General features: G+C 58.8%; 108 protein-coding genes and 2 pseudogenes (1 of these 110 running past the window's edge). 63 read left to right on the forward strand and 47 right to left on the reverse strand.

The genetic code is table 11. The features are described from left to right. Positions 1–239 precede the first annotated feature (239 nt). Positions 240–380, forward strand: a pseudogene (locus tag ACM6IQ_RS12980) (TetR/AcrR family transcriptional regulator); the annotation flags it as partial. A 26-nt stretch (positions 381–406) separates the two neighbouring features. Here ACM6IQ_RS12980 and ACM6IQ_RS12985 read toward each other — a convergent pair. Then, positions 407–3,430, reverse strand: a complete 3,024-nt coding sequence (locus tag ACM6IQ_RS12985) for an FAD-binding and (Fe-S)-binding domain-containing protein (RefSeq protein ID WP_414878995.1) — start codon at positions 3,428–3,430, stop codon at positions 407–409. A 157-nt stretch (positions 3,431–3,587) separates the two neighbouring features. Here ACM6IQ_RS12985 and ACM6IQ_RS12990 point away from each other — a divergent pair, with 157 nt between their 5' ends. Together ACM6IQ_RS12990 and ACM6IQ_RS12995 are read left to right on the forward strand one after the other, a co-directional pair. Continuing rightward, the gene (locus tag ACM6IQ_RS12990; protein ID WP_414878996.1) at positions 3,588–4,472 is read left to right on the forward strand and encodes a LysR substrate-binding domain-containing protein; all 885 of its coding nucleotides are present in this window, start codon (positions 3,588–3,590) and stop codon (positions 4,470–4,472) included. A 181-nt stretch (positions 4,473–4,653) separates the two neighbouring features. Continuing rightward, positions 4,654–5,718 (forward strand): alpha/beta fold hydrolase, encoded by a 1,065-nt coding sequence (locus tag ACM6IQ_RS12995; RefSeq protein ID WP_414878997.1) that lies wholly within the window; start codon positions 4,654–4,656, stop codon positions 5,716–5,718. A 75-nt stretch (positions 5,719–5,793) separates the two neighbouring features. Here the strand turns inward: ACM6IQ_RS12995 and ACM6IQ_RS13000 are convergent, their stop codons facing one another. The 5 genes from ACM6IQ_RS13000 to ACM6IQ_RS13020 are packed head-to-tail and all read right to left on the reverse strand — an operon-like array spanning position 5,794 to position 10,505. Continuing rightward, positions 5,794–6,252, reverse strand: coding sequence for a metallophosphoesterase family protein (locus tag ACM6IQ_RS13000; protein ID WP_017338224.1), 459 nt, complete (start codon positions 6,250–6,252; stop codon positions 5,794–5,796). A gap of 40 nt (positions 6,253–6,292) precedes the next feature. Then, positions 6,293–7,417 carry an agmatine deiminase family protein gene (locus ACM6IQ_RS13005; RefSeq protein WP_414878998.1) on the reverse strand — a complete coding sequence of 375 codons (1,125 nt, stop codon included), beginning with the start codon at positions 7,415–7,417 and terminating at the stop codon, positions 6,293–6,295. 23 nt (positions 7,418–7,440) lie between these two features. Beyond that, the gene (locus ACM6IQ_RS13010) at positions 7,441–8,538 is read right to left on the reverse strand and encodes an extracellular solute-binding protein (protein ID WP_414878999.1); all 1,098 of its coding nucleotides are present in this window, start codon (positions 8,536–8,538) and stop codon (positions 7,441–7,443) included. Between the two features lies 1 nt (position 8,539). Then, positions 8,540–9,448, reverse strand: coding sequence for an N-carbamoylputrescine amidase (gene aguB, locus ACM6IQ_RS13015; protein WP_414879000.1), 909 nt, complete (start codon positions 9,446–9,448; stop codon positions 8,540–8,542). Positions 9,449–9,452: 4 nt separating this feature from the next. After that, positions 9,453–10,505 carry an agmatine deiminase family protein gene (locus tag ACM6IQ_RS13020; RefSeq protein WP_414879001.1) on the reverse strand — a complete coding sequence of 351 codons (1,053 nt, stop codon included), beginning with the start codon at positions 10,503–10,505 and terminating at the stop codon, positions 9,453–9,455. 134 nt (positions 10,506–10,639) lie between these two features. Between ACM6IQ_RS13020 and ACM6IQ_RS13025 the strand changes: the two genes are divergently transcribed. Beyond that, positions 10,640–11,512 carry a LysR substrate-binding domain-containing protein gene (locus ACM6IQ_RS13025; protein ID WP_414879002.1) on the forward strand — a complete coding sequence of 291 codons (873 nt, stop codon included), beginning with the start codon at positions 10,640–10,642 and terminating at the stop codon, positions 11,510–11,512. Between the two features lie 140 nt (positions 11,513–11,652). Here the strand turns inward: ACM6IQ_RS13025 and ACM6IQ_RS13030 are convergent, their stop codons facing one another. After that, positions 11,653–12,033, reverse strand: a complete 381-nt coding sequence (locus tag ACM6IQ_RS13030) for a RidA family protein (RefSeq protein WP_008027160.1) — start codon at positions 12,031–12,033, stop codon at positions 11,653–11,655. Between the two features lie 192 nt (positions 12,034–12,225). Between ACM6IQ_RS13030 and ACM6IQ_RS13035 the strand changes: the two genes are divergently transcribed. From ACM6IQ_RS13035 to ACM6IQ_RS13120, 18 genes are all read left to right on the forward strand, one after another. Beyond that, complete coding sequence (locus tag ACM6IQ_RS13035; protein WP_414879003.1) at positions 12,226–13,536, forward strand: flavin-containing monooxygenase; 1,311 nt, start codon at positions 12,226–12,228, stop codon at positions 13,534–13,536. Positions 13,537–13,560: 24 nt separating this feature from the next. Beyond that, positions 13,561–13,977 carry a RidA family protein gene (locus ACM6IQ_RS13040; protein ID WP_017338215.1) on the forward strand — a complete coding sequence of 139 codons (417 nt, stop codon included), beginning with the start codon at positions 13,561–13,563 and terminating at the stop codon, positions 13,975–13,977. A gap of 93 nt (positions 13,978–14,070) precedes the next feature. Next, a complete protein-coding gene (locus ACM6IQ_RS13045) occupies positions 14,071–14,748 on the forward strand; it encodes a DUF1028 domain-containing protein (RefSeq protein ID WP_017338214.1) in 678 nt (225 codons plus the stop codon). Then, positions 14,745–15,896: an acetylornithine deacetylase gene (gene argE / locus ACM6IQ_RS13050; protein ID WP_414879004.1), complete on the forward strand. Its 1,152-nt coding sequence runs from the start codon at positions 14,745–14,747 to the stop codon at positions 15,894–15,896. The genes ACM6IQ_RS13045 and argE overlap by 4 nt, the downstream gene beginning before the upstream one ends. Positions 15,897–16,182: 286 nt before the next feature. Next, positions 16,183–17,598 carry a purine-cytosine permease family protein gene (locus ACM6IQ_RS13055; RefSeq protein WP_414879005.1) on the forward strand — a complete coding sequence of 472 codons (1,416 nt, stop codon included), beginning with the start codon at positions 16,183–16,185 and terminating at the stop codon, positions 17,596–17,598. 594 nt (positions 17,599–18,192) lie between these two features. After that, positions 18,193–19,503 carry a nucleotide sugar dehydrogenase gene (locus tag ACM6IQ_RS13060; protein ID WP_414879006.1) on the forward strand — a complete coding sequence of 437 codons (1,311 nt, stop codon included), beginning with the start codon at positions 18,193–18,195 and terminating at the stop codon, positions 19,501–19,503. A 63-nt stretch (positions 19,504–19,566) separates the two neighbouring features. Then, positions 19,567–21,048 carry a glycosyltransferase family 2 protein gene (locus ACM6IQ_RS13065; RefSeq protein ID WP_414879007.1) on the forward strand — a complete coding sequence of 494 codons (1,482 nt, stop codon included), beginning with the start codon at positions 19,567–19,569 and terminating at the stop codon, positions 21,046–21,048. Positions 21,049–21,113: 65 nt separating this feature from the next. After that, complete coding sequence (locus ACM6IQ_RS13070; RefSeq protein ID WP_414879008.1) at positions 21,114–22,328, forward strand: HlyD family efflux transporter periplasmic adaptor subunit; 1,215 nt, start codon at positions 21,114–21,116, stop codon at positions 22,326–22,328. Next, positions 22,325–23,725, forward strand: a complete 1,401-nt coding sequence (locus ACM6IQ_RS13075; protein WP_414879009.1) for an alginate biosynthesis protein AlgK — start codon at positions 22,325–22,327, stop codon at positions 23,723–23,725. The genes ACM6IQ_RS13070 and ACM6IQ_RS13075 overlap by 4 nt, the downstream gene beginning before the upstream one ends. 41 nt (positions 23,726–23,766) lie before the next feature. After that, on the forward strand, positions 23,767–25,155 hold the full coding sequence (locus ACM6IQ_RS13080; protein WP_414879065.1) for an alginate export family protein: 1,389 nt from the start codon (positions 23,767–23,769) through the stop codon (positions 25,153–25,155). A gap of 85 nt (positions 25,156–25,240) precedes the next feature. Continuing rightward, a complete protein-coding gene (gene algG / locus ACM6IQ_RS13085; RefSeq protein ID WP_414879010.1) occupies positions 25,241–26,758 on the forward strand; it encodes a mannuronan 5-epimerase AlgG in 1,518 nt (505 codons plus the stop codon). Positions 26,759–26,769: 11 nt separating this feature from the next. Further along, positions 26,770–28,167, forward strand: coding sequence for an alginate O-acetyltransferase AlgX-related protein (locus ACM6IQ_RS13090; RefSeq protein WP_414879011.1), 1,398 nt, complete (start codon positions 26,770–26,772; stop codon positions 28,165–28,167). After that, positions 28,167–29,255, forward strand: a complete 1,089-nt coding sequence (locus tag ACM6IQ_RS13095; RefSeq protein WP_414879012.1) for a mannuronate-specific alginate lyase — start codon at positions 28,167–28,169, stop codon at positions 29,253–29,255. The genes ACM6IQ_RS13090 and ACM6IQ_RS13095 overlap by 1 nt, the downstream gene beginning before the upstream one ends. 116 nt (positions 29,256–29,371) lie before the next feature. Then, complete coding sequence (locus ACM6IQ_RS13100) at positions 29,372–30,793, forward strand: mannose-1-phosphate guanylyltransferase/mannose-6-phosphate isomerase (RefSeq protein ID WP_414879013.1); 1,422 nt, start codon at positions 29,372–29,374, stop codon at positions 30,791–30,793. A gap of 263 nt (positions 30,794–31,056) precedes the next feature. After that, positions 31,057–31,275 (forward strand): PLD nuclease N-terminal domain-containing protein, encoded by a 219-nt coding sequence (locus ACM6IQ_RS13105; RefSeq protein ID WP_017338202.1) that lies wholly within the window; start codon positions 31,057–31,059, stop codon positions 31,273–31,275. Between the two features lie 551 nt (positions 31,276–31,826). Further along, positions 31,827–32,120, forward strand: a complete 294-nt coding sequence (locus tag ACM6IQ_RS13110) for a fructose-bisphosphate aldolase (RefSeq protein ID WP_414879014.1) — start codon at positions 31,827–31,829, stop codon at positions 32,118–32,120. 540 nt (positions 32,121–32,660) lie between these two features. Continuing rightward, positions 32,661–33,326 (forward strand): hypothetical protein, encoded by a 666-nt coding sequence (locus ACM6IQ_RS13115; protein WP_414879015.1) that lies wholly within the window; start codon positions 32,661–32,663, stop codon positions 33,324–33,326. Between the two features lie 122 nt (positions 33,327–33,448). Further along, positions 33,449–33,991: a hypothetical protein gene (locus ACM6IQ_RS13120; RefSeq protein WP_414879016.1), complete on the forward strand. Its 543-nt coding sequence runs from the start codon at positions 33,449–33,451 to the stop codon at positions 33,989–33,991. 184 nt (positions 33,992–34,175) lie between these two features. Here ACM6IQ_RS13120 and ACM6IQ_RS13125 read toward each other — a convergent pair whose 3' ends face one another. Then, positions 34,176–35,306: a hypothetical protein gene (locus ACM6IQ_RS13125; RefSeq protein ID WP_414879017.1), complete on the reverse strand. Its 1,131-nt coding sequence runs from the start codon at positions 35,304–35,306 to the stop codon at positions 34,176–34,178. Positions 35,307–35,360: 54 nt separating this feature from the next. On the opposite strand from ACM6IQ_RS13125, the gene ACM6IQ_RS13130 reads away from it, so the two are divergent. From ACM6IQ_RS13130 to ACM6IQ_RS13140, 3 genes are all read left to right on the forward strand, one after another. Further along, positions 35,361–35,690, forward strand: a complete 330-nt coding sequence (locus ACM6IQ_RS13130; RefSeq protein ID WP_414879018.1) for a fructose-bisphosphate aldolase — start codon at positions 35,361–35,363, stop codon at positions 35,688–35,690. A 419-nt stretch (positions 35,691–36,109) separates the two neighbouring features. Continuing rightward, positions 36,110–36,610: an Hcp family type VI secretion system effector gene (locus tag ACM6IQ_RS13135; protein ID WP_414879019.1), complete on the forward strand. Its 501-nt coding sequence runs from the start codon at positions 36,110–36,112 to the stop codon at positions 36,608–36,610. Beyond that, positions 36,603–37,289, forward strand: coding sequence for a DUF4225 domain-containing protein (locus tag ACM6IQ_RS13140; protein WP_414879020.1), 687 nt, complete (start codon positions 36,603–36,605; stop codon positions 37,287–37,289). Before ACM6IQ_RS13135 ends, ACM6IQ_RS13140 begins: the two co-directional genes overlap by 8 nt. An 18-nt stretch (positions 37,290–37,307) precedes the next feature. On the opposite strand, the gene ACM6IQ_RS13145 is transcribed toward ACM6IQ_RS13140, so the two are convergent. The 7 genes from ACM6IQ_RS13145 to ACM6IQ_RS13175 all read right to left on the reverse strand — a co-directional run bounded on the left by ACM6IQ_RS13145 (position 37,308) and on the right by ACM6IQ_RS13175 (position 44,187). After that, positions 37,308–37,730 (reverse strand): hypothetical protein, encoded by a 423-nt coding sequence (locus tag ACM6IQ_RS13145; RefSeq protein ID WP_414879021.1) that lies wholly within the window; start codon positions 37,728–37,730, stop codon positions 37,308–37,310. 349 nt (positions 37,731–38,079) lie between these two features. Further along, complete coding sequence (locus ACM6IQ_RS13150) at positions 38,080–38,493, reverse strand: NUDIX hydrolase (protein WP_414879022.1); 414 nt, start codon at positions 38,491–38,493, stop codon at positions 38,080–38,082. Between the two features lie 49 nt (positions 38,494–38,542). After that, on the reverse strand, positions 38,543–38,968 hold the full coding sequence (locus tag ACM6IQ_RS13155; RefSeq protein WP_414879023.1) for a hypothetical protein: 426 nt from the start codon (positions 38,966–38,968) through the stop codon (positions 38,543–38,545). A gap of 45 nt (positions 38,969–39,013) precedes the next feature. After that, positions 39,014–39,562 carry a cupin domain-containing protein gene (locus ACM6IQ_RS13160; protein ID WP_095136571.1) on the reverse strand — a complete coding sequence of 183 codons (549 nt, stop codon included), beginning with the start codon at positions 39,560–39,562 and terminating at the stop codon, positions 39,014–39,016. 247 nt (positions 39,563–39,809) lie between these two features. Then, positions 39,810–41,096 carry an NAD(P)/FAD-dependent oxidoreductase gene (locus tag ACM6IQ_RS13165; RefSeq protein ID WP_017338195.1) on the reverse strand — a complete coding sequence of 429 codons (1,287 nt, stop codon included), beginning with the start codon at positions 41,094–41,096 and terminating at the stop codon, positions 39,810–39,812. A 52-nt stretch (positions 41,097–41,148) separates the two neighbouring features. Continuing rightward, positions 41,149–42,639, reverse strand: a complete 1,491-nt coding sequence (locus ACM6IQ_RS13170; protein WP_414879024.1) for an aldehyde dehydrogenase — start codon at positions 42,637–42,639, stop codon at positions 41,149–41,151. A 171-nt stretch (positions 42,640–42,810) separates the two neighbouring features. Then, entirely contained in the window at positions 42,811–44,187 is a 1,377-nt protein-coding gene (locus tag ACM6IQ_RS13175) for a glutamine synthetase family protein (protein ID WP_017338193.1), read from the reverse strand. Positions 44,188–44,467: 280 nt separating this feature from the next. Here ACM6IQ_RS13175 and ACM6IQ_RS13180 point away from each other — a divergent pair, with 280 nt between their 5' ends. From ACM6IQ_RS13180 to ACM6IQ_RS13200, 5 genes are all read left to right on the forward strand, one after another. After that, the gene (locus tag ACM6IQ_RS13180) at positions 44,468–45,229 is read left to right on the forward strand and encodes a gamma-glutamyl-gamma-aminobutyrate hydrolase family protein (protein WP_017338192.1); all 762 of its coding nucleotides are present in this window, start codon (positions 44,468–44,470) and stop codon (positions 45,227–45,229) included. A 209-nt stretch (positions 45,230–45,438) separates the two neighbouring features. Next, the gene (locus ACM6IQ_RS13185) at positions 45,439–46,581 is read left to right on the forward strand and encodes an ABC transporter ATP-binding protein (protein WP_017338191.1); all 1,143 of its coding nucleotides are present in this window, start codon (positions 45,439–45,441) and stop codon (positions 46,579–46,581) included. Positions 46,582–46,610: 29 nt separating this feature from the next. Then, positions 46,611–47,492 carry an ABC transporter permease subunit gene (locus tag ACM6IQ_RS13190; RefSeq protein ID WP_162491080.1) on the forward strand — a complete coding sequence of 294 codons (882 nt, stop codon included), beginning with the start codon at positions 46,611–46,613 and terminating at the stop codon, positions 47,490–47,492. Continuing rightward, entirely contained in the window at positions 47,489–48,373 is an 885-nt protein-coding gene (locus tag ACM6IQ_RS13195; RefSeq protein ID WP_017338189.1) for an ABC transporter permease subunit, read from the forward strand. Before ACM6IQ_RS13190 ends, ACM6IQ_RS13195 begins: the two co-directional genes overlap by 4 nt. A 271-nt stretch (positions 48,374–48,644) precedes the next feature. After that, positions 48,645–49,742: a polyamine ABC transporter substrate-binding protein gene (locus ACM6IQ_RS13200; RefSeq protein ID WP_017338188.1), complete on the forward strand. Its 1,098-nt coding sequence runs from the start codon at positions 48,645–48,647 to the stop codon at positions 49,740–49,742. Between the two features lie 170 nt (positions 49,743–49,912). Here ACM6IQ_RS13200 and thpR read toward each other — a convergent pair whose 3' ends face one another. Then, on the reverse strand, positions 49,913–50,452 hold the full coding sequence (gene thpR, locus ACM6IQ_RS13205) for an RNA 2',3'-cyclic phosphodiesterase (protein WP_414879025.1): 540 nt from the start codon (positions 50,450–50,452) through the stop codon (positions 49,913–49,915). A 60-nt stretch (positions 50,453–50,512) separates the two neighbouring features. Here thpR and ACM6IQ_RS13210 point away from each other — a divergent pair, with 60 nt between their 5' ends. Next, positions 50,513–50,707, forward strand: coding sequence for a hypothetical protein (locus ACM6IQ_RS13210; RefSeq protein WP_017338186.1), 195 nt, complete (start codon positions 50,513–50,515; stop codon positions 50,705–50,707). A gap of 15 nt (positions 50,708–50,722) precedes the next feature. Here ACM6IQ_RS13210 and ACM6IQ_RS13215 read toward each other — a convergent pair whose 3' ends face one another. Together ACM6IQ_RS13215 and ACM6IQ_RS13220 are read right to left on the reverse strand one after the other, a co-directional pair. Then, on the reverse strand, positions 50,723–51,076 hold the full coding sequence (locus ACM6IQ_RS13215) for a DUF1428 domain-containing protein (RefSeq protein ID WP_017338185.1): 354 nt from the start codon (positions 51,074–51,076) through the stop codon (positions 50,723–50,725). Positions 51,077–51,092: 16 nt separating this feature from the next. Continuing rightward, entirely contained in the window at positions 51,093–52,160 is a 1,068-nt protein-coding gene (locus tag ACM6IQ_RS13220; RefSeq protein WP_414879026.1) for a hypothetical protein, read from the reverse strand. Positions 52,161–52,526: 366 nt separating this feature from the next. Here ACM6IQ_RS13220 and ACM6IQ_RS13225 point away from each other — a divergent pair, with 366 nt between their 5' ends. Next, entirely contained in the window at positions 52,527–52,787 is a 261-nt protein-coding gene (locus ACM6IQ_RS13225) for a hypothetical protein (RefSeq protein ID WP_084322841.1), read from the forward strand. Between the two features lie 126 nt (positions 52,788–52,913). On the opposite strand, the gene ACM6IQ_RS13230 is transcribed toward ACM6IQ_RS13225, so the two are convergent. Continuing rightward, positions 52,914–53,804, reverse strand: coding sequence for a LysR family transcriptional regulator (locus ACM6IQ_RS13230; protein ID WP_414879027.1), 891 nt, complete (start codon positions 53,802–53,804; stop codon positions 52,914–52,916). A gap of 134 nt (positions 53,805–53,938) precedes the next feature. Between ACM6IQ_RS13230 and ACM6IQ_RS13235 the strand changes: the two genes are divergently transcribed. Then, positions 53,939–55,384 carry an MFS transporter gene (locus ACM6IQ_RS13235; RefSeq protein WP_414879028.1) on the forward strand — a complete coding sequence of 482 codons (1,446 nt, stop codon included), beginning with the start codon at positions 53,939–53,941 and terminating at the stop codon, positions 55,382–55,384. 59 nt (positions 55,385–55,443) lie between these two features. On the opposite strand, the gene ACM6IQ_RS13240 is transcribed toward ACM6IQ_RS13235, so the two are convergent. Together ACM6IQ_RS13240 and ACM6IQ_RS13245 are read right to left on the reverse strand one after the other, a co-directional pair. Then, positions 55,444–55,893, reverse strand: coding sequence for a cupin domain-containing protein (locus tag ACM6IQ_RS13240; RefSeq protein WP_017338180.1), 450 nt, complete (start codon positions 55,891–55,893; stop codon positions 55,444–55,446). 137 nt (positions 55,894–56,030) lie between these two features. Further along, on the reverse strand, positions 56,031–56,417 hold the full coding sequence (locus tag ACM6IQ_RS13245) for a DUF1801 domain-containing protein (RefSeq protein ID WP_414879029.1): 387 nt from the start codon (positions 56,415–56,417) through the stop codon (positions 56,031–56,033). Positions 56,418–56,624: 207 nt separating this feature from the next. Between ACM6IQ_RS13245 and ACM6IQ_RS13250 the strand changes: the two genes are divergently transcribed. Both ACM6IQ_RS13250 and ACM6IQ_RS13255 read left to right on the forward strand, forming a co-directional pair. Then, positions 56,625–58,001: a pyridoxal-phosphate dependent enzyme gene (locus tag ACM6IQ_RS13250; protein ID WP_017338178.1), complete on the forward strand. Its 1,377-nt coding sequence runs from the start codon at positions 56,625–56,627 to the stop codon at positions 57,999–58,001. Next, positions 57,998–59,176 carry a cystathionine gamma-synthase gene (locus ACM6IQ_RS13255; RefSeq protein ID WP_414879030.1) on the forward strand — a complete coding sequence of 393 codons (1,179 nt, stop codon included), beginning with the start codon at positions 57,998–58,000 and terminating at the stop codon, positions 59,174–59,176. Before ACM6IQ_RS13250 ends, ACM6IQ_RS13255 begins: the two co-directional genes overlap by 4 nt. 161 nt (positions 59,177–59,337) lie before the next feature. Here the strand turns inward: ACM6IQ_RS13255 and ACM6IQ_RS13260 are convergent, their stop codons facing one another. Continuing rightward, the gene (locus tag ACM6IQ_RS13260) at positions 59,338–60,438 is read right to left on the reverse strand and encodes a polyamine ABC transporter substrate-binding protein (RefSeq protein ID WP_017338176.1); all 1,101 of its coding nucleotides are present in this window, start codon (positions 60,436–60,438) and stop codon (positions 59,338–59,340) included. 801 nt (positions 60,439–61,239) lie between these two features. On the opposite strand from ACM6IQ_RS13260, the gene ACM6IQ_RS13265 reads away from it, so the two are divergent. Further along, positions 61,240–61,509, forward strand: coding sequence for a DUF2790 domain-containing protein (locus ACM6IQ_RS13265; protein ID WP_017338173.1), 270 nt, complete (start codon positions 61,240–61,242; stop codon positions 61,507–61,509). Between the two features lie 54 nt (positions 61,510–61,563). Here ACM6IQ_RS13265 and ACM6IQ_RS13270 read toward each other — a convergent pair whose 3' ends face one another. From ACM6IQ_RS13270 to ACM6IQ_RS13290, 5 genes are all read right to left on the reverse strand, one after another. Next, the gene (locus tag ACM6IQ_RS13270; RefSeq protein WP_017338172.1) at positions 61,564–62,502 is read right to left on the reverse strand and encodes a LysR family transcriptional regulator; all 939 of its coding nucleotides are present in this window, start codon (positions 62,500–62,502) and stop codon (positions 61,564–61,566) included. A 65-nt stretch (positions 62,503–62,567) separates the two neighbouring features. Then, positions 62,568–63,518, reverse strand: coding sequence for an aldo/keto reductase (locus ACM6IQ_RS13275; RefSeq protein ID WP_414879031.1), 951 nt, complete (start codon positions 63,516–63,518; stop codon positions 62,568–62,570). A gap of 32 nt (positions 63,519–63,550) precedes the next feature. After that, complete coding sequence (locus tag ACM6IQ_RS13280; protein ID WP_414879032.1) at positions 63,551–65,029, reverse strand: efflux transporter outer membrane subunit; 1,479 nt, start codon at positions 65,027–65,029, stop codon at positions 63,551–63,553. Between the two features lie 19 nt (positions 65,030–65,048). Beyond that, positions 65,049–66,518, reverse strand: coding sequence for a DHA2 family efflux MFS transporter permease subunit (locus ACM6IQ_RS13285; protein WP_414879033.1), 1,470 nt, complete (start codon positions 66,516–66,518; stop codon positions 65,049–65,051). Further along, positions 66,515–67,651, reverse strand: a complete 1,137-nt coding sequence (locus ACM6IQ_RS13290; protein ID WP_414879034.1) for an HlyD family secretion protein — start codon at positions 67,649–67,651, stop codon at positions 66,515–66,517. The genes ACM6IQ_RS13285 and ACM6IQ_RS13290 overlap by 4 nt, the downstream gene beginning before the upstream one ends. A 224-nt stretch (positions 67,652–67,875) precedes the next feature. On the opposite strand from ACM6IQ_RS13290, the gene ACM6IQ_RS13295 reads away from it, so the two are divergent. The 10 genes from ACM6IQ_RS13295 (at position 67,876) to ACM6IQ_RS13340 (ending at position 78,447) form a co-directional block, all read left to right on the forward strand. Then, the gene (locus tag ACM6IQ_RS13295) at positions 67,876–68,499 is read left to right on the forward strand and encodes a TetR/AcrR family transcriptional regulator (protein WP_017338167.1); all 624 of its coding nucleotides are present in this window, start codon (positions 67,876–67,878) and stop codon (positions 68,497–68,499) included. Positions 68,500–68,509: 10 nt separating this feature from the next. Further along, positions 68,510–69,037 carry a G/U mismatch-specific DNA glycosylase gene (mug, locus tag ACM6IQ_RS13300; RefSeq protein ID WP_414879035.1) on the forward strand — a complete coding sequence of 176 codons (528 nt, stop codon included), beginning with the start codon at positions 68,510–68,512 and terminating at the stop codon, positions 69,035–69,037. Between the two features lie 86 nt (positions 69,038–69,123). Next, entirely contained in the window at positions 69,124–69,552 is a 429-nt protein-coding gene (locus ACM6IQ_RS13305) for a nuclear transport factor 2 family protein (protein ID WP_414879036.1), read from the forward strand. Positions 69,553–69,785: 233 nt separating this feature from the next. Then, a complete protein-coding gene (locus ACM6IQ_RS13310) occupies positions 69,786–70,916 on the forward strand; it encodes a PAS domain-containing protein (protein WP_414879037.1) in 1,131 nt (376 codons plus the stop codon). After that, positions 70,913–72,340 carry a sigma-54 interaction domain-containing protein gene (locus ACM6IQ_RS13315; protein WP_017338163.1) on the forward strand — a complete coding sequence of 476 codons (1,428 nt, stop codon included), beginning with the start codon at positions 70,913–70,915 and terminating at the stop codon, positions 72,338–72,340. The genes ACM6IQ_RS13310 and ACM6IQ_RS13315 overlap by 4 nt, the downstream gene beginning before the upstream one ends. Before the next feature lie 260 nt (positions 72,341–72,600). Continuing rightward, a complete protein-coding gene (locus ACM6IQ_RS13320; protein WP_017338162.1) occupies positions 72,601–73,203 on the forward strand; it encodes a dimethylamine monooxygenase subunit DmmA family protein in 603 nt (200 codons plus the stop codon). Further along, positions 73,200–74,168, forward strand: a complete 969-nt coding sequence (locus tag ACM6IQ_RS13325; protein ID WP_414879038.1) for a PDR/VanB family oxidoreductase — start codon at positions 73,200–73,202, stop codon at positions 74,166–74,168. The genes ACM6IQ_RS13320 and ACM6IQ_RS13325 overlap by 4 nt, the downstream gene beginning before the upstream one ends. Positions 74,169–74,183: 15 nt before the next feature. Then, positions 74,184–75,206: a heme-dependent oxidative N-demethylase family protein gene (locus tag ACM6IQ_RS13330; protein ID WP_017338160.1), complete on the forward strand. Its 1,023-nt coding sequence runs from the start codon at positions 74,184–74,186 to the stop codon at positions 75,204–75,206. A gap of 172 nt (positions 75,207–75,378) precedes the next feature. After that, positions 75,379–76,917 carry an APC family permease gene (locus ACM6IQ_RS13335; protein WP_414879039.1) on the forward strand — a complete coding sequence of 513 codons (1,539 nt, stop codon included), beginning with the start codon at positions 75,379–75,381 and terminating at the stop codon, positions 76,915–76,917. Positions 76,918–77,022: 105 nt separating this feature from the next. Further along, the gene (locus ACM6IQ_RS13340; protein ID WP_414879040.1) at positions 77,023–78,447 is read left to right on the forward strand and encodes a gamma-aminobutyraldehyde dehydrogenase; all 1,425 of its coding nucleotides are present in this window, start codon (positions 77,023–77,025) and stop codon (positions 78,445–78,447) included. Between the two features lie 96 nt (positions 78,448–78,543). On the opposite strand, the gene ACM6IQ_RS13345 is transcribed toward ACM6IQ_RS13340, so the two are convergent. Next, complete coding sequence (locus tag ACM6IQ_RS13345) at positions 78,544–78,780, reverse strand: hypothetical protein (protein WP_414879041.1); 237 nt, start codon at positions 78,778–78,780, stop codon at positions 78,544–78,546. A 181-nt stretch (positions 78,781–78,961) separates the two neighbouring features. On the opposite strand from ACM6IQ_RS13345, the gene ACM6IQ_RS13350 reads away from it, so the two are divergent. The 5 genes from ACM6IQ_RS13350 (at position 78,962) to ACM6IQ_RS13370 (ending at position 85,588) form a co-directional block, all read left to right on the forward strand. Beyond that, positions 78,962–80,725: an L-lactate permease gene (locus ACM6IQ_RS13350; RefSeq protein WP_017339319.1), complete on the forward strand. Its 1,764-nt coding sequence runs from the start codon at positions 78,962–78,964 to the stop codon at positions 80,723–80,725. Positions 80,726–81,381: 656 nt separating this feature from the next. After that, a complete protein-coding gene (gene glcD, locus ACM6IQ_RS13355; RefSeq protein ID WP_017339320.1) occupies positions 81,382–82,881 on the forward strand; it encodes a glycolate oxidase subunit GlcD in 1,500 nt (499 codons plus the stop codon). After that, positions 82,881–83,945: a glycolate oxidase subunit GlcE gene (glcE, locus tag ACM6IQ_RS13360; protein ID WP_414879042.1), complete on the forward strand. Its 1,065-nt coding sequence runs from the start codon at positions 82,881–82,883 to the stop codon at positions 83,943–83,945. Before glcD ends, glcE begins: the two co-directional genes overlap by 1 nt. Before the next feature lie 3 nt (positions 83,946–83,948). After that, positions 83,949–85,190 (forward strand): glycolate oxidase subunit GlcF, encoded by a 1,242-nt coding sequence (glcF, locus tag ACM6IQ_RS13365; RefSeq protein ID WP_017339322.1) that lies wholly within the window; start codon positions 83,949–83,951, stop codon positions 85,188–85,190. After that, the gene (locus ACM6IQ_RS13370) at positions 85,187–85,588 is read left to right on the forward strand and encodes a heme-binding protein (protein ID WP_017339323.1); all 402 of its coding nucleotides are present in this window, start codon (positions 85,187–85,189) and stop codon (positions 85,586–85,588) included. Before glcF ends, ACM6IQ_RS13370 begins: the two co-directional genes overlap by 4 nt. Positions 85,589–85,630: 42 nt before the next feature. Here ACM6IQ_RS13370 and ACM6IQ_RS13375 read toward each other — a convergent pair whose 3' ends face one another. The 3 genes from ACM6IQ_RS13375 to ACM6IQ_RS13385 all read right to left on the reverse strand — a co-directional run bounded on the left by ACM6IQ_RS13375 (position 85,631) and on the right by ACM6IQ_RS13385 (position 90,220). After that, positions 85,631–87,112, reverse strand: a complete 1,482-nt coding sequence (locus ACM6IQ_RS13375) for a bacteriocin immunity protein (protein WP_031318994.1) — start codon at positions 87,110–87,112, stop codon at positions 85,631–85,633. A 79-nt stretch (positions 87,113–87,191) separates the two neighbouring features. Then, on the reverse strand, positions 87,192–87,668 hold the full coding sequence (locus ACM6IQ_RS13380) for a DUF6392 family protein (RefSeq protein ID WP_017339325.1): 477 nt from the start codon (positions 87,666–87,668) through the stop codon (positions 87,192–87,194). Continuing rightward, positions 87,668–90,220, reverse strand: a complete 2,553-nt coding sequence (locus ACM6IQ_RS13385; RefSeq protein WP_414879043.1) for an S-type pyocin domain-containing protein — start codon at positions 90,218–90,220, stop codon at positions 87,668–87,670. Before ACM6IQ_RS13385 ends, ACM6IQ_RS13380 begins: the two co-directional genes overlap by 1 nt. A gap of 185 nt (positions 90,221–90,405) precedes the next feature. Here ACM6IQ_RS13385 and yghX point away from each other — a divergent pair, with 185 nt between their 5' ends. The 3 genes from yghX to ACM6IQ_RS13400 all read left to right on the forward strand — a co-directional run bounded on the left by yghX (position 90,406) and on the right by ACM6IQ_RS13400 (position 93,046). Next, positions 90,406–91,293 (forward strand): YghX family hydrolase, encoded by an 888-nt coding sequence (yghX, locus tag ACM6IQ_RS13390; protein ID WP_017339327.1) that lies wholly within the window; start codon positions 90,406–90,408, stop codon positions 91,291–91,293. Between the two features lie 63 nt (positions 91,294–91,356). Further along, on the forward strand, positions 91,357–92,184 hold the full coding sequence (locus ACM6IQ_RS13395; protein ID WP_017339328.1) for a glycosyltransferase family 2 protein: 828 nt from the start codon (positions 91,357–91,359) through the stop codon (positions 92,182–92,184). A 58-nt stretch (positions 92,185–92,242) separates the two neighbouring features. Continuing rightward, positions 92,243–93,046 carry a 2OG-Fe(II) oxygenase gene (locus ACM6IQ_RS13400; protein WP_017339329.1) on the forward strand — a complete coding sequence of 268 codons (804 nt, stop codon included), beginning with the start codon at positions 92,243–92,245 and terminating at the stop codon, positions 93,044–93,046. Between the two features lie 10 nt (positions 93,047–93,056). Here the strand turns inward: ACM6IQ_RS13400 and ACM6IQ_RS13405 are convergent, their stop codons facing one another. Continuing rightward, positions 93,057–94,001 carry an aldo/keto reductase gene (locus ACM6IQ_RS13405; protein ID WP_414879044.1) on the reverse strand — a complete coding sequence of 315 codons (945 nt, stop codon included), beginning with the start codon at positions 93,999–94,001 and terminating at the stop codon, positions 93,057–93,059. A 10-nt stretch (positions 94,002–94,011) separates the two neighbouring features. Further along, positions 94,012–94,278: a hypothetical protein gene (locus ACM6IQ_RS13410; protein ID WP_414879045.1), complete on the reverse strand. Its 267-nt coding sequence runs from the start codon at positions 94,276–94,278 to the stop codon at positions 94,012–94,014. 51 nt (positions 94,279–94,329) lie between these two features. On the opposite strand from ACM6IQ_RS13410, the gene ACM6IQ_RS13415 reads away from it, so the two are divergent. Then, the gene (locus ACM6IQ_RS13415; protein ID WP_414879046.1) at positions 94,330–95,118 is read left to right on the forward strand and encodes an alpha/beta hydrolase; all 789 of its coding nucleotides are present in this window, start codon (positions 94,330–94,332) and stop codon (positions 95,116–95,118) included. 9 nt (positions 95,119–95,127) lie between these two features. Here ACM6IQ_RS13415 and ACM6IQ_RS13420 read toward each other — a convergent pair whose 3' ends face one another. Beyond that, on the reverse strand, positions 95,128–95,457 hold the full coding sequence (locus ACM6IQ_RS13420; RefSeq protein WP_017339333.1) for a hypothetical protein: 330 nt from the start codon (positions 95,455–95,457) through the stop codon (positions 95,128–95,130). Between the two features lie 222 nt (positions 95,458–95,679). Beyond that, entirely contained in the window at positions 95,680–96,720 is a 1,041-nt protein-coding gene (locus tag ACM6IQ_RS13425; RefSeq protein ID WP_414879047.1) for a GGDEF domain-containing protein, read from the reverse strand. 155 nt (positions 96,721–96,875) lie between these two features. Between ACM6IQ_RS13425 and ACM6IQ_RS13430 the strand changes: the two are divergent. Continuing rightward, a pseudogene (locus tag ACM6IQ_RS13430) lies at positions 96,876–96,941 on the forward strand (XRE family transcriptional regulator); the annotation flags it as partial. A gap of 254 nt (positions 96,942–97,195) precedes the next feature. Here the strand turns inward: ACM6IQ_RS13430 and ACM6IQ_RS13435 are convergent. From ACM6IQ_RS13435 to ACM6IQ_RS13450, 4 genes are all read right to left on the reverse strand, one after another. After that, positions 97,196–98,542 carry a glutamine synthetase family protein gene (locus tag ACM6IQ_RS13435; RefSeq protein WP_414879066.1) on the reverse strand — a complete coding sequence of 449 codons (1,347 nt, stop codon included), beginning with the start codon at positions 98,540–98,542 and terminating at the stop codon, positions 97,196–97,198. A gap of 21 nt (positions 98,543–98,563) precedes the next feature. Beyond that, the gene (locus ACM6IQ_RS13440; protein WP_084323106.1) at positions 98,564–99,118 is read right to left on the reverse strand and encodes a helix-turn-helix domain-containing protein; all 555 of its coding nucleotides are present in this window, start codon (positions 99,116–99,118) and stop codon (positions 98,564–98,566) included. A gap of 26 nt (positions 99,119–99,144) precedes the next feature. Further along, on the reverse strand, positions 99,145–100,434 hold the full coding sequence (locus ACM6IQ_RS13445) for an NAD(P)/FAD-dependent oxidoreductase (protein WP_414879048.1): 1,290 nt from the start codon (positions 100,432–100,434) through the stop codon (positions 99,145–99,147). A 149-nt stretch (positions 100,435–100,583) separates the two neighbouring features. After that, positions 100,584–101,786, reverse strand: coding sequence for an NAD(P)/FAD-dependent oxidoreductase (locus ACM6IQ_RS13450; RefSeq protein ID WP_017339338.1), 1,203 nt, complete (start codon positions 101,784–101,786; stop codon positions 100,584–100,586). Positions 101,787–102,051: 265 nt separating this feature from the next. Here ACM6IQ_RS13450 and ACM6IQ_RS13455 point away from each other — a divergent pair, with 265 nt between their 5' ends. After that, positions 102,052–102,615 carry an RrF2 family transcriptional regulator gene (locus ACM6IQ_RS13455; RefSeq protein WP_414879049.1) on the forward strand — a complete coding sequence of 188 codons (564 nt, stop codon included), beginning with the start codon at positions 102,052–102,054 and terminating at the stop codon, positions 102,613–102,615. A gap of 3 nt (positions 102,616–102,618) precedes the next feature. On the opposite strand, the gene ACM6IQ_RS13460 is transcribed toward ACM6IQ_RS13455, so the two are convergent. Then, a complete protein-coding gene (locus ACM6IQ_RS13460) occupies positions 102,619–102,954 on the reverse strand; it encodes a hypothetical protein (protein ID WP_017339340.1) in 336 nt (111 codons plus the stop codon). 69 nt (positions 102,955–103,023) lie between these two features. Continuing rightward, complete coding sequence (locus ACM6IQ_RS13465; protein WP_017339341.1) at positions 103,024–103,236, reverse strand: hypothetical protein; 213 nt, start codon at positions 103,234–103,236, stop codon at positions 103,024–103,026. Positions 103,237–103,405: 169 nt separating this feature from the next. Here ACM6IQ_RS13465 and ACM6IQ_RS13470 point away from each other — a divergent pair, with 169 nt between their 5' ends. Continuing rightward, positions 103,406–103,693, forward strand: coding sequence for a hypothetical protein (locus ACM6IQ_RS13470; RefSeq protein ID WP_017339342.1), 288 nt, complete (start codon positions 103,406–103,408; stop codon positions 103,691–103,693). A gap of 30 nt (positions 103,694–103,723) precedes the next feature. Here ACM6IQ_RS13470 and ACM6IQ_RS13475 read toward each other — a convergent pair whose 3' ends face one another. Beyond that, positions 103,724–103,912, reverse strand: a complete 189-nt coding sequence (locus ACM6IQ_RS13475; RefSeq protein WP_414879050.1) for a DUF2188 domain-containing protein — start codon at positions 103,910–103,912, stop codon at positions 103,724–103,726. Between the two features lie 219 nt (positions 103,913–104,131). Here ACM6IQ_RS13475 and ACM6IQ_RS13480 point away from each other — a divergent pair, with 219 nt between their 5' ends. Beyond that, positions 104,132–104,494, forward strand: coding sequence for an NUDIX hydrolase (locus ACM6IQ_RS13480; protein WP_414879051.1), 363 nt, complete (start codon positions 104,132–104,134; stop codon positions 104,492–104,494). A 14-nt stretch (positions 104,495–104,508) separates the two neighbouring features. Here ACM6IQ_RS13480 and ACM6IQ_RS13485 read toward each other — a convergent pair whose 3' ends face one another. Genes ACM6IQ_RS13485 through benA form a run of 4 tightly spaced genes read right to left on the reverse strand, consistent with a single transcriptional unit; the run spans position 104,509 to position 108,201 of the window. Then, positions 104,509–105,282 (reverse strand): 1,6-dihydroxycyclohexa-2,4-diene-1-carboxylate dehydrogenase, encoded by a 774-nt coding sequence (locus ACM6IQ_RS13485; RefSeq protein ID WP_414879052.1) that lies wholly within the window; start codon positions 105,280–105,282, stop codon positions 104,509–104,511. Positions 105,283–105,327: 45 nt separating this feature from the next. Further along, on the reverse strand, positions 105,328–106,341 hold the full coding sequence (gene benC, locus ACM6IQ_RS13490; RefSeq protein ID WP_414879053.1) for a benzoate 1,2-dioxygenase electron transfer component BenC: 1,014 nt from the start codon (positions 106,339–106,341) through the stop codon (positions 105,328–105,330). A gap of 10 nt (positions 106,342–106,351) precedes the next feature. After that, entirely contained in the window at positions 106,352–106,840 is a 489-nt protein-coding gene (benB, locus tag ACM6IQ_RS13495) for a benzoate 1,2-dioxygenase small subunit (RefSeq protein WP_017339347.1), read from the reverse strand. Further along, positions 106,837–108,201, reverse strand: coding sequence for a benzoate 1,2-dioxygenase large subunit (benA, locus tag ACM6IQ_RS13500; RefSeq protein ID WP_031318997.1), 1,365 nt, complete (start codon positions 108,199–108,201; stop codon positions 106,837–106,839). The genes benB and benA overlap by 4 nt, the downstream gene beginning before the upstream one ends. A 182-nt stretch (positions 108,202–108,383) precedes the next feature. On the opposite strand from benA, the gene ACM6IQ_RS13505 reads away from it, so the two are divergent. Genes ACM6IQ_RS13505 through ACM6IQ_RS13520 form a run of 4 tightly spaced genes read left to right on the forward strand, consistent with a single transcriptional unit; the run spans position 108,384 to position 111,130 of the window. Next, positions 108,384–108,869, forward strand: a complete 486-nt coding sequence (locus ACM6IQ_RS13505; protein ID WP_017339349.1) for an Hcp family type VI secretion system effector — start codon at positions 108,384–108,386, stop codon at positions 108,867–108,869. Then, positions 108,866–110,332, forward strand: coding sequence for a hypothetical protein (locus tag ACM6IQ_RS13510; RefSeq protein ID WP_414879054.1), 1,467 nt, complete (start codon positions 108,866–108,868; stop codon positions 110,330–110,332). Before ACM6IQ_RS13505 ends, ACM6IQ_RS13510 begins: the two co-directional genes overlap by 4 nt. Then, the gene (locus tag ACM6IQ_RS13515) at positions 110,319–110,702 is read left to right on the forward strand and encodes a hypothetical protein (protein ID WP_414879055.1); all 384 of its coding nucleotides are present in this window, start codon (positions 110,319–110,321) and stop codon (positions 110,700–110,702) included. Before ACM6IQ_RS13510 ends, ACM6IQ_RS13515 begins: the two co-directional genes overlap by 14 nt. A gap of 41 nt (positions 110,703–110,743) precedes the next feature. Continuing rightward, positions 110,744–111,130 (forward strand): hypothetical protein, encoded by a 387-nt coding sequence (locus ACM6IQ_RS13520; RefSeq protein ID WP_414879056.1) that lies wholly within the window; start codon positions 110,744–110,746, stop codon positions 111,128–111,130. Positions 111,131–111,167: 37 nt separating this feature from the next. Here ACM6IQ_RS13520 and ACM6IQ_RS13525 read toward each other — a convergent pair whose 3' ends face one another. After that, a protein-coding gene (locus ACM6IQ_RS13525) for an AraC family transcriptional regulator (protein ID WP_414879057.1) crosses the window boundary here: on the reverse strand, positions 111,168–111,995 show its 3' portion. The gene runs 132 nt beyond the window's last position; only the last 828 of its 960 coding nucleotides appear in the window; its start codon lies beyond the right edge, outside the window; the stop codon is at positions 111,168–111,170.

Genomic DNA, 111,995 nt, shown 5'->3' on the forward strand with positions numbered 1-111,995 from the left:
TGCGCATCCTACAGCAAGCGACCTCATGTAGCAACCTTAAAAGTTTCTAATTTCACTAATGAAATCAACTACTTAAGCCAGGCAAACATTGATCTGCTCGCTAGCGGGAGGCGAATAGTACAGGATTAAAATACGTGGTCAACCCCCCGCCTCAAAATTCTTTTCCTTATCAAGGAACCAGACCAAGTCAGCATCCGTTCGTTGCTACACCTTTTTTTGCCTCCACTGTCCCACCCTCGTCGTCGATCGCGGGAGCGATGCTGATTGCCAGGGCGCTGGACAACCCTGAGTTGTCCGAGCAGTTCCTGCAGTCGGTCATCAATGCATGGCCTGCTGCTCCCGAGAAAGAAGAGCAGGCCAGCGTTTCGACAGCCACTTGACGGCCCAAAGGACGACTCAAGTCCTTTCATTTAAGGCGCGCATGCTCCAACACCACTTCCAGCGGATGGCGCAGTTGCTTGCTGGCCAGGCGCTTGACCTGGCTTCGGCACGAGTACCCCGTCGCCAGCGCTTCGCCCGCCTTGTCCAGCTTGCCCGCCCATGACTGTTCGAAAATGGTCCGCGAAGTGTCCTGATTTCGCGCTTCATGGCCGTAGGTCCCGGACATCCCGCAACAGCCCGTCGCCTCGGTCACCAGCTTGAGCCCGAGCCGGGCAAACACCGCTTCCCATTGCGAAGTACTGGCCGGGACGTTGGTCTTCTCGGTGCAGTGCGCCAGCAAACGGAATGTCTGTGGGGCGGGATGAGACTTTTCAGGCAGCACATCAAAGAGCCACTCCTGGGGCAGCAGAACCTTCGGACACGCATTGAGCCCCGGCACTTTCTGATATTCCTGGCGATAGACCAGCGTCATCGCCGGGTCCAACCCCACCAGCGGTACTTCACAGTCAGCCAGCGCCTTGAGCTGACTGGCGTTGCGGATCGCTGCCCTGGCGAATGCGCCGAGGAAGCCCTGTACGTGCAAAGGCTTGCCGTTGGCGCTGTAGGGCGCCAAGAAAATCCGATAACCCAACTGGTGCGCCAACTCGATAAAGCTCGCCAGCAATGGGGTTTCGAAGTAACGGGTGAAGGCATCTTGAACCAACACCACGCTACGCTGACGTTGCGCAGCGGTCAGTTCGCGCAGGGCCGGCACGCTAGCGACAACGACGTTGCAGCGGGTCAACGTCGCCTGCAAGTCGTAACGGCTGATCAACGGACTGTCGAGCATGCCGACGCGTCGCTCAAGCAGGCGGCTCATCCATTTCGCGCCCATCACTGCGTTGTACAGGCCCGGCGCGTAGGCCATATAGGGAATGGTGAACTCCAGCGAACCGATCAGGTAGTCACGAAGCGGACGTTGATAGCGACCGTGATACAGCTCCAGAAAACGCGATCTGAATTCCGGGACGTTGACCTTGACCGGGCATTGCCCTGCACAGGATTTACAGGCCAGACAGCCCGCCATCGCGTCGTACACCTCGTGGGAGAAATCCGCCTCCCCCCGCGAACGCGCCAGGTTGTTACGCAACCGCGCTGGCAACCCGCTCAACCACGACAACTTGCCCCGGGCCGCTTCCAGTACATCAATATTGGCCGCACCCTGCAGGCGCAACCATTCGCGAATCAATGACGCCCTGCCTTTCGGTGAATGCTGGCGTTCACGGGTGGCTTTCCACGACGGGCACATCGCATCGTTGGGATCGTAGTTGTAGCAGGCGCCGTTACCGTTGCAGTGCATGGCGGTGCCGAAACTTTGCCACACGCGCTCGTCGATTTGCCGATCCAGATCACCGCGCAGCGTGACTTCGTTGACCTTGAGCAAGCCTTGGGCAGCATCCGGTGGTGTGCAGATTTTGCCGGGGTTGAGCTGATTGTGCGGGTCGAACGCGCCCTTGAGCGATTGCAGCGCCGGGTACAGTTCGCCAAAAAACTCGGGGACATATTCCGAGCGCAAGCCCTTGCCGTGCTCACCCCACAGCAGTCCGCCATAACGTCGCGTCAGCTCGGCCACGGCATCGGAAATCGGTTTGACCAGCGCGGCCTGGGCCGGATCTTTCATGTCCAGCGCCGGGCGCACATGCAACACGCCGGCATCGACGTGACCGAACATGCCGTAAGTCAGACCATAGCTGTCGAGCAACGCACGAAACTCAGTGATGTAGTCGGCCAGCTTCTCCGGCGGCACGGCGGTGTCTTCAACGAAAGGCTGCGGCCGAACCTCACCTTCGACGTTGCCCAACAGCCCGACGGAACGTTTACGCATGGCGTAGACACGGGTCACCGCCTCGGCACCCTCGGCCAGCGTGTGGCCCAGCCGCTCGATGGTCGTGTCGGCCTGCAGATGCTCGACGAACGACGCCACTCGAGCGTTCACGTCCGTCAGGTCTTCCCCGCTGAACTCGACCAGATTGATGCCCAGCGTCGGGCACTCGGCGTCCGTCGGAAAATACTCGGCGACGCTGTGCCAGACGATGTCTTTCATCGCCAGCATCAATACTTTGGAGTCCACCGTCTCGATGGACAGCGGCTTGTGCGCCAGTAACGCGTTGGCGTCGCGCAGCGCATCCATGAAGCTGCTGTAGCGCACATTCACCAATACCGAATACCTGGGAATCGGCAGCACGCTCAGCTTGGCCTCGACGATGTAGCCCAACGAACCTTCCGCGCCGCACAGCACGCTATTGAGGTTGAAACGCCCGCGCTCGTCGCGCAAGTGCGCCAGATCGTAACCGGTCAGGCAGCGATTGAGTTTGGGGAATATCGACTCGATCAGGTCGGCCTGGGTTTCCTGTATCTGGCGCGCGGTGCGGTACACCTCGCCGATGCGGCCGGGCTGTGCGCAGGCTGCCTCCAACTCAGAGACGGACAGCGGATGGCTGTGCAAGCGCTCACCACCGAGCAGCACGCTGTGCAGTTCCAGCACATGATCGCGGGTCTTGCCGTAGGTGCAACTGCCCTGGCCGCTGGCATCAGTGTTGATCATGCCACCCACGGTGGCACGGTTGGACGTTGACAGCTCCGGTGCGAAGAACAGGCCATGGGGCTTGAGCGCGGCATTGAGCTGATCCTTGACCACGCCGGCCTGCACTCGCACCCAACGCTCGGCGACGTTGATTTCAAGAATTGTGTTCATGTGCCGCGACAAGTCGACCACGATGCCATCGGTCAACGACTGGCCGTTGGTGCCGGTGCCGCCGCCACGCGGGGTCAGCTTGATCTGGCGAAAGCGCGGTTCGGCCATCAATGCAGCGATGCGCACGATGTCGTCGGCGTCCAGCGGGAATACCGCTGCTTGCGGCAGGCGCTGATAAATCGAGTTGTCCGTTGCCAGCACGGTACGGGTGGCGTAGTCGGCACTGAGCTGACCGCGGAAGCCGCTGGCACGCAGGGCTTGAAGAAATTCCGGGTACTGTGCAGCGAGGGCATCCGTAGGCAGCTGGGCGATCATCGCAAAATGTTCTCTTGTAGGTCTAACACGAAAAAATCAAAACACTTGTCGCCTGAGCATTAATCGGTCAGCCTCAGGTCGTCGGCTGCGCCAATGATCCTGCAGGCTGTGGCGCCGGACAAACGGATAATCCTGCCGCTATCGATGACTTTTACGAATGAATTACCGCCACCTCACTCCCTCCATGTCGTTGCTGCTGGCCTTTGAAGCCGCCGCCCGGCATGAAAGCTACACCCGCGCCGCGATGGAACTCTCACTGACCCAAAGCGCCGTCAGCCGGCAAGTCCAGGCGCTGGAGCAACAACTGGGCCTGACGCTGTTTCGCCGTGAAGGCCGGCAAGTGCAGTTGACCGATGTCGGCCGCCTCTATCAGCGGGAAATGAGTGACGCGCTCGGACGCATCCGCAGCGCCACGTTACAGGCGATGGCGTATCAATCGGGCAGCGGAACCTTGCGCCTGGCCACCCTGCCAACGTTCGGCTCGAAGTGGCTACTGCCGCGTCTTCACGATTTCTACAAAACCCATCCCGGCATGCTGGTGCACATCAGTTCCCGGATCGATGCGATCGACTTCGAAACCAGCGGCATCGATGCCGCGATCGTCGTCGGCAATGCCGACCTGCCAGGCCTGATCAGCCATCGTCTGCACACGGAAGAGTTGATGGTGATCATGTCGCCGCAAGCGGCCGAGGCCCATGACACCTGGACCCCGGAACGCATTGGCGGACAGACGCTGCTCAACGTCGCGAACAATGCCAACGTCTGGGGCGAGTGGTTCAGCCACCACGGCCTGCCCCATCGAATGATGCGCCTGGGACCGAGTTTCGAACTCACCTCGCACTTGATCCAGGCCGTCAGGGCCGGCATCGGCATCGGTCTGGTGCCGCGCATCCTGGTGACCGACGAGCTGGCCAACGCCGAGCTGATCAGCCTCGGCCTGCCCTTCGCCAGTCAACGCAGTTACTACCTGACCTATCCACCGCGCAACGAAAGGCTGCCGTCGCTGATCGCGTTCCGCAGCTGGTTGCTGGAACAGATCTGACCAACGCCGACTGATTCGCCTCTTTGTATCACTGTGTATCTGTCTACCCTCCTGATACATGAGTTTTCACCCGGCCGCCGATTCGACACAGCCCAGATACGTCATCGCGTTCAAATGCACACACGGTTTCAAGGGGATCAGCCAGACCCCCTGGCCAATGGCTTGCAACGGAGACATCAGGATGAAGATGGCACTGCAAAACAAAAACGCTAAAACCCACCGCCGTCTGGTCGGCTCATCGATGCTCGCGCTCGCCCTGTTTGGCGCTATCGGTGCAGCCAACGCCCAATCGACCACCGTTGCACAACCCGCCGCGATCAAGGCTGACGTCACTTACACAACCCCCTCCCCATTCGGCCCACTGAAGCACATCAAGGCCGGACTGCTGGATGTGGCTTACGCCGAAACCGGCCCGGCCGACGGACCGGTGGTGATTCTTCTGCACGGCTGGCCTTACGACATTCACAGTTATGACGAGGTCGCACCGTTGCTGGCCGCGAAGGGCTATCGAGTGCTGATGCCGTATGCGCGTGGTTATGGCGATACCCATTTCCTGTCCGAGAAAGCCGTGCGCAACGGCCAACCGGCTGCGCTGGCCAGCGACGTCATCGACTTCATGGATGCGCTGAAGATCAAACAAGCCGTGCTCGGTGGCTATGACTGGGGCGCACGTTCCGCCGACATCGTATCGGCGTTGTGGCCAGAACGGGTCAAGGCGCTGGTCTCGGTCAGCGGTTACCTGATCGGTAACCAGGCGGCCGGTAAAAACCCGCTGCCACCCAAGGCTGAATTGCAGTGGTGGTATCAGTTCTACTTCGCCACCGACCGCGGTCGTGCCGGGTACGAGAAAAACACCCACGACTTCGCCAAGTTGATCTGGCAGCTGGCTTCGCCGAAATGGGCGTTCGATGACGCGACGTTCGACCGCAGCGCCAAGGCGCTGGAGAACCCGGACCACGTCGAGATCACCGTGTACAACTACCGCTGGCGCCTGGGCATGGTGCAGGGCGAGCCTCAATACGAAGCGCTGGAGCAGAAACTGGCCACTGCGCCGTCCATCAGCGTGCCGACCATCACGCTTGAAGGCGATGCCAACGGCGCGCCGCACCCTAATCCCGAGGACTACGCCAAGCGCTTCACCGGTAAATACGAGTTCCGGCTGATCAACGGTGGCATCGGTCACAACCTGCCGCAGGAAGATCCGAAGGCGTTCGCCAAGGCCGTGATTGATGCGGATCACCTGTGAGGTTGATCTGACCTTTCCCCGCTAAGCCTCCTCACAACGACGGCTCGTTTTACGAGCCGTTTGTTTTTGCGAGACTCACTCCAGCAGGGAAACCAGACGTGGCGCTATTGCCGTCTCCAATACCTCCAGTAGCGCCAGCGTCACCGGCAATTTGAAGCGTCTGCGTCCCGCACTGCCGGGATTGAGGTAGAGCCGTTCGCCACGCCATTCCACGAGTGGCTTGTGCGAATGGCCGGTGACTATCAGCTTGATGGCCGCATCGAGTACGACCGGGACATCGGCGATGTCGTGCACCAGCAACGTCCCCCACCCGTTGAGATCGAAACGCAAATTATCTGCGATATGTTCGGCCCAAGGAGCGTCCAGGTCATTGTTCCCGCGCACGACATGCAGGGGAGCGATCAACGCCAGTTGATCGAGAATATCGACGCTGCCGATGTCGCCCGCATGAATGATCCGCTCACACCCCTCCAGCGCGGCAAGCGCCTCAGGGCGGAGCAAACCATGGGTATCGGAAATCACGCCAACCTTCATGCAACGCTCCAGACCAGATTCAAGCAGTGGAACGTCCAGACTAAACCAACGGCTGATGACTGGTCACACAATGTATACCGCCACCCCCGGCGGAAATGGCGTCGATGTTCAGTTGCACCACCTCACGATCCGGATAGAGCCCGGATAACACTGCAAACGCCTTGGCATCTGCCACCTTGTCACCAAACTCCGGCGCAATGACCGCGCCGTTGATCACGAAGTAGTTGATGTAGCCAGCCGCAAAATCCGGGTTGTTTCGACTGAATTGACTCTTTCGCGGATTGAGCGGTGGCGACACGGTATGGACCTGCAGTTTTCGACCCTCGGCATCCGTGGCATTTTTCAGAATATCCAGATGGGCCCGCGTGACGTTGTAGTCGTAGGACTCAGGGTCGTTGTCGAGGCTGGCGATCACAACGCCGGGTTTCACGAAGCGGGCGTAGAAATCCACATGGGCATCGGTGATGTCTTTTCCTTTTATACCTGGCAGCCAAATGATCTTGCGCAGGCCGAGCCGGTCTTTCAGTTCTTGCTCGACGTCGGCCTTGCTCCAGTCAGGGTTGCGATTGCGGTTGATCCAGCTGCTCTCGGTCATGATCCCGGTACCGTGGCCATCCACTTCGATGCCGCCACCCTCGCCCACCAATTCGCTGCGCAGATAATGGGCATCCGCCGTGTCGGCCACTTGAGCCGCCAGATGCGCATCGTGGGCATGCTGCTGTTTTTCGCCCCAGCCGTTGAAATTGAAATCCACGGCGCCGAGTCCACCCTGCCCGTCGATGACGAAGTTGGCGCCGGTGTCGCGCATCCAGATGTCGTCGAGTTCGGTGGTGACATAAGTAATATTGGCAGTACCGCAATGTTCCTGCGCCAGGCTCCGCTCGAGCGGGCGGCAGAAAACGGTCACCGGCTCATAGCGGGCGATGGTCCGCGCAATCCCGCCAAGCGCCGCTTGCACATCACCCGTGAAGTCTTCCCAGATGGCCTCTTGCGCGCCAAAGGCGATGAACGCTTGTGCGTGCCGGTCACCCTCATCGGGCATCCGCCAACTGCCCTGCGCCGCCGCGTGTACTTGCAGGGGCGTCAGACCCAATCCGAAAGACGCTGCAGCCCCCACACCCGCCAATACCGATACCTGTTTGATGAACTCACGACGCGTCGACATGCAGTGATCCTTTGAAAATTGGCTCATTTCGCCGTGGCCGTCTTGAATTTGGTCCAGGTGCGCATCCGTGCGCGCATGTCGGACTGCGGAATGTCCTTGCCCGGTATCAGCCGCGCATAAGTGGCTTCATCCAGATAGATGTCCGGGTTGTTGCGCATCGTCGCATCGACGCTCGGGCGTGCCTTGGCGTTGGATGTCGGGTAGCCGGTGAAGTTACTGATGGCCGCCATGTTCTCCGGACGCATGACGAAGTTGATGAACGCGTAGGCGTATTCCGGATGTTTGGCGTCGACCGGAATGGCCATGGTGTCCATCCACACCGTGGTGCCTTCGCGGGGAATGCGGTACTCGAACTTCGTGTGCTTGCCGGCACTGTCTGACGTCCTCTGCGCCTGGGTCATGTCGCCGCTGTAACCGAGCGACACGCACAGGTTGCCGTTCACCAGATCGGTTACCGGTTGCGACTGGAACTTGCGAATGTGCGGGCGCAGTTTCATCAGCAGTTCACTCGCCGCCGCGAGGTCTTCGGGTTTGGCGCTGCGCGGCTCACGGCCCAGATAATTGAGCACGACGGCGAGCACTTCATCCGGCGAGTCGATCATCGAGATACCGCAGTCGGCCAACTGGCCGGCCAGTTCCGGTTTGAACAACATGTCGAGGCTGTTGACCGGCGCATTCGGCACGCGCTGTTTGATCTGCTCATTATTGTAGGTCAGGCCGATGGTGCCCCAGGTGTAAGGCACGGTAGCCTGACTCGAGGTTTCATATTGCCGGCGCAGCTTCTGCAAACCGGGCTCGATGTCATCCAGGGAGGTGAGCTTTGATCGGTCCAGCGGCAGCAGGCTCCCGGCGCGCATCAAGCGTTCCGCCACCGTATCGCCGGGGAAGATCAGGTCATAACCGCTGCCGCCGGCGAGCATCTTGGCCTCCAGTGTTTCGCTGCCATCCATGACGTCGTAAATCACCTGGATGCCGGTCTCGGCGGTGAATCGCGTCAGGGTGTCTTCGGCAAAATAATCGGCCCAGTTGTACAACCTGAGGGTTTTCTCTTCGGCGTGCAGCGATGACGAGGCCAGTGCCAGGCCCAAGGCGCCGAGCAACAGCGTGTGCGGAATGCGCATATCAAACTCCTTGAGTGTTCCAGCGTGCATGAAGGTGACGACCGTCCTGACTCAACAACGCGCCGTACATGTCCGGGCGCCGGTCTCGGTAGATGCCCCAGCTCAGGCGTTCTTCGCGCATGGCGGCCAGGTCGAGGCTGTGCACCAGCACGCCGGTGCTGTCGCGGTCGGCCTCGGCGAGCAATTTGCCCTTGTGGTTGCAGATGAAGGACGAGCCGTAGAAGCTCATTTGCAGGGTCGGATCGGTGGTCGCCACTTCTCGACCGACGCGATTGGCCGCCACCACCGGCAAGATGTTCGCCGCCGCGTGACCACGCATCGTCATCTGCCAGTGATCCCGTGAATCCAGCGCTGCGCAGCCAGGTTCAGAGCCGATCGCCGTCGGAAACAGCAACACCTCGGCGCCCATCAATGCCAGGCAGCGTGCGGTCTCGGGAAACCACTGGTCCCAGCAGATCCCCACGCCGATGCGCCCGAACGCGGTGTCCCAGACCCGGAAGCCGGTATCGCCGGGGCTGAAGTATTCCTTCTCCTGATACCCGATGGCGTTGGGGATGTGGGTTTTGCGGTACACCCCCAGCAGACGCCCGTCGGCATCGGCCACGCTCAAGGAATTGAAGTAGGCGTTGCCGGCTTTCTCGAACCAGCTCAGCGGCAGCACCACGCCCAACTCCTTGGCCAATGCGGCAAAGCGTTTGAGTACGCGGCTGTAGCGGTATTCTTCGGCCAGCGCCAAGTGTTTGTGGCTTTGCTCGATGCAGAAATACGGCGTGGCGAAGAGCTCCTGCAACAGGATGACCTGAGCGCCCTTCGAGGCCGCCTCACGGACCAGTTGTTCGGCAAGATCAAGGTTGTAGGGCAAGTCCCAGGTGCACGGCATTTGGGTGGTGGCAATCGTCATAAAGGTCATGGCATCACCCCTTCACTGGCCAGGCAGGCTGCTGCTGGGTGATGCAATGCACCCCGCCGCCGCCATGGGCCAGGTGATTGATCCGCACCGGCACCACTTCGCGTCCCGGGAATGCCTGGGCCAACACTTCGGCGGCTACCTGGTCGGCATCGATGCCATAGGCCGGCATGATGATTGCGCCGTTGGCGATGTAGAAGTTGGTGTAGGACGCGCAGAACACTTCGGCTTCGGTGTCCACCGCATCGGTGGCTTCATAGAGCTCGATCAGCTCGAACTTCCGGCCTTGGGCATCGGTGGCCAGCTCCAGTGCGCGGCGGTTTTCTCGGGCCACTTCGGCATACACCGACTGCTTGTCGTGAGTGGCATCCACCAGCAATACGCCGGGGCGTGCGAACGCACAGACGCCATCGACATGGCCGTCGGTCATGTCGCCGGTCACGTAGTCCGGATCGCCCGGCAGCCAGATGGTTTTTTTCACGCCCAGCAGGCGGGTGAAAATCTCCTCCATCTCTGCCTTGTTCATCCCGGGATTGCGGTTGGGATTGAGCAACACCGACTCGGTGGTGATCAGCGTGCCCTCGCCGTCCACATGAATCGCCCCGCCTTCGTTGCTCAGCGGTGTGCCAAAGCACGGCAAGCCAAGGTGATTGAGTGCACGACGCGCCAGGCCTTCGTCCAGATCGTGCGCCGACTTGCCGCCCCACGCGTTGAAGCGCCAGCTCACCCCGGCGAGGCCTTGTTGCGCGTGGCAGACGAAGCTTGGGCCGGAGTCGCGGCACCAACTGTCGTTCACCGCCAATTCGATCAGCTCGATGTTGGGTCCGCACAATGCATGGGCACTCGCCACAGCCGACGGATCGACCACCATTTTCACCGGTTCGAACCGGGCGATGGCGTTGGCGACCCCGGCAAAATTCTTTTGTACTTGCGCCAGGGTCACGCGCCACCCCGACTCCCAGAGTGCCTGGTTGTGCGGCCAGACCATCCAGGTCGCGGCGTGTTTTACCCATTCTGCCGGCATCCACCAGCCCGTGTGTTGATGTTCGTTCTGCTGCATGACAAGCACCCTTGAGTTAAGTCATTGTGTTCAATGAAAATGACCTTGGCGGTCTTTGCATGCATGCTACGGCCGTAAAAACGGGCTAACAAACGATGGATTTTGCAGAAAAGTGATTAGAGGAACTTATCGATATGCTCAAGCACTGGCCCCCGCTCAGCACCCTTCGCGGCTTTGAAGCAGCCGCCCGGCTGGGCAGTTTCCACAAGGCTGCCGACGAACTGCACCTGACCCAATCAGCGATCAGTCAGCAGATTCGAACCCTAGAGGCGTACCTTGAGCAGCCGCTGTTTTTCCGCAGCGGACGCAGCGTCAGCCTGACCGATGCCGGTCACGATTTGCTCAGCACTACCCAGGCGTTATTGCAGCAACTGGCGGTTGGCATTCGGCGTCTGGGGCAATACCAGAAACCCAACCAACTGGTGCTCAACACCACGCCGACATTCGCCCGGCACTGGTTGCTGCCACGGCTGGGGGATTTTCGGCGTCAGCATCCGGAAGTCGATCTGTGGATTTTCAGCACCGACGAAGTCCCGGACATGACCACCCAGACCATCGACCTCGCGGTGCGCGATGACATCAGCTCCCAGGCTGAATGCAGTTTCAAGGTGCTGCACGCCGACCGCCTCTATCCGGCCTGCCACCCCGATGTGCTGGCGGTGCCTATCGAACAGCGCACGACCCTTCACGGAGAGCGGGAAATGGACTGGAGTCATTGGGCCGTGGAGGCTGGTATCGATGTGGGACAGAAGGACCAGGGCTTGAATTTTTCCGACCCCGGGTTGCTGCTGGATGCGGCGTGCGCAGGGCTTGGGATCGCGCTGGTCAGTCAGCTATTGAGTCGACAAGCACGTGACAACGGATTGCTGCAGCCGTTGGTAGAGGAAACCATTCGCGGGCCGAACTGGGCGTTGCTGACTCACCGGGACAGCGAGAACAATCCCCTGGCGCGGAGTTTTATCGAGTGGTTGCTGGGTAACCTGGCCCCCGCCAGCAACACGATGTAACGAACAGCGTTCCGAAAAAGCGCCGTCGTTGCAGGAGTCGGCTTGCTGGCGCTCACGTCACCGCGGTGTTCCTGAAAAACCGAGGCGTACTCGATCGCCAGCAACCAGGCTCCTACAGGTCGTGTTTCACGCCCGCGAACTCAGCCCTTGGCCGCCATCGCGGTCACTTCCACACGCATGCCTTCCACCGCCAGCGACGCCACGCCTACCGCGGCGCGAACCGGCCACGGCTTGGCGAAGAAACGCTTGTAAACCTCATTGAACGCGGCGCGGTCGGCCATGTCGGTGAGGTAGATGGTCAGGTGCATGACCCGGTCCATGGAACTGCCGGCGCGCTCCAGCGCCACCTTCAATGCCTGCAACGTGCACTCGCTCTGCAGGGTGATGTCGCCCAGTTCCAGGCTGCCGTCGGCGCGGGTCGGGATCTGCGTGGAGACCAGGATACCGTTGAAGCCGGCCACATCGGAGGAGATGGAATCCGCATCGGGATCGGGGGTGAAGGTGATGTCTTGGTTCGCCATGGGGATCTCTTGTTCGAGGGAAAAAAGGTGGCGGCCAGTTTACCGCCCTGCTGAATCAAACGCTCTGCCTCAGTTATTTATACTCAAATGCCAGCTTAATAATATTTTACCGATACCAGGGTCATCCCTAGTCTTGAGCCCAAGAAATGGCAGGCCGCTCGCGACCTGACTCCAACGTCGAAGGGTATTGAGATGACCACTGAAAAAACAAAAACAGATACGCTGATTGTTGGCGCCGGTCAGGCTGGCGTGGCCATGAGTGAACACCTGAGCAAACTGGGCGTGCCGCACCTGGTGCTGGAGCGCAACCGCATTGCCGAGCGCTGGCGCACCGGGCGCTGGGATTCGCTGGTGGCCAATGGTCCGGCGTGGCATGACCGCTTTCCGGGTCTTGATTTTGACGACCTCAGCCCCGATGCGTTTGCGCCGAAAGAGCGTGTCGCCGATTACTTCGAAGCCTACGCGAAGAAATTCAACGCGCCGATCCGCACCGGTGTGGATGTGCTGAAGGTTGAACGCAACGTCGGTCGGCCAGGCTTCACCATTGAAACCTCTGAAGGTGTGATCGAGGCCAACCGCGTGGTCGCCGCCACCGGGCCGTTCCAGCGTCCGGTCATTCCGCCGATTGCGCCGCAGGATCAGCCGTTCCTGCAGATTCACTCCGCCGATTACCGCAATCCGCAGCAATTGCCTGAAGGCGCTGTTCTGGTGGTCGGCGCCGGCTCGTCGGGCGTGCAGATCGCCGATGAACTGCAACGTGCCGGCAAGCAGGTTTACCTCTCCGTCGGCGCCCACGACCGCCCTCCTCGCGCCTATCGCAACCGGGATTTCTGCTGGTGGCTGGGCGTGCTCGGCGAGTGGGACCAGGCGGCGATGAAGCCGGGGCGGGAACACGTCACCATCGCGGTGAGTGGCGCGCATGGCGGCCGCACTGTGGACTTCCGAGGCCTCGCCCATCGCGGAATGACGCTGGTCGGTCTGACTCAATCATTCAATGGCGGCGTGGCGACTTTCCAACCGAACCTGGCGGAGAACCTGGCACGCGGCGACGAGAATTATCTGGCGTTGCTCAACGCCGCCGACGCTTACATCGAACGCAATGGCCTGGACTTGCCGGAAGAACCTGAAGCGCGCATCACCTTCCCCGACCCGGAATGCGTGACCCAGCCGATTCTTGAACTCGACCTGGCCAAGGCCGGCGTGACCTCGATCATCTGGGCCACCGGTTTTGCCACGGATTACAGCTGGCTCACCGTTGACGCCTTCGACGACAAGGGCAAACCACGGCATCAGCGCGGCGTGTCGAGCGAACCGGGTGTGTATTTCCTCGGACTGCCATGGCAGTCGCGTCGCGGGTCTTCGTTCATCTGGGGCGTTTGGCACGATGCCAAATACGTGGCGGATCACATCGCCATTCAACGTTCCTACCTCGACTACCACGACGCGGCGCAACGCGAGGCTGACCAAGCCCCGCTCGCCCATAAAACCACGGTCAGTGCTTAAACCTTTTTCTGCCAGGAGCGACAAATGTCCACGCCAACCCATACCCGTATCCGCATGTTCAACACCAAGGAAACCTATCCGAACCAGAGCCTGGACAACGACCTGTGCCAAGCCGTCCGCGCGGGCAACACGGTTTATGTTCGTGGCCAGGTCGGGACGGATTTCGAAGGCAGACTGGTCGGTCTCGGTGACCCGCGAGCCCAGGCCGAACAGGCCATGCGCAACGTCAAGCAATTGCTGGAAGAAGCTGGCAGCGACCTGAGCCACATCGTCAAAACCACCACGTACCTGATCGATCCGCGGTATCGCGAGCCGGTGTATCAGGAAGTCGGCAAGTGGCTCAAAGGCGTGTTTCCGATTTCGACCGGGTTGGTGGTGTCGGCGTTGGGGCAACCGCAGTGGTTGATGGAGATTGATGTGATTGCGGTGATTCCCGAGTAAGCAGGGACACCGCGTCGCGGCCATCGCTGGCTTGCCCGCGAAGAGGCCAGCCAAGACACCACATTCGCCAAGGCAAACCAAGGAGCAAACCCCATGACCTTCTCCATCGCCGCCCGTTGCCCGGAAACCGGTCAGTTCGGCATTGCGATCAGTTCCTCCAGCATCGCCGTCGGCGCCCGCTGCCCCTGGCTGCTGCCGGGTGTCGGTGCCGTCTCCACACAGAACATCACCCTCCCGTCCCTCGGCCCGGACGTCCTCGCCCTGATGGAGCAAGGCCTCGCCCCGGCGGAAGCGCTGGACAAAGTCCTCACGCGCAATGGCTACAGCCAATACCGGCAGATCACGGCGATTGACCACCTTGGCCAGACCGCTCATTTCAGTGGCGCGCAAACCTTGGGTAACCACAACGCCGTGTCCGGCGAACAATGCGTCGCCGCCGGCAACATGCTCGCGGACCGCTCGGTGATCGAAGCCATGGTTGAAGCCTTCGAACACGGCGAAGGGCAACTGGCCGACCGCTTGCTCGCCGCGATGAAAGCAGCCATCGCCGCCGGTGGCGAAGCCGGGCCGGTGCATTCGGCGGCGATGGTGGTGGTCGGCGAACTGACCTGGCCGATCATCAACCTGCGGGTCGATTGGGCGGACGATGATCCCATCGGCCAGTTGGAAAAGCTCTGGGTTGCCTACTGCCCGCAAGTCCAGGACTACATCGACCGCGCCCTCGCCCCGGACAAATCCCCAGGGTACGGTGTCGCCGGAGACGACCGATGAGCGCCAGCCACGATTTGCTGGCGACGTTAGTGGCATTCGACACCACGAGCCGCGAATCAAACCTGCAGCTCATCGAATTTGTCCGCGACTACCTCGCGAGCTTCGACGTGCCATGCGAACTGATCTACAACGAGCAGCGCAGCAAGGCCAACCTGTTCGCCACCATCGGCCCGGCGGACAAGCCGGGCATCGTGCTGTCGGGGCACACCGACGTGGTGCCCGTCGATGGCCAGCCATGGACCGTCGCGCCGTTCGAACTCACCGAGCACGACGGCAAGTTGTTCGGTCGCGGTACTGCGGACATGAAAGGCTACATTGCCTGCGTGCTCGCCCTCGTTCCTTCGTTGGTGAACGCCCCGTTGCGACGGCCGGTGCACATTGCGCTCTCGTATGATGAAGAAATCGGCTGCCTCGGCGTGCGCTCGTTGCTGGCGGCGCTGGAACAACGGCCAGTCAAACCGATGCTGTGCATCATCGGCGAGCCGACCGAGCTGAAACCGGTGCTCGGGCATAAGGGCAAACTGGCGATGCGCTGCGATATCCAGGGTCACGCGTGCCATTCGGCGTACGCGCCGCTTGGGGTCAATGCCATTGAGTATGCCGCCGAACTGATCGGTGAACTGGGACGGATCGGCAACAGGCTCAAAGCGCCCGAGCACCGCGACGCGCGTTTCGATCCGCCATTTTCCACGGTACAAGCCGGTGTGATTGGCGGCGGCAAAGCCTTGAACATCGTACCCGCCGATTGCCGTTTCGATTTCGAGATCCGTGCCCTGCCCTCGCATGATCCAAGCGACGTCGCCCGGGAACTGGAAACCTATGCCGAGCAGCAGGTGCTGCCGCGAATGCGTGCGGTGAGTGAACAGAGTGAGATTCGCTTCAGTGAACTCTCGGCATACCCCGGATTAGTGACCGATGCACACAGCGAGGCGGCTGAGTTGATCGCTGCATTCTGCGGCTCCCGAGCGTTCGGCACAGTGGCCTTCGGCACCGAGGGCGGCCTGTTCGACGCCGCTGGCATTCCCACCGTTGTGTGCGGCCCTGGCAGCATGGATCAAGGGCACAAACCGGACGAATTCGTCAGCCTCGAACAATTGGACGGTTGTGACGCCATGCTGCAACGGATGCTGCTATCAATCAGCGAATAACACAATTCTGAACACCCCAAAATCCCTGTGGGAGCTAGCCTGCTAGCGATATCGATCTGTCAGCCAAATCAGTGTTGACTGTCAAATCGCTATCGCTGGCAGGCTAGCTCCCACAGGGTTTTCGGCTGCCCTGCGACCTACATTTTTTAACGTCTATACCAACAATCTTTGTAATTTATCTATCCCCATCCACCGCACATCATCAACTCCAACAAGAAAAGCGTCGCCCCCCGCGCGGCGCTTACCGAAGTACGTCCACGTACTCAAAATTGCCTTGGAGTCCGTCATGGTTAGCGCAGCAACAACCTCCGCCCCGCTCATCGAAAAACACACCATCGGCTATGTGCCGCCCGAAGATCGCCACGGCAAAACCCGTGACCTGTTCACCCTCTGGTTCGTCGGCAACATCGCCCCGCTGCCCATCGTCACCGGCGCCCTTGGCGTGCAGATGTTCCACCTGAACCTGGTGTGGGGAATCGTCGCCATCCTCGTCGGCCACCTGGTCGGCGGCGTGCTCATGGCGCTGCACTCGGCCCAGGGCCCGCAGATGGGCATTCCACAAATGATCCAGAGCCGCGCCCAGTTCGGCTCCCTCGGCGCCCTGCTGGTGGTGCTGATCGCCGGCATCATGTACATCGGCTTCTTCGCCTCCAACATCGTCCTCGCCGGCAAGTCCCTGCACGGCGTGGTCGACAGCGTGCCGGTGCCGGTGGGCATCGTCATCGGCGCCCTGGGTTCCGGCATCATCGGCATCATCGGCTACCGCTTCATCCACGTGCTCAACCGCATCGGCACCTGGGTGCTCGGCGCCGGTATCGTGCTCGGCTTCGGCTACATCTTCACCCACGTGCAGACCGCCGACTTCCTCACCCGTGGCAGCTTCAACATTTCCGGCTGGCTGGCCACGGTCTCGCTCGCTGCGCTCTGGCAGATCGCCTTCGCGCCGTACGTCTCCGACTACTCACGTTACTTGCCGGCCAACGTGCCCGTGGCCGCAACGTTCTGGACGACTTATCTGGGCACCGTGCTCGGCTCCAGCCTTTCATTCATCTTCGGCGCCGTCGCCGTGCTCGCCACCCCCGTCGGCATGGACACCATGGACGCCGTCAAACTCGCCACCGGCTCCATCGGCCCGCTGATGCTCGTGCTGTTCCTGCTCAGCGTCATCAGCCACAATGCCCTCAACCTCTACGGCGCCGTGCTGTCGCTGATCACCCTGGTCCAGACCTTCGCCTACCGCTGGATCCCCACCGCCAAAAGCCGTGCCGTCCTCTCGATCATCATCCTCGCCGCCTGCTGCTTCGCCGCCGTCGGCGCTTCCGCCAACTTCATCGGCCATTTCGTCGACATGGTGCTGGTGCTGCTCGTGGTGCTGGTGCCGTGGACCGCGATCAACCTGATCGACTTCTACGCGATTCACAAAGGTCAGTACGACATCCATTCGATCTTCAAGGTCGATGGCGGGATCTATGGCCGGTACAACCCGCAGGCGTTGTTGGCGTATGCAATCGGGATTGCGGTGCAGATTCCGTTCATGAACACGCCGCTGTATGTCGGGCCGATTTCAGAGCACATCAATGGGGCCGACTTGTCCTGGCTGGTGGGCCTGATCATCACCTCGCCGCTCTACTATTGGCTGGCCAATCGCGACACCGCTTACAAGCGCCGCCTCTCGACCGGAAAACTCGCCAACAGCCTTTAAGCGCCGCTTCGGATTGTCGAAGCGAGTAAACAAAAAACCGCACTGATGCGGTTTTTTGTTGCGTGATCATTTTCTGTAGTTCCAATGTTTTTACTATGACGCCTTACATAAGCGCCAATAAAACAGACATTCAAAAATTGACATGTCTCAGCAACTTTACACAATAAGAAAAATTCAAAAGACATGATAAAAAAGTTGTAACGCTGGCGTTGCACCGCGTCAGTGCTCATCGGAAAACCAATGTAATTGACCGCCTGTTTTTGGTGCAAAAAATCACATTCCATTCTTATGACTAATCGCCATAAATCATCTATCTACCTGTTTTAATTGAAATTTATTTTTCGATAAATGGCTGTTGCTTTGGCACGCTCTTTTGGGATCCTAATAATTATTGTGTTCACAAAAAGTGTTCGAAATTTCTGTTAAAAAAAATGACAGTGCTTTTGATATGTTTGTCTACACTCTCATTTCTGCAAGTGCGGGTCGCGTATAACGCCATACAAAACAGCCGATTAGTTGGTCCGACAGAGTTACTGTCGGTGTCCGCGGCATGTCGATGGCATTTCGGAATCAGGGTATATGGGGAACTCACCGATGCGTATCAGCATATTTGGTTTGGGGTATGTGGGCGCTGTATGCGCGGGCTGTCTCTGTGCTCGCGGTCATGACGTAATCGGGGTGGATATCTCTCAGGTGAAAATCGACCTGATCAATCAGGGCAAGTCGCCCATCGTTGAGCCAGGCCTGGAGGCTCTGCTCGAGCAGGGGGTGCAGTTTGGGCGGCTGCGGGGTACCAGTAATGTAAAAGCGTCCGTGATGGACACGGATATGTCGTTCATCGCCGTCGCTACGCCCTGCAAGAAGAACGGCGATCTGGATCTGGTCTACATCGAGTCGGTCTGCCGCGAGATCGGCGAAGCCCTGCATACCAAGGACAGTTGGCATACGGTGGTGGTGCGCAGCACAGTGCTGCCGGGCACCGTGAAGAACGTGGTCATCCCGATTCTTGAAGACTGTTCCGGCAAGAAGGCCGGGGTCGACTTCGGCGTGGCGATCAACCCGGAGTTCCTGCGCGAAAGTACTGCAATCAAGGATTACAACTGCCCGCCCATGACCGTGATCGGTGAATTCGACCAGCGCAGCGGTGACATGCTCGTCGCACTCTACCAGGAGCTGGACGCGCCGCTCCTGCGCAGGAGCATCGAAGTGGCGGAGATGATCAAGTACACCTGCAATGTCTGGCACGCGACAAAAGTGACCTTCGCCAATGAGATCGGCAATATCGCGAAGGCCGTCGGCGTGGACGGTCGCGATGTGATGGACGTGGTCTGCCAGGACACCAAACTCAACCTGTCGCGTTATTACATGCGCCCCGGTTTCGCGTTCGGCGGTTCCTGCCTGCCCAAGGATGTGCGTGCGTTGAACTATCGCGCCGGGCAACTGGATGTCGAGCACCCGCTACTGGCCTCGATCATGCGCAGCAATGCGGCGCAGGTACAAAGAGCCTTCGACATCATCACCAGTTACGGCAAACGGCGTATCGCCCTGCTCGGCCTGAGCTTCAAGGCGGGCACCGATGACCTGCGCGAAAGTCCACTGGTCGAGTTGGCCGAAATGTTGATCGGCAAGGGCTACGACCTGCATATCTTCGACCGCAACGTGGAATACGCGCGTATCTACGGGGCCAACAAGGACTACATCGAGTCGAAGATTCCACACCTGGCTTCGCTGTTGCGCGCAGACCTGACAAAAGTGATCGAGGGGGCAGAGGTCATTGTTCTGGGTAACGGTGACGAGTCCTTCAAAGCCTTTGCGCTTGAGGCGCCCGAAGGCAAGCACGTGGTCGACCTGGTGGGTTTCATGCCAAACGTCAGTGACGATCGGGTCGAAGGTATCTGCTGGTAAGGGCTAGAGAATCGCCGAACTGCACCCCGGGCAATACGGGTTTATCGAACAGGAGTCACAGGCATGGCTGATTCCAGGAATTATTTGCGCGAAGCGACGGGCTGGCTGTTCTACGTCACCGCGCTGTTGGGGCTTGCACTGATGCTGCCGCGCTCGGTTTTCGATCCCCAATCCAGGGACTTTCTCCTGTTGCTGGGGGCGGTCGGTATCTGGCGTTATTCGATGGGCGCTATCCACTACCTTCGGGGGTTACTGTTCCTTTATCTGGTGTTCCCTTACTACAGACGCAAAGTCACCCGGCTCGGCAGCAGTGCCGATCCGTCCCATGTGTTTTTGCTGGTCACCAGTTTTCGCATCGATGCGTTGACCACGGCGCAGGTTTACCGCTCGGTGATCGAAGAGGCCATCGGTTGTGGCTACCCGACCACGGTGGTCTGCTCCATCGTCGAGCTGGCCGATGAACTGCTGATCAAAGCACTCTGGGACAGCTATACCCCACCGGAGCAGATCAAGCTGAGCTTTGTACGGATTCCCGGCACGGGGAAGCGCGATGGCCTGGCCCACGGTTTTCGGGCCATCTCCCGGCATGTGCCGGATGCCGACGCGGTGGTGGCGGTGGTCGATGGCGACACCGTGCTTTCACCCGGACTGGTGCGCAAGACCGTGCCCTGGTTCAAGCTGTTTCCGAACGTCGGCGGGCTGACCACCAATGAGTTCTGCGAGGTGCGCGGCAGCTACCTGATGAGCGAATGGCACAAGCTGCGTTTCGCCCAGCGGCACATCAATATGTGTTCGATGGCACTGGGCAAGCGAGTGCTGACAATGACCGGGCGGATGTCGGTATTCCGCGCCCAGGTGGTGACCGACCCGGGGTTTATCCAGGACGTTGAACGCGATTATCTGCAGCATTGGCGTCTGGGCCGTTTCCGCTTCCTGACCGGCGATGACAAGTCCAGTTGGTACAGCCTGATGCGCCTCGGCTACGACACCTTTTATGTGCCCGATGCGGCGATCAACACCGTCGAGCATCCCCCGGAAAAGAGTTTCTTGAAGGCCAGCCGCAAGCTGATGTTCCGCTGGTATGGCAATAACCTGCGGCAGAACTCGCGAGCCCTGCACCTGGGCGTGCGGCGGTTGGGCTGGTTCACCTCGCTGGTGCTGCTGGACCAACGCGTATCGATGTGGGCCAGCCTGCTCGGGCCTTCAGTGGCGATCATTGCCAGCCTCAAATACAGCTTCGCCTACCTGCTGATCTATGTGCTGTGGATCGGCGTGACGCGCTTGATCCTGAGTCTTCTGTTGCTGGCTTCGGGGCACCCGGTCGGGCCGGCTTATCCACTGATTCTCTATTACAACCAGCTGGTCGGCGCCATGGTGAAAATCTATGTGTTCTTCCGCCTCGACCAGCAATCGTGGACGCGCCAGAAAACCAAACTCGACCGCGGACTGGCCAACTATCAGCGCTGGTTCAATACCTGGTCGTCACGGGCCATGACGTTTTCGGCTGGCAGTGTGTTTTGCGCACTGCTGATGTGGATTGTGTAGCACAGGTGTCAGGGCAATCGGCAGGCCGTGCCGGATCAGACTCAATCGATGGGAAGGAACGCGTTATGAACACAGCTTTTGTTGCTGTCGATGACAGTGTCGTGCATGAGTCGGAGGTACAGCGTCAGCATGCGCGGCTGACCCTGCCGGCGAGAATCAAGTTTCACGGACCCGACCGGGAGGCGCTCGATTGCGAGCTGCTCGACTTGTCGGCCGGTGGATTCAGCCTGAGTCAGCCGGGCACATCGCTGATCGTGGGCCGGCAACACAAAGGCAAACTGGTGTTCCAGGTCGATGCGCTCGGGTTTGCCATCGATGTGGAGTTTGTCGTGCGCTCGATTAACGACGATGGGCGGCGGATAGGTTGCGAGTTTCACAACCTGCGCCCTCGTGCGATTTCCGCCTTGCGTTATGTGATCACCTCTTACCTCTCGGGAGGGGTGATCAGCCTGGGCGACATGCTCGTGACCCAGCAACGCGACAACTTCACCAAGCCGCGAAAACATGAAAGCGGCCACGGCATGGGCGTTTTCGGGCGCTTGCGGGCGACCACGATAAGCCTGCTGATGTTTCTCGTGGGCCTCGCGGCCTTTGGTTATGTGGTGCACCAGTTGTATGGCATTTACTACGTCACTCATGCCGAATCGGCGCGGGTCAATGTGCCCGGCCAGTTGATCGGCCTGCCGCGCGACGGCAGCGTTAACTCTTTGGTCAAGGTCGGGGCGGTGGTGTCCAAGGGCGCCCCGCTGGCGACCTTTTCCGCCTCGCTGCTGGATGTGATGAAAGGCAACCTGCCGCCCGGGCAGGCGACCCCGGAAAATCTCGAGCGCCTGTTCAGCCGAACCCTGCAAGGTTCGCTGACCAGCCCCTGCGATTGCCGGGTGGTGTCGCAACTGGTGCCGGACGGCCAGGTCGTCGGCAAGGGCACCACGGTGTACGAGTTGATGCCGATTGACGGGGTGGCAACCATCGAGGCGCGCTTCCCCTACAAGAATTTCGCCAAGATCCAGCCTGGCAAGGTGGTGAACTTCCAGCTGATCGGTGAAGAACAGCCGCGCACGGGCAAAATCACCGCGGTGGCGCTGGACAACGGCGGCCTCGCCTCCGACCTGCGGGTCACCATCGAGCCTGACAGCCCGTTGCAAACCGATCAGGCCGGGCGTCCGGTGGAAGTCAGTATCGAAGAGCTGCAGGGCAATGCCTGGGTGCAGAGTGCCTCGGCAGCCAATACCTGGGTGAAAAACACGTGGGAGAATAAAGTCATGGCGGCCGGAAAATGAACGGCGCATGGCGATCGGGGCTGCGGTTTTCTGCGCTGGCCGCTGCGCTGACGATGATCCACGGCTGCGGCACCCTGCCCGACCAAGGGTTGGCGCGCGAGGCCATGGAGCGCGGCGATTTTGAAACGGCACGCAAGAACTACGCAGCGCTGGCCGAGGACGGTTATGCCGACGCCCAGGCCGGAATGGGCGACTTGACGGCCTCGGCGGGCGACCCGCAGAGCCTGAAAGAGGCGGAAGCCTTGTACCGCCAGGCTGCGCCGGGATCGGTCAAGGCGCAGTCACGCCTGGGCCGTTTGTTACTGCGCCAGAGCCCGAATGATCCCCAGAAAGTGCACGAAGCCCGACAACTGCTGGAAGGCGCGCTGGATAAAGGCGAGTTCAGTGCGGTGGTGCCGCTGACGTTGCTGTACCTGGGCTACCCGCGAATGGCGCCGGTGGTGGATCCGCAGCAGAAAGTCGACAGCTGGCGGGCCCAGGGCATTGCCGAAGCCGACCTGGCGCAGATTCTGATCTACCGCAATCAGGGCACCTATAACGCCCACCTGCCGCAGATCGAACAGTTGTGCCGGGCTCGGCTGGCGGTACTCGATGCCTGCTACGTGGAGCTGGCGACCATCAACCGGATGCGTGCCCAGCCCAAGGCGCAAGCGGACTTGCTGGCGCAGCTGCGCCAGGGTTTGCGCGAGGGCCGCGTCGCGCCCTTGCGGGTCGAGTCCGTGGCGCGCGTGCTGTCTTCGCCCGCCCTCGAAGGCCCGGCCGATCCGCAAAGCGCCCAGCGCCTGCTCGAAGAACTGGCACCGGTCTATCCGCCGGCCTGGACCAGCCTGGCACGATTGATCGACGACTACCCCGCCCAAGGCGACGCGCCGCAATTGCTCTCGGCGCTGCAGCGCGGGCGCGAAGCGGGCGACCCGCGGGCGGAACTGCTGACCGGACGGCTGTATTACCTCGGCAAATGGTTACCTCAGGATCCGCGCCTGGCTGAACAGCATTTGCTCAAGGCAGCCGCAGCCGGTGAAGTCGGGGCGAACTACTACCTGGGCCAATTGTACCGTCGTGGTTATCTCGGCCAGGTTGACCCACAGAAAGCACTGCTACATTTGTTGCTGGCGGCCCGCAATGGTTCGCCCAACGCCGATCTGGCCCTGGCCCACATGTTCTCCGACTCCCGCGGGGTCAAGGTCAATCGGATCAACGCTTTTGTCTTTGCGCAGCTTGCGCAACGCCAGGGCGTGGTCAACGCAGGACCTGTGCTATCGGCCCTGCAGTCGGGTATGACCCCGGCAGAAAAGAAAATCGCGCAGCCCTTGCTTGAGGAAGAAGCCCAGGCCCGTTTGACGGGCGCGGCTTTAGCCAGGCTGCAAACTCCGGAAAATGGACAGGACTTACTATGAAGCAAGCATTGTTGGCTAGTTATGGTCTGGGAGTTTCGCTGATGTGCAGCGCCGGTCTGGTGCTGGCGGCGGAAGTGGCGCCGAAGAATTTCGGCCTGGATGTGAAGATTACCGGTGAGTCGCAAGACGACCGGGACCTTGGCACGGCATCCGGTGGCACCCTCAACGATATAGGCATCGATTTGCGCCCCTGGGCCTTTGGCCAATGGGGTAACTGGAGTGCCTATACGATGGCGCAGGCGGTGGCCGCGACGGATACCATCGACACCGATACGGTGAACAACGGCGCCGACCAGAACAACACCCGTGAGGCGGATGACAGCTATCTGGCGCTGCGCGAATTCTGGGTTGATTATTCGGGCATCACTGCCTATCCGGGCGAGCATCTGCGCTTGGGCCGCCAGCGTCTGCGTGAGGAAAGTGGCCAGTGGATGGACACCAACATCGAAGCGCTCAACTGGACCTTCGAAACCACACTGCTGCGCACCCACATCGGCGCCGCCCAACGCTTTTCCGACTATCGCACCGATTTCGACGACCTGGCGCCCGAAGATGAAGACCGTTCCCACGTCTTCGCCGACATCTCCACACAATGGACGCCCAATAACTGGGTAGGCCTGCGTGTCCATCACTCAGAGGACAGCGGCAGCCTGCCCGATCCCGGCGAGCAGGTCGATACGCTCGACAAGACCAACACCGGCAGCCTGACCTGGGTCGGTCTCGAGGCGAACGGTGACGGCTACAACTACCGCTCGACGATGCCGCTCAATTACTGGGCCTCCGCGACCTGGCTGACCGGTGATCGCGACAACCTCACCAGCGTGATCGACCCCGTCGGCGATCGAATCGCGACGGGGCACACCAGTGGCGATGTCAACGCCTGGGCGGCGGACCTGGGCCTGCGCTGGAACATCGATGAAAGCTGGCGTGTCGGTGCCGCCGCCGCTCGCGGCGACGGCGGTGGCAACGATCAGGAAAACCAGTACCAGCAAACCGGCCTGCAGAGCAACCGCTCGAACTTCACCGGCACGCGTTCGCGCGTACACCGCTTCGGTGAAGCCTTTCGCGGTGAACTGAGCAACCTTCAGACGGCGACGCTGTTCGGCTCCTGGCAGATGCGCGAGGACTACGACGCCAGCCTCGTCTACCACCGCTTCTGGCGGGTCGACGACGAACAGCAAACCGGCGACGACGGGATCGTCAATGCAGCGCTGGTGGACGGCGAGAAGGACCTGGGCCAGGAAGTCGATCTGGTCATGACCAAGTACTTCAAGCAAGGCCTGTTGCCCGCGAGCATGGTGGATTGGGTCGACGAGCCGTCGGCACTGATCCGCTTGCGCCTGGGCGTGTTCTTCCCCGGTGACGCCTACGCCAATGACACCGATTCGAGCATGCATCGGGCGTTCATTGATTTTGTCTGGAAAATCTAGGAACAGGTCGTTGCCCACGGTGATGCCACCGTGGGCAACCACGCACTGAATCACACCCGGTTGCGCTTTTTGATGAGTGAGACTTATGGACCGTGTCGTCAAGATAGGACTGTTGCTCGCCGCCATGCTGTTGATGCAGACGGCAGGCGCCAACGCGGCGGGTGACATCCTGATACCGCGCTACACCATCAGCGAGGCGCCTGGAACGTCGTTGCTGATCAAGGAGCCGAAAATGCCCGACCTGTCCGGTTACACGGCCGAGGCCGTCGCGGCGAAGATTGCTTACAAGCCCGCCGGCCGCGCCTTGATCCAGCCAATGCTCAAGGAAAACGCGCTCGACGAGTTCATCGGCGGAGAAGATCGCTTCAAGGAATGGGTGGTGCGCCAGAAGCAAATGCCCGTGGCGATCTTCATCGACCGTGGCTACATGAGCCTGACGCAACTGGCGCGCAGCCTGCCACAGACCGCCTTGCGCGAAACCGCGCCGGGGGTGTTTCTGGCGCGCCTGCCGATCGTCATTCGTCCCGGGGCAACACTGCATATCGACAAGTCTGTCAAGGAGCTGCGCTTGTCCCAGGACGGCGGTTCCTTCCTGGTCAATGACGGCAAGCTGTTTATTACCGATACCAAGGTCAGCGCCTGGAGCGAGAAAGACGACAGCCCGGCCTGGTTCAAAAAAGACGACGCGTTTCGGCCGTTTCTCATCTCTTGGGGCGGCACCGAGACCTACATCGTCAACAGCACCATCACCAGCTTCGGCTACACCGAAAGCAAGAGCTATGGGGTGAGTATTTCCCAGTACAGCCCGAGCATGGCGCCGAAGATGAAGCGCAAAAAGCCGACCGGCTGGCTGATCAATTCACAGTTCGTCGACAACTATTTCGGCTTCTACTGCTATGAAGCCGACGACGTGGTGATTCTGCGCAACACCTATCGCGCAAACATCGTGTATGGCATCGACCCGCACGACCGTTCGCGTCGGCTGATCATTGCCCATAACGATGTCTTCGATACCCACAAGAAGCACGGCATCATCCTCTCGCGCGAGGTCAACGATAGCTGGATCATCTACAACCGCACCTACAACAATCAGCTGTCCGGCATTGTCCTGGACCGTTCCAGCGTCAATAACCTGCTCGCCTACAACGAGACCTACAAAAATCGCTCCGACGGCATCACCGTGTATGAGAGCGGCAATAACCTGATGTGGCGTAACCGCGCGGCTGACAATGACCGGCACGGCATTCGGGTGCGCAACAGCACCGGCGTGCGGCTTTATGAAAACGAGCTGATGGCCAATGCCCTGACCGGGATCTACGGCCACATCAAGGATTTGCGTGGCAGCGACCGCGACCTGAAGGAAGACCCCTACGAAGAAAAGCTGTCGCTCACCGTGGTCGGCGGCAAGCTGATCGGCAACGGTTCCAGCCCCATCGCCGTGTTTTCACCCTCGCGCCTGGAACTCTATGACTTGACCTTTCTGGCGCCACAGAAACAGGACGGCCTGGCCTTCACCGGTTTGCTGGGAGAGGTCCAGGGCGACCTGATGGACATCCTCCTGCGCCGCCATGCCGCCGCACTGATTCTGCCCGCCACCCTGTGAGGAGCCTGCCGATGAACACCCTTCATGGATTTGCCGCTGTGACCTTGCTGTCCATGTCGATGGGGGCACAGGCGCAGCCGCAGTACACGGCCGAGGCTTGCTGCCAGCTGTGCCCGCAAGCGGCACAGGCGACCTTTTACGAGCAACCGGAGCTGAAAAACTACGCGACCCTGGTGGAGGCCAAGGACCAATGGCTCTTTCGCACCCGTAGCGATTTCCGCACTGACTTCGGCCTCGATGAAAATGGTTACAGAGCCCTCAAGCGCCTGCGCGACGGGCTCGCCCAACGCGGAGTCGAACTGGTGCTGGTGATGCCACCCAGCCGCGGCTTGCTGCACGCCGACCGCCTGACGCCGCTGGAACTGGCCAGCTTCGATCAGGCACGGGCCCGGCAGAACTACGTGCTGACGCTGGACCGCGTGCGCGAGCTGGGCATTCAGGTCGCCGACTTCAGCAACCTGCTGGGTGCGCCCCAGCCAGCCGGACAGCCCTTCTACTTCAAGGGCGACCACAACTGGACGCCCTATGGCGCCGAACGCAGTGCCCGGTTGGTGGCCCAGACGCTCAAGGGCAACGATGTGCTCAAGGCGCTGCCGCACCAGACCTTCACCAGCCAGACGGCGGGGCTTCTGGGGCGCTCGGGTACGTTGCAAAAAGCCGCCGCGCAAATCTGCGGCAACGGCTATGCGGCGCAGTATGTCACCCGTTATCAAACCCGGGCCGAAGGCGCAGCCAAAGGCCCCGCCAAGGTCGCCTTGATCGGCACCAGCGCCAGCGGCGAGCTGTTCAACTTCGCCGGTTTCCTCGAACAGTACCTGGAGACACCAGTCCGCAACTTCAGCGTCCCGGGCGGTGGCTACGATGATTCGTTGATCGCCTACCTGCTCGGCGACGACTTCCAGAAAGACCCGCCGGCGGTGCTGGTATGGGAAACCGACAACCTCGACAGCCTCGGCAAACCCAGCTTCTACCGGCAGGCGATGGCGGCGCTGAGCGATGGCTGCGAAAACCAGACGCCGCTGCTCAGAAGCCAGGCGAACCTGCACAGCGGGCGCAATCAGGTGTTGTTCAACGGCGGTGGCGGCAATGTGTATCCGATCAAGGGCAATCGTTATCAGGTCGACCTCAGGTTCGCCGATCCCGGCGTGCACATGATGAACGCGACCCTGACCTACATGAACGGTCGCCAGGAAAACATCAGCTTGAGCCGCTCGCCGACGGTCAATACCCAGGGCCGCTTCGCCTTCGAGCTGCGTGGCGACGGCGACTGGGACGACCAGACGTTTCTGTCCATGGACGTACAGCCACCGCCGGGAATGAACGCCACGTCGCTGTCGACCCGCCTGTGTGTCAAACCCGCCATCACCGCGGCACCGTCCCTGCGCACCGCGCAGAGGGAGGAAAACTGATGCGTCAGGCACGCTGGGCCGCCGTTGGCATGGCCCTCATTCTGATGGGGCCGATCGTGCAGGCGTGCGCGCAACTACGCCCGCCGCAGGGCTATTACGCGCAGGCCATAGAAAAAAAAGGCGACGCGCCGGACTGTCCGGCGACGCCCAAACCCTATACCGGTGACCTGTTGATCCCCAGCAAATACGAAGGCTCGGGCAAGGCACGGGATCAGCTCAACGCCGAATCCAACAAACGCTACAAAGAGATGTCGGGCGATATCAACGATCTGGAAAAAGGCGTCAACAAACAGGTCGCCGCCTATTTGCGGCAAGGCCGCGCCGGCCATGTGGACTGCACCCTGAGCTGGCTCGGCGACTGGGCCAAGGCGCAGGCGCTGCTGAGCACCACCTACACCCATACCGGCAAGTCGATGCGCAAATGGGCACTGGGCAGTATTTCTTCGGCGTATCTGCGGCTCAAGTTTTCGCGGTCGCAGCCCTTGAAGGGCCGCGAGGCGCAGACCCGGCCGATCGAAGCCTGGATCGGCAAGGTTGCCGAACAGGTGGTGCGCGATTGGCGCGACCAGCCGCTGGACCGGCTCAACAACCACCAGTATTGGGCAGCATGGTCCGTCATGGCGGCCTCGGTCGTAGTCGATCGACGCGACCTGTTCGACTGGTCGGTCGCGCAGTTTCGCATCGGCGCGTCCCAGGTCGATGCAGACGGCTACTTGCCCAACGAACTGGGCCGCGACACCCGCGCACTGGCTTACCACAACTACGCGATGGGACCGCTGATGATGATCGCCTCCTTCGCCCAAGCCAACGGCGTCGACCTGCGCGAAGAAAACCAAGGCGCCATGCGGCGTCTGGCGGCGCGGGTGGAAGAAGGCATCAAGGATCCAGGCGTGTTTGAACGCAAGACCGGCCACAAACAGGAACTTGAAGACCTTAACGAGGATGGCAAGTTCGCCTGGCTGGAACCCTACTGCGCGCTGTACGCCTGCTCGGCGGCAACCAACCGCTGGCGCCAATCGGTCGAACCGATGAAAAACTACCGTCTGGGCGGCGACATCACACAGCTGTTTGCCGACCAGAAAGAATAAAGGCATCTGCCGATGCGGCCACTCTGAATTGAGCTTGTGTTTCAAATAATGGAAGGCAGTCCTTCGCTCTGCGAAGCGCCTTCATACCGAGTGATGAAGGTGCGGGAGGTAAAAAAATGATTCCAGTCATTCTGTCCGGCGGCAGTGGTTCGCGGTTGTGGCCGCTGTCGCGCAAGTTGTACCCCAAACAATTCCTGAGCCTGGCCGGCGAAGGATCACTGTTTCAGCAAACCTTGCAGCGCCTGTCATTCGATGGCATCGGCAAGCCGATCGTGGTCTGCAATGTGGAACACCGCTTTATCGTCAATGAACAACTCGCCGCCATCGGCTGCACGCCGCAAGCGATCCTGCTCGAGCCCTTCGGCCGCAACACTGCACCGGCGGTGGCGCTGGCGGCCCTCAAGCTGATTGCCGAAGGCCGCGACGAGCTCATGCTGGTACTGCCTGCCGACCATGTGATCAGCGACGTCCCCGCCCTGCGCGCCACACTGGCACATGCGCAGGAGGAAGCGCTCAAAGGCAACCTCGTGCTGTTCGGCATTCCGGCGACGCGCCCGGAGACCGGATTCGGCTATATCAAGGCCGACTGCAGTGATGCCGGCGCCAGTGCTTTCAAGGTCGAGCAATTTATCGAGAAACCCGACGCGCAGACCGCCGCCGAATTTGTTCGCTCCGGCGAATACTTCTGGAACAGCGGCATGTTCCTGTTCCGTGCCAGCCGCTACCTCGACGAACTGCGCACTCACGAACCGGACATTTACGAGAACTGTGTGCTCGCCCTGGAGCGCAGCCCGAGCAGCGAAGGCGTGACCAGCATCGATCGGGCCACCTTCGAATGCTGCCCGGACAACTCAATCGACTACGCGGTGATGGAACGCACCAACCGTGCCTGGGTTGTCCCGCTCAGCGCTGGCTGGAGTGATGTCGGTTGCTGGTCCTCGCTATGGGATGTGCACGACAAGGACGCCGATGGAAATGTGCTCAAGGGCGATGTTGTCAGCTACAACAGCCGCAGTTGCTATGTGCATGGCAACAGCAAGCTGGTAACCCTGCTCGGGGTGGAAAATCTGGTCGTGATAGAAACCGAGGATGCACTGATGGTCGCGCACCGCGACACCGTGCAAGACGTGAAAAAACTGGTGAATGCGCTCGACGCCCAACACCGCTCGGAAACCCAGAACAACTGCGCGGTGTATCGCCCCTGGGGCAGTTACCACTCGGTGGACAACGGCATCCGCCACCAGGTCAAGCACATCACCGTCAAACCTGGCGCGCAACTGTCCCTGCAAATGCATCACCACCGTGCCGAACACTGGATCGTGGTCTCCGGCACCGCCCAGGTAACGTGCAACGACAAGGTCTTCCTGCTCACTGAAAACCAGTCCACCTACCTCCCGATCGCATCGGTACATCGCCTGGCCAACCCCGGAAAAATCCCGTTGGAAGTGATCGAAGTGCAGACCGGCAGCTACCTGGGCGAGGACGATATCAAGCGTCTGGAAGATGTCTACGGCAGGAACCAGGAGGTCAAGAGTTGAGCCCGCTTAGCAACCACACCAAACATCTCCACTAATGGAGCGTCCGGGCAACAGGGACATCCAGCTCGACCTGTTCCTGGACTACGCGAGCAACCTCAAACGCTACCCGGACGCGGATCATCGAAATGATTGGCGACGCGGTATAGAGGAATCGCAGGCGGGCGCAAAAGTGCGCCCACCTCCCTCCCCCACAAAACCTCAAAATTTAATGAACCCCACTGCCCCCTGCCCACCTAACTGAAAGACCATCAGGAGGGCAACTTATGCAAACCGAAACCATCTGGATCGTACTCGCCGCCGTTCTTGTGCTGGTCGAGCTTTGGGCAATCAACAAAGTGCGCAAAGCCGAAGGCAAATCGAGCAACAAACTCGTATGGATGGTAGTGATTGTGTTTGTACCGCTGTTCGGGCTGATCGCGTGGGCATTGGCCGGCCCGAAACACACCAATCCCAATCCACATTCGCCGCAGGCTAGACAATGATGTCGGGGGATCCGCAATAGCGATGCCACAGTTTGAAATGACAAAGCCCCAATGTTTGGGGCTTTGTCATTTCTGGCCACTCAACTTCAAAACGGAAGTCCGAAAATCTCGTAGGAATTCACCCTTTGTGGTGAGGGGATTTATCCCCGTTGGGCTGCGAAGCGGCCCCAAAGCTTGCACCCCATTTCCCACGACACTCCACACAGCCCGAATCACCGCGACAATCCCGAAAACAGTGGCATTCAGCCTTATCGCAACAAACGCCCAACCGTCCTACAGCCCGGTTGTGAGCGCCAAAATGACCGCCTATATTCGACCCGTCGCTGACAACATAGCGACAGGGTTTCGCAGCCCTTGAGATTGACACCAAAGTACCGTCAGGCATGATGCAGCCCGCTCCAAATGCATATGTTTTATGGCGGTTGTGCGCGGGAGACCCTCTGGTCTGCCGGGTTTTGGGTGGGTCCCCGGTCTGCGAACCCGCGTACAACTGCCACCCATTTGTTTCGCAGCAAAAAGGTGGCAATTCTTCTTTTATTAGGAATTACGCCATGTCGACCCAACACCCGCCGCACCGCTTCACCCCCATGTCCCAATTCGCCACCGACTACCCCGTCCTCCTCATCGACAGCGACGCCCCCATCCGCGAACTGCACAACTGCGTCAGCGAACGCCTCAACGCCGTCCTCAAATACCTCAACCTCATGGCCTGCACCAGCCTGCCGGACTACGCCGAAAACGACATCAACACCGTCACCAACATCGCTTTGATCCTGCTCCGGGATGTCGGTGATGTGTTTCGGGTGATTGAGCAGCGTGGGTTTGAGACTCACAAAAATCACTAACCGAACTTCGATCCTAAAAAAACCGCACTAATGCGGTTTTTTTATTTGGCCGTCCCCTCCTGAAAGCCTTTGAAGATTTTGAGTCATCCGTACCCTACTTCGAAGAAAAGGAGGTGGAAATACGAAAGGCAGTTTGCTAGCTTCAACAGCAGCCAAAAGCCATCAGCAGTTCGGTCGGATGAAGATACCGAGTATTTAGTGACTCAGAGGCTGTTTTTTCTCCCCCCCCCACCCTTAAAATTATGCAAGGAAGAAAAATGACAGACAGAAGACCACTAAATCCAAATGTGACGGTTCCTAAACCCGGCGGTGGCGAGCAACCTCGCTCTAGAAACAACGACGGCCAAGTTCGTGACAAGCGAAGTGACGCAGGAAAGCCAAAAAAAAAGTAGCCTTTTTTAAATAATGAGAAAACGGTGGCAGATTTGACCTAACAGTATGTCTAGCCGGCAATATAGGTCCGCCACCGTCTACTCCATCAGCAATTGTGATCAAAAATCACATAAACCACGAAAAGTAAAGCTAGGCAATATAAAATAAATGCCATTAAAAAACAGCATCATAAGTGAAATAAAACGCTCACCGGTTTCAACATTTTCCGGCCTGTTTGGAGTATTGATTGCTGCTCTAGGATTATTCTCTGCCTGGACCCAGTCGCGCACGGGCTCTCCAACTACTACAATCAACTCCATTCAAGCCAGCCAGCTTTCAAACGCTTTGGAATTGAACAATATACTGATTACAATATCTTTTTTCTTATCCTCAACAATTGCTGGCGCCATCGCTATCAGATTACTTGCAAAAAAACACGATATCACCGCTTTTTTTGTATCGATCCCACTAGTAGCATTAACAAATTTCTCCACCATACTTGTCATTTTTTTAGCGCCACCACGCGCAACAAACGCACAACTTTTTATTTCCGCCCACGATATAGTGCTCTATTCATCCGTCGCAATTTACATAGCAGTGTGTGGAATGGCAGTTCTTCGTGACCTATACTCATCAGAGAAGAAAAAACACTCTGACACCGAGGAAAACAATGACAAAAAAGAACAAGGCGGCATGGGATTTATAGTATTTGGATTGATCATACTTGCCCTATGGTCTTCACTCGTCTTTTCAGGCCAAAAGCGATTGACGCAAACTTTTCTTCCTGAAATCACTCATTCGACCGAAGAAAAAGCCATCAAAGATGCCTCCTAATGAATATTCACATCTCTTCCTTCAGCAGTGAAAAAAGGTGATAGATCCATTTGTTGAAATAGATCTGCCACCTATCTCCTAACCATGGTTAGACATGACAAGCATCAAAAGTAGGAAAAATTATGGATTGGAAGTTTTTTATTACAACAGCTATTGCGGTACTTGCTGCTGCAATCTCCTGGAATGCGCGTCGAGAGGCGAAGCGAGCGTCTAGTGCTACTTACGCCTTACAGACCCGCCTAGAACAGTATGAACACTTTCCAATCATCCAAGTTGCCATTTCTCCAGATGGTGACCGGATCAAAGTAATTCTGACAAACTCCAGTGCGAAGAACGCGGTATCATCGTTCAAGATAAAGTTTGTACTTCGTATTTCGGCCGGGGACACTTTTCATGTATCAAAGGAAAATTATGTATACCAAGGTGGATTCTTGGCTCCAAATTCTTCCACGGAGATTTATCCAGACATTATTAATGAGTGTATCGCACACGCCATACCACCGTTAAAACAGTACCCACCAGATCAAAGCAATTTTGTATTGCGTGCATATGTAGAGTGCACCCCACCAAATCCAAAATCAGAAAAAATACATGAGCAAGGAGTAGGTTTTTTTGTGTACGAGCAAGATCGCTTGGCTCTTAGAACCGCCGCCACAACAAGCTAAGAAAAAGGCGGCAAGATAAAAGGTAGAAAATCTATTTATTCCGAGAAATCTGCCGCCTTCCCCAATATTCGATTAAGCCAACACAACAATTGATTCACACCGAGATAACAGCGATATAGCTTTGATAAAAACAGCTATTAGAAATTTGATACACGCCTCCTTCAAATCGTCTTTTGAAAAAATGCTATCTACTCTGTAGCTCTTTTTTCGAGTTTACTGCCACCTTTGGATTCTTTCCCGTCGACGCCTGATTCATTTTAATTTTCGAATTTAGTTCTTTCAGTTCCAAGCGCAAATATTGCACTTCTAATATCTGTTTGCGTAAAAGCTCCTGATTCAGTTCTACTTGCTTCTGCCATTCCACTTGCCTTTTTTCAGTAAGCCGAGCGTCTTCAGCACTATCCGTTTTCGCAAAATAGGCTTGAGCTAAAGCGATTCCTATTGACGTTACTACGCTTATGATTACCGCCCATTTCGTCCACAATAAGCTTTTTGCTGCTCCTTTTAGAGATGCCTCAGCCTTTGCTTTATCTTCGTCCTGCTGCTTTATCCATTGAGGAATTGCGTCCGACACCAACGTTGTAGAAAGAGACGCGACATGATTCAACATGGCACCCATGTGTACTGCAACAGTACTAAGCGTCTCAGCAGCTTTTTCTGAGGCGTTGGCGGCTCGAGCCTGAGGTGACGCGGAATAATCTAGAAAAGGAGCTGCACGTACCTCGATCTCCTCAGCTCTTTGCAGGTTTAATCTCGAAGAGTGGATCGCTTGCGCACGTACCGCATCTCCCACACTGCTCCACTTTTTATTCGAAAACTCTTTTCTCCACAATTGGCTGGCACTATCAATCGCTGCTACGGAGGAAGTCAGTGATTCGATGGCTGCAGGTTTCAGGAACTCATAATTGCTACGGAACTGATCTGAGATTTTTCTACTCATTTGCTGAAAATTCGAGTTTTCGGCCATGACCCCCTTACCGAGTGCCGATAACGAATCACCGGAATTCTCATATCCTGCACCTTCAACTCCAGCCTTTGCTAATGCCTCGAGATCGTCCTTATCGAGCCTAGCAAACTCATCATCCGAGAGCCCAGTCCAAGCTCCTGAATCCATTTCAGGAGAACAAAGCATTTGTACGACCAAGCGCCCCACCTCTTGCTCGTCAGCTCTTTCAAAAGCGCCCGTTTCTCCGATCCTCTTGTGGTCGCCATAGGTAACGTGGCGGACATACAGGGGGCCAACAGAAGTGGAAACCTCTCGTTTTTTGTTGCCTTTAAGTAAATCCTTAATACTTAATTTCTTGCTGTCGTCCACTGATTGAGTTCTCGCACGTCACTGATGGAGCCAGATTAGCTTCGTGTTTATCGCTTGGCTACCCAAAAATTTTTTATGAGATTAAGCCAAATATTTTTCCAGCTGGATGTTTTTCATCGCTATCTTCTTTACCGACAAAAAGATGGAAGTTCTACTTGTGACCCAATCGACAGCGACGCCCCCATCCGCGAACTGCACAACGCCGTCAGCGAACGCCTGAACGCAGCCCTCAAATATCTCAATCTCTTAGCCTGCACCAACCTGCCGGACTACGCCGAAAACGACATCAACACTGCCACCAACATCGCCGTGATACTGCTCCGGGATGTAGGTGATGTGCTTCCGGTTATTGAGCAGCGAGGGTTTGATACATCCAAAAGTTAATGACCGGATTCAAAACAAAAAACACGCGTGTGATGCGGGTTTTTATTACCCCATAGCGACCCAACTGAAAGAGCTTTAATAACCTATAGAAACGCCATTTAAACCGGAGCTATGCCTATCCTCTACCTCGCCACTTTTGCTACAAGTAGTCACGCAGCTTTCCGCTTTCTCGACAGTCTGAAGATAATGGCTGCGTGCATCGCTGAAACCATCAAGTCCGGTGACACAGCACTCGACTGGTTCAAAGGCAACCTAAAAACCACGAAGCGGCATTGTAGGATTTTTCTATCAAAAAGTTCTTTTTAGGCTATAAGAAGGATCCCAGCTTATTCAAAATCAAGGCCATCGTGTTATCCGACATCAGCGCAATTGTTTACGCTAACAGCCGAACGATCAATTGACTGAAGGAAACTGCACGTATGGCTAATCACGGATACATGAGAGTAACCGGAAAACATCAAGGTTTAATTTCCGCTGGGTGCTCCGATGTGGAATCTTTAGGAAACAAATGTCAAATCGCTCATAAAGACGAGATCATGGTTTTGGCCTACTCACATAACATGATTACGGGCACCGACGGGGGAATTTCAGGCGGTCGTGGCAAACACCTACCAATCATGATCACCAAAAACATCGATAAATCCTCTCCACTACTGGCCAATGCTCTTCATGAGTGCGAGGAAGTTGAATGCACCATTTTCTTTTATAGAACCTCCCCGGCAGGCGGCCAAGACAAATACTATAAAGTACAACTTAGGGGCGCGAGAATAGCGCAAATAAACCTTCAAGTTCCTCATGCCATTCATATGAACGATGCAGAACCTCAAGAGATGGTGTCTATACGGTATCGCGAAATCACCTGGACGCATACGCAGGCGGGGACATGCGCTTTCAGTACTTGGGGAAATGAAGATGAATGATGACTTATGTGACATTCACGATGTCACTAAAGCTGCGTCGAATCTAGTTGCATTTGGCTGCTCGATCGGTGCCACACATCTTTACGATAGTTTTTTGCAACTTCAATTTAGCTCGATTGTTTCATCTTTTTCCAACGAGATTATCCGCGCGGTTGATGAGGGCTTAATTAGCGCTCGACAGGGCATGCAAAAAATCAGAGATGAGTATGCCGGACTATCATCTAAAGTAATATTTTACACTCAAAATGGTGTTGGTATTTTAGCGGGAGCAATGCAAATTCAGGCTGGAGCCTCATTAATTGGAAACTCAAGAGGCATTAAATCAGCCGGCGGGCTAGTCTACATTGCTCACGGTGTTAATAATATGTACGAAAGCGCAGGAAATATATATAACGGGCCCGACACATCTGGCACAGTGGGGCCAATTAGAAAAACATATCAACGTCTAGCCGAAAACACTAGAACCGGCAACACCATCTATTACTCCATAGACTTAGGGCTATCAGCTTTCGGCGCGATGAGCTTAGTGCGAAAAAATGACACGCTTGAGCTTTTCAGGAGAGACCCCATAAACTATGAGCGTGCATACAGGCAAATGGGAAGACTCGCACTGGCTTTTGAGGCCTTGATCGATACAATCACAATAAAAAATATAACAGAAGAAACAACCTTAAAATAAACATCACCATCGAGTACATTACTTTCTTCTACGCAGCCTCCTTATACAAATAAAGAAGCAGATAAAAATCAACACAAAAGCAGCAACACTCAAGACGAATGAAAATTTGCCCTCCAGGAAAAACTCTTGCTCGATTTGCAGAATAACAACAGTAGTCAGAAATAAAGAACCGATAAAAACACCAAAATACGCCACCCAGGCAGAGTCTCTTTCGGGTTTGAAATCACACCCAAGTGAAACATCGATATAACTGGGTGAACAGTAATAGAAATTAACAAACAACAAAAAAACAAAAATAGCACCTAGAACCAGCCAATAATAAACCCCACCTAAAGGGATCACCCTCTCTATTAGCCATGCGAGAAATGCCGCATGAAGTATGGAAAGCATGACAGTTAGCAAATCTGAAATTAAAACGGTAAGAAAAACTCGCAACCGCATTAATAATACCCTCCGACAGCTTAATATTTTTCAACTTCAACACAATCAATACCCCCTCCGATTATAACCATATCATTAATATGAACCACACCAACATCAATACAAACGAGCTGCGATCCGGAAATTCCTACACGCCACTTCTTTTTATCCTACATATAACTCCCACAGCCCGGTAAAAAGTGACGGATCTATTTATTCAAGTAGATCCGTCAATTTTTTAGCATTGAGTACCTTACCGAAGACATCCCTGACTAGTTCTTCGAGTCTTATGTCGATACAGTCGAAAACAATTGTCCGAGGTAGTTGGTAACGGACATCAACCAGATATTGCAACTTTCTTCAGCAATTCCTATAGTCCATCAGGAACCAGCGGCCCGTCCTCAGTAAAACTTGCCCACGGGAGCCACTTCGCGACGAAAACTGCGCCATCGCTTTCTTGAGCGTCCAAGTGCGGCAACGCATAGACGCTGGCATCCACGAACTTCGCATCGTAGACCTGCACGATTTCGTGCCCTGGTATGGCGTTATACGTAAAGAGGCTTTCAAGAGTACCAAGCAAGTGAACATCGGTGATGGGCAAACCGAGCTCTTCCTGAACTTCTCGCACAATGGCTTGTGCACTGGTTTCACCGAATTCGATTCCGCCACCGATCGGACGGAAAAATGGCTTTTCAGTGATGGGGTCGCGACTTTCGTTGACGAGTATCTTGCCATCGTGGTGGAAGACGCAAAGTGCGAGGGCGCGGATGCGTGGCGTGGTCACGAGGTTAAGTCCATTTATCTGGCAGAGTGTGTAACGGTCACGATGCTAATCAAGGTCTGCGACCGGGTTTCCAGACATAGTGGCTAAAAACAAAGACCGCCATTGCGAAGACAACAAACAGCATACCTACCGCAAGCCACCGCGGCAGCTCACTCAAAAACCCGATTTTATCAATGAACGGAACACTGAGAACGGTCCCAATGGAAGCCCCGACGATAATCCCTACCCTCGAACCCCACACACTCGTGTACCGCTCCTCTTCGCCGAACTCAATCCGTTTCAACCTCGGCGCCAGGTAATTCACGCCGAAAATGCAAAAGACCACGAAAGAGGCAAGTCCCACCGTCTTGAGATACGCGTCACCCACACCAAAAATTTGCTTCAGCCCCGCCACCAATATCACAGAGTAAAAACCTGAACTGGCAAAGACCATCGGCCATGCCCGGAGGTAGTAGCGCAACGTTCGAGCATCCATACGCACACGATCCATTAGGGGTACAGCAATCAAGCCCTGGTGAAATCAGAAGTTAGCCGGCGTATTCGCGCTAATGATTTCCGCTTCATCCGCCCCAATATTGCGAAACTTGTGCGGCAACGTCGTCGGAAAGTAGTAGCCGTCACCCGCGTTGAGCACACTGACCTGCCCATCAACTGTCAGCTCGACAGTGCCCCTCGTAACCAACCCACACTCCTCCCCTTCCGAGTGCACAATCGGCTCTTCCCCCGAACTCGCCCCCGGCGCGTACTGCTCCCGCAAAAGCCGCATCTGTCGACTCGGCACCGAAGCGCCAATCAGCAACAACCGCAGCCCATGACGCCCAAGATCCGGTTGTTCATTCGCACGAAACACGTATTGGTGCTCACGCGGCGGCTGATCGAAGGTAAAGAAATCCGCCAAAGACATCGGTATGCCTTCGAGCAGTTTTTTCAGGGAGCTGACGGAGGGACTGACGCGATTCTGTTCGATCAGGGAGATGGTGGCATTGGTGACGCCGCTACGCCGGGCCAGCTCGCGCTGGGAGAGTTTGTAGCTTTCGCGTACTAATTTGAGTCGTGAGCCCGTGTCCATGACAGCCTTATGCGAGGAAAACTTAAGGGTTATGGGGGTGGATGGCGGGCGACTTTTGGCCGCGAAAGTACCGCTTCCCTGTCCCAGGATTGTGAAAGGCGGGTATTAAATCACGTTTGGTGGTGTTGCTCAGCAGGTTCGATGAATGGCCGAATAAAAAGCCAAAAACGGGGGCTGCGCCGCCGCCCGGCGTGAGCAAGCTCCCTCGCCACAGGGACATTTAGATCGTGTGGCGAGGGAGCCAGGCTTAGATGCCGAACCGATCGCGCAGCGCGTAATAGGCGGCGCCCATGGCGGTGAGTGGGGCCTGGAAGGTGCGGCCGCCGATCATCGGCATGTGCGGCAAGGATGCGAAAGCGTCGAAGCGTTCGGCGTCGCCGCGGATCATTTCCGAGATCAGTTTGCCGGCCAAGTGCGAGCAGGTGACGCCGTGGCCGCTGTAGCCTTGCATGTAGTAGGCGTTTTTCTCGATGCGGCCGAATTGCGGCATGCGCGACATGGTCAGCAGGAAGTTGCCGGTCCAGCGGTAATCGATCTTCACGTCCTTCAGTTGCGGGAAGGTCTTGAGGATTTTCGGTTTGATCAGTTGCTCGATGTCGTCCGGTTCACGGGCGCCGTAGACCACGCCGCCGCCGTACAGCAGGCGGTTGTCGGCGGTGAGGCGGTAGTAGTCGAGCAGGTAATTGCAGTCTTCAACGCAGTAGTTGTTTTTGATCAGGCTGCGCGCAACCTTTTCCGACAACGGTTCGGTGACGACAATTTGCGAGCCGCACGGCATGCTTTTGCTGGTCACACGATTGTCGAGACCCTGCGGCAGGTAGGCGTTACCGGCGATCAACAGGTATTTGGCACGGACCAGGCCTTTGGCGGTGCGCACGGTGATCGGTTCGCCGTAGGTGATTTCCACCGCCGCCGATTGTTCGTAGATTTTGCCGCCCAGGCCGATGATGGCCGAGGCTTCGCCGAGGGCCAGGTTCAGCGGGTGGATGTGGCCGCCCTGCATGTCGAGCAGGCCGCCGACGTAGTTGTCGCAACCGACTTCGCGCTTGATGTCAGCCGCGTCGAGCATTTTCAGGTTCTTGTTGCCGTAGCGTTCCCAGCTGCTTTTTTGTTCGGCCAGGCCTTTGAGCTGCTTTTTGTTCAGCGCGGCGAAGATGCCACCCGGCTTGTAGTCGCACTGGATGTCGTAGTGCTGTATGCGCTGACGGATGATGTCGGCGCCTTCGAAGATCATGCTGCCGAGCACTTCGGCGGTCTTGTCACCATAGCGTTCTTCGATGACATCGACGTCGCGGCTGTAGGAATTGACCAGTTGGCCGCCGTTGCGACCGCTGGCACCGAACCCGACTTTGGCGGCTTCGAGCACGGTCACGCTGTAGCCGGCTTCGGCAAGGAACAGCGCCGAGGACAAACCGGTGTAGCCGGCGCCGATGATGCAGACGTCGCAGTCCACCGCTTGCTCCAGCACCGGGAAGTCGCCGGTGAAGTTGCGGGTGGCGGCGTAGTAGCTGTTTACATGTGTTGTTTGTTTCATAGGTTTCTCCGATGGCCACCGTCATGTGCCGGCGACCGCCGTTGTAGAAGTGTTAAAGCTTGATCCAGGTCGCTTTGAGTTCGGTGTATTTGTCGAACGCGTGCAGCGATTTGTCCCGACCGTTACCCGACTGCTTGTACCCGCCGAACGGCGCGGTCATGTCGCCGCCGTCGTATTGGTTGACCCAGACGCTGCCGGCGCGCAAGCCGCGGGCGAAGGTGTGGGCCTTGCTCAAGTTGCTGGTCCAGACGCCTGCAGCCAGGCCGAAGATGCTGTCGTTGGCGATGGCCAAGGCTTCTTCCTCGGTGTCGAAGGTGATCAGCGACAGCACCGGACCGAAGATTTCTTCACGGGCGATGGTCATGGCGTTGGTCACGCCGTCGAAAATCGCCGGTTCCACGTACAGGCCACCGGTGGCCTCAAGGGTGCGGCTGCCGCCCGCGATCAGTTGCGCGCCCTGGTCTTTGCCGACCTGGATATAGCGCAGCACGTTTTCCAGTTGACGCTGATCGACGACCGCGCCGACGGTGGTTTGCGGATCGAGAGCATGCCCCGGTTTCCAGGCTTGCAGCGCTTCCACCAGTAGCGGAATGAACTGCTCGCGAATCGAACGCTCGACCAGCAACCGCGAACCGGCGGTGCAGACTTCGCCCTGGTTGAAGGCGATCCCGCTGGCCGCTGCTTGTGCTGCCGCGCGCAGGTCCGGCGCGTCGGCGAACACCACGTTCGGGCTCTTCCCCCCGGCTTCGAGCCAGACGCGTTTCATGTTGCTTTGGCCGGCGTAGATCAGCAGTTGCTTGGCAATCGCGGTCGAGCCGGTGAAGGCCAGTACGTCGACGTCCATGTGCAACGCCAGCGCCTTGCCGACGGTGTGGCCGTAGCCCGGCAAGACGTTGAACACCCCTTTCGGAATGCCGGCGTCCAGCGCCAGCTGAGCGATGCGGATCGCGGTCAGTGGCGACTTTTCCGAAGGCTTCAAGATAAACGAGTTGCCCGCCGCCAGGGCCGGGGCGAACTTCCAGCTGGCCATGATCAACGGGAAGTTCCACGGCACGATGGCGGCGACCACACCGGCGGGTTCGCGGGTGATGAGGCCGAGTTGATCGTGCGGCGTGGCGGCGACTTCGTCGTAGATCTTGTCGATGGCTTCGGCGCTCCAGCGGATCGCGTTGGCGGTCGCCGGGATGTCGATGTTCATCGAATCGTTGATCGGTTTGCCCATGTCGAGGGTTTCGAGCAGGGCGAGTTCTTCCTGGTTGGCCAGGATCAAATCCGCGAAGCGAATCAAAATGCGCTTTCGCTCTGCGGGCGCCAAACGCGCCCAGATGCCGGATTCGAAGGTGCGGCGCGCGACGGCCACGGCTTCGTTGGCGTCGGCTTCGTCGGTGCTGGCAACGTTGGCCAGGAAACGGCCGTCGACCGGGCTGATGCATTCGAAGGTGTCACCGCTGAGGGCGGCGCGGTATTGGCCATCGATGAAGGCGCGGCTTTCGATGGTCAGGGACTGGAAGCGTTGTTCCCAGTCGCTGCGAGTGTTTGTCATTGTTGTGACTCGACGCAGAGGAATAGGGGGTCGTGTTAACCGATGGGATGAGCGATAAGTACCCTGTGGCGAGGGAGCTTGCTCCCGCTGGGTTGCGAAGCGACCCCAAAAGGGAGTCCTTCGGCCTCCAGCGGGAGCAAGCTCCCTCGCCACAGGTTGAATGTCAGCCCATCAAACGGTGTGCAGATACCAGTTGTACTCAAGGTCCGAGATGGAGTTCTCGAACTCGGCCAGCTCGCTTTCCTTGCACGCCACGAATACGTCGATGTACAGCGGGTCGATGTATTTGGCCATGACTTCGCTGTCGTCCAGTTCGCGCAGCGCATCGCGCAGGTTGTTCGGCAGGCTTTGTTCGTTTTGCTCGTAGCTGTTGCCTTCCACCGGAGCACCCGGCTCGATCTGGTTGGTCAGGCCGTGGTGAATACCGGCCAGCACCGAGGCCATCAGCAAGTACGGGTTGGCATCCGCACCGGCAACGCGGTGTTCGATGCGCACCGAGTCCGGCGAACCGGTCGGCACACGGACCGCGACGGTGCGGTTGTCGATGCCCCAGCTCGGCGAGTTCGGCACGTAGAACTGCGCGCCGAAACGGCGGTACGAGTTGACGTTCGGGCAGAGGAACGCCATCTGCGCCGGCAGGGTCTCGAGCACACCGCCGATCGCGTGTCGCAGCGCGGCGTTCTGCTCGGGATCCTCGCTGGCGAAGATGTTGTTGCCTTCTTTGTCGAGAATCGAAATGTGCACGTGCAAACCGTTGCCCGCCTGGCCCGGGTACGGCTTGGCCATAAACGTGGTGTCCATCTCGTGGTCGTAGGCGATGTTCTTCACCAGACGCTTGAGCAACACCGCGTAGTCGCAGGCCTTGATCGGGTCATTGACGTGATGCAGGTTCACTTCGAATTGCGCCGGGGCGCTTTCCTTGACGATGGCGTCGGCAGGAATGCCCTGCTCTTTCGCGCCTTCGAGGATGTCTTGCAGGCAATCGACGTATTCGTCGAGGTCGTCGATCAGGTACACCTGAGTCGACACCGGACGCTTGCCCGATACCGGCGAACGCGGCGACTGCGGACGACCGTTCACGTTGTCCTGGTCGATCAGGTAGAACTCGAGTTCGAACGCGGCGCAGATGGTCAGGCCAAGTTCGTCGAACTTGCGCACCACATTGGCCAGCACTTCACGCGGGTCAGCGAAGAACGCCTCGCCCTCCAGTTCGTGCATGGTCATCAGCAACTGAGCGGTCGGGCGCTTCTGCCACGGTTCGATGCTGAGGGTGCCAGGGATGGGGTAGCAGATCCGATCCGAGTCACCGATGTCCAGACCCAGGCCGGTGCTTTCCACCGTAGAACCGTTGATGTCCAGGGCAAACAGCGACGCCGGGAGGTTGATGCCTTTTTCGTAAACCTTATGAAGACTGGTGCGTTCGATGCGCTTGCCGCGCACCACACCGTTCATATCCGCAATCAGAAGGTCGACGTACAAAACCTCAGGATATTTCTTAAGGAATGCGTTTGCTTCGTTGAGTTGAACGGTACGCAGAGGGACCGACATGATGCACCTATTAGCTGTTAATTATTATGTTCACTACCTTGTTGCGAGCCCAGTCAACCCGAACGGCAAAGTGAAGTCAATAGCGAACACCCGGCCTCTCATCCGTTATTTTCGGGCCTTTTTCGGGCACGAGAGTGCCAGATGAACCTTGAGCGCCGCGCAAAGACTAGCGATCGGACGTGTGGCGTTTAGAATTTTTTACATGAGAGTTGTTAATTAAAATCAACAAGGCTAAGCTCCGGAAAAGCTCGTTCAAGTGTGAAACTTCGAGGTGATAAAAATGGCATTCAAGCCATTGATCGGCGTTACAGCGTGCGTCAAACAGATTGGCCTGCACCCCTACCATGTCAGCGGCGACAAGTACTTGCGTGCTGTCAGCGTCGCGGCTTTGGGGCTGCCCGTCGTCATTCCTTCCTTGGGCGAACTGACCGAAATCGATGACCTGCTATCGCAGCTCGACGGCCTGTTGCTCACCGGCTCGCCGTCGAATGTGGAACCCTTCCACTATCAAGGCCAGGCCAGCGCTCCCGGCACGGATCACGATCCAGCGCGGGACGCCACCACCCTTCCCTTATTGCGTGCAGCCATTGCGGCGGGCGTTCCGGTGCTCGGCATCTGCCGCGGCTTCCAGGAAATGAACGTGGCGTTTGGCGGCAGCCTGCATCAGAAGGTGCATGAACTGCCGGGCATGCTCGATCACCGAGAAGCGGACAGCCCCGAGCTGGCGGTGCAATACGCTCCGGCACATGCGGTGACAGTGCAACCGGGTGGCGTGTTCCAAGCGCTGGAGTTGCCGGCCGAGTTCATGGTCAATTCGATTCACAGCCAGGGCATCGACCGCCTCGCGCCCGGCCTGCGCGCCGAAGCGATTGCGCCGGACGGCCTGATCGAGGCGATTTCGGTGGACCACAGCCCGGCCTTCGCCGTCGGCGTGCAATGGCACCCGGAATGGCAGGTGCTTTCGAATCCGCCCTATTTGAGTATTTTCCAGGCGTTCGGCGATGCATGCCGGCGACGGGCCGCGCTGCGTAAAACCCGCTGACCCAAAAAACCCATTTACTGCCCCCGCGAGTTTGGCGGGCGTGCCTTTGCACGTCCGTGACTCGCGAAAACAACACACTGCAATAACAACAAGTACGACCCAGGCAGCCAGGACGGCGGCGCCGAATAAGCCCGCCCAGTGCTGGCTTGCAATCAACTATTAAGTCAGGCCGCGTTGGCCCGACGACTGAAACCTGTTGGGAGTTTCACATGGCAAACGCCTCCAGCATTTACAGGAAGGCTCTTGAAGGTCACCCGTCACCGAAAAAGGTGCTGGTGAAAGTCGACCGCGTCACCAAGAAATTCGATGAAACCACCGCAGTGGACGATGTCTCGCTTGAGATTCATCAAGGGGAAATCTTCGCCCTGCTCGGCGGTTCCGGTTCCGGCAAATCGACGCTGCTGCGCATGCTCGCCGGCTTCGAGCGCCCGACCGAAGGGCGGATTCTGCTCGATGGCGTGGACATCACTGACATGCCGCCGTACGAACGGCCGATCAACATGATGTTCCAGTCGTACGCCCTGTTCCCGCACATGACTGTGGCGCAAAACATCGCCTTCGGCCTGAAGCAGGACCGTTTGCCCGCCAGTGAAATCGACGCCCGCGTGGAAGAAATGCTGCGCCTGGTGCACATGACCCAATACGCCAAACGCAAGCCGCATCAACTGTCCGGCGGCCAGCGTCAACGTGTGGCCCTCGCCCGCTCCCTGGCCAAGCGTCCAAAGCTGTTGCTGCTCGATGAGCCGATGGGCGCACTGGATAAAAAACTGCGTTCGCAAATGCAGCTCGAGCTGGTGGAAATCATCGAGCGCGTCGGCGTGACCTGCGTGATGGTGACTCACGATCAGGAAGAGGCCATGACCATGGCCCAGCGCATCGCGATCATGCACCTGGGCTGGATCGCCCAGATCGGCAGCCCGGTCGACATCTATGAAGCCCCGGTCAGCCGAATGGTCTGTGAGTTCATCGGCAACGTGAACGCCTTCGAAGGCACGGTCGTGGAAGACCTTGAAGGGCACGCGATCATTCACAGCAAGGATCTGGAACAGAAGATCTACGTCGGTCACGGCGTCAGCACGTCGGTGCAGGACAAATCGATCACCTACGCGATCCGTCCGGAGAAAATGCTGGTCAGCACCACCCAGCCCGAAAGCCGCTACAACTGGTCCCAGGGCAAGGTGCATGACATCGCCTACCTCGGCGGTCACTCGGTGTTCTACGTCGAATTGCCCGGCGGCAAAGTCGTGCAGTCGTTCATGGCCAACGCCGAACGCCGTGGCGCGCGTCCGACCTGGGACGACAAGGTCTACGTGTGGTGGGAAGACGACAGCGGCGTGGTACTGCGCTCATGAAAACACTCAATCAGCAGTTCATGCGGCTGATGCCGAGTGGTCGAAAGCTCGTCATCGGGATTCCTTTCCTGTGGCTGTGCCTGTTTTTCCTGTTGCCGTTCTTCCTGGTGATGAAGATCAGCTTCTCGGAAGCGGCGCTGGCCATTCCTCCTTACTCCGAGATCTACACCTTCGCCGAACAGAAATTCCAGCTGTTCCTCAACGTCGGCAACTACTTGCTGCTGACCGAGGATGAGTTGTACATCTCGGCTTACTTCGGCTCATTGAAGGTCGCGTTTTTCAGCACGCTGATGTGCCTGGTGATCGGCTTCCCGATGGCCTACGCGATCACTAAAGCGAGCAAGGAAGCGCAGAACGTCTTGCTGCTGTTGATCATGATGCCGACCTGGACCGCGATCCTGATCCGCGTTTACGCGTGGATGGGCATCCTCAGCAACAACGGTTTGCTCAACGCGTTTCTGATGTGGACCGGGCTGACCGATCACCCGATCGAGATCCTCAACACCAACACGGCCGTGTACATCGGGGTGGTGTATGCCTACTTGCCGTTCATGGTGTTGCCGCTGTACGCCAACCTGGTCAAGCACGATCAGAGCTTGCTGGAAGCGGGTTCCGACCTGGGTTCGAGCAACTTCAACAACTTCTGGAAAATCACCGTGCCGCTGGCCAAGAACGGAATCATCGCCGGTTGCATGCTGGTGTTCATTCCGGTGGTCGGTGAGTTCGTGATTCCGGAACTGCTGGGCGGCCCGGAAACCCTGATGATCGGTCGCGTGCTGTGGCAAGAGTTCTTCAACAACCGCGACTGGCCGGTGGCGTCTGCCCTGGCGGTGGTGATGCTGTTGATCCTGATTGTGCCGATTCTGCTGTTCAACCGCAGCCAGGCCAAAGAGATGGAGGCACGGGGATGAAACGCTTCGGATTTTCAAAGTTCATGCTGATTTTCGGCCTGTCGTTTATCTACCTGCCGATGCTGATCCTGGTCATCTACTCGTTCAACGCTTCGAAACTGGTGACGGTGTGGGGCGGCTGGTCGTTCAAGTGGTATGCCGGCCTGCTCGACAACACCCAATTGATGGGCTCGGTGGTGCGCTCGCTGGAAATCGCCTGCTACACCGCGATTGCCGCAGTGGCACTGGGGACGTTGGCGGCGTTTGTGCTGACTCGCGTGACGCGCTTCAAGGGCAGGACGTTGTTTGGTGGCCTGGTCACCGCGCCGTTGGTGATGCCGGAAGTGATCACCGGTCTGTCGCTGTTGCTGCTGTTCGTGGCCATGGCGCAGCTGATCGGCTGGCCACAGGAACGCGGCATCGTCACTATCTGGATCGCCCACACCACCTTCTGTGCCGCCTACGTCGCGGTGGTCGTGTCCGCCCGCCTTCGCGAGCTGGACCTGTCCATCGAAGAAGCCGCCATGGACCTCGGGGCGAAGCCGTTCAAGGTGTTTTTCCTGATCACCATCCCCATGATCGCGCCGTCACTGGCGGCCGGCGGCATGATGTCGTTTGCCCTGTCGCTCGACGATTTGGTGTTGGCGAGCTTCGTGTCGGGGCCGGGGTCGACGACCCTGCCAATGGAAGTGTTCTCGGCGGTGCGCCTGGGTGTGAAGCCTGAGATCAACGCCGTGGCCAGCCTGATTCTGCTCGCCGTTTCGATCGTGACGTTCATGGTCTGGTACTTCAGCCGCCGCGCCGAAGCCAGCCGTAAACGGGCGATCCAGGAAGCGATGGACCAGACCGCCAACGAATCGTGGCAGCAACCGAAAAAGCAAATGGTAGAAGCGACGGTTTAGTGCCGTTGCTGAAGCGGTCAGTGAACACCAAACCTGTGGCGAGCGAGCTTGCTCGCGCTGGGTTGCAAAGCGACCCCGAAAAATCCGGAAACCCTGCCAATTTTGTGAGTGCTACGCACTCAAGCGGGAGCAAGCTCCCTCGCCACAGGAGTTTTGTTTACTCCACAGGTTTTGTGTTGACTCCACGGGTTTTGGGTTTGCTGCAAAGGTTTTATGTTCACTGCATTTTTGCTGTGTGATTTTGAATAAAAAGAGAATTGGAGTTGTACCGATGAAAATGTTTGGCAGGACTCTGCTGACACTGTCCTTAATGGGCGCAATGGCCACTGGCGCCCAGGCCAATGACAAGGTTCTGCGCGTCTACAACTGGTCCGATTACATCGCCCCGGACACCGTCAAGAAATTCGAAGACGAGACCGGCATCCGCGTGACCTACGATGTATTCGACAGCAATGAAACCCTTGAGGCACGCCTGCTCGCGGGCAAATCCGGCTACGACATCGTCGTGCCGTCCAACAGCTTCCTGGCCAAGCAGGTCAAGGCCGGCGTCTATCAGGAACTGGACAAGTCGAAGCTGCCGAACTGGAAAAACCTCAACCCGGTCCTGCTGAAAAACGCATCTGCCAGCGACCCGGATAACGCTCACGCCTTCCCGTACATGTGGGGCTCGATCGGCATTGGTTTCAACCCGCAGAAGGTCAAGGAAGTGCTCGGCGCCAACGCCCCGACCAACTCCTGGGACTTGCTGTTCAAACCGGAAAACGCGGAAAAACTGAAAGCCTGCGGCATCAGTTTCCTCGATTCGCCGACCGAGATGCTGCCCGCGGCTTTGCACTATCTGGGTTACCCGGTGAACTCGCAGGACAAGGCGCAGATCGCCGAAGCGGAAGCGCTGTTCATGAAGATCCGGCCGTCGGTGGCGTACTTCCATTCGTCGAAGTACATCTCCGACCTGGCCAACGGCAACATTTGCGTGGCGGTCGGTTACTCCGGCGACGTGTTGCAAGCCAAGGCCCGCGCGCAGGAAGCGGGCGACAAGGTGAAGATCGACTACAGCATCCCGAAAGAAGGCGCCGGCAGTTTCTACGACATGGTCGCGATCCCGCGGGATGCGGCGAACGTCGAGAACGCCTACCTGTTCATGAACTTCCTGATGCGCCCGGACATCATCGCCGAGATCACCAACAACATCGGCTACAGCAACGCCAACGCAGCGGCGACGCCGTTGGTGGATGAAGCGATTCGCAATGATCCGGGCTCGTATCCACCGCTGGCCGTGATGGCGACGTTGTATGCGATTCCTGACATGCCGATCGGGGTTCAGCGGGTGATGACCCGGGGCTGGACGCGGGTGAAGCTCGGGAAGTAAAAAATATTTGTGATCACCCCGGAGCAAGCCCGCTCCCACAGTTTGATCCGGGATGATCACTCGTTTTCCGTTCACGCAGCGCCTTACCACCGCTGCACTCCTCTCTGACGAACGGCCTCACCTGGCTTCCTCGGTTCAGGTGAATTTGGCGCCCTCCTCGGGCGCCTTTTTTATGCCGGAACCAACGGCCATTCGGCCAGCGCCCGATAGCGGCCCTTGTGGGATTCAAACAAGACGAACCGGTCCGCCCGCAGAAAAAACTCCGGCGGCGTAGCCGATTCAGGCACCGGCGCCCGATAGTCGCGCATCAACGTCAGGTGTGGCCGGAACTCCTTCGGCGTCTCCTCAAAACCGAACGGCAACATCGCCTGCTCCAGCGCATACACCAGCCGCAACAACTCCGGCGGCGCTTGCTCCGGCGCGAGAACCAGCACCCCTGCCCTGCGCCAGACATCCAGCCGATCCAGCGCCACTCGCAACGCCACACCGGGAACACGCACCTTCGCCGCCGCCACGCAGATCTCGGCAATCTGCGCTACGCCAACCGCGCCCAGAAACAGCAACGTCAGGTGAAAGTTTTCCGCCGGCACCGGGCGCCCAAGGCGCAATTGCAGCGCACTGCGCCACTGGGCGATGGCCTTGCGTTGCTCGGGCGGGCAGCTCAACGCGAAAAACAGCCGTTTGACCGGCTCCGGGGTTTCGTCGCTCACACCTGGCACCTCCTGACATGCACGTTATAGTTGAACCAACCGAATCTACGGGACGGGGCCATGCGAGAAATCATCAGCAAAGAGCCATGGTGGGCCATGCCACCGCAACCGGGTCAGGATGAGTCAGAACTGGAATGGGGCTGGCTGGTTCACTATAGCGAAGGTGAACCGCGTTTCGAATTCGTCAGGGAGCGACCGACGGACAGCGAGATCCAAAATCGAAAAAGTTGCAGGATCACCCCCGCGTCGGAGTGATCCCGTGATTGATGCTCAAGCCTTCACGATCATTTCAAAACCACCGAACACCAGGCGCTGCCCATCGAACGGCATCGGATTGACGTCCGGCTGCATGCGCGGATCGTTCATGAGTTTTTCCATCCCGGCGTCTCGGGTTGCCTTGTCCGGCCAGATGATCCAGGAAAACACGACGGTTTCGTCTTCCTTGAGTTTCACCGCCAGCGGAAACGACGTCACCTTGCCGTCGGGCACATCGTCACCCCAGCATTCGGCGAGGCTCAGCGCGCCGCTTTCCTTGAAAATGGCCGCAGCGGTTTCGGCGTGTTTCTTGAATTTTTCGCGGTTGGCGGTGGGTACGGCGGCGAGGAAGCCATCAACGTAGGACATGGTCGTTCTCCTTGGGTTATGGGTCGTTCTGCGGGTTAGTCGGTTGGGGCGGACTCCAATCGACCGTGTCGCCGTCCGAACCGACCGACGGTACTTCGGCACTCCCCGCCAGATTGCCCTCGATCTGACTGGCCATGTACAACGTCCCCGCCATCACACCAGTGGTCGGGTTCTGCACCATTTTTATCCAGGCTTTGTCGAACGTATTGCCCAGACTGCTGCGAATCAGCGCCTCGCTGTCCGGCCGGTCGCTGGCCTGAATCAACGCGCGAATCCCCGCCACGCCCAGAGTAATCAAGCCTCCTGCGAGCTTGCCCGCCGCTGCGGACACCGCGCTGGCGGCACCGCGCGGGGCCATTTCGGCTTCCATCCGCTGGCTCGCGCGCTTGGCCACGGGTGCCATGGCGGTGTCGGTCGAATCAACGCCCTTGCTACCGCCGGCCTTGTGGATCTTGTCGATCAGCGCCGCGTAAGCCGGCAACGTGTTCAGCGGCTGGGTGTGCACGACCTGGTACAGCGTCGCATCCCGTGCGGGCGGCGGACCCAGGGCGATGGCCGGGATTTTCTGGATACGGCCATTGAGCTGGGCCATGGGGACGCCGTGGCGCTGGGAGATTTTTTGCAGTTCTTCCTGAAGAATATCCACGTAGAACACCGTGGCCAGGCCGAGGATCTGGTCGGGATCAATCTCGACCGCGACCGGGGCCAGCACACGTTTCTGGTATTGCTCCAGCAGATAGGCTGCCAGGCGCTTGGACGAAGCATCCTGCTCGCCCTTTGCGCTGAGGGAGTACCAGCTGACCTTCATCGACAGCCATTCCTGGGTCCAGTAGCTGCTGAACCAGGGAATGAAATTTTCTTCGGTGAGTTGATAGACGCGGGTGCGCCAGTAATCCATGGCGCCACGGGAGTAGATTCTTGCCTGTTCGGTGGCGGACCGGGACGCGGCGATGATGTCCCGATCTACCTGCTGCCAGGTGCTCTGGGAAATGATCACCGGCGGCGCTGGTGCCGGGGCGCGCGCAGGCATGGCGCATCCCGCCAACACCAGCAGCACGGCGACGATCAGCGAACGCAGGTTCAAGATCGCATGTCCTACAGTCTTCCCGTGAACAGGTTATTCGGGGGTTAAGGCACCCTGATTTGAGTATAGGCGTCGGTGAGGGCCTGCTCTGCGGTTGATGGTGTTGCTGAGTGCCTCATCGCTGGCAAGTCCGCCATGAGGCACTCAAGAACACCACAAAAACCGACCATCACTTCCGTCGATATTCACCATCGCCGCGAATGCCTTCCGCTCGTGAACCGTCAGCGTAGGATCAACCTCAACCCGACACAGAACCCCGAACCGGAGGGGCAAAATCATGTTGATCCATCTGCTGACCTGCCTGGCCCTGACAGCCTTCACGCTGACCGTTTTTTCGTGGTACGTCCTGACCGAGGAGCGCACATCATGATCCACACCGTCACCCTCGCCGTGAGCTTTCCGGTGTTCGGCAACAACTACTACTCGCAGCAGGTCGTTTCGCGCAAAGTGCTGTCGCTGGTGTTCGACAAGAATTTCGAAGCGCTGCTGATGCCGGCCGCCGCCAACCACTTCAGCAACGAAGTAGTCGGGCTCAACGATCAGTTCCGCTTTTTGAATGATGTGCTGGCCGAGCACCTGCTGGATGCCGAACTGGCCCAACATTCCTCCCGTTCGTTCACTTTTTGAGTACGGCCCATCAGTGCCATCCGTGCATCGGCCGGCACGTCGGCCTGAGGGAAGTTCAGGCTCCATAGGGAACACATGGCTTCCTCATCAGCGCCACTTGAGTCCATTTTCCATTTGAAGAACGCGCTATTGCGCACAAACCTCACGAACACACCCGCGTAACCATCGGTGCACCGGATCGGCATCCAGCCGGGGGTGCCAAAGCATGGCGACGGTGAATTCCGCCAAGGAAAACGGCAGCGCAAAGCTGTGCATGCCCGCCCGCAGGTTTTCGGTGTGCCGCTCAGGAACGGTAGCGATCAAGTCAGTGGCGCGGGCGAGCGCCAACGCAGTGGAGAAACCGGCAACGATGGTCACGATCTGCCGCTCCAGTTGCAACGTCACCAGCGCTTCATCGACCGGCCCCTTGTCGAGCCCACGCCGCGAAACACTGATGTGGCCGCCCGCCGCGTAGCGTTCCGGGGTGATCTCGCCCTGGCTTAGCGGGTGCCCCGTACGCACCACGGCGATAAAACGGTCGCGAAACAAACCCTGCGTACGCAGCTCGGGCCCGGCGGCCCTCCCCACCACACCGGTTTCCAGATCAACGCTCCCGTCACGCAGCGACGTGCTGTCCTTGTCAGGTTTGTGCATGAAGCACAGACGCACGCCAGGCGCTTGTTCGACGAGGCGTTCAATGAGCGGCGCGCCGAAGTTCTCCACAAACCCCTCGCTGGTGCGCAACGTGAAAGTGCGCACCAGTTGTTTCAAGTCAGGCTGCTGCGCCGGACGCAACACCGCCTCGGCGTCCTGCACTAGCTGGCTGACCCGCTCGCGCAGTTCCAGCGCCCGCGGCGTGGCGACGAGCCCTCGCCCGGCCCTGACCAGCAACGGATCGCCCGTGGTTTCACGCAAGCGCGCCAACGCCCGACTCATCGCCGAAGGGCTCAACCGCAAGCGTTTCGCCGCACGCGCCACGCTGCCCTCGGCGAGCAGCACATCAAGGGTGATCAGCAGATTGAAATCAGGATTGGACATGGCTCGCCCCGCGACAAAGTGAGATGGCGTTGAACGCACGAATAAAGTGCAAAGCATGCGCCTTCCGCCATGTTAGGTGCTGGCGTAGATTTCTGACAGCTCCGCTTTGGGAGTGCCAGATCAAGAGAGACAGAATGAAGCCGACTATTGCCCTCGTAGACAACGCACCACAGACACCCTCCGTGCGTTGGGCGCTGATCAGCCTGTCGCTGTCGATGCTGCTGTCGTCGCTCGGCACCAGCATCGCCAATGTGGGGTTGCCGACGCTGGCGCAGGTGTTCAACGCGACGTTCCAGGAAGTGCAGTGGATCGTCATTGCTTATCTGCTGGCGATCACCACACTGATCGTCAGCGTCGGTCGGCTCGGTGACCTGATCGGGCGTCGACGCTTGCTGCTCGGCGGCATCGGCGTGTTCACCCTGGCCTCGGCACTGTGCGCTTGTGCTCCGACACTGGGCATGTTGATTGGCGCCAGGGCCCTGCAAGGGCTCAGCGCGGCGATCATGATGGCGCTGACCATGGCCTTCGTCGGCGAAACGGTAGCGAAGGACAAAACCGGCAGTGCCATGGGTTTGCTCGGAACGATGTCGGCGATTGGCACCGCGATGGGACCGTCGCTCGGCGGTCTGCTGATTGCCGGTTTCGGCTGGCGGGCGCTCTTCCTTGTCACCGTGCCCTTGGGCCTGATGACGTTGCTGCTCGCACGTCTTTATCTACCCGCCGACCGCCAGAGGCCAGCCACCGGGCGTGCCCGTTTCGACATGTGGGGCACCCTGGTGTTGGCGCTGACGTTGGCGGCGTATGCGCTGGCCATGACCCTCGGCCGCGGCCATTTCGGGCTGTTCAATATGGGTTTGCTGTTGGCCGCGGGGGTCGGCGTGGGGCTCTTCGCGTTCGTCGAGACACGAGTCGCTTCGCCGTTGATTCGACTGGCGATGTTTCGCAACCCGGTGCTGAGCGGCAGCCTGGCGATGAGCACGCTGGTGGCGACGGTGATGATGGCGACGCTCGTGGTCGGGCCGTTTTACCTCGCCCATGGACTTGGACTGGAAGCGGTTGTGGTGGGACTGGTGCTGGCGGTCGGGCCGTGTGTCGCGGCGTTGACAGGGGTGCCCGCTGGCCGGATCGCCGACCGTTTCGGCGCACAACGGATGACGGTCGCCGGGCTGATCGCGATGGCCGTCGGCTGCCTTGCACTGTCGGTGTTGCCACGGACAATCGGCATCGGCGGTTACGTTGTGCCTATGGTGGTCATCACACTCGGCTATGCGGTCTTCCAGACGGCCAACAACACCACGGTCATGACCGATGTTGCGCCAGACCAGCGCGGTGTTGTCTCGGGCATGCTCAACCTGTCGCGCAATCTCGGACTCATCACCGGAGCCTCCGCGCTGGGTGCCGTGTTCGCCCTTGCCTCGCAGGCAGCCGACATCGCCACCGCGCAACCCGAAGCCGTAGCCCACGGAATGCGGGTCACCTTCGCGGTAGCGCTGGGGCTGATCGTGGTTGCGCTTTGTGTTGCGCCGACTCGACCACCAGCAATCGACCGCCCTCCTCAACCCACCACAAAACCTCTGTAGGAGCTGCCGCAGGCTGCTCCTACAGAGGGATGTGTTGGCTCTTGCGGATTCAGCGGGCCTTACTGTTTGATCACAACCAGCGGTTCGCCTTTCTTCACGATGTACGTCGCCAGTTCGGAGCCGGTTTTTGTCCCGACGTTCTTCGCGATATGCGCGACGCCAGCCGGGATGTACAGCGAGTCACCGGCCTTCAGCGTGACCGGAGGCTGCCCTTCCAGTTGATATTCGAACGTGCCGTCGATGACATAAGCCACTTCCACGCCTGGATGGGAGTGGTTGGGTGACGAGACGCCCGGATCAATATCAACCCGAACCTGGATCACTTCGCGACCGTCGACGTCGAGATCCTTTTTCAGAAGATCGGTGCGATGAATCCCTGTCTGCCAGCTTTTTGCAGGGGCTTTCACTTCTTCGGCCTGAGACACGCCGGAGAACGCAGCGAGTGCGGCGGTGGTGACAACAGCGACACCGAGCATTTTGACAGCGTGACGAGCATTGATGCGGAACATGGCGTTTCTCCGGTTATACCGTTGTGGTGCCCTCATTAGGCCGCCGCCGTGTATCCCGTACGTGTCGTGGACGCCATGGATTTGTAAGCGAAGATAGCTGTGGGCGCGGCGGATACTTAGGGATACAAACGGCCAACTCATCTGGAGGTGTTGAGCACCACTGCCGCACGAATCAGCGCCTTGAGCGCCTGCTCATCAATCGCATCGCCCTCATGCAGATCAATCGCCCGTCGGGTGTTGCCCTCAAGGCTGGCGTTGAAGAGGCCCGAGGGATCGTCCAGCGAGGCGCCCTTGGCGAAGGTCATCTTCACGGCGGTCTTGTACGTCTCTCCCGTGCAGATGATCCCGGCATGCGACCACACCGGCACGCCTCGCCACTTCCATTCCTCGACCACGTCGGGGTCTGCCTGCTTGATGATCGCCCGGACGCGCGCGAGCGTCTCGCCCCGCCAGTCATCCAATTCCTTGATTCGGGTGTCGATCAGCGCAGAGGCCGATTCGCCGCCGCTGCTTTCCTTCTTCATGGTGCTCGCTCCTGTGCAACAAGGGTCGAATCAGTATTGCCGACTTGCGCAATCTCTCCAGGCGCAACGTGACCGGCTGGCCGCACAAGGTTGCGAGTGAGGCAATCGCGGCCTATGGTCCAAGCGATGCATTGTTGGCAACGGAGGCGCGAGGACGTGCTGCCGGTTGCCGTCCTTCAGTGCGAATACCCGCGAAGAGGTGACAACATGCTGAACGATTCCCGCCCTGCCGTGCTTGAACTGATTGGCAACACGCCGCTGGTGCGCGTCAGCCGTTTTGATACCGGCCCGTGCACGCTGTTTCTCAAGCTCGAATCGCAGAACCCCGGCGGCTCGATCAAGGACCGCATCGGCCTGGCGATGATTGACACCGCCGAGCGCGATGGTCGGCTCAAGCCCGGTGGCACGATCGTCGAAGCCACCGCCGGCAACACCGGGCTCGGCCTGGCGCTGGTCGGCCGCGCCAAGGGTTATCGAGTGGTGTTGGTGGTGCCGGACAAGATGTCCACCGAGAAAGTCCTCCACCTCAAGGCCATGGGCGCCGAGGTGCACATCACCCGCTCCGACGTCGGCAAGGGCCATCCCGATTATTACCAGGACGTCGCGGCGCGGCTGGCGCTGGACATTCCCGACGCATTCTTCGCCGACCAGTTCAACAACCCGGCCAACCCGCTCGCCCATGAGTGCAGCACCGCGCCGGAGATCTGGGCGCAGACCCAGCATGACGTGGATGCCATCGTCGTCGGTGTCGGTTCGGCGGGCACGCTGACCGGGTTGACCCGATTCTTCAAGCGCGTGCAGCCGGATCTGGAAATGGTGCTGGCCGATCCGGTCGGTTCGGTAATGGCCGAATACAGCCGCAGTGGCACCATGACCACACCCGGTTCGTGGGCCGTGGAAGGTATCGGTGAAGACTTCATTCCGTCGATTGCCGACCTGTCCAGCGTGCGCCACGCCTATTCGATCAGCGACGAGGAAAGCTTCGACCACGCCCGCCAGTTATTGCGCGCCGAAGGCATTCTCGGCGGTTCTTCGACCGGCACCTTGCTGGCCGCGGCGCTGCGTTATTGCCGCGAGCAAACCGAGCCGAAGCGCGTGGTCAGCTTCGTCTGCGACACCGGCACCCGCTACCTGTCGAAGGTCTACAACGACCAGTGGATGAACGATCAGGGGTTGCTGGCACGCAAACCTTATGGCGATCTGCGCGACGTGATCGCGCGGCGGTTCGAGGATGGCCGGGTGATCAGCGTCGGACCGGACGACACCTTGCTCACGGCATTCCAGCGCATGCGCCTGGCGGATGTGTCGCAACTGCCGGTGCTGGTGGACGGCAAGCAACTGGTCGGTGTGATCGACGAATCCGACATTCTGCTGGGCATGGCGGAAGATCCTTCACACTTCCGCTTGACCGTGGCCAGCGCAATGACCGACAAAGTGGAAACCCTGCCAGCCAGCGCCAGCATGGCCCAGCTGCAGACCGAACTCGATCGCGGACTGGTGGCGATCATCGCCGACGCGTCGGGCTTCCATGGCCTGATTACCCGCGTCGATCTGCTCAATCATTTGCGGAGATCCCTTGCATGAGTCAACACGATGAAAACGCCGCGCCGCGCGCCTTCGCTACTCGGGTGATCCACGCCGGGCAGGCACCGGACCCGACCACCGGCGCATTGATGCCGCCGATTTATGCCAACTCCACCTACCTGCAACAGAGCCCCGGCGTGCACAAGGGTTTCGACTACGGCCGCTCGCACAACCCGACGCGCTTTGCCCTGGAGCGCTGCGTCGCCGACCTGGAAAGCGGCACCCAGGCCTTCGCGTTCGCCTCGGGGCTGGCGGCGATCTCCACCGTGCTGGAGCTGCTCGACGCCGGCTCGCACATTGTCTCTGGCAATGACCTGTACGGTGGCACCTTCCGGCTGTTCGACAAGGTGCGCAAACGCAGCGCCGGCCATCGTTTCAGTTTCGTCGACCTGACTGACCTCGCGGCCTTCGAAGCGTCCTTGCAGGACGATACCCGGATGGTCTGGGTCGAGACGCCGAGCAACCCGTTGCTGAGCCTCACGGACCTTACCGCCGTCGCACGCATCTGCCGCACGCGCGGCATCATTTGCGTGGCCGACAACACCTTTGCCAGCCCGTGGATCCAACGGCCGCTGGAGCTGGGTTTCGACATCGTGCTGCACTCGACGACCAAATACCTCAACGGCCACTCCGACGTGATCGGCGGCATCGCCGTGGTCGGGCAGAACCCCGAACTGGCGGAACGCCTGGGCTTTTTGCAGAACTCGGTGGGTGCGATCGCGGGACCGTTCGACGCCTTCCTGACCCTGCGCGGCGTGAAGACCCTGGCGCTGCGCATGGAGCGACACTGCAGCAACGCGCTGGAACTGGCGCAATGGCTGGAACGTCAACCGCAGGTGGCGCGCGTCTACTATCCGGGCCTGCCGTCACACCCCCAACATGAATTGGCCAAGCGGCAGATGCGCGGTTTCGGCGGAATGATTTCTGTCGATCTGAAAAGTGATCTGGCCGGCGCCACGCGCTTCCTCGAGAGCGTGCGCATCTTCGCCCTGGCCGAAAGTCTGGGCGGCGTGGAAAGCCTGATCGAGCACCCGGCGATCATGACCCACGCCACCATCCCCGCCGACACCCGCGCACAACTTGGGATCGGCGACGGGTTGGTACGATTGTCGGTGGGGGTTGAGGATGTCGAGGATTTGCGTGCGGACCTGGCTCAGGCGCTGGCGCGGATCTGAACAACGGAGGGGCATTCAAACCTTTGCGCAATCTCGCAAAGGTTTCCTGTTCACACTTAGGCGCGCGTGCACACGTGTGTGGCAAGGGGATTTATCCCCTCGCCACAGGTTTCTTTCCCGCCTGAAGATTTACTCAAGTGAACAGCATCAGTGCCTGTGCGTTATTTGTCGGATTTGATGCTGGTCCAGACCCGCGTACGAACCCGCTCGAGTTTTTGCGGCAACGGCTGCACCACGTACAGTGTTTTCAACGCTTCGCTGGTCGGTGTCAGGTTCGGGTTGCCGGTGATCTCTTTGTTGATCAGCGCAATCGAGTCCTTGTTGGCGTTGGGGTAGCCGAGGAAGTCACTGATCGGGGCGATGACTGTCGGGTCCAGCAAGGTGTTGAGAAATTCGTGGGCTTCTTCAACGTTCTTCGCGCTTTTCGGGATGGCGAAGGTATCAAACCAGATCGGCGCGCCTTCCTTCGGCAAGCGCCAATCGACCACCACGCCGTTGCCCGCCTCCTTGGCGCGATTGCCGAACTGGTAAAAGCTGCCGGAGTAGCCGATGGCGACGCAGATATCGCCGTTGGCGATGTCGGTCATGTACTTGGCGGAGTTGAAGTAGGTGACGTAAGGCCGGATTTTCAGCATCAGTGCCTTGGCTTTTTCGTAGTCGTCCGGGTTCTGGCTGTTAGGGTCCAGGCCCAGGTAGTGCAACGCCAGCGGCAGGATTTCCGAAGGTGAGTCGAGCATCGCGACGCCGCAGGATTTGAGCTTCTCCATGTTCTCCGGCTTGAACACCAGATCCCAACTGTCCACCGGCGCATTCTCGCCCAGCGCGGCCTTGACCTTGGCCGGGTTGAAGCCGATCAGCACGGTGCCGTACATGTAAGGCACGCCGTACTGATTGCCGGGGTCGTTCTTGTCCAGCAACGCGAGCAGTGCCGGGTCCTGGTGCTTCCAGTTCGGCAGTTTGGACTTGTCGAGCTTCTGGAACACTCCGGCCTTGATCTGGGTTTCGATGAACTGGTTGGACGGCACCACCAGGTCATAGCCCGAGTTACCGGTGAGCAACTTGGCTTCCAGCGACTCGTTGGTGTCGAAGGTATCCCAGGTCACTTTGATGCCGCTTTTCTCGGCGAAGTCCTTGGGCACGGACGGCAGGATGTAATCCGCCCAGTTGTACACCCGCAGTTCCCGCTGTTCGGCGTGCACGGCGCTGGCCAGCAGCGTCAGCCCACACACGGTGGCGCCCAGTATGCGTTTCATCGTGACCATGAATGAATTCCCCAAGTGTGTCGCTCGTTGGTTTTTATGTTCTGTGCACGGCAGGACTTGAAAATTGCCAAGGGCAAGGAAAACGGGATTCTTGTTGTGATGTTGTCAGCGTGCTGGAACAGCAATGCTGCTTCGATTCTTGCTGACGAACTGGGCAGTTCATAGTGCGAGGTCGGCCAAAAGGGGATCGAAATGGCCAATATCGGTGTCCCGCTTGATCTGGTCGTTAGTGGGGGGCTTTGTTCCCCTGAAACATAGAATCTCCCACAGGGAGCTGCGGTGTTTTGCGGAGACAATGACGAAAACGACAAAGCCCGCACAAGGCGGGCTTTGGGATTCGAGTAGGTGGCCGGTGCTGGTCTCCGGCTTACAAGGTTTATCAGGATTCTCACAGAACAGTTTTGTGCTCTTCTGCTTCACACGGCATAAGGGCTGGATCTCAGCGCGGAGATCTTTCTAACCGTGTACCCTTCGGAACGCGCCCCACGTGTCCTTGCCATCCGTTTGCGCATCAGTCTGCGTCTTCACCTACATGTTCAATAGTAGCCCACCGTCAGCCGTGCGGAACGGTATTTTTAGATCGATTTGATCCGCCACGAAGCCCGGCAGGAAGCAAAGAAAATAACCCTCCCGAAGCGGCCATCCCAGCATACCTGCGCAATTTGGCAACAGTGTTTCTCCAGCGGGCCGCTATTTGAGGAAAGCCTAAACTCTTAGCATCGACTTCACCCGGTGAACAAATGAATCAAACAGCCACTTAGTCACCGGGACCCACCGAAACTCGATGCGAAGGTGAACACCATGAAAACGTTAAAGATCGCGATGTTTCTGGCACTTGCCGGTGTAGCCGCACAGGCCTACTCGGATGAAACTCCCACTGATGCGGCCAGCCAGATTCCGGTTGAAAGTTACTCTTACGGCATGAAACTCGACATCCAGAAAATCATTACCGTGTCCGATACAGGAGACGAGTGCGCGCCGGTGCCGAAGCAAATGACCTATGAAGACTCGAAGGGTCAACGCCATATCCTTCAGTACCAGGTGATGGGCACCGGCTGTTCGAATGGTTGAGGACCGTGCGGACGATGGGGGGTCGACACTCCATGCCTGCCGCCCCCCCCTGCATCAGCGCCCGGCGGCTGAACCGGCGATCGCTTCATCGGATGCCAATAACACCGGTATGTAATCCTTCAGAAATTCCACCCATGTCTTTATCTTTGCATCCACGAATTTTCGTGACGGGTAGATCGCAAACAAGTTGAACTCTTCAAAGTGATACTCCGGCAATACACGCACTAGCGTGCCTGCTCTCAGACCGTCAACGGCAGATGCAATCGGTTGAATACCGATCCCCATCCCGTTTGTGATCGCGACAGTCATTGCATCGGCCGTGTTGACGTGAAACGGAGAGACCGGAATGTTCACCGTCTCCACGCCATCAGGCCCTTCGAATGCCCAGTTTTCAACCGGCATGACCGTATTCACGATCCGCAAACAATCATGTTCGCCAAGCGCCGTTGGAGACTCCGGACAGCCACGTTTCTTCAGGTACACCGGCGAGGCGCAGAGAATGCTGTAAGTGATGCCAAGCCTTTGCGCGACAAACCCTGAATCGGGCAGATCCCGCGCCAGCACAATCGACATGTCATACCCCTCCTCCAGCAAGTCAGGCAGTCGATTGGTCACGGTCAGGTCGAACATCACCGACGGATGCGTCTCCCTGTATTTGGCAATGGCATCGATCACGTAATGATTGCCGATGGCGGACATCGCGTGAATCTTCAGCCTGCCCACCGGGGTGGTATGAGCGGTGCCCGCTTCCTCGTCGGCTTCACGCATCTCATCCAGAATTTTCTCGCAGCGCTGCAAGTAGCGAACCCCGGCTTCGGTCAACGCCAGGCGCCGGGTAGTGCGATTGATCAGGCGGGTTTTCAGCCTGGCCTCCAGACTGGTCACCGCTTTGGACACGTTGGTCGTGGTGGTGTCCAGTATCTGCGCCGCCGCCGTGAAGCTGCCGGTTTGAGCGACGGCGACGAAACAACGCATGGTCTGGAAAATGTCCATTGCAGGACCTCGGAAAAGGGATAAAAAAAAGCGACCTTACAGAAGGCCGCCCTTCTCGTCTCGGGTTACTGCTTGCGCGGAATAAACCCCGGCACACCGGTTTCCACCACCGAGTTGAAGCGTATCCGGGTTGTAATCTCCTCCTTGATCTCCAGCATCGCCCGGTGCGGCAGAGTGGAAAGATCGATGTTTTCCCGGATATGGCTCGGCGTGGCCGATGTGGTCAGGAACGCAACACCGCGTTGAATCGACCAGGCCAGTGCCACTTGCGCCGGGGTCTTCTGCACACGCCGGGCGATCCCGGTAAGCACCGCGTCTTCCAGTACATTCGGTTCCATGCCATGCCCGAGTGGCGCAAACGCCAGGACGATAATTCCATGTTGCTTGCAAAACTCAAGCAGTTCCCACTCCGGCAAATAAGGATGGGACTCGACTTGCACGACGGCGGGCTTGATCCGCGCTTCGGCGACAATCGCCTGCAACGCCGGCAACGTGACATCCGACAAGCCGATGGACCTGCATCGCCCCTCATCCACCAGGCGCTCAAGCGCCCTCCACGTCTCGATCAGCGTAACGCCTGAATCGTAGATCACGTTGCCTTGCTCATCCCGCGGGTCCTGATTGTCGCCCGGTTGAAAAGCAAACGGCGTATGGATCAGGTAGCAGTCGATGTAGTCGACCTGAAGGCGACGGCAACTGGCCTCGAAGGCCGGTTGAACCCGATCGGGACGATGGTTGGTGTTCCACAGTTTGGTGGTGATGAACAGGTCTTCCCGGCGGATCTTTCCACCTTCCAGCGTTTCCTTGATCGCCACGCCGACGCTGTCTTCGTTGCGATAACGCTCGGCACAATCGAAGTGGCGAAACCCGGCGTCCAGGGCTTCCTTGACCGCTTGGGTGGTGACGCTGAGATCGCGGAACAATGTGCCAAATCCAACCGCCGGCATTTCCACAGCGCCGTGATTCAGCGCAAATGTTGTATCGCGAAGGTCATCGTAAAAAGCTTCGTAAGACATATTTTCACTCCAATGTTCAGCGGCCGCAGCCTCTATTGATACGAAGGTTTCTGACCTTCGCGATAAGCAACCCGTTGCTCGAACGCACCGACGGAATTGCCGCCGAGCGCCACGTACAGCCGAACCGTGTCGAGGTACTGCGCAGTCTTCACGCGGATTCGACCCAGCAACGCCTGCTGATAGGCGCGTTCCGCTTCCAGCACCTGGAGAATGCTGTTCTCGCCCTGGGTGTAGGCTTGCCGGTTCAACTGCAAGCTGGTTTCAGCGGCGCGCAACGCGTCCTCCTGCGCGAGGTTTTCCTCGGCGTCATGGTTGATGGCTTGCAGCGTGTCGGCGACCTGGCCGAACGAACTGATCACGGTCTGCTGGTAACCGGCGAGCGTCGCGTTGTAGCCCTCGACCGCTGCCTGACGTTCAGCCTTGAGCGTACCGCCATCGAAAATCGGCCCCGCCAGCCCTGCCGCGAACCCCCAGAGTGCGGCACCGCCGTTGCCGGAAGCGGCCTGCGCCAGCGACGCGGACAGGGTGACGTGGGGATAGAGATTCGCGGTCGCGACGCCAACGGCCGCGCTGGCCATGTGCAGTTCCGCCTCGGCCTGCATGACATCCGGCCGGTCGTGGGCCATTTCCGAAGGCACGCTGACGGGTACGTTGGCCGGCAAGACAAACTCGGCCAGGTCGAAGTCCGGCGCGCTCCAGTCGCCCGGGCCTTTGCCGGTCAGAATCGACAACGCATGACGTGCCGAATCGCGCTGCTGCGCGAGGGGTGGCAACAGCGTACGGTCCTGCGCGAGCCGCGTTTCAGCCAGCGAGACATCGATCTGCGTGGTGGTGCCGTTGGCGTGGGCCAGGCGCACCAGCTCGAGGTTCTTTGTGTCGTTGGCCAGCAGTTTCTCGACGGCCTGCATCTGCGCATTGGCCGAAGCCACCAGCAACGCCTGACTGGCGACACTGCCGGTCAACGTCAGGTACGCCGCTTCGTAGCGATGCTTCTGCAGATCGGTAAACGCTTGCTGCTGTTCGACCAGACGCTTGTTGCCACCGAACGCATCAAGGTCGAAACCGACCCGGGGTCCGATCGCATAGAAGTTGGACACGGACGGTTCTTTGGCGGTGTGCACCCGTTGCCGGCCGGCCTGGGCGCCAAAATCGACCTGCGGATACAGCGCGCCTTCCGCCGCCGCCACCGAGGACGCCGCTTGCCGGATCGTGGCGTCCGCCGCGACGAGCTCAAGGTTGCCGTCAATGGCACGACGAACCACCTTGTCGAGCTTCGGCGATTGAAAAGCGCTCCACCAGTCACCGTTCACTTTACGACCCGGCTGGATGCGTTTATCACCGTTCTGGCCGAGGCGCTGCTCGGCCTGTTGATCGTAGTGCTGCGACGTGCTCGGTGGTTGCATCTGATAATCAGGACCCACGGTACAGGCAGTCAGGAATACCAACGCCGCCATCGCACCGAAGGTGTTTTTGAACTGAGGTCCATTGATGAAGCGTGCATGGGATTTCATTGGGCAAACTCCACGTAAACTAGTTGGTCGGAACGGGCTTGCGAAGAAAGACAACCAGTGGACTGACCACCAGCATCGCCACCAGCAAAATCTTGAACTGGTCGACCACAGCAATAAAAGCCGCCTGGCCGGTGATCATTTCGTTGAGCCCCTCCAGCGCTTGCAGGGACGTTGGCACAGCGGCGTGATACGGCGTCAGATTGCTCACCAGCGCCATGTGCATCGCTTGCGTGTTGTTGAAGAAAAACAGCTGCACGATCGCCACGCCGAGGGTGCTGCCGTAGACCCGCGACAGATTGAACAGGCCGGTGCCTTCCGGGCGCAGCGCGGGATCGAGCGTGCTGAACGCGACCTTGGTCAGCGACGGCATCAGGACGCCAATGCCGATCCCCTGGATCGCGCCTGCCACTGCCACGGGCGACCAATCCATCAACGGCGAATAGCCGAGCATCAGCCAGTTGGCGTAAATCACCACGGCCACCCCGGCCGCGACGAACCAGCGGCGGTCGAAACGCTCGGGAACACGGTTCATCAGCACAAACGCACCGACCAGCCCGATGCCACGCGGGATCGTCAACGAGCCCGTCGTGTCCGGCGGGTAGCCGAGAATTTCATCGAGCATCGGCGAGGTCAGGGCCATGGTCGACAACAGCACAAAACCGACGGCGAAGAAGATGATCGTCGACAGCACGAAGTTGCGATCATCGAACAAACGCTTATTGAGGAAATGCACCTTCGCCGTCAGTACATGCACCGCGAACAGGTACAGCCCCAACGCACAGCCCAATGCTTCCAGCCAGATCTCGGTGGAGGCAAACCAGTCCAGGCGCTCACCGCGATCGAGCAGCATTTGCAGGCTGATCAACCCCAGCGTGAAAGTGCCAAAGCCGAAGAAGTCGAACGCCGGCGCTTTCTCGGCTTTCTTCTCCTTGAGCCACAGCGCCATCACCAGGAAGATGTACGCCGCCAGCGGCAGGCTGATGTAGAAGATCGGCCGCCAGCCGTAATGCTCGCCAACCCAGCCGCCGATGCTCGGGCCGCTGACGATGCCGAACAGCACGATGGCCGTCCAGGTTGCGCCAAACTTCGCACGCTTTTCGGCAGGCAGCGTCTCCAGGGCAATCGCCATCGACAACGGCGCGAGCACGCCACTCGCCAGGCCCTGCATGATCCGCGCACCGATGAATGCCAGCGGAGTCGTTGCCATCGTTCCCAGCACCAGACCGAGCACGAAAAACGCCAGCGCTGCCTGATACACCCGCTTCAAGCCATGACGCGCAGCAAGCCACTGCGCGAACGGCATAGTGATAGCGCTCGCCGCGAGGTACGAGGTGAAGATCCAGCCGGCCTGATCGTCGGTCATCGACAGGCTGCCCTGAATCAACCGGAGTACCGCGTTCGGAACAGGCAGGTTCGCCGACTGCATGTAAGTCGCCAGCAGCGCGACGAACCTCAACGCACGGGCGCCCTCTCCCGCTGGGGCGTTCATGACTCGGCACCTGCGGACAACAGCGCCTTGAGTGGATGCCACCACGGTGTGCGGTATCCGGTGTCGACCTTGACCGTGGCGCTGGTGCCCGAGTACAGCGGCAGCGCCGGACTCATTTCGTCGAGTTCAAGACGAACCGGCACCCGCTGCACCACCTTGACCCAGTTGCCGGTCGCGTTTTCCGGCGGCAGCAAGGCGAAGTCCGATCCGGCACCAGGGCTCATGCTGGTCACGTGGGCTTTGAAAACGTGATCGGGATAGGTGTCGATGCGAATGGTCGCTGCCTGGCCGGGGCGCATGTGCGTCACCTCCGTTTCACGGAAGTTGGCCTCGATCCAGATCTCGCGCTCGGACAGCAGCGCAAAGGCAGGCGCGCCGTTGTTGACGTAGTTGCCGACCTGCAAATCGTCGACCTTGGCGACGATGCCATCGTCCGGTGCGTACACCGTGGCATACGAGAGGTAAAGCTGCGCCTCGTCGAGCTGGGCCCTGGCTTCGCGTACCGTCGGGTGGCTATCGGCGACGATGTCGGGATTGCCGTTCAACGCAACGACCGTGTTGGCGATCTGCTGTTCGATGGACGCAATGCGTTGCCGTGCGACTTTAAGGTCGGTGTCCGCACGCTCGTAAACCGCACGCGAGACAAAGTCGGAAGCCACCAGCGCCTTCTTGCGGGCGAACTCTTTCTGATCGAAATTTGCCGACTCTCTGGCCGATTGCAGCTCAGCCTGTTGCTGGCGATAGCTGGCCTTGAGCCCGTCGATGCGCAACCGTGCCACGCTCAGCTGTGCTTCTGCGCGGTCAACCGCGATCTGCAACGGTTTCGGGTCGATGCGGAACAGGACCTGGCCCTTGTGAACGAGCTGGTTATCCTCGACTGCGATGTCGACCACTTGCCCTGAGATGCGTGCATTGATCGACGCTTTTGCCACCCGGGCGTAAGCGTTATCAGTAGAAACAAACGGAACCCCCGCCAGGTAGTGCACGTACCCGTATGCCGCGAAAAGCACCGGAACGCCTACCATCAGCAGTGGCCGCAGTTTGTCCTTGAGCGGTTTCCTGGGCGCGTCTGGATGGGCCGGCCCTGGGTGCTCGAAGGTCTGTGTGGCTGGAATATCGAATTGTCTGGTCATGATCGGATGCACCTCTAACCGGGAAATCGGGCTAATACCCACTAAAAACAGCCTTACCGTGCGCAAAAAGGAGGATCGCTCCGCCGCACCTGTTTCGTAGCCGCTTCACCCCGTTCGAGCTCCGCTACAACAAACCTGCAACCAAGGAATTTCTGGTTCCTTAATTTTGTGCGATGGTGTAAGAATATCCCCACCGAAATCTCCATTCAAGGATTTTGTACGACATGGCACAAAATAAAACCACCGAAGGAAAAGGCCGCGGCCGCCCTCGCGCCTATGACCCGCAGACAGCGTTGCAGCAGGCGCTGGGAGTTTTCTGGAGCACCGGCTATTCCGGCGCCTCGCTGGACAGCATTGCCACGGCAGCGGGCATGAATCGCCCGAGCCTCTACGCCGCATTCGGCGACAAGCACGCGCTCTATATAAAAGCGCTTGAGCAGTACTGGGAATTTGCTGCGGCGGCCATGCAAGCGGCGCTGACGGACGATGAGCTGACACTGCGCCAGGCGTTGACGCAGTTCTATGAAGGGCAGTTGGCGATCTACTTCTCGGGTGACGGCCAGCCCCGTGGCTGCTTTGCGATTGGCACGGCGACCACTGAGGCGGTCGAAGACCCGGAAATTCGCGAGGTGTTGTCGGAACGGCTCAGCCGTCTGGATGCCGATCTGGAAACGCGGCTGCGGGCAGCCATCGACAAGGGTGAGTTGAACAAGGATGTCGACCCGGCCGCCCTCGCCGTCCTCGCGTCATCGTTGCTGCACAGCATTTCGATTCGGGCGCGGGCAGGCAAATCCCGCGATGAGTTGACGGAACTGGCACGCAACGCGGTCAACGTGATGTGCGGTTGAGGTTTTTTAAGTGAGTGAAGGACTCGAAGACATTCTGGCCGATCATCTGGCGGTGATTTTTTGCGGGATCAACCCGGGCATGATGGCCGCGGCCCAAGGGTATCACTTTGCCGGCAGGGGCAACCGCTTCTGGCGCACGCTGCACCTTGCCGGCTTCACGCCTGAGGAAGTACGTCCGGAAAACGACCGGCAGCTTTTGCAGTATCAGTGTGGCTTGACCGCCGTGGTGGATCGGCCGACGGCGCGAGCGGATCAGCTCTCGGTGGATGAATTCACCGCCGCCGCTGCGAATTTCGAACAGAAAATCGCACGCCATGCGCCACGCTTCGTAGCGTTTCTCGGTAAAGCGGCGTATTGCGCGTTATCCCGCCAACGAGAAATTGCCTGGGGCCTGCAACCAACGACGTTTGGCACTGCTACGGTGTGGGTGCTGCCCAATCCGAGCGGGCGCAACCTCGCCTTCAGCCAGGAACAGCTGGTGGCCGCTTACCGCCAACTCTATCTGGCCACCCACGAGGGCCAGCCATCGACCGCTTGAATACTGCGCCATAAGCAGCGCTTCAGACCCATTGAGATACAGTCGCTGGCAATGCTTTCAGAACAACAACAAAACAGGAGTTGAAGATGTCCGGACTGAAACTGCACCCCAACGCAGCTGCCTCCTTGAATCAATGGCACGCCATGATCCGCGAGGGTGACCTGCAAGCCCTGCCCGCCTTGCTGGACCCGAACGCGGTGTTCCGCTCACCGATGGCGCACACACCGTACCCGGGCGCCCAGGTGGTCACGATGATTCTGACCACGGTGTTTAACGTCTTTGAAGATTTCACCTACCACCGCGAATTGGCGACTGCGGACGGCTTGAATGTCGTCCTCGAATTCAGCGCCAAGGTCGGCGGAAAAGCGCTCAAGGGCATCGACATGATCCGCTTCGACGAGCAAGGCAAAATCGTCGAATTCGAAGTCATGGTTCGTCCGATGAGCGGTTTGCAGGCCCTGGGCGAAGAAATGGGCAGCCGCCTCGGTGCTTATCTGGCGGCCAGCAAGGCCTGACAACGATCGGGGTCACCGATCGGATTGACCCAACCACCTCCCGCCTCCCGACTACGCTCAACGTGAGTGCTGCATAAATGCCTGTTTCGTTGCATTATCGCAGCACTCAACGACTCGCCTGCCCTTGTGCTCCCCTGTTCGTCGCGCCTTCCAGTTGGCATGCGATATGCCCCGCTTTGACTGCCTGAGTGATTTCAGCCAGGCCCCATTAGCCAAATCGAGCCGATCCATCGATGGATATCCTGAATTTACTGACCAACAAGGCGCCGCCGCTGACCAGCACCCTCAGCGCTGACGGGCAACTGATCAGCCTGTCCCCCAGCCTGAGCGATCAACTGGGCTATGACCCCGAAGCGCTGCTGAACCAGCCGATCGAGCGCATCTTCAGTGTCGAATCGTTGCGTGCCGTGCAGTCGTTGTTTGCCAATCCGCCCGCCGATGAGCAAGTGCACAGCCTGGAACTGACCCTGATTCGCCACAACGGCGGCTTGCTGCCCGTGGTCGCTTGCGGATTGCTCGAATGGCGCTCGTTGCACCCGGCGCGCCTGCATCTACTGAAAATCCCTCTCGGCGCACTGGGTCATCGATTGCGGGAAATGCACAACGCCAATGAAGTCATGAGCCAGATGCTGCAAAGCGCCAAGGTCGCGTACTGGTGCATCGAGTTCGCCGAGGCGGTGGACATCAACACCTCGCCCGACGAAATCGTGCGCCAGGTGTTCGAAAACGACTCCCATTGGCGACTGTGCAATCGCGCCATGGCCGACGTGTATGAAATGCCTTCGGATGTCGATTTCAACCAGCAACCGGTGCGCCTGTACTGGCCGCGCAGCCCGGCCAACGAAGAGTTTGTGCGGCGCCTGATCGAAGCCGGTTTCCACGTGGACTGCGCGCTGTCGGTGGATCGCCGGCACGACGGTTCGCCGGCCTATGTCGAGAATGATGTGCGCGCGACCATCGTCAACGGCCATCTGTTGCGCATGTGGGGCAGCATTCGCGATGTCAGTCAGGAACTGCGCATGCAGCACGACGCCGAGCAGCGCATCGACGCCTTGCGCCGGGTGTTCGATGCGGTGCCTGACGCGGTGCTGGTGATCGATGAGCACTTGCAACCGCAATGGCGCAACGCAGCGTTCGAAGAAACCTTTGGCATCACCCATGGCGACGGCATCGCTCGGCTGCTGCTGGACAACGCCCTGCCCGAACGCACCTGGCACAGCCTGCCCCTGCCCGACTTGAGCGGACGCCAGCTGAATTTCAATGTGCATTGCTCGCGCATCCTGATTCGTGAAGGCGTGGCCTGGCGGGTGGCGGTGCTTCGCGAAAGTCAGGGCCTGCGCCGTGCCGAAGAGTTGCACCCATGAAAGACAAGAACCTGCCACCCACGCTGCAAATGGGCATGCGCTCTTCGGTCAACGTCAGCAGTGAAGTGCTGGGCGCCTTGCTGGAGACTCCCGCACTGCACGCCTTGCTCGACAGCTTCAGTGACGCGCTGATCGTGACGGACGGTGAAGGCCGGGTGCGCTTTCTCAACCTCGCCGCCGAGCGGGTCAACCGGGTGTCCCGCCAGCAAGCCAGCGGTTTGTCCGACAGTGAGTTTTACCAACGCTCGGCGCTGAATTACGACGATTTTCAGGCGGCGCTGAATCGCGGCGGCAATAGCGCGCTTACCCGTTCGCGGGAAGGTCGGGTGCTGCTCAGCAGCACCCACGCCATTCCCACCGGGGCCTACGAAAAACCGTTCAGGATGCTGACCCAGAAAGACTTCGACGGCAGCCAGCCGCAGCGTCGCGCCTCGTTGGGCAACCGGCCGGTGGAAACCCAGGGCCTGCGCGATCCACAGGACAACGCATTGCATTTGTCGCCGCAGCTCTCGAGCATCGCCGATACCGGCGTGCGCGCATTCCGGCGGCGTGCGCGGTTGCTGCTGCTGGGCGAACCGGGCGTCGGCAAGACCGCCATCGCACGGCACATCCACCGCGCCGCCGGTTGGGGTGATCGGCCATTCATTCACGTCAACTGCGGGAGCATCCCGGAGAGCCTGTTCGAATCGGAGATGTTCGGCTACGAACGCGGCGCCTTCACTGGCGCGTTGCAGGGTGGCAAGCAAGGTTATATCGAGGCCGCTTCGGGCGGGACGCTGTTCCTTGACGAGATCGGTGAAATCCCGTTGCACGTGCAGGCCAAACTGCTGAAGTTTCTTGAAGACAGCACCATCCAGTCGGTCGGATCACCGTTGAGCAAAACGGTGCAGGTGCAGGTCATTGCCGCCACCAACAAAGACTTGCGTCACTTGGTGAGCATCGGTGAGTTTCGCGCCGACCTCTACTATCGCCTGGCGGTCCTGCCGGTAGAAATTCCGCCGCTGCGCCAGCACCGGGATGACTTGCCGTTCCTCATCGACATCCTGCTGAGTCGCATCAATGGTGACCGCGAGCCGTCACTGAGCCTGTCCGCCGGTTGCCGCAAGCGGCTGTTGGGTTACGACTACCCTGGCAACATCCGCGAACTGGTGAACATCTTCGAACGGCTGGCGGTGCTCGCTGACGATGAAGCCCAGGAGCATCATCTGCCGGCCGAACTGCTCGACCCGGTGCGCCCTCAGGAGCGGGCAAAACCAGTGATGGCCGACGAAGAGGAGACGGAGCAAAACCTCAAGCTGCAGGTTCAGCATTTCGAACGCCAGGTCATTCTCAGGGCCGTGCATGTGTGCGGCAGCAAACGTAAAGCGGCGGTGCACCTGGGGATCGACATCGGGACGTTGATTCGCAAGCTCCAGCGCGACTGAAACCCGCAATGTCAGTGAGCACGCCGCTCCTACAGGGTTGCGTGTTGTTCCGGATGACACCTAACCGCTGCAAAAACGCATACATACCTGGTTACTTTTGCCTGTCCCTCACGCCCTGAAATCAAACAAATCCTTTATTTTCAATAGCTTGAATAACTGGCACGACCTGTGCTCCTGCTACCTGCAACCCACCATTGTTGGGCTTTGCATCAGGGCCGGCTTTCATCTAGCCGCGCCGGTAGCCAGGAGGAATAATAAGAATGTTGATCACCGGGATCAAAAGCCGACCGGTCTATGACCGGTTGCAACCGCTGCCGGGAGGTATCCGGCACATCATTGCCGGGCAAGGCAGCGGCGGTCGCGCCATGTTGCGCTTACTGGAAGAAATGGCTGGCCTGGACCGGCCGATTACCTTGCTCTACTCCCTGGAATCCTTTTCCGGCCAGGACTTCCTCACGCAGTTGCAGCAGCACCCCGAGCACCCACTGCATGTGCATGCAACCAACCAGTCGTTGATCGACGCGCTGAAAACCCTGCTCGGCGAAGCGCGCATGGGCACCCGCCTCTATCTCGCCGGTTCGGAAAGTTTCCTCGGCAGCGCCATGCAAGTGGCCACGCATTTCGACATGAACCGCGACGAAGTGCTGCGCGAGCACTCCGGCACGCTGGTTCGCCGCGTCTGGTGCGTGCATTGCGACACCTACACCGAAAACGTGACCCAACGCGTCTATGACTGCCCCGGCTGTGGCCTGACGCTGGTGGTGCGCGATCACTATTCCCGGCGGTTGGCGGCCTTTCAGGCGGTCAAGGCCGATGCTGAAGTCCCGGGTGAATTGCCCGAAGCCGAGGAGCTCGACACATGAGCCAGAACAATGGCACGTTGAACCTGCGCGTCGCCCGGATCGAAGCGGTGACCCCGGAAATCAAGCGCTTCACCCTGGTGTCGCCGACCGGCGCGCACTTGCCGGCCTTCTCCGGCGGCAGCCACGTCGTGGTGCTGATCGCCCATCAGCAGAACACCTTGCGCAACCCGTATTCGCTGCTGAGTTCGCCGTACGACACCAGCAGTTATCAGATTGCCGTGCGCCGGGTGGACGCCGGGCGCGGTGGCTCGGCGTCGCTGCATGACAACGTCAGTGAAGGTGATCTGATCGAGGTCACCCCGCCGGTCAACCTGTTCCCGCTGATCAAACAGGCACGCCTGCACCTGTTCATCGCTGGTGGCGTCGGCATCACGCCGGTGATTTCCCAGCTGGAAGAACTGCGCCTGAGCAAAGTGCCGTTCGAGCTGCATTACGCGGTGCGCGGTGCAGAACATGCGCAGCTCGGCCAGGAGTTGCAGGCCACTTACGGCGAGCAGGTTCACCTGTACCGCAAAGGCATTGAATCGCGCATGGAGATCGGCCGGGTGCTCGCCGACCGCCCGTTGGGCAGTCACGTCTATGTGTGCGGCCCGGACAGCATGATCGATGCCACGCTGGCCTGCGCCCGCGACCTTGGCTGGACTGACAGTCACGTGCACTTCGAGCGTTTCCTCGAACAGAGCAGCGGCGGCGAAGCCTTCAGTTTCACCCTCGGCCGCAGCGGCGCAACGATTGAAGTCTCGCCCGACCAGACCATGCTCGAAGCGGTCGAAGCCGCCGGCTACAGCATGCCGTACCTGTGTCGCGGCGGTGCCTGCGGGCATTGCGAAACCTCAGTGCTGGAACTCGACGGCGAACTGCTGCACAGCGATGACTGGCTGTCCGACGAAGACAAGGTCGGCCGCAAGAAAATCATGCCCTGCGTATCCCGCGCCAAGTGCAATCGCCTGGTCATCGACCTCTGATCGACGGAGAACAAAATGAATATCCAATTCAATCCCGACGAAACCTATCGCGACGACTACACCTTCGCCAACAGCCCGGAAACCATCGCCCGCGCGCCCTTCCCGTTCCCCGATGACGACTACATGTATTCGATGAACCTCGAACCGCATGTGTCGGTGGGCGACGGTGCGTTTCGCGCCGCATTCGATATCGACGAACACTACATCAGCGAATGCCGGGACCGCGCGATCACCCTTGAGAAAGATCCGGGCATGCACTACGTCTCGGCGCCGCACATGATGGAAGCGCAATGGGATTTGCTGGAGCTGATCATGGAGTCCTACGCCCGGGACTATCCGCAGTACTTCAGCCTGGCGCGTGAAGGTCGGCAGTGGCACTGGACCAACCGCCTGCTGGACATCGACGACCATTTCACCTTCGGCGACCCGGCCACCCTGCCCTACGAGCCGATGGAGTACGTGACCCGCCAGGCCCAGGGCGATTGGGTGTTGCAGGAAGAACGCGACGGCACGCTGTACTGGGGCGCGGGGATCGCCACCCAGCGCGCGGATTACTCGCTGCGTTTCAACCTCGGCATGAGCTGGGAGGAGTTCCACGGGCCGGTGCCGCTGGTCAAGGAAATCGGCATGCTCGACCGCGCCTTGAAGTTCCTGCTGCGCCTGCGCACTGGCCATCCGGTGCGTCGCCTGAACTGGTCACTGACCGTTAACCCGCGCCTCGAAGTCTCGGCCGAAAGCCTGCCGGAATGGGCACCGGACCGGACCATCGTCACCGCAGAAAACGCCGGAAAACTGGTTTACCTGCGCATCGAGTTGCAACCGCTGCATCGCCTGCCGCGCAGTAACGCCATCGTCTTTCCGATCCGCACGTACCTGCTCAGCCTCGAAGACATCGCGACCAACCCGGCGTGGGCCCGACGCATGCACCGAGTGCTGCGGGACTTGAATCAGCAATTGGTTGATTACAAGGGTTTCAGCCGTTATCGCGATGCTGCCGTTGAATGGCTGTCGCAGTACGACGACGAAACCAAAGCCTGACGCGATCCCCTGTGGGAGCCAGCCTGCTGGCGATGGCGGTCTTGAGGTCGCTATGGCTCCCACAGGTTCGAGGTGTCCGTGAGACCCCCATACAACAAAAAGATCGACAAGAACATCGGCCGGCCAACCGGCCAACCCAGCAAACACCTGCCATTGATAATGAGGAAATAAAATGAGTGGCTCATCCAACACGCGTGCAAGCGTCAGCGCCGATCAGGACGCGGAACAACTCCGCGCCCTCGGCTACAGTTCGGACTTCAACCGCAGCATGAGCCTGTGGGAGAACTTCTCCCTGGGCTTTACCTACCTGTCGCCGGTCGTCGGCGTCTACACCCTGTTCGGTTTGTGCCTGGCCGCCGGCGGCCCGCCGATGTTCTGGTCCTACCTGCTGATCGGCGCCGGGCAATTGCTGGTGTGCCTGATCTTCGGTGAAATCGTCTCGCAGTTCCCGATTTCCGGGGGTGTCTATCCGTGGGCCCGTCGCCTGGTGGGCAAGCGCTGGGCGTGGATGGTCGGCTGGGTGTATGCCTGGGCGTTGTGCGCCACCATCGCTGGCGTCGCCGTGGGTGCCGGGCCGTACCTGGCGATCATGCTGGGTTTCAATCCCGGTCCCGAAGCCAACATCTACATTGCCCTGACGATCATCCTGCTCTCGACCGCCCTCAACCTGGTGGGCACCAAACTGCTGGCGCGGGTGGCGATGTTCGGCTTTCTCTGCGAGCTGGTCGGGGCGATTCTGGTCGGCGGCTACCTGCTGATCTTCGAGCGTCATCAGCCATTCAGCGTGCTGTTCGACACCTTCAACCTTGAGGTCAACGGCTCGTACTTGCCGGCGTTCCTCGCGGCCTCGTTGGCGGGTCTGTTCCAGTACTACGGCTTCGAGGCCTGCGGCGATGTCGCCGAAGAAACCCCGAACCCGGGCAAGCGCATTCCGAAGGCGATGCGCATGACCATTTACATCGGTGGCGCGGCGGCGATGTTCGCCTGCCTGGCGCTGATTCTCTCGGTGCCGGACATGGCCAAGGTCCTGGCCGGTGAAGACACTGACCCAGTGGCCACCATCCTCGCCAATGCTTTCGGTCCGGTAGGTTCGCGACTGGTGATGGCGGTGGTGATGGTGTCGTTCATCTCTTGCGTGCTGAGCCTGCAAGCGGCGGCCAGTCGTCTGCTGTTCGCCTATGCCCGTGACGAAATGATCATCGGTAGCTCGCTGCTCAAACGCCTCTCGGGCAACCATGTACCGTCGTTCGCGTTGCTGATCAGCGGCCTGGTGCCAGCGGCGATTGTCTGCCTGGGCATGTTCATGGCTGATGCCGTGGCGACCATCGTCGGATTCGCGGCGATTGGTATCTACGTGGCCTTCCAGCTGATCGTCGTCGCCGCGTTGATCGCCCGCGCCAAGGGCTGGCGCCCGAACGGGCAGTTCACGCTGGGTGCGTGGGGCGTGTGGGTGAACCTCGCTGCGTTGATTTATGGCGTCTGCGCCATCGTCAACATGGTCTGGCCGCGCTCGCCGGATGCGCCGTGGTACATCAACTTTTCGATGATCCTGACCACGCTGGTGGTAATGGGCGCTGGGCTGGTTTACATGCTGCTGGGCAAGCCGTACGACAAAGGCACGGCGCCCGCGGGGGATGCGTGGAAGTTTTCGAAACCGCAGGTTAAGGATGCTGACCTGTCCGGTGCTTCGATCAATCGATCGACGATCTGACAACGACTGCCCCGAAAGGAACCGGATCCTGTGGGAACGGGCTTGCCCGCTCCCGAACGGATTCGGTTCCGACAGAAAAACAATAGATTCGAAGAGGACAACGCCATGCAAACCCAACTCTTGATCAACGGCCAACTGCTCGACGGCGAAGGCCCCGCCCAACCGGTGTTCAACCCGGCCCTCGGTCGCGTGCTGGTGGAAATCAACGAAGCCAGCGAAGCCCAGGTCGATGCCGCGGTGCGCGCCGCCGACGCCGCGTTCGACAGCTGGTCGCAGACTCCGCCCAAGGAGCGCTCGCTGCTGCTGCTCAAACTCGCCGACGCCATCGAAGCCCACGGCGAAGAGCTGGCCAAACTCGAATCCGACAACTGCGGCAAACCCTACAGCGCCGCGTTGAACGACGAGATCCAGGCGATTGCCGACGTGTTCCGTTTCTTCGCCGGCGCCAGCCGTTGCATGAGCGGCTCGGCCGGCGGTGAATACCTGGCCGGCCACACCTCGATGATCCGCCGCGATCCGGTGGGCGTGATCGCCTCCATCGCGCCGTGGAACTACCCGCTGATGATGGTCGCCTGGAAAATCGCCCCAGCCCTCGCCGCCGGTAATACCGTGGTGCTCAAGCCGTCGGAACAAACCCCGCTGACCGCCCTGCGCCTGGCGCAACTGGCGTCGGAAATCTTCCCGGCCGGCGTACTCAACCTGGTGTTCGGCCGTGGTCCTTCCGTCGGCAGCCCATTGGTCACTCACCCGAAAGTGCGCATGGTGTCGCTGACGGGCTCGATCGCCACCGGTTCGAACATCATTTCCAGCACCGCCGACAGCGTCAAACGCATGCACATGGAACTGGGCGGCAAGGCCCCGGTGATCATCTTCGACGACGCCGATATCGACGCCGCCGTGGAAGGCATTCGCACCTTCGGTTTCTACAACGCCGGGCAGGACTGCACCGCGGCCTGCCGCATCTATGCGCAGGAAGGCATCTACGACAGATTCGTCGAGAAGCTCGGCGCGGCGGTCAGCAGCATCAAGTACGGCCTGCAGGATGACCCGTCGACCGAACTGGGGCCGCTGATCACCGCGCAGCACCGCGACCGGGTGGCCGGTTTTGTCGAACGTGCCTTGGCGCAATCGCACATCCGTTTGATCACCGGCGGCAAGGCGGTTGAAGGCAATGGTTTCTTCTTTGAACCGACGGTGCTGGCCGACGCGCTGCAGGACGACGAAATCGTCCGTCGCGAGGTGTTCGGGCCGGTGGTGTCAGTGACCAAGTTCGCCGATGAAGCGCAGGTGCTGGGCTGGGCCAATGATTCGGACTACGGCCTGGCGTCGTCGGTGTGGACCGCCGACGTCGGTCGCGCGCATCGCCTGTCGGCGCGCTTGCAGTACGGCTGCACCTGGGTGAACACGCACTTCATGCTGGTCAGCGAAATGCCCCATGGCGGTCAGAAATTGTCCGGCTACGGGAAGGACATGTCGATGTACGGGCTGGAGGACTACACCGTTGTGCGGCATGTGATGTTCAAGCACTAAAAGCTTCGCGAGCAAGCCCGCTTCCACATTTGACCGTATGCCCCTGTGGGAGCGGGCTTGCCCGCGATGGCCTTACCGCTGATCCAACGCCAGGCCCTACAACGTCCTCTGCCCGTTGCCGATGTCCTTGGCTTTCTCGATCCCCCATTCCATCGCGGCCTCCATGTCGAGAAAATGCAGCGCGGGATGGTCGTTCTCCTCAATGGCCGAGCCATCAGGTCGGTAGACACCTATGAACATTCCCAACGAACCGTCCCGCAGGATCTCGGCCTTGACCTCGATGCTGCATCCGTTCGACAGCGTTTCCGTGTGGCGCAAATGGCGTTCAGTCATTGTTGCGTTCCTCCGGGTAGTTAAGTCGGTCAACGCGTACCGCAGTCCCTATTTTTAGTTCAAAAAACCGCTGAAAGGCCTGGTGTACAAGGGTGCAAGACAGCGGCGCAATGCCACCTATACTACAAGCCACCGCCCCCTCGGGGTCTGCACTCCCAACAATAAAAAGCAGAGGTGGAACATGGTCTGGCAGCAAATCTACGATCCGTTCGGCAACCCGGTCATTTCAACCATCATGGCAGCAGTGCCGGTCGTGGTGATGCTGGCAGCCCTGGCGTTCTTCCACATCAAAGCACATTTGGCGGCATTGCTCGCCCTCGCCTCCGCCCTGGTCATCGCGATCTTCGCCTTCGGCATGCCGGCGAACATGGCAGGCTCGGCCGCCCTGTATGGCGCCGCCAACGGTTTGCTGCCAATTGGCTGGATTGTGCTTAACATCATCTTCCTGCACCGCCTGACCACCGAGAACGGCTCGTTCAAAGTGCTGCAAGACTCGCTGGCGCGCATCACCGATGATCGACGCCTGCAGTTGTTGCTGATTGCCTTCTGCTTCGGCGCCTTTTTCGAAGGCGCTGCCGGTTTCGGTACACCGGTGGCGGTGACCGGGGCGATTCTGATCGGTCTGGGCTTCTCGCCGCTGGCCGCGTCCGGCCTGGCATTGATCGCCAACACCGCGCCCGTGGCCTTTGGCGCGCTGGGTACGCCGATCATTACGCTGGCCAAGGTCACCGGGCTGGATGAAATGGAGCTGTCGATGATGGTCGGGCGGCAATTGCCGTTTTTCTCGGTGATCGTGCCGTTCTGGTTGATCTGGGCCTTCGCCGGCTGGCGCAAGATGCTGGAAATCTGGCCGGCCATCCTGGTGGCCGGCGTCAGTTTCGCCGTGCCGCAATTCCTGGTGTCCAACTACCACGGGCCAATGCTGGTGGACGTGGTTGCCGCGCTGATTTCCATGGCCTGCCTGACCGGTTTTCTCCGGGTGTGGAAACCCGCGACGGTGCACACCTCCGCTGCGCTGTCCGGGCGTGTCGATAATTCCAGAATCGCCGACGAGCATGACGAAAAACCCGTCGCCAGTACGACCTTTGCCAGCGACGCCAAGCCTGCTGTCATGCGCGCGTGGATGCCGTGGATCATCCTCACGGTGTTCGTTTTCGCCTGGGGCACCCAAGGCTTCAAAAACATGTTCGATACCCGTCCGGCGATCGATCCGGTCACACACTCCGCCAAGCTCGACCCTCAAGGCAAACCGCTGCGCGAAGCGAACCCGATCTTTGCTCCGGTCATCACCTTCGGCACGATCCACCAGCAAATCGAAAAAGTCCCGCCGGTGGTGCCTGCGCCTAAAACCGAAGACGCGGTCTACAAATTCACCTGGTTGACCAGCACCGGCAGCGGCATCTTGCTGGCGGCGATCCTGGGCGGGCTGCTGATGGGCTATTCCATCCCGCAACTGATCAAGCAGTACCTGCGAACCATCTGGGTCGTGCGTTATTCGCTGATCACCATTGTGGCGATGCTCGCCCTGGGCTTCCTCACCCGCTATTCGGGACTGGACGCCACCATGGGCCTGGCGTTCGCGGCGACGGGGATTTTCTACCCCATGTTCGGCACCCTGCTCGGCTGGCTCGGCGTGGCGCTGACGGGTTCGGACACGGCGTCCAACGTGCTGTTCGGCGGCTTGCAGAAAGTGACTGCCGAGCAACTGGGTCTTAGTCCGGTGTTGATGGCGGCGGCCAACAGTTCCGGTGGGGTCATGGGCAAGATGGTTGATGCGCAGTCGATCGTGGTGGCCTCGACCGCCACGCGTTGGTACGGCCATGAAGGGGAGATTCTGCGTTATGTGTTCTTCCATTCCATCATTCTGGCGATTCTGGTGGGTGGGTTGGTGACGTTGCAGGCTTATGTGTCGCCGTTTACGCAGATGGTTGTGGGTGGGCATTAAGCGGATGCAGTTTGCCTGGGTTTTGGGTGCAGGCGCTTGGGGGCATATCCGTTTTTTTGGTAACGGCGGCTATTGGTTCCGCCCTTACGGCGGGTTACTTGGAGAAGCGCCAAGTAACCAAGCGCCTGCGCCCCTGACGTACGGTGGCTCGCCCTGGCTCGCCATTCCCTCGCTCCGGTCCTGCTCCGTGGGCCCGCCGCCATCGGGATAGCACCAATGTCATGCCCGCCAAAAATCCCCTGTGGGAGCTAGCCTGCTAGCGATGGAAGTCCAGACACCGTGTACATTCAGACAGCACGCGTTATCGTTAACGACTATCGCTAGCAGGCTAGCTCCCACAGGGGAAATGTGTACGCTGCAAGAGCCAGGTCGGTCCGAAGGCCGCCTCGCGGTGCTTTTGCGGTAGCCGCCCCCGGCCATGGATGGCCGATGGCGGCGGGCCCACAGAGCAGGACCGGAGCGCGGGCATGCCGAGCATTAGCGAGGCACCGAACGAAAGGGGCAAAAGCGCTTGGTTACTTGGCGCTTTTCCAATTAACCCGCCGTAAGAGCAGAACCATAAGCAGCCGTTACCGCAGAAACGGATATTCACCCAAACGCTCAAACAAACAGACCGCTGCCCCGGCAATGCACGAACGGAGTATCGTAAAACGACTATGAACATTCTCTACGATGAACGCGTTGATGGTGTGCTACCGGACGTCGACAAGGCCGCCTTGCTGCGAGCTCTGCAAACCCGCTTGCCGAAACTGGAAGTGCTGCATCAGCAGGAAGAGCTGAAACCTTACGAATGCGACGGCCTCTCGGCTTATCGCACCACGCCCCTGCTGGTGGTGTTGCCACGCCACCTCGACGAGGTGCAAGGCGTGCTTCGGCTCTGTCATGAGCTGCAGGTCCCGGTGGTCGCCCGCGGCGCCGGCACCGGTTTGTCCGGCGGCGCATTGCCGCTGGAAAAAGGCGTGCTGCTGGTGATGGCGCGTTTCAACAACATTTTGCACATCGACCCCGCCGCCCGCACCGCACGGGTCCAGCCGGGTGTACGCAACCTGGCGATTTCCCAGGCAGCGGCACCGTTCGGCCTGTACTACGCGCCCGACCCGTCTTCGCAAATCGCCTGTTCGATCGGCGGCAATGTCGCTGAAAACGCCGGCGGCGTGCATTGCCTGAAATACGGTCTGACCGTGCACAACCTGCTCAAGGTCGACATCCTTACCGTCGACGGCGAACACCTGACGTTGGGCTCCGATGCCCTCGACTCGCCCGGCTTCGACCTGCTGGCGCTGTTCACCGGTTCCGAAGGCATGCTCGGGGTGATCACCGAAGTCACGGTCAAACTGCTGCCCAAACCGCAGACTGCGAAGGTGCTGCTGGCGGCGTTCGATTCCGTCGAAAAAGCCGGTCGCGCGGTCGGTGACATCATCGCCGCCGGCATCATTCCCGGTGGCCTGGAAATGATGGACAACCTGGCGATTCGCGCCGCCGAAGACTTTATCCACGCCGGTTACCCAGTGGACGCCGAAGCGATTCTGCTGTGCGAACTCGACGGGGTCGAAGCCGATGTCCACGACGACTGCGACCGCGTGCGCCAGGTGTTGGAAAACGCGGGCGCCACCGAAGTGCGTCAGGCCAGGGATGAAGCCGAGCGCGTGCGTTTCTGGGCCGGGCGCAAGAATGCCTTCCCGGCCGTGGGTCGCCTTTCGCCGGATTACTACTGCATGGACGGCACGATCCCGCGCCGCGAGTTGCCCGGTGTGCTGCGTGCGATTGCGGCGCTTTCCGCCGAGTATGACTTGCGCGTCGCCAACGTTTTCCATGCCGGTGACGGCAACATGCACCCGCTGATTCTGTTCGACGCCAATCAACCGGGCGAGCTCGACCGCGCCGAAGCCCTGGGCGGCAAGATCCTCGAATTGTGCGTGAAAGTCGGCGGCAGCATTACCGGTGAACACGGCGTGGGCCGCGAGAAAATCAATCAGATGTGCGCGCAGTTCAACAGCGATGAGCTGACCGTATTCCATGCCGTCAAGGCCGCGTTCGATCCGAGTGGCTTGCTCAATCCGGGCAAGAACATTCCGACCCTGCACCGCTGCGCCGAGTTTGGCGCCATGCACGTGCACATGGGTCAGCTGCCCTTCCCTGAGCTGGAGCGTTTCTGATGCGCAGTGAACGGGATATCGATGACAGCGCCGTGCTGCTGGAGCAGGTCAACCAGGCCCTGGAAAACGCCACGCCGCTGCGGATTCAGGGTTCCAACAGCAAGGCGTTTCTGGGCCGTATCGTTGCGGGTGAAGTCCTCGACACCCGCGCGCACCGCGGCATCGTCAGCTACGACCCGACCGAACTGGTGATCACCGCCCGGTGCGGTACGCCATTGTCGGAATTGACCGAAGTGCTGCACGACGCGCAGCAAATGCTGCCCTGCGAACCGCCCTCCTTTGGTGACGACGCCACGGTGGGCGGGATGATCGCCTGCGGGCTGTCGGGACCGCGACGGCCATGGTCAGGTTCGGTGCGCGACTTCGTCCTCGGCACGCGGGTCATCACCGGGCATGGCAAACACTTGCGCTTCGGCGGCGAAGTGATGAAGAACGTCGCCGGCTACGACCTGTCGCGCCTGATGGCTGGCAGCTTCGGTTGCCTTGGCGTGATCACGGAAGTCTCGCTCAAGGTGCTGCCCAAACCACGCCAGTGCCTGAGCATCAGCCTGGAAATGGACAGCGATCGCGCCTTGCTGCGACTCGCGGAATGGGGTCAGCAACCGCTGCCGATCAGCGCCGCGTGCCACGACGGAACGAGCCTGCACCTGCGACTGGAGGGTGGCGAAGGCTCGGTGGCGGCGGCCCATGACCGGTTGGGCGGCGAGCTGTTGGACAGTGCTTACTGGACGGATCTCAACGAACACCGCCTGAGTTTCTTCGACGAGGATCAGCCGCTCTGGCGCTTGTCCGTTCCGCACAACACGGCTCGGTTGTCCCTGCCCGGCCGGCAATTGATCGACTGGGGCGGCGCCCAGCGCTGGCTCAAGTCCGACGCTGAAGCGGCGTTCATTCGCAAGGTCGTCGAAGAGGTCGGCGGCCACGTCACCTGCTACAGCCATGGCCTGATCGACAGCCCGTTCCAGCCGTTGCCTGCCGCGTTGTTGCGCTATCACCGCAGCCTGAAACAACAACTCGATCCACGGGGCATCTTCAACCCCGCACGCCTGTACGCGGAGCTTTGAACCATGCAGACGACCCTGAGCGACACCGCCCGGCACCTGCCCCGTGCCGAAGAAGCCGAAAGCATCCTGCGCACCTGTGTGCACTGCGGGTTCTGCAACGCCACGTGCCCGACTTATCAATTACTGGGTGATGAACTCGATGGGCCACGGGGCCGCATCTACCTGATCAAACAAGTGCTGGAAGGCAACGAAGTCACGCAGAAAACCCAGCAGCACCTGGACCGCTGCCTGTCTTGCCGCAATTGCGAAACCACCTGCCCCTCCGGTGTCGATTATCACAACTTGCTCGACATTGGCCGCGCAGTGGTCGATGCGGCGGTGCCTCGCGCCATCGACCAACGCCTGTTGCGTGAAGGTTTGCGCAGTGTTGTGCCCAACCCGGGACTGTTCAAGGCGCTGGTCAGCAGCGGTCAGTTTTTCCGGGTGCTACTGCCCAACACGTTGCAGGCCAAGTTGCCTCGCCGTGTTTATCCCTCCAGGCCTCGCCCTGCCACGCGCCACGCGCGCCAGGTGCTGATGCTCGAAGGCTGCGTACAACCGAGCCTGTCGCCGAACACCAACGCGGCAGCTGCGCGGGTCCTGGATCGACTGGGCATCAGTGTCACCTCGTCCGGTGAGGCGGGCTGCTGCGGTGCCGTGGATTATCACCTCGACGCGCAAGCTGCCGGACTCGACCGCGCACGGCGCAACATCGATGCCTGGTGGCCGAGTATCGAGAACGGCGCCGAAGCCATCGTGCAAACCGCCAGTGGCTGTGGCGCTTTCATCAAGGACTATGGCCATCTGCTGGAGCGCGATCCGGCCTACGCCGAGAAGGCGAAAAGGGTCAGCGCGCTCGCCAGGGACCTGGTGGAAGTGCTGGGCGACGAACCCCTGGAAACACTCGGCGTCCACAGCGACCAGCGCCTGGCCTTTCATTGCCCCTGCACCTTGCAGCACGCGCAAAAACTCGGCGGCGCGGTGGAAGCGATGCTGAGTCGCCTCGGTTTCAACCTGACGGCCGTACCCGACAGCCATTTGTGTTGCGGTTCGGCGGGCACCTATTCGATCACCCAACCCGAACTGTCCCGACAATTGCGCGACAACAAACTGAACGCACTGGAAAGCGGCCACCCTGACGTCATTGTCACGGCCAATATCGGCTGTCAGTCGCACCTCGACGGTGCGGGCCGAACCCCGGTCCGGCACTGGATAGAACTGGTCGAAGCCGCGCTGCCCTCAACGATCCCCGGAGAAACCCCATGAAGAGCAAAGCCATCCTGAGCCAGGCCGAAGTCAGCCAGATCCTCGCGGCCGCACGCACCGAGGCGCAGAACAACCAATGGGCCGTGACCATCGTGGTTGTCGACGACGGCGGCCATCCCCTCGCCCTCGAACGCCTCGACGGTTGCGCGCCCATCAGCGCCTACATCGCCACTGAAAAGGCTCGCACCTCGGCGCTGGGGCGGCGGGAGTCCAAAGGTTATGAAGAGATGGTCAACGGTGGTCGCTTTGCATTTTTGTCGGCGCCGCTGCTGACGTCCCTTGAAGGTGGCGTGCCGATAATCGTGGGTGATCAGGTAGTCGGCGCAGTCGGGGTGTCTGGCGTCAAGGCCGAGCACGATGCGCAAGTGGCGAGGGTTGGGGCGCAGTGTTTGCATTGAAGGTCGATCCCACACTCGGCGTCATGCGTGCACGGTAAACGTCTACTTCGCAGGTCGGTTGAAAACGATGTAGAGCGGGTCAAGCCCGGACGAGACCGGGAATACCAGGATGTAGTCGTCAAACCGGTCATGCGCCCGTTCGGCTTTGGCTTCAATCGTCGGCACTCGCGCGGACTCCACAAATCCCACACGACGCTGATGGGTCGGTGTAGCCGCCGGAGCGGTTTCAACGAAAATCGGTCTAGCCCAGTGGACAGTGACTCCAGCAACTTCAGGAGTAAAACTGAACCGGTTCCAATGCTGATCCTGCGTCGCCGCTCTGACCCTCACGCCAGAGATCGAATGACAGCCTCTGCATGCGTTGAGGTAAACCTGCGACAACGTTTTGATCTCACGCAACCCCTGGAACATTTTTCCAGGTCTGGCGGGGACTGCCGCCGTACTCATGCGAAAAGGCACTTCGACCTCAGCCTGGTTCGCAGCCAAGTGTTGCCAATCCTGGCCTTCGATGGGCAAAAGCTCGGACAAAGGGACGCTGACACCGAATATTTGAGCGTCTGCCCGACTGGAAAAGGCGAAGCTCAATACGGCAGCACGCTGGTTTTCAGTGTCTGGTCCGCCTGATGCGTTTTGCCAGGAAAACCCGGCAACCGTCGAACGTATCGCTTTAAGCAGATCCGCCTGCTGAGACGCCAGCAGCACCGGCGAACCGCCAGTCAGTAAAAGATCAGGACGTTTATGGGCAGAATCGAGGGAAGCGCTGATGGTGTGCACCGTTTGTATTGTGCTGCGCGAATCAATCAAGCGCTGATGCGCCACTATCAGCAACGCTTCCGCTTCATCATGCAGAGCGCGATGTCGTTGAGAAAGGCTTTCCAGCCGTAAGAGGTAGCGATCATGGGTGGCGTTGATCTGTTGCACGATACTCTGCCATTGCGCTTGCTCGGATCGTGCATAGGTGAGGTTGCGCTGAGCGCCGCTTTGGACGAATTCCACTCTCATTTTCCAGGACTGAAACTTTCTGACGGCTATCAGTGCTTCATGCTGGGCATGTTCCAGCGCGCGTATGCCGGTTTCCTGAGGGGAGATGTCCAGACGGGTGTTCTTTTGACGTTGGAAGTTCCTGATCTGTAGCTCGAAATGGCCGAAAGCCTCTTCAACGACCTGACCTGAAACGGCCACATCCGCCGCGATTTTTTCGACTTCGGCCAGGCTTCTGGCCAAAGGGGTTAGCGGCGCAACAAGTGGTTTGGCAACAGGAACATCCTCGTCTTTGAATGCCGGTATTCCTTGCTGGTGATGCCATGTCCTGACGTGGTGGACAACGGCTTCCGGGGTGTTGGTATTCGACTTGTCCATCGGGTAGAACAGCAGATCTGCACCTTGGGGATGACCGACAATCCGGTCGAAATGGTTGATCAGTCGATCATGGTCCGATTTCGGTAGGTCAACGGCCCAGATTTGGTTGACCAATGCCTGGAATTCCAGAGCGGTGTAATCCTTGAGTGTGGTTTTAAGTTCCATTTTGAATTCTTCCTTGTTTCTATCGAGTCGCGGAATGCGAAGGCACCTGCTCTCCTTATAAGCAAGTGCCTGTTGGAATTTACTCGTGTCCTTTGTCAATCAAAGTGAAGACCAATGTTTTCACTTCCATCGCAGCGGTGTATTGAAATACAACTTTTTTGCCGGGATGAACCGCCGGATCAAGGGGATAGGCTTCCCATCCGCCGGTCTGACCCATCGGTTGAGGCATTTTGATGGGGCCTCTTGATTCCATTGGTTCGCCGAAGAGTGCGTGGACATCGGACTGGGTCAATGCCAGCTTATATGGCGTTGGGAGCTCACCCTTGTACTCGACGGTCGAGGGGGTCGTTTTGATGAGTGTTACAAAGACAGTTTCAAGCTGTTTACTCTCAGCCCAGAAGGACAGTGCGATGCCGACCTCGGGATTCAGATGCAACTTATCACGGCCTGGATACAGCTCCTTTAGCGGTTGATCGGGAACGATGCCGAGTGCGATCAAGTCGTTATAACTTTGGCCTAGGTTATCGATCCACGCTTCGATATTTGTATTGGTCATCAGTACCATCCTTGATCGTTGCTAAGTTTATGTAGCAAATCTCGTCCCAGCTCAATCTCCGATTCCGCAAAGCCAGACTCAATCAAACCTGGCTTTAACGCATCAAAATTCGTATCCACAGCCATTCGCAAGTCGAAAGCATCGGCAGCCTGTTTCCGTGTGTTGTTACGTCCTCCGTAAGTTTCACTATATTTTCGATGCACTGCTGTGGGGATTGCGATACTCGGTGCTTTTCTTAAAAAGTCGGCCAATTCCTCAGGACCGATGTCCGGCCAGGAATCAACGATGTACGCCTCCAACGCCCTCCGGGATGGAATATGGTCAATATCCAACCCATCTCCCCTGCTCCGACCACTGAGTTCGTTATATGGCCCTACTTCCAGCGGCTCAACCGGCGGACCAACAAAAACCAGTCCCGGCGAAGGCAGTTCCATATCCCCCGGAAACCCGGGAATACTCGCACCAATCTCCCCTTCATCAACCGCCGGAAATGTCTCGTTTTGCGGTAGGACCGGGATGACCGGGTTGCCGGGATAAACCGCGGGCGGAATGGACGGGGTTGGTGATGTCGTCGAACCCAGTTGTTCACTGCCCGGCGGCACCAACGGTGTCCAGGTGCCAACCGGTGGAATCGGCCAGGGTACAACCGTCGGTACGATGCCCAACCATCCTTCGGTAGTTTGCGGTGTCTTGATGCTGATTTTGTCGAGGTTGAACGGGTCGGCCCAGAACTCCGGCCGCTCCTGATACCGCAGTTCGAATTCTCGGTTCGTACCCACCCATGTGCTTTTCGGCGCGTACGGGGCGAAGCCTTGTTCGACTCGTTTTTTGTTCACCTCATCGAGTGGACGGGTCAACGCCGGGTGTTCACCGAGCGTTCGCCACAGGGCTTCGTCGAACGCCTCGAAAGACTTGAATTCCTTGCCCCGGAACTGATCGCCAATCTGACTCGGGATCGCTGCGCCGGCCGTCTGGCTGACGCCCTTCCACCAATCAGCCGTCGACGGTTGACCGGTTCCGGTGACAACGCCGGAGCCCATGGCCGGAACGTTGAAGGACAGGTAGGTCGGTGGCAGACCAGGCACGCAGACAATGCAATCCTGAATGCGCCAATCAACACCCGCCGGGATGTCCTGAATCTGCGGTTCCGTGACAGTCAGACGAGTCTCGCTGGCCAAGGTCGCGTGAGGCGCGGGGTCAGGAGTGAACTGCACAGACCTGGCCGGTGATCCAGGAACCTCGGCGGTGTAGATGCCTGTTCGCGGGTCGAGCACAGCATTCACGACCGGGACGCGAGAATCGATTTCGCCCCCCGTCGCGCCGACAACGATCGCGGTTCCTTCCGGTGTGGCTACAGGTTTGAGCCGGTATTCCACCTCCACCGAACCGCCTGCGTCAGCAGCAGTCCGCATCTCTTGAGGGTCATGAAGTTCCAGGGCTTGAGCCGGAACGGCGACGGCCTCGGACAATCGTTGTCGTTGCTCGGGGGTCAGCTCGCCGTTGCCCAGTGCGCTGGGATAGGCCATCCCCACCACGAAAATTGCGGCTTGCCCTACCGTGAGCGTCGCGGCGACGGAGCCCAGTTCGGTGATTGCTCGCGAAACGGCAATGACCAGTTTGTCGGCATCAACCCATTCCCCGCCGTGGCTGGGCAATACCCCGGCAGACAGCGCTGACGATGTGGCAGGTAATTGGAAGGTGTTGGCCTGCCTGGCCTGTTCGAGTCGAGCATCTTCATCAACCTGTTGCTTGAACCGAATGCGCGCATCACGCTGCTCGGCGTGCTGCCGATGACGCTCCCAGAGTGCCTCCCGCTCTCGCCAGATGATGGTCTGCTCGGCATGACGAGTGGCCAACGCATTGGATTTATCGTTGAGCGCGTCGATCTGCGCTGGCAGCAATCGGGCTTCATGAGCCGCGTTGTAGGCGCTCTCCCAGAGCTGATGACCACCCGTCAGCGCATCACCGAACTGCCCGAGTCGGGCCAGGTAGTCGTCGGCGGTTCGCGTGAGCGGATCGTGCCCGTCGAATGACCGGGCAAGCGTATTTTTTTCGTTGAGCTCCGCGGTTTTTAGGGCGATCAACCCGTCGATTTCATTCTTGTCTTTGGTGATGAGATAAAGCTGCCAGCGTTCACTCGAGTCGCCGGCATGGTGCCGTTTTGCCGCCGAGATTTCGTTATCAAGTGACGAAGTGAGTTGCTCGGCTCGGGCGGTAAAACGTTGGTCTATTTCAGCTCTGGTTACGTTTTGAAGCTGGGTGAATTGTGCGAGTAGTTGATCGCGCGCATAGATGCGAGCCTGCTCTCGGGCTTGAGCAGCGGCCGCCACTGCCTGTGCTTCCTGCGCTGCCTTGTTCCGGTGGTACTCTTCCTTGGCAAGCCGTCGGGCTTCTTTCGTGCTTTTGCTGGGACCACTGGTTACGCCTGAGGCTCCTACGCGGTTGCCTCCAGAACCTCCACCACCGCCCCAGCCACCACCGCCGCCCGAAGCAGGCGGCCCGGACCTGATGACGACGTCTCCTGACGTACCATCGTTGAATCGTTGTGCCATACAGTCTCTCCTTGTCTGTAGGGCACAGCTTGTCGATGGGGGAATGGCGGGGTGCGGTACATATGTATCGCGGGAATTTATGTCGGAAATTGACGCTTTCTGAACAGCTGAGTCGCGAGTCTACAAAAACCCTGTTCATGCGCTTAACTGACAGGAGTCCATTACGTCAAAGAGGAAGCGCACCGATGCACCGTCTCACTGCAAAAGACTTCGCCCCGGAACTGCTCGAGCTCTACGACTACTACGCCCACGGCAGGATCAACCGGCGCGAATTCCTCGACCGTGCGGCGTTGTTCACTTTGGGCGGTTTGACGGCCAGCGCGTTACTCGCTGCCCTGAGTCCGAATTACGCACTCGCCGAGCAGGTTGAGTTCACCGACCCGGACATCATCGCCGAATACATCACCTACCCCTCCCCCAAAGGCCACGGTACGGTTCGCGGTTATCTGGTGCGTCCGGCCAAAGCCACCGGCAAGGTAGCGGCTGTGGTGGTCGTGCATGAAAATCGCGGACTCAACCCGTACATCGAGGATGTCGCACGGCGGTTGGCCAAGGCCGGCTTCATTGCGCTTGCGCCCGATGGACTGACCTCGGTGGGCGGCTATCCCGGCAACGATGACAAAGGTCGGGAGCTGCAGGCGACCGTTGACCCTGAAAAGCTCATGAATGATTTTTTCGCCGCCATCGAGTGGCTGATGAAACACAATGCGAGCAATGGAAAAGTCGGCATCACGGGTTTCTGCTACGGTGGTGGTGTGGTCAATGCCGCGGCGGTGGCCTATCCGGAGCTGGGCGCTGCCGTGTCCTTTTATGGTCGCCAGGCAGAGGCCAAGGATGTTCCCCGAATCAAGGCACCGTTGATGCTTCATTACGGTGAACTGGACACGCGCATCAACGAAGGATGGCCCGCTTACGAGCAGGCCTTAAAAGCGGCAGGCAAGACTTATGAAGCCTACATCTACCCCGGTGCCAACCACGGTTTCCATAATGACTCGACACCGAGATACGACGAGGCCGCCGCCAAGCTTGCCTGGGAAAGAACACTGAACTGGTTCCGGCGCTGCCTGGTTTAGCGCAAGAAATGCTAAGCAGGGATTCATTTCTATGTTCTCAGTCTTCTTAGAGTGCCAAATCCCATGAGCAACATTGATTTCCTATCGCAAAGAACCCCACTTTTCAGCATTGTTCTGGTCAATTACAAGACCATCGAAATAACCCGGATTTGCCTCGACCTGCTGCATCAGCACCTGGGTGAAAGCAACATCCCGGTCTGGGTAGTCGATAACGATTCCGCCGATGAAAGCACCGACTATCTGCGCACACTGGACTGGATCCACCTGATCGAACGCTCCTGTCCCGAAAAGGAACCGGGCCATATTGCACACGGAAGAGCACTCGACATGGTGCTGGAGCGGGTTGAAACCGACTATCTGTTTCTGCTGCACACCGACACGTTCATTTTCGACAAGAATGTGTTTTCGATGATGATGAACAAATGCATTAATAAACCGAACGTCGTGGCCATCGGATGCGTAGAGCAAATCAACCGCAGTACCACGAGAGCCCTTTGGCGCTTTAGCTCTCGACTGGTAAAACATCACGTCAGACGCCTGAAACTGTCCTTGGGGTTACGCTCCAGAGAGCCAAAGCCCTACAGGGAAGTTTATTTGAAAAGCTTCTGCACCTTATGGAATTGCAAGCTGATGAAACAACACTCCATGCATTTTCTGATGGATGATCGCGTACCCGGTTATACACTCCAGGATCGCATGACCCAATTGGGCTATGTTGTTGAGCTGTTGTCGACGCGCAAGATATTCAGCTACCTCGACCATATTCAGGCTGGCACCGTCGCGGCCGCTGGTGGTTACGAAACAACGCACAGACGAACGAAGATGTACAACGACATCCTTAAACGCTTGAACAGTGAACACAGCCAGGTTTCGTCTTCACCTAAAAAATAGGGCGTGTAACGCTACCTGGAAGTACCCAGGTTGTTATGAATAGTTTATTGGAGCGGTAATGAGACCCATCACGCAGACACTGCCCATCACCGTTACGCCAGAGCTTGATTTCGACCAGAACGCCGCCAGCTCGCTGGGTCAGTCGCTCGCAATGACTTACGCTCAGGCCACCCCTTTTCCACACATCGTCATTGACGACTTTTTACCGCAAGACCTGATTGCGAGCATCTGCTCGCACTTTCCGGTCGAGCCAACCAGCAACGAAATGCTTTATGAGCGCGGCTACAAAGGTCAGCACAAACGGCAAATCAGCCCCAACGAATGCGACCCCTATTTGAAGACGGTTTTCAACGCCTTCAACTCTGCACCCATGTTGCAGTTTCTGGAAAAACTTACAGGTATCGAAGGCTTGATACCCGATCCTTACTTTACCGGCGGCGGGCTGCATGAAACGAAAAGGGGTGGTTTCCTGGGCGTGCACTCGGACTTCAGGCTCAACAAAAAACTGAATATCGAGCGCAGACTGAATGCCATTATTTATCTGAACCAGGATTGGCAAGAGGCATACGGAGGCAACCTGGAGCTATGGGATGTCGGGATGAAAACCTGCCTGAAGAAAGTCCTGCCGGTCTACAATCGCTGCGTCATTTTCAACACCGACAAGGACAGCAACCACGGGCACCCGGAGCCTCTGACGACGCCGGAACACATTACGCGCCGGTCCATCGCGCTGTACTACTACACCGCAGCCACCGTGGTTGCCGACCCTGCGCAAAGAAACAAAACTCATTACAAACCACGGCCCAAGGATCGTTTGAGCCTCAAGTACTACCTCAATAAACTCATCAAGAAAAAGTCCTGACGAGTGGCGTCTACCCCACCACATCAATCAACTGCTCGCGCTGCGCTCCCGTCAGCATCGGACCGAACCCCGCGCCGGCATTTTCCGCCATATAACGCGGGTTGCCGGTGCCGGGGATGACGCAGGTCACCGCCGAATGCGCCAGCAAATACTTGAGCGCCAGTTGCGCCCAACTGGTGACGCCGACTTGCGAGGCCCAACCCGGCAGTGGCCTGCCCTTCAAGCGAGCGAGCAAATCACCACCGCCGAACGGCCGGTTGCAGATCACCGCCACGCCGCGTTCACGGCACAGCGGCAGGATGCGTTTCTCGACGCCGCGATCGTCCAGCGCATAGTTGATCTGCAAGAAATCCAGTGGCTCGGCTTTCAGCACCGCTTCCACTTCGTCATACGCCGACGCGGTGTAATGGGTGATGCCGATGTAGCGAATGCGCCCTTCTTCCTTCCATTGGCGCAACGTTGGCAAATGGGTTTTCCAGTCCAGCAGGTTGTGAATCTGCATCAGATCGATCCGGTCGGTCTGCAGCAGTTTGAACGACTGCTCCATCTGCGCGATGCCCTCTTCGCGGCCACGGGTCCACACCTTGGTCGCCAGAAAGGCCGGCGAGCGCGGCTTGTGAATCGACAGCAGTTCACCGGTGGTCTGCTCGGCGCGGCCATACATGGGCGAGCTGTCGATCACCGTCCCGCCCTTTTCGAACAACGCACTGAGGACGGCGGGCAGGTTTTTGTAGGCCGGATCGGCAGGCGCGACATCAAAACCGCGATAGGTGCCCACGCCGACAATGGGCAGTGGCTCGTTGCTGGAAGGAATGGCGCGGGTCAGCATGTTCTTGCCTCCTGTTTCCTTCGACGGCGCGATGGCTGCAAAGGCCGGATCGAAAGTGAGCATCGCCGAAGCACCGGCAGCCAGCGTGAGTATTTGTCGACGCGTGTATCCATCAGTGTGGCTCATGGTTTCGTCCTTACACTTCTTTACTGTCTGCCTGTTGTGCGGTCAGCCACACGCATAACCCGCCCCGCAGTTCGGCAAACGGCAAAATCAACAGCGCCACCAGACTCCTGCTGGCTACAACAGAATAGCTGTCGGGGACAATTCGTCCCGGCGTGGAATACAACAAGGCTGTAAAGGCTGGTGTGCAGCAGCAATCGGTTGGCTGAATATCCGTTTTTGGGTGATGGCTGATAGGGTTCCAAGGACGGCGGGGTAGCCGCACGCCGCTGTCGTTCAACTACACTCCGACAGCGATCAGCCGTCGCGGTCGTCAGGCCCAGAGCAATCAATGCCACTCACCAACGTTAGCCGAATGTCGCGCATCCTGATGTATATCGTCGTCATCGTCGCCGTGCTGTACTTGGCGCTGTGTGCCGCGCTGTTCGTGTTCCAGCGCGCGCTGATCTACTTCCCGCAACCCGCTGCGCCCGGCGCGCCCGAAACGCTGCTCACGCTATCGGTGGCGGACGCACAGGTGCAGGTCACCGTCAGGCCGCACGACGGGCCCAATGCATTGATTTATTTTGGTGGCAATGCCGAGGACGTTTCGCGAAACCTGCCGCAATTCTCCCGGGCGTTCCCCGACCACGCCCTCTACTTGCTGCACTACCGGGGTTTTGGCGGGAGCACCGGGTCACCTTCCGAGGAGGCGATTTCACGCGATGCCATGACCTTGTTCGACAAGGTCTACGACACACATCCGCACATTGCCGTGGTGGGTCGCAGCCTCGGTTCGGGCGTCGCCGTGCGCCTCGCGAGCCAGCGCCCGGCCGCGCGACTGATCCTGATCACACCCTACAACAGCCTCGAGGATCTCGCTGTCCGCCAATACCCGATTTTCCCGGTGAAATGGCTGCTGCAGGACAAGTTCGAATCGTGGAAATACGCTGCGCATATCTCGATACCGACGCTGCTGCTGGCGGCAGAGCAGGACGAAGTGATCCCGCACTCGAGCACAGAAAAGCTCTACGAACATTTCGCCAAAGGCGTGGCGACCCTGAAAGTGATTCCAGGCGTGGGGCACAATTCGATCTCCGACAGCCCCGAGTACCTGAAGCTGATGGAGGACGGGTTGTAGCTCACTCGATCATTTGCGCGCCAGCTTAAAGCGCACGCAATCTTCGTAGAAACTCTGGCGCAGCGCCGCAGGCTTGATCCGCGACGGGCTGTCGTAGGTTTGTTCGGTAATCCCCATTGCCGTCATGCGCATCCACGGCTTGCTGAACTTGTAGGTCTGCAGTTTCTGCCGGGCGGCGTAGAGCGAAACGCCCGCCAGTTTGAGTTCCTGGGCTCTTGCTGCAGTGCCCGCGCCCCAGCTGCACATGTACCGGTCATTACTTTGAAGCTCTTTGGCCTGGACGGCGACGGCGATACCTGCCAAGCCCAACGAAATCAGTGAGATCCATACATTGCGCATTTAAAGCCAGCCCTAACCACCTGAAATTAAAGTGATTCTGTCTGTAACTTTGAGGCTTCGGGGCCAGCAAAATGCCTTGATTCAAACCGCCTCAGTTTCCCGAGCCCCGCTTGAGGTCGATAACGCCGCCCAGGATGACGACAATTCACAACAACCGTAGCAGCGTGGTGGAGTCACTCAGCACCGCCATCGGGCCTGCGGCTTGAAAATGCGGTTCAACGGCTAGCTGTTTACCCGGTTACGCCCATTGCGCTTGGCCTGATAGAGCGCGTCATCGGCGCGGGTCACCAGACTGTCCAGGCTCTCACCGGATTGCGCGAAGGCCACACCGAAGGACGCCGTGATCGTGTCGAGTACCTTGCCATCGATACGCGCCTTGATCCGCAACGCCTGGATTTTCACCCGCAGTTGCTCGGCAAACACCCCGGCACTCGCCAGGTCGGCGCAGTGTTCCAGAATGACGCAGAACTCCTCGCCACCGTAACGCGCCGCCGTGGCATGGGGTGGCAGCGAACTGCGCAGTACTTGCCCGACATGTTGCAGGACACGGTCACCCAACGGGTGGCCGTACTGGTCATTGAATTGCTTGAAGTGGTCGATATCCAGCATGACCAGCGCCACGCCCCGGTCAGGATTACTCAGCGCCTGCTCCAGCAAACGGGTGAAGGCTGTCCGGTTGAGCAGTTCGGTCAGGCCATCGAGTGTCGCCGCCAGTTGCGCACGTTCAAGTTTACTGCGCAGGCTTTTGATCTCGCTCTGGGCCGAGTGCAACTGGGAGAGGAAGCGTTCCTGCTGGTTCTGCATGAGCTGGGTGCTCTGTTGCAGCTCGCTCAGAATATCCGGCAAACGCTCGTTGGCAGGCAACTCGAGCATCTCCAGGCAACGTCCCAGACTGCTTTGAAAGTTGAGATTGCCCTCGACGCTGCGCGAAACGTCGCGCTGCATGTCATCCACCAGATTGATTGCCTGTTGCTGCCCGGCGCGGGCCTCCGCCAGTTCGTCGCGAATGATGTAGTCGCGAAACAGCCGCGTCGCGGACTCCGGCGGAAAATAATCAAAGTCCTTGACCACCCGGTCCAGCTGACGATTGAGCTCGGGGTCCAGGCCTTTGCTGTAGGTGTACCAGAGCGCGTAATGCACCGGATTGGGCGGGATGTTGTGACGCACCATCAGCGGGATGGCTTGTTTGAGCAGCGCCGCAGCTTCGCGGGAATCTTCCGGATACAGCGCAAGGGCAGTCGCACGCGTCTCTATTTGGCTCATGTCATCACTGTGGTTGTTAATGATTGGCAAATGCAAAACGCTGCGAGCATAACCAGACGCGTGGCAAACGGCTATCTCAACATTTAACACCGATCATCGTCGGAACGCCGGTCGTGATGCTCTGAGGAAGGCATCAAAAGTAACCACTGTGAATTCCTGGCGTTCAGGAGAGTCTGGTGGTGTCTCAGGGCGTGCTGGAAATCAGCGTCAACGATGAGCGTTCCTGCTTTAAATAATCGTTCTAAATGACTGAGCGATTTTTCAATCGCAGCTTATTTCAGGCAAAAAAAATCCCGGGCAGCTGATGGACGCCCGGGATTTAAAAATGCATAAACCGTGGTGGTGAACGCGGGGCGGATATTACGGAATATTTCACCGTGTAACAAGATATTTTGGCTCACAATCTGGTTACTAAATATCCTAACCCCTTAAATATCCACACTTTTTTTAAGGTCGCGCGACGATAAGCGGTCATCTACAAGTACCAGCGATATTCACGGGCACTGATGTCGTGCAGAAATGCCAAATGGTCCTGACGCTTGTTTTCGCAATATACATTCACGAACTCAGCGCCCAATCCCTCGCGCAATTGCGCATGGCTTTGCATTGAACGCACGGCGTCCAACATCTCCAGCGGAAAATCGATGCCACTGCCCCGATCTTCATTGAGCGGCGCGATCGGCTCACGACCGGCTTCCAGTCCTTGTTCGAGCCCCACCAGAATCGCCGCCAGCACCAAGTAAGGGTTGGCGTCAGCACCGGCGAGGCGATGTTCGATCCGCAGGTTTTTCGCGTCCGACTCCGGCACTCGCAGGCACGCGTCCCGATCTTCAAAACCCCAACTGGCGCGTGTCGCGACGTTCACGGTGCCGCTCAAGCGACGCATTGCATTGTGGTTCGGCGCGAAGATCGGCATGCAATGCGGCAGCAGTTCCAGGCAACCGGCCACCGCATGGCGCAGCGGTTGTTGCCCGTTGGCCGCCAGCAGGTTGTTGCCCGCCTCGTCATACAGGCTCACATGGACATGCATGCCGCTGCCGGGGTGTTGCAAGTAAGGTTTGGCCATGAAACTGGCGCGGTAGTTGTGCTTCATGGCCACGCCCCGGGTACTGCGGCAAAACAGGGCGGCCCAGTCGGCGGCACGCAGGCCGTCATCGAGGTGGCCGAAGTTGATCTCGAACTGGCCCGGGCCCAATTCGGCGGTGATCACCGTAGTGTCGATGCCTTGCGCCTGCGCGGTCTCGACCATTTCATCGAGCACCGGTGCAAACCGCGACAATCGTTCAATGTGCATGTTCGGTTGATCGTCCGCATCGTCGGTCAGCGGATCGCGCGCGAACTGCGGCAAGCCGTCACGTAACTGGCGATCGAACAGGTAGAACTCCAGCTCGAAGGCCACCACCGGGAAAATACCTTTGCGCGCGAGACGTTCCAGCACCTGCGCCAAGACTTCCCGCGGCTCGAAGACAATCGGTTTTTCAGTGCCGCTGGAGGTGATCAGCATCTGCCCCAAGGGTTGCTTTTCCCAGTTGACGATTTTCAACGTACCCGGCACCAGACGGCGCGGCGCATCCGGATCGCCGTCGTTGAAGCAGTAGTCGCCAATCTTGAACAGCCCGCCCTGGGCGCCCAACAACACACAATTCTGCGGCAGCTTGAGCGCGCTGCCCGCGGCGACTTTTTCGAGCATCTCGATCGGGTAGCGCTTGCCATAGAAATGCCCGGGGATGTCCAGGGAAATCAGGTCCACGTAGCGCACATCCGGGAAGCGCTGGCGAAACGCGCGAACTTCAGCGACCAGATCAGAGCAGACAGCATCCATCATGTTGTTCCTTTGTTTTTATCAGGTGTAAACCCAGAGCACCCGGGTGAGCTGATCGGAGAGATTGCCGTAACGACAATGGGTATGGCTGGCGAGCTGAAAGCTGTCCCCGGCTCCCAGGGTGACCGGTTGATCGTCATCCAGCCAAAGTGTCAGTTGCCCTTCGAGCACGTAACCGCCCTGCTCCGAGCTGTCGCTCATGTGGCGGTCGCCGCTGCTGGCGCCGGGCTCGAGCCGGCTTTCGAGCATCGAAAACGACGCACGCATTTTCGGCGAGACCAGAATGTCGGTGATGCCGTCGGCGTAATACAGGGTGCGGCGCTCGTCCGGCCGGGTAACCCAGGGCAAGGCCATGGGTTTGGGCAGGCTGTAGAAATAAGTGGTCGGCACGCCGAGGGTTTCGCTGATGGCGGTCAGGTCAGCTACCGTCGGCCGTGACAGCCCGCGCTCGACTTGCGAGAGAAAACCGACGGAGCGACCGATTTTGTCCGCCAGTTCCTTGAGCGTGTATTTTTTGTGTTTGCGCAGGTCCTGAATCAGGATCGCCAACGCCGAGATTTCTTCTTGCCTGTCCATCTGAAAGCTTCCGGAAAATGTGCGAATCAAAGGCTGTCGCGCAAGCGATACCAGGCCTTGCCGATGGCTTCCAGCGGGGCTGCCATGTACTTGCCGCCGGGGAAACTGCCATTGACCAGGCCTTGATACAAGGCCAGCTCATCCGGCTCCCCCAATATCGCGTCGGACACGGCGCGGGCCCCGGCCAGGGTCGGCAGCACGCCGTGGCCGGAGTATCCCTGAAGCCAGTAGAGATCGCCCCGGCGACCGATATCAGGTGTGCGCTTGAGGGTGAGATCGATGTGCCCACCCCAGGCGAATTCCAGCTCTACATCCTTGAGCTGTGGAAACACCCGTTGCAGAAAGGGTCGGGTCGCCGCGGCGATGTCCCTCGGCATGCCCCCCAGGTAGGTGCAACCACCGCCAAACAGCAGCCGGTTATCCGGCGTACGACGGAAATAATCGAGCACGAATTGATTGTCGGTGACGCAGGCATTGCTCGGCAGCAGCGCAGTCGCCTGCGCTTGCGGGAGTGGCGCGGTGGCCACCTGATAGGTGCCAACCGGCAACACACAACTCGACAGCTTGGGATCAAGCCGATCCAGATACGCATTGCACGCCAGTACCAGCACATCGGACCGAATACGACCGTGCTCAGTGGTGACCACGTAGCGGCCACCCTCTTGGCGATAGTTCAGCGCCTTGCTTTGCTCATGAATTTTCCCGCCGGCGCGCTCGATGGCGGCGGCCAGGCCGAGCGCCAGTTTCAGCGGATTCAGGTGCGCGCCTTCCGGATCGAACAGCCCGGCCTGATAGCGTTCACTGGCGACCCATTGCGGCAACTGCTCACGCGGGATGAATTGCAAACCGTCGTGGCCCCACTTGTGGCTGGCCTCGTGTTGCCATTCGGTCAGCAGACTCACCCGACGCGGCAACACCGATGTCCAGAGGTGACCGGCCTGGTAGTCGCAATCGAAATCATGGCGTTCGGGCAATGCCCGCAGTTCCTGTGCAGCCCAACGCATGCCGTCCCACAAACGCCGCGCACGTTCGTAACCCAGCGCGGCCTCCAACGGAGGCATGTCGCACGACCAACCGAGAATGGCCTGACCGCCATTGCGCCCCGACGCCGCCCATGCCACCCGACTGGCTTCCAGCAAGGTCACGCGCTTGCCAGCCAAGGCCAGTCGCAACGCCGTGTGCAAGCCACTGAAGCCGGCGCCGACGATCAATACGTCGGTGTCCTGCTCGCCCTCCAGAGCCGCACGCTCCAACAGACGATCGGCGCAAGTGTGGGCGTAGTAACTGGCGACGTGGCGGTTGGATTGCTGGAACATGCAAGCCTCATGAAATTTTCTATTTATAATTTCATGAAAAACTACACGTTAAATTTCACCATCGCAACCATTCCGGTCGCAAAAAAAAACCCGCCCAAGAAACTTGGGCGGGATTTTTCCCATCAGGCAGTGTTATCGAACAACAGGCCTCAGGCGACAGGAATCATGGGATCAGCCGCCGCCAGCGCAGCGGCACGGTCAGCAGCCGGTGGGTAGATCCACACTGTGTTGATCTGCGTCTTGAGGTTCTTGCCTTCCTGTTTGACCAGTTTGACCTGGCGGTCCCAGCCCTCGGTGTACACCGCGCCCCAGCTCCCCAGATCCAGGCAGGTTACGTACTTAGGCTGGCTGTACGGTGTCGGATCGACGCCGAGAATGTGCGCGGCCACGTTATTGCCGGCGTGACGCCCCAGGGAAATGGCGTGTTGGCAGGTCATCAATGCGTAGTTGCCAATGTCGTCGGAAGCGGCGTAGGCAACGTCGCCCGTGGCATAGATATCCTCCTGACCAATGACTTTCAGGTGGCTGTCCACGTGCAGGCGGCCGAGGTGATCGCGTTCGGCCGGGATCTGTTCGGTCAGCGAGCTGGCGCGCACGCCGGTGGTCCAGACCACGGTTTTCGCATCGATACGCTGGCCGTCGCTCAAGTTGACACCGTTGGCATCGACGGAAAGCACTGATGCCTTCAAGTGCCATTTCACGCCGGTTTCAACGCTGGCCTCTTCGATCGACTTGGCGATTTCGGCGCCCATCGACCCGCCAATTTTCTCGCCGCGGTCGACGATGATCACCTCGACATCCGTTTGATCACCCAGGATGGCACGCAGACGCGCGGTCATCTCGGTCGCCGTTTCAATCCCGGTGAAGCCGCCACCCGCCACGACGACGGTGTTGCGGGCTTTACTTTCCGGCAGGCTGGCCAGGGATTTCAGGTGGTTTTCCAGGCGCACGGCCTCTTCAATCTGGTCAACGTCGAACGCATGTTCGACCACGCCTGCGGTAGCCGGGATGGCGAGACGGCTGCCGGTGGCCAGAACGAGTTTGTCGTAGCTGCACACTTGTTTGGCACCCGATGCATCGATGTAGCCCACGCGTTTTTGCACAACGTCGATGGTTTCTGCAGCGCCCTTGATGAACTTCACGCCGACCGCATCAAACAGCTCACCAATCGGTGCAGCCAGCTGGTGCGCATTCGGCTCATAGAAGCGCGGACGCACGCGCAGCTCGGCCTGCGGGGCCAGAACGGTCACTTCAACGTCGTTGTGACCATGAATGTCGAACAGACGCGTAGCGCTCAAAGCTGTCCACATGCCACCGAAACCTGCGCCGATTACCAGGATGTGCTTTTTCATTTTTAACTCCGAGAGAAGGCGATCATTGAATTCATCAAAGGTCATGCGCTGCCAAGGCCGACCGAGCAACTGCGAATATATTGATCCTAGTTATGCGGCGCAATCGATTTTTTATGATGCTTGCTATCGAAAACTTTGATCCACGGCATGGCGCTACCAGGCAAGGCAGAAAGGCAGTACTGGAAGAGATGAGCGGCGGCGGGGGCTCGTTGCTCGGCTAACGCTCTGCTGGTAACATTTACGACAATATTAGTCGGAGATCAAAATGTCTCTTTATAGCGCGGGCGTTGAGTACGGCATTCACTGCCTACTTTTTCTGGTAGGCAATTGCGGCGACACCCGTGAGGCGAGCGTGCGCGAACTGGCGGAGCTTCAAGGCGTGCCGCAAGACTATCTGGCGAAAATTTTCACCAAACTGGCCAAGGCAAAACTGGTGGTGGCCACTGAAGGCGTGCGCGGCGGTTTCAAGCTGGCGCGTCCCTCCGACGAAATCAGCGTGCTCGATATCGTCAATGCCATCGACGGTCAGAAACTCATCTTCGATTGCCGCGAGATTCGCGGGCGTTGCGCCGTGTTCGAAGGTTCCGCACCCGCTTGGGCGCTGACAGGCCCCTGCTCGGTGCATGCGGTCATGATGACTGCGCAAAAACGCATGGAGGATGCCCTCTCCCAGCAGACCATTCTTGATCTCGCCAGGAGAGTGGGACGAAAGGCGCCGGCCGAGTTCGGTGCGCAGGTGGACAACTGGATCAACGATCGCCGGGAAAAGAAAAGCAGTGCCCAGGCATCTGACGACCAGACTATCCCGGTCACCGAGATTTCCGGCTAAGCCTCACAGACAGTCGCGAACGGCCTGGCGCAATGCGCCGGACTTGGCCCAAGGCGGGCCCTGATAAAGCGATACCCGGCTGCCATCCCTGGATTTCACGATATCGACAATCTCGTCAGCCGTGATAATGCTGGGGGCTGTTATCCGGTAGCCATTGGAAATCCCCGTTTGAGTCGACGCGGGAATTTCCTTCTGCCACGCCGGCAGCACGCAGGCGGCATAGTCTTTCGGTACCTTTTCGCTGTATTTGCTGACATTCGGCTCACCCGGCACCACGGAAGCCGGCAATGAGCACCCCGCCAGTAACGCCACCACGACTCCCGCCATCAATGTCCGCATGACGCTTCCTTTTTCTGAAAAAGGAAATGTAGCGCGTCATTCAGCAGACATCCATTGATTGAACAGCTCTCACTGTGGGGCGTTTTCATCTTTTTTGGGGGACCTGGCGTTCAAATAGGTCATCCACCGTTCATACGCCTCGTGCTGCCATTGGTTCACCCGCTCCCATTCCGGGCCGCTCAGTTGATGCGCAGAGATCAGCGTCATCATTTCCGTGGTCGCCGCGTCCAGATCGACGATCAGCTCATGCGCGTGAAATCTAAAATCATCAGTTGCCGTCATTTGAAGTTGCCTCGCCCTAGCGAAAGTTGACCACTTGAGTACGACACCAGATCTGTCCGTTCCCGTTCAACTTCCCGACCAAAGGCTGCATCGACTGTTCAGACGAACAAAACGCCCTGATCCACGAATCGGGACTAAAATTCGTAGCAGAGATGTTCAGGAGGTTGTCATGTGGCTTAACAAATCTGAAAACCAACTTCGGCGCGACCTGCAAAGCGTTGCATCGGACTTGAGGTGGTCGGCGGTAGACCTTCTGCGACTGGAAGTTCAGTTTCGACAGGCAGGCAATGAAGTGGACGCACAAGCGGTGCGCAGACTGCACGACCTGTTTCAGGGGGACGAACAGCGATTGACGGGGTATGCCGAAGAGGTGAAGGCCAAGGTGATTACTCGAAACAAGCCTGCCACCTGCACCAATGGAGGGATGAGCGGAGGCGGAGGTTCTCCCAAGTCATAAAAGCCCCGGAAAACCGGGGCTTGAAGCTGACTATTTATCGGCCGGCCTCTTCGCCCGTACCTTGTAACCGGGAAGAGACGCTGCAAAGGCCAGGGCTTCCTCCCTGCTGGCAAAAGCGGCCAACCGGTCGCCTTGGGTGCATACCCGCCAGGGGCCGTTGTTTACGCTGAGTACGTCATAACCGTTCATGTGCATCTTATTCAGCATCGGAACGCTCATAAGCTACCTCCATTTCGGTACTGATTTCAGAACAGACCTGCCTACCTTACACCCACCCTTCGCACAGATGCCGACCGGACGTCGCGACAGGATGCCGGCATCCGGTTGCACTTTCAGCCCCTGAGACACCTCCAACCTTCCAGGCGTCCGCTAAATCGGCGTCGGCCTGAATATTGCATTTTTATTACCAAAATATGACAGAAGGCAATCAGGTAACACATGAAAGTACGCGCCACCGTCATTTGTGAGCAGGACCGCTACATTCTCCTGGTGCGCAAGCCAAGGAGTCGCTGGACGCTGCCCGGCGGAAAAGTCGAGCCCGGTGAAACCGTTGCAGCCGCGGCCATGCGCGAACTGTGGGAAGAAACCGGGTTGGGGGTCGACGATTTGCTCTACCTGATGGAACTGGATTCGGGCGGCACCCGGCACCATGTCTACGAGGCATCGGTGCTGAACTCGAATGAGGCGCGCCCGCAAAATGAAATCTTCGATTGCATGTGGTTTCCGATGGACGCGGTGCACAATCTGAACACAAGCGACGCCACGCTGAGAATCGTCAAAGCGTTTCAGCGGCGCCTGTAATTCTCAGCGTTTTTTCAGCCCTGATCACCACCACCCACCGGCATGATCATGCCGGTGATGTAGGACGCTTCGTCGCTGGCCAGAAACAGAATAGCGCCTGCCTGTTCATCCAGTGTGCCGTAACGTTTCATCAAACTGCTGTCGAGCGTCTGGTCGACGATCTGCTGATACCACACCTTTTCCTCAGCACTTTGTTCGGCGCTGTTTCGCGGAATCACCCGCGGCGGTGCTTCGGTGCCACCGGGCGCCGTGGCATTGACCCGAACGCCACGGCCGGCGGTTTCGAACGCCAGGCAAGCGGTCAGCGCATTCACCCCGCCCTTCGCCGCACCATACGGCACACGGTTGATGCTGCGGGTGGCGATGGACGACACGTTGACGATGGCGCCACTGCCCTGCCCCAGCATGAACGGCAATGCGGCATGGCAGCACCACAGCGTCGGGAACAGCGAGCGACGAACCTCGGCCTCTATCTGCGGTGCTTCGTAATGCTCGAAAGGCTTGGCCCAGATCGTCCCGCCGACATTATTGATGAGGATGTCGAGGCGCCCGAAACGCTCGATGGCGGTTTGCATCACGCGGCTGCATTCGGCGTACTGCTCGAGATCGGCGGTCAGCGCGAGCACCTGGGCATGCTGGCCCAATTGTTGTTGCACCTCGAACACCAACTCGGAGCGATCAACCAGAACCAACCGCGCGCCCTCCGCCGCCATCCGTTCTGCGACGCGCCGGCCGATGCCTTGCGCAGCGCCGGTGATCAGCGCGACTTTTTCGTGAAATCTGTTCATACCCACCTCGTGTTCACGCCAACCCGGTGTTGACCCAGAGAATGCTCATGCCGCGCTGGCGGCAAACTTTTCGTAGTAGAAATTCACCGGCGCGATGCCTTGATCGCGAATGTATTGGCTGACGGCCTCGACCATCGGCGGCGGGCCGCACAGGTAGACGTCGACGTCACCATCGTTCAAATGCCTCGGTTCGATGTGCTGTGTCACGTAGCCCTTGAGCGGGTGCTGGCTGTCGGGACTGGCCACGCAGGCGCTGAAGCTGAAGTTCGGGATGCGCGCGGCGAAAGCTTCGAGGCGATCCATTTCCACCAGATCGAAATCGTTGGTCACGCCGTAGATCAGATGCAGCGGATGCTCACTGCCCTGCTCGGCGATTTTTTCCAGCATTGCGGTGAACGGCGCCAGGCCGGTACCGCCCGCCAGCAGCAGCAGCGGGCGACGAATGTCACGCAGATAAAAACTGCCCAGCGGCCCGGCCAGACTCATGCTGTCGCCGGCCTTGGCCATGCCGGTCAGAAAACTGCTCATCAAGCCGCCGGGCACGTTGCGAATCAGGAAACTGACCTCGCCGTCACGTTGCAACGAACTGAACGAATAGGCACGGGTCTGCTCGCTGCCGGGAATTGCGAGATTCACGTATTGCCCGGGCAGGAACGCGAGTTTGCTCAGTGCCTCACCTTTGATCGACAGCGCGATGGTGCTGTCGGACAGCTGACGCACGGCGCTGATGGTCGCGTCGTAACTGGCCTGTTGCGTGCGACAGACCTCCGAGGAAGCCGGTACGCGCACCACGCAATCGCTCTGGGCGCGCATCTGGCAAGTCAGGACAAAACCTTGCTCGGCTTCGTCCGCCGTGAGGGCGTCTTCGATGTATTCCTCACCCAGGTCGTAGCGGCCGGCCTCGGCGAAACACTTGCAAGTGCCGCAGGCGCCGTCGCGGCAATCCAGCGGAATGTTGATGCCTTGGCGGTACGCGGCATCGGCCACGGTTTCGCCAACGTTGGCGTCGATGAACCGGGTGACGCCGTCTTCGAAATTGAATGCAATGGAATGAGTCATGACGGCCGCCTCACAGGTGGTAAACATCGATGACCTGGCGAACGTAGTCGTTCTTCAGGATCACTTTCTTGGCCTTGATCAGCGGGTTCTCGCCGCGCACATCAAGGGTGTAGAAACTGCTGCCGAAATAGCTGTCGACGGTCTTGTAGCGAAAGCTCAACGTGTGCCAGTTGAAGCGCACCTTGCAGAGGCCGTCCGCCTGTTCCAGCAGCTCGATGTTGCTGATGTTGTGCGAGGTGCGGGTATCCGGCACGGTGGCACTGGAGCGCTCGGTCTTGATGCGGAAGATGCGGTCTTCCAGGCCGGTGCGATTGCCGTACCAGATCAACGAGATTTCCCGCTGCGGGTCTTCGGTCAATTCGTCGTTGTCGTCCCAGGACGGCATCCAGAAGGTCGCATCCGGGGCGTACAACTCCAGCCATTCGTCCCATTGCCGTTCATCGAGGTAACGCGCTTCGCGGTAGAGAAAGTCGCGCACGCTGTCGTAGGTAATAGTCATTGCACGGCCTCCACGGCAATCAGCTTCGATTGCTCGGCGGCCAGAGCCTTGAGCATGGTCTGCTGCCAATACTTGTGCTGCAACACGAACAGGCCTTCGTCTTCGGTGCGCACACCGCTGAGCAGTGGATGCAGGTCGATTTCTTTCGCCGCTTCGTCGGCCCCTTCGATCCAGTGCTCGGCACCACGGGACATGTCGTTCCAGGCGGTCACGCTGCCCTGGTAGCTGGTCTGGCAGGAGCGGAACTCCTCCAGATCGTCCGGCGTGGCCATGCCGCTGACGTTGAAAAAGTCTTCGTACTGACGAATGCGGCTTGAACGGGCGTGGTCGCTTTCGCCTTTGGGGGCGATGCAGTAAATGGTGATTTCCGTGCGATTGACCGAGATCGGCCGGGCGATGCGGATCTGCGAGCTGAACTGATCCATCAGGTACACGTTCGGGTACAGGCACAGGTTGCGCGAGTTCTCGATCATCCAGTCGGCGCGGGCCTTGCCGAAATCCTGGGCCAGTTCATCGCGGCGCTCATACAGCGGGCGATCTTCCGGGTTGGCCCAACGGGTCCAGAGCAACATGTGGCCCTTGTCGAAGGAATAGAAACCGCCGCCCTGCTTGGCCCAGCTGCCAGCGCTCATGGTCGGATTGCTGTCGCCGGCCTCGCGCTGTTTGCGCTGGTTCTGGGTGGCGGCGTAGTTCCAGTGCACCGAGCTGACGTGGTAACCGTCGGCGCCGTTTTCGGCGGTGAGTTTCCAGTTGCCTTCGTAGATGTAGCTGGAGGAACCGCGCAGCACTTCCAGGCCATCGGCGGACTGGTCGACGATCATGTCGATGATCTTCGCCGACTCGCCCAAGTGCTCGACCAGCGGCACGACATCAGCCTTGAGACTGCCAAACAGGAAGCCGCGATAGGATTCGAAACGGGCGACTTTGGTCAGGTCATGGGAGCCTTCGCAATTGAAGCTCGCCGGGTAACCGGCCTCGGACGGGTCTTTGACCTTCAGCAGTTTGCCGGAGTTATTGAAGGTCCAGCCGTGGAATGGGCAGGTGTACGAGCTCTTGTTGCCGGATTTGTGCCGGCAGAGCATCGCGCCACGGTGACTGCAGGCGTTGAGAAAGGCATTGAGCTCACCGTCCTTGTTGCGCGCGATGAAGATCGACTGGCGCCCCATGGTGGTGGTGTAGAAATCGTTTTTATTGGGGATCTGGCTTTCGTGCGCCAGATACAGCCAATTACCTTCGAAGATGTGTTCCATCTCGAGATCGAACAGGCGCGGGTCGGTGAACATCTCGCGCTTGCAGCGATAGATTCCTTGTTCTGGATCGTCCTCGAGCAGGGAGTGAAGATATTCGGGTCGCAGGGTCATGGCCGCCGCCTCCATTGTTATTGTTCAGGCAAGGCTCATGCTAGGACGGGGCAATGGGGTGGACTATCCGCGGGGTGCAGACCTTTATCCGTTTAGTGCAAAACGCATTTTCGGAATCGGACTACATAACTGCTTACAACTTCTGCCATAGACTTCGCGCCTGACGACAAGGAGTGGTTTCCATGGCTAATCACGGTTACATGACCATAAACGGAAAAGCTCAGGGATTGATTTCAGCGGGCTGTTCAACCCAGGACTCTATTGGCAACAAGTACCAGGCTGCGCACACGGACGAGATCATGGTGCTGTCCTACAGCCACAACATGACCACTATCGGGAACCTCAACAGATCCACACACAACCCGATCATCATCACCAAAGCCGTCGACAAATCATCGCCACTACTCGCCCAAGCGCTTTCAAACAGAGAAGAAATCAACTGCACGATCAGTTTTTACCGCGTATCGCCCTCTGGCTTGCAGGAAAAGTTCTATACCGTTTCGATCAATGGCGGAGTTATTACCGACCTGACGCTCGAAATGCCTCACGCCATTCTTCAAAACGACGCCGAGCCACAAGAGCAGGTGGCGATTCGTTATCGCGACATCGCGTGGACCCACCATCTGGCTAAAACCGCCGGTTACAGTTCGTGGGGTGAAGAGGGATGAATCCGTGGGACATCAACAGCGCGGCGGGAAAACTGGTGGGGCAAGCTCGCACGCTTGGCACTCGTCATCTTGCATACGGTAGGGCGCGGGAACAGTTCAACAGAGAAGTCGCTTTTTATGCAAAGCGTATTGCTGACGATGTTGGGCGAGGCCACAAAACTCCGGAACAGGGCTTACAGGCGCTTGTGCAAGAACAACGCGACCTGCTCATCCAATCGCAAGCCCTGACGGGAAAAGCTCCGGCCGCGATCACTGAACCTATTAAAAGATTGCCGGTATCAAGGCTCACACAGCCCGTTTCAAAACCTGACCCCGTTCGTTTACTGCGCTACGTCCATGCGCAAAATCTCAAGTCGACTGCCATGAACTCGCCCGGCGCCTTGAAGGCGGCTACCTCGCCGCATCCTGCCCCGGACTTGAAGTTTTTCCCTCAGGAGCAATGGCCAACGCCGGTCCCACAAGAAGAACCCGGGTTCTATGTCGTACCGAGAAGCACGACCGCTGACAAACTGCAGGCTCAGCTTTTTACTTCAGCCTCCCCCGCCGTCATCGCCAAATTCAAGGCGCTGAACCCGAATCTGGATCAGGTGAAAGCCGGGACGATGATTGTTCTCAGCGATCCGGACAATCATCTGTGTACTTTCGAAGAAGCGTTGTTGATGCAGGCGGCGGCTAATGTAAATAGAGCCTTGGAACCGCTGAGTTCGGAAGAGGCCGATTTCATGGCGCGGCACTATGACGAGATTGCCTTCCTTATTTCCAAGGGTTCACTCGGGGCAAGTGCGGGATTGGCCATGTTCTCGAAGAACCTGCACGACGTGGATATTATTCTCCGTGACATCGAAAATTTGCATACCCGGACTTTTCAAGCCAACGGTCACCTGAAGTCCGCCGAGTTTTACGCCGAGCGCAAACGCTTGTTGACTCAGTTGAATTCCCATCTGACCAAATTTACAAAAAAGAGCATCGGTTTTCCGGACCACCCCAATCTGAAAAGTGTGTTGGGCATATCGACTAAAAGCCTTGTTCATCGCTGGAGAAAAGCAGGGGCTATTGGGCAGATTCCTGGTTATGCCACGCATATTGATGCCGTTTCCAAAGCGGCGAAGTACGTCAAATATGGTGGCTGGGTTGGTACCGCAGTGGGTGGAGGGGCCTCGGTTGTTAAAGTTCAAGGGGTATGTGCGGCAGGAGATGCGGAGGCGTGTAGGAAGGTGAAATTTACAGAAGTTGGTGGTGTTGCCGGAGGAGTGATAGGTGGTGCTTTCGCGTCAGCAATATTGACCAGCTCGACGGTGGGTTGGGTCTGCGCGGGCTTAGCAATCCCGACTGGAGGAACAGCCGCTCTCGCATGCGGTCTGATAGTAGTCGGGGCAGGTTCCTTTGCAGGTGGGCTTTTAGGAGGGGATCGGGGAGAAGCATTAGGCGAATTGATATATGAGAATACAAATGAACAGAACTGAAATAGTTATCGGTTATTCATCCGGGGTAGTGCTTATCGCGATGTGCATTTGGATCGCCTTAATGCTACATGTGGCATACACGAAAATGGATTTTATTCTGGAGCATTTGAAGAACTGCAAAGCCATCATGGCACGTGTGCCGCTCAGGCACGGTGGCGCTTGGGGAAAACTGATGCTTATAGGAGGCATTTCCGGAATCATCACTTTCCCAGGATTCTATCTTAAAAGAGGTGAACTGAGCTTAGATGACTTACAAGCTTTTCCAAAACTGCTGAAACGTAAGTTCATCATCATGCACTGGAGTGCACTTGGGCTCATGGCGGCACTGATTTTACTGGTTTCTATCGATAGTTCTGGACTGTTCTATTAGCGAGTCCATTATGCAGATAAAAAAATTTACGAGATCATTAAATGAGCACAAGCACTAGTGACACAATATTTCTTGTCATTAGCTTGATCGACTTTGTTGGCGCATTTATATCAATCGGTATATCACTTCACCTCGCCTACACAAAAATGGATGTGATGCTGAATCACCTGCAAAATTGCCCCGCAGTTATGATTCGGGCACCGTTCAGAAACGGTGGGCCTTGGGGAAATATGTTTTTACTGGGCGCCATAATGGGCGTGATGACAACACCTCGTCTCTATCTACGTGATGGAGGTGCCTGCGCTGAAGACCTGAAGAACTTTCCTGCCGGCCTCAGGCGAAAGCTGGTTATTTTGCAGTGGACCGGCTGGGGGCTGTTACTTGTGATGTTCGGCCTCGCCGCCGTTGCCGAATTTGAGCTTGTCTGAAAATAATCGCTGTCGCGAGAGACCTTTTACGAGCGACTCAATCCCGCCGCTTCAACGTATCCGACGGCAATTCCCCAAACTGCTTGCGATAGTTATCCGAAAACCGCCCCAAGTGCAGAAACCCATAATCCATCGCCACTTCCGTCACATTGCGCACATTGCAGGTCGGGTCGATCAGGCATGCATTGATACGTTCCAGGCGTTTCTGCCGAATGTAGTTTTTCGGCGTGGTGCCGGCGTTGCGTTCGAACAACCCGTACAGCGAACGCAGGCTCATCCGCGCCTGTCGCGCCAGTTCTTCGCTATCGATGTCCTGCTTGAGGTTGCGGGCGATGTAGTCGGCGATCACCTCGAACGTCGCCGTCTGTGAGCCAAGGCTGATACGGCTGACATTGGTCTGCATCAGGCTGAGCATCTTGCTGACAATGATCTGCGCGTAGTGCTCCTGCACTTTTGGAATCTGCTCGGTGGCTTCGGCTTCCTGGCAAATCATCGCCAGCAGGCCGACAAAACCTTCCAGCTCATTGAGCTGATAACGGTTCTCCAGGAACCGCACGCCCTGCGCCGGATAGCGCCAGCGTTGCTCGTCGCAGACCGATTCCAGCAACGACGTCGGGACTTTGAGGATGAATTTTTCGCAATCGTCGGAGTACGTCAGGTCTACCGGATCATCGGGGTTGATCAGCAGCAATTCGCCAGGGGCGAAGTAATGTTCCTGACCGTGACCACGCCACAGGCAATTGCCGCGCAGCAAAACTTGCAGGTGATAGATGGTTTCCAGCGCGCCGGAAGTGACGCGAACGCTGCCGCCGTAGCTGATGCGGCACAGGTCGAGACTGGCGAACTTGCGGTGATTGAGACTGGC

Origin of the sequence: Pseudomonas sp. IT-P100, from assembly GCF_949767185.1 — a bacterium.
In the GTDB taxonomy this organism is placed as follows: domain Bacteria; phylum Pseudomonadota; class Gammaproteobacteria; order Pseudomonadales; family Pseudomonadaceae; genus Aquipseudomonas; species Aquipseudomonas fluorescens_B.

Coding starts and splice junctions, on each gene's coding strand:
- ACM6IQ_RS13245 (WP_414879029.1), bottom strand. CDS start 56,417: ATGAAGAAGGAAAGCAGCGGCGGCGAATCGGCCTCTGCGCTGATCGAC.
- ACM6IQ_RS13265 (WP_017338173.1), top strand. CDS start 61,240: ATGAAAACGTTAAAGATCGCGATGTTTCTGGCACTTGCCGGTGTAGCC.
- ACM6IQ_RS13250 (WP_017338178.1), top strand. CDS start 56,625: ATGCTGAACGATTCCCGCCCTGCCGTGCTTGAACTGATTGGCAACACG.
- ACM6IQ_RS13310 (WP_414879037.1), top strand. CDS start 69,786: ATGGATATCCTGAATTTACTGACCAACAAGGCGCCGCCGCTGACCAGC.
- ACM6IQ_RS13375 (WP_031318994.1), bottom strand. CDS start 87,112: ATGGAACTTAAAACCACACTCAAGGATTACACCGCTCTGGAATTCCAG.
- ACM6IQ_RS13000 (WP_017338224.1), bottom strand. CDS start 6,252: ATGAAGGTTGGCGTGATTTCCGATACCCATGGTTTGCTCCGCCCTGAG.
- ACM6IQ_RS13195 (WP_017338189.1), top strand. CDS start 47,489: ATGAAACGCTTCGGATTTTCAAAGTTCATGCTGATTTTCGGCCTGTCG.
- ACM6IQ_RS13420 (WP_017339333.1), bottom strand. CDS start 95,457: ATGCGCAATGTATGGATCTCACTGATTTCGTTGGGCTTGGCAGGTATC.
- ACM6IQ_RS13190 (WP_162491080.1), top strand. CDS start 46,611: ATGCCGAGTGGTCGAAAGCTCGTCATCGGGATTCCTTTCCTGTGGCTG.
- ACM6IQ_RS13260 (WP_017338176.1), bottom strand. CDS start 60,438: ATGGTCACGATGAAACGCATACTGGGCGCCACCGTGTGTGGGCTGACG.
- ACM6IQ_RS13010 (WP_414878999.1), bottom strand. CDS start 8,538: ATGCGCATTCCGCACACGCTGTTGCTCGGCGCCTTGGGCCTGGCACTG.
- ACM6IQ_RS13115 (WP_414879015.1), top strand. CDS start 32,661: ATGCCATTAAAAAACAGCATCATAAGTGAAATAAAACGCTCACCGGTT.
- ACM6IQ_RS13230 (WP_414879027.1), bottom strand. CDS start 53,804: ATGTCCAATCCTGATTTCAATCTGCTGATCACCCTTGATGTGCTGCTC.
- ACM6IQ_RS13060 (WP_414879006.1), top strand. CDS start 18,193: ATGCGTATCAGCATATTTGGTTTGGGGTATGTGGGCGCTGTATGCGCG.
- ACM6IQ_RS13505 (WP_017339349.1), top strand. CDS start 108,384: ATGGCTAATCACGGTTACATGACCATAAACGGAAAAGCTCAGGGATTG.
- benC (WP_414879053.1), bottom strand. CDS start 106,341: ATGACTCATTCCATTGCATTCAATTTCGAAGACGGCGTCACCCGGTTC.
- ACM6IQ_RS13485 (WP_414879052.1), bottom strand. CDS start 105,282: ATGAACAGATTTCACGAAAAAGTCGCGCTGATCACCGGCGCTGCGCAA.
- glcE (WP_414879042.1), top strand. CDS start 82,881: ATGCGCAGTGAACGGGATATCGATGACAGCGCCGTGCTGCTGGAGCAG.
- ACM6IQ_RS13465 (WP_017339341.1), bottom strand. CDS start 103,236: ATGACGGCAACTGATGATTTTAGATTTCACGCGCATGAGCTGATCGTC.
- ACM6IQ_RS13255 (WP_414879030.1), top strand. CDS start 57,998: ATGAGTCAACACGATGAAAACGCCGCGCCGCGCGCCTTCGCTACTCGG.
- ACM6IQ_RS13055 (WP_414879005.1), top strand. CDS start 16,183: ATGGTTAGCGCAGCAACAACCTCCGCCCCGCTCATCGAAAAACACACC.
- ACM6IQ_RS13305 (WP_414879036.1), top strand. CDS start 69,124: ATGTCCGGACTGAAACTGCACCCCAACGCAGCTGCCTCCTTGAATCAA.
- ACM6IQ_RS13155 (WP_414879023.1), bottom strand. CDS start 38,968: ATGGATGCTCGAACGTTGCGCTACTACCTCCGGGCATGGCCGATGGTC.
- ACM6IQ_RS13280 (WP_414879032.1), bottom strand. CDS start 65,029: ATGAAATCCCATGCACGCTTCATCAATGGACCTCAGTTCAAAAACACC.
- ACM6IQ_RS13145 (WP_414879021.1), bottom strand. CDS start 37,730: ATGCGGTTGCGAGTTTTTCTTACCGTTTTAATTTCAGATTTGCTAACT.
- ACM6IQ_RS13400 (WP_017339329.1), top strand. CDS start 92,243: ATGAGACCCATCACGCAGACACTGCCCATCACCGTTACGCCAGAGCTT.
- ACM6IQ_RS13450 (WP_017339338.1), bottom strand. CDS start 101,786: ATGAAAAAGCACATCCTGGTAATCGGCGCAGGTTTCGGTGGCATGTGG.
- ACM6IQ_RS13170 (WP_414879024.1), bottom strand. CDS start 42,639: ATGACAAACACTCGCAGCGACTGGGAACAACGCTTCCAGTCCCTGACC.
- ACM6IQ_RS13225 (WP_084322841.1), top strand. CDS start 52,527: ATGATCCACACCGTCACCCTCGCCGTGAGCTTTCCGGTGTTCGGCAAC.
- ACM6IQ_RS13020 (WP_414879001.1), bottom strand. CDS start 10,505: ATGCAGCAGAACGAACATCAACACACGGGCTGGTGGATGCCGGCAGAA.
- ACM6IQ_RS13340 (WP_414879040.1), top strand. CDS start 77,023: ATGCAAACCCAACTCTTGATCAACGGCCAACTGCTCGACGGCGAAGGC.
- ACM6IQ_RS13270 (WP_017338172.1), bottom strand. CDS start 62,502: ATGGACATTTTCCAGACCATGCGTTGTTTCGTCGCCGTCGCTCAAACC.
- ACM6IQ_RS13335 (WP_414879039.1), top strand. CDS start 75,379: ATGAGTGGCTCATCCAACACGCGTGCAAGCGTCAGCGCCGATCAGGAC.
- ACM6IQ_RS13005 (WP_414878998.1), bottom strand. CDS start 7,417: ATGTCGACGCGTCGTGAGTTCATCAAACAGGTATCGGTATTGGCGGGT.
- ACM6IQ_RS13515 (WP_414879055.1), top strand. CDS start 110,319: ATGAACAGAACTGAAATAGTTATCGGTTATTCATCCGGGGTAGTGCTT.
- ACM6IQ_RS13470 (WP_017339342.1), top strand. CDS start 103,406: ATGTGGCTTAACAAATCTGAAAACCAACTTCGGCGCGACCTGCAAAGC.
- ACM6IQ_RS13200 (WP_017338188.1), top strand. CDS start 48,645: ATGAAAATGTTTGGCAGGACTCTGCTGACACTGTCCTTAATGGGCGCA.
- ACM6IQ_RS13030 (WP_008027160.1), bottom strand. CDS start 12,033: ATGGCGAACCAAGACATCACCTTCACCCCCGATCCCGATGCGGATTCC.
- benA (WP_031318997.1), bottom strand. CDS start 108,201: ATGACCCTGCGACCCGAATATCTTCACTCCCTGCTCGAGGACGATCCA.
- glcF (WP_017339322.1), top strand. CDS start 83,949: ATGCAGACGACCCTGAGCGACACCGCCCGGCACCTGCCCCGTGCCGAA.
- ACM6IQ_RS13095 (WP_414879012.1), top strand. CDS start 28,167: ATGCGTCAGGCACGCTGGGCCGCCGTTGGCATGGCCCTCATTCTGATG.
- ACM6IQ_RS13105 (WP_017338202.1), top strand. CDS start 31,057: ATGCAAACCGAAACCATCTGGATCGTACTCGCCGCCGTTCTTGTGCTG.
- ACM6IQ_RS13295 (WP_017338167.1), top strand. CDS start 67,876: ATGGCACAAAATAAAACCACCGAAGGAAAAGGCCGCGGCCGCCCTCGC.
- ACM6IQ_RS13425 (WP_414879047.1), bottom strand. CDS start 96,720: ATGAGCCAAATAGAGACGCGTGCGACTGCCCTTGCGCTGTATCCGGAA.
- ACM6IQ_RS13440 (WP_084323106.1), bottom strand. CDS start 99,118: ATGGACAGGCAAGAAGAAATCTCGGCGTTGGCGATCCTGATTCAGGAC.
- ACM6IQ_RS13065 (WP_414879007.1), top strand. CDS start 19,567: ATGGCTGATTCCAGGAATTATTTGCGCGAAGCGACGGGCTGGCTGTTC.
- algG (WP_414879010.1), top strand. CDS start 25,241: ATGGACCGTGTCGTCAAGATAGGACTGTTGCTCGCCGCCATGCTGTTG.
- ACM6IQ_RS13240 (WP_017338180.1), bottom strand. CDS start 55,893: ATGTTCCGCATCAATGCTCGTCACGCTGTCAAAATGCTCGGTGTCGCT.
- aguB (WP_414879000.1), bottom strand. CDS start 9,448: ATGACCTTTATGACGATTGCCACCACCCAAATGCCGTGCACCTGGGAC.
- ACM6IQ_RS13140 (WP_414879020.1), top strand. CDS start 36,603: ATGAATGATGACTTATGTGACATTCACGATGTCACTAAAGCTGCGTCG.
- ACM6IQ_RS13135 (WP_414879019.1), top strand. CDS start 36,110: ATGGCTAATCACGGATACATGAGAGTAACCGGAAAACATCAAGGTTTA.
- ACM6IQ_RS13370 (WP_017339323.1), top strand. CDS start 85,187: ATGAAGAGCAAAGCCATCCTGAGCCAGGCCGAAGTCAGCCAGATCCTC.
- ACM6IQ_RS13210 (WP_017338186.1), top strand. CDS start 50,513: ATGCGAGAAATCATCAGCAAAGAGCCATGGTGGGCCATGCCACCGCAA.
- ACM6IQ_RS13395 (WP_017339328.1), top strand. CDS start 91,357: ATGAGCAACATTGATTTCCTATCGCAAAGAACCCCACTTTTCAGCATT.
- ACM6IQ_RS13480 (WP_414879051.1), top strand. CDS start 104,132: ATGAAAGTACGCGCCACCGTCATTTGTGAGCAGGACCGCTACATTCTC.
- ACM6IQ_RS13350 (WP_017339319.1), top strand. CDS start 78,962: ATGGTCTGGCAGCAAATCTACGATCCGTTCGGCAACCCGGTCATTTCA.
- ACM6IQ_RS13345 (WP_414879041.1), bottom strand. CDS start 78,780: ATGACTGAACGCCATTTGCGCCACACGGAAACGCTGTCGAACGGATGC.
- ACM6IQ_RS13040 (WP_017338215.1), top strand. CDS start 13,561: ATGTCCACGCCAACCCATACCCGTATCCGCATGTTCAACACCAAGGAA.
- ACM6IQ_RS13215 (WP_017338185.1), bottom strand. CDS start 51,076: ATGTCCTACGTTGATGGCTTCCTCGCCGCCGTACCCACCGCCAACCGC.
- ACM6IQ_RS13290 (WP_414879034.1), bottom strand. CDS start 67,651: ATGACCAGACAATTCGATATTCCAGCCACACAGACCTTCGAGCACCCA.
- ACM6IQ_RS13175 (WP_017338193.1), bottom strand. CDS start 44,187: ATGTCGGTCCCTCTGCGTACCGTTCAACTCAACGAAGCAAACGCATTC.
- ACM6IQ_RS13160 (WP_095136571.1), bottom strand. CDS start 39,562: ATGGACACGGGCTCACGACTCAAATTAGTACGCGAAAGCTACAAACTC.
- glcD (WP_017339320.1), top strand. CDS start 81,382: ATGAACATTCTCTACGATGAACGCGTTGATGGTGTGCTACCGGACGTC.
- argE (WP_414879004.1), top strand. CDS start 14,745: ATGAGCGCCAGCCACGATTTGCTGGCGACGTTAGTGGCATTCGACACC.
- ACM6IQ_RS13165 (WP_017338195.1), bottom strand. CDS start 41,096: ATGAAACAAACAACACATGTAAACAGCTACTACGCCGCCACCCGCAAC.
- ACM6IQ_RS13520 (WP_414879056.1), top strand. CDS start 110,744: ATGAGCACAAGCACTAGTGACACAATATTTCTTGTCATTAGCTTGATC.
- ACM6IQ_RS13405 (WP_414879044.1), bottom strand. CDS start 94,001: ATGAGCCACACTGATGGATACACGCGTCGACAAATACTCACGCTGGCT.
- yghX (WP_017339327.1), top strand. CDS start 90,406: ATGCACCGTCTCACTGCAAAAGACTTCGCCCCGGAACTGCTCGAGCTC.
- ACM6IQ_RS13045 (WP_017338214.1), top strand. CDS start 14,071: ATGACCTTCTCCATCGCCGCCCGTTGCCCGGAAACCGGTCAGTTCGGC.
- ACM6IQ_RS12995 (WP_414878997.1), top strand. CDS start 4,654: ATGAAGATGGCACTGCAAAACAAAAACGCTAAAACCCACCGCCGTCTG.
- ACM6IQ_RS13285 (WP_414879033.1), bottom strand. CDS start 66,518: ATGAACGCCCCAGCGGGAGAGGGCGCCCGTGCGTTGAGGTTCGTCGCG.
- ACM6IQ_RS13415 (WP_414879046.1), top strand. CDS start 94,330: ATGCCACTCACCAACGTTAGCCGAATGTCGCGCATCCTGATGTATATC.
- ACM6IQ_RS13235 (WP_414879028.1), top strand. CDS start 53,939: ATGAAGCCGACTATTGCCCTCGTAGACAACGCACCACAGACACCCTCC.
- ACM6IQ_RS13330 (WP_017338160.1), top strand. CDS start 74,184: ATGAATATCCAATTCAATCCCGACGAAACCTATCGCGACGACTACACC.
- ACM6IQ_RS13385 (WP_414879043.1), bottom strand. CDS start 90,220: ATGGCACAACGATTCAACGATGGTACGTCAGGAGACGTCGTCATCAGG.
- ACM6IQ_RS13315 (WP_017338163.1), top strand. CDS start 70,913: ATGAAAGACAAGAACCTGCCACCCACGCTGCAAATGGGCATGCGCTCT.
- ACM6IQ_RS13090 (WP_414879011.1), top strand. CDS start 26,770: ATGAACACCCTTCATGGATTTGCCGCTGTGACCTTGCTGTCCATGTCG.
- ACM6IQ_RS13435 (WP_414879066.1), bottom strand. CDS start 98,542: ATGGATGCTGTCTGCTCTGATCTGGTCGCTGAAGTTCGCGCGTTTCGC.
- ACM6IQ_RS13110 (WP_414879014.1), top strand. CDS start 31,827: ATGTCGACCCAACACCCGCCGCACCGCTTCACCCCCATGTCCCAATTC.
- ACM6IQ_RS13120 (WP_414879016.1), top strand. CDS start 33,449: ATGGATTGGAAGTTTTTTATTACAACAGCTATTGCGGTACTTGCTGCT.
- ACM6IQ_RS13325 (WP_414879038.1), top strand. CDS start 73,200: ATGAGCCAGAACAATGGCACGTTGAACCTGCGCGTCGCCCGGATCGAA.
- ACM6IQ_RS13275 (WP_414879031.1), bottom strand. CDS start 63,518: ATGTCTTACGAAGCTTTTTACGATGACCTTCGCGATACAACATTTGCG.
- ACM6IQ_RS13070 (WP_414879008.1), top strand. CDS start 21,114: ATGAACACAGCTTTTGTTGCTGTCGATGACAGTGTCGTGCATGAGTCG.
- ACM6IQ_RS13445 (WP_414879048.1), bottom strand. CDS start 100,434: ATGTTCCAGCAATCCAACCGCCACGTCGCCAGTTACTACGCCCACACT.
- ACM6IQ_RS13455 (WP_414879049.1), top strand. CDS start 102,052: ATGTCTCTTTATAGCGCGGGCGTTGAGTACGGCATTCACTGCCTACTT.
- ACM6IQ_RS13185 (WP_017338191.1), top strand. CDS start 45,439: ATGGCAAACGCCTCCAGCATTTACAGGAAGGCTCTTGAAGGTCACCCG.
- ACM6IQ_RS13510 (WP_414879054.1), top strand. CDS start 108,866: ATGAATCCGTGGGACATCAACAGCGCGGCGGGAAAACTGGTGGGGCAA.
- ACM6IQ_RS13075 (WP_414879009.1), top strand. CDS start 22,325: ATGAACGGCGCATGGCGATCGGGGCTGCGGTTTTCTGCGCTGGCCGCT.
- ACM6IQ_RS13460 (WP_017339340.1), bottom strand. CDS start 102,954: ATGCGGACATTGATGGCGGGAGTCGTGGTGGCGTTACTGGCGGGGTGC.
- ACM6IQ_RS13475 (WP_414879050.1), bottom strand. CDS start 103,912: ATGAGCGTTCCGATGCTGAATAAGATGCACATGAACGGTTATGACGTA.
- ACM6IQ_RS13100 (WP_414879013.1), top strand. CDS start 29,372: ATGATTCCAGTCATTCTGTCCGGCGGCAGTGGTTCGCGGTTGTGGCCG.
- ACM6IQ_RS12985 (WP_414878995.1), bottom strand. CDS start 3,430: ATGATCGCCCAGCTGCCTACGGATGCCCTCGCTGCACAGTACCCGGAA.
- ACM6IQ_RS13180 (WP_017338192.1), top strand. CDS start 44,468: ATGGCATTCAAGCCATTGATCGGCGTTACAGCGTGCGTCAAACAGATT.
- benB (WP_017339347.1), bottom strand. CDS start 106,840: ATGACTATTACCTACGACAGCGTGCGCGACTTTCTCTACCGCGAAGCG.
- ACM6IQ_RS13320 (WP_017338162.1), top strand. CDS start 72,601: ATGTTGATCACCGGGATCAAAAGCCGACCGGTCTATGACCGGTTGCAA.
- ACM6IQ_RS13380 (WP_017339325.1), bottom strand. CDS start 87,668: ATGACCAATACAAATATCGAAGCGTGGATCGATAACCTAGGCCAAAGT.
- ACM6IQ_RS13080 (WP_414879065.1), top strand. CDS start 23,767: ATGTGCAGCGCCGGTCTGGTGCTGGCGGCGGAAGTGGCGCCGAAGAAT.
- ACM6IQ_RS13035 (WP_414879003.1), top strand. CDS start 12,226: ATGACCACTGAAAAAACAAAAACAGATACGCTGATTGTTGGCGCCGGT.
- ACM6IQ_RS13025 (WP_414879002.1), top strand. CDS start 10,640: ATGCTCAAGCACTGGCCCCCGCTCAGCACCCTTCGCGGCTTTGAAGCA.
- ACM6IQ_RS12990 (WP_414878996.1), top strand. CDS start 3,588: ATGAATTACCGCCACCTCACTCCCTCCATGTCGTTGCTGCTGGCCTTT.